This is a genomic window from Ochrobactrum sp. 19YEA23 (assembly GCF_029909865.1).
GTDB lineage: Bacteria > Pseudomonadota > Alphaproteobacteria > Rhizobiales > Rhizobiaceae > Brucella > Brucella gambitense.
Genome location: NZ_JASAMQ010000002.1, coordinates 286,516 through 401,858, shown reverse-complemented (window position 1 = coordinate 401,858; position 115,343 = coordinate 286,516). Strand labels below are relative to the sequence as shown.

Below are 115,343 nucleotides of genomic sequence, written 5' to 3'. Positions count from 1 at the left end.
CGCCGCGCCATCCGTTCACGGTCCACGATGATTGGCGTGGTGACCGACTTGCCCATTGCCGGTCATGCGGCAATATCTGGTGAAGCTGGAAATACCGGTGTCCGAAATGTGGTCTTCGGCAACGTCGCCCCGGTCAACGTCCGTCCAGCCAGACAGCATGAAACCATCCGGAGCACAGCCCGCCGGCAGACAAACGATACTTGAGCGATCGGGCTGGCTTTGCCGCTGTCAGCCAAGCCGATGTGTCGGGCGGCATCGAATGCACGGGGTCATGAATCATATCTTGAAACAGAAACGGCAAGAGCGTATATACATTTCTGTGTATACAAAAGGAGGAGCGGCCATGCCCCATCTCGCCCGTGTTTTTCAGGCAGGCAATTCACAAGCCGTTCGCCTGCCGAAAGAGTTCCGCTTCAATGTCGAGCGCGTGGAGATCACGCAGGAAGGCGATGCGCTCATCCTTCGCCCACATGTCGAGACCAAGGAGGCATGGGCATCGCTGAGGGCTGCACTCACCCGCGGGGTCAGCGACGATTTCATGGCGGATGGCCGCAAACAGCCCGATCAGCAGGACCGGCCGGAGCTTGATGCGGTGTTTTCGTGATTTCCCATCTTCTCGACACCAATGCTGTAATCACCTTGATCGGTCGGCGATCAGATACTCTGGTCAGTCGTGTTCTCGGCAGCGTTCCGGGGACGATCGGCCTTTCTTCAATTGTCGTTCATGAGCTTTATTTTGGCGCTCACAAAAGTGCAAAGATCGAGCATAATCTCGAGACGTTGCGCTTACTGCTCGCCGATTTTCCAGTCCTCGATTTCGACCAGAGGGATGCGTACGTCGCTGGAGATATCCGGGCGGCCCTTGCCGTCAAGGGGACGCCAATCGGTCCCTATGACGCACTTATCGCCGGTCAGGCAAAGGCGCGGGATCTCGTGGTCGTTACCAACAATACCGGCGAGTTTGAGCGCGTCGAGGGCCTGCGCGTGGAAGACTGGACGCGTTAAACAAATCGTTCCCGGACTGCGGCCTCTTCCCCCGCACTCGTGCAGGATGTGGCGATCATTTGCATCTATTGTCGCCATCCTGCATGAGTGAGATGATCTTCCGACTTGCCAGATTTGCAAGAAAACGGCGCTCATACGCCCTCTCCTGAAACCTTCTCTCCGGCCCTACGGCAACCGCCCACGCGCAAACGACCCTTCTCCCCTCTTGCGACTTCGCAATAATCGCTTCCAGAAAGACCATTAAAGGTCTATATTCTGGTCAAAAGGAGTTAACAGCTATGAAACTATCGGAACAGGTCAAACCCATCAGTTACCTCAAGGCACATGCACCGGAGGTCATTCGCCAGCTCGCCGACGACCGGCAGCCGGTGGTAATCACATTGCATGGCGAGGCGAAAGCCGTGCTTCAGGACGTTACGCAATACGAAGAAACGCAGGAAACGCTGGCGCTTTTGAAGGTGCTGGCGCTGACGAACAAGCAGGTGGAGGACGGGAAGGTCCGCCCTGCGAAAGAAACCTTCGCACGCCTTCGTGCACGCCTGTCGAAGCCTAGCGCCTGATGCCGTATCAAGTTCTGTTTACCGAGGATGCAGAACGGGATCTTGAAGATCTCTACCGCTTCCTCGCCAGCCGGGATGGCATCGAGACTGCCGAACGGATTCTCGGCGAAATCGAGCATGCCTGTCTGGGGCTCGAGGATTTGCCAGCCAAGGGAAATGTTCCGAAGGAACTCACCGGTCTCGGCATCACCGACTATCGGGAGCTGCATCACAAGCCCTGGCGGATGATCTATCGCATCATCGGAGAGAATGTGATCGTCTATTGCGTCGCGGATGGTCGGCGTGACATGCAGTCCTTTCTCGAACGGCGGCTGCTGCGCTGAGTGCGTAGAGCCGCCGATGCGCTTGTTTCACCAGTCATACCGGGCAGATCGCCGACCTGCTCTGCTTCCCAACCGAGCAGAAGAGGGCTGAAGCCTTTCTGGCGCGTTCATAGATGTTCATGACGGACATGCTTGTGTCCAATGTCCAAAAACTGAAAGAGCCCGGCGTAATGACCGGGCCCGGGATTCTATGTTGTGATGATCCGGACGCAGCTATTCAGCGGCTTCCAGATGTTCACCATCGTCAGAGAGATTGACAGAAGCCTCCTCCTCGCCTTTGGTCAAGTAAGCCGGCAAATCGGCATCAGCAGTTTTGGAGGTATTGTCATCGACACCATCTTCCGTCACCTCAGCACCGATCTCGGCGACCACAGTGGTTTCGGCAACCGGAAGCCGCAAAACTTCAGGGAGCCATCCGCTGCCTTCCAGCAATCGGGCAGCCTCGCGCGCCATGTCGGGCTTTTTCAGGTGATCAATGAGTTGGGACGACTGCTCACCCTTCGCCTCGCGAACCGCCTGCAGGATATGCGCCTTGGTCACGCGCCCGAGATAGTTGTCGACGGTCGGTGTCCAGCCCGCCTCCACCATGTCAAATCCGAGCGAGATCGCGCGCTGCCGGGCATGGACATTTTCCGTGACCCGCCTGTTCCACGCCTGGACCGTGGTGTTGACCGACAACGAGACGCAATGGGAAAACAACGCCATGCGGCTCGGTTCATCGAGCTTGATCAGATAATCCCAGACCTCGTCAGCATTCGCAGGGAGATCATAACCCCACGATTCCTGCCGCTGTTCAATCTCCTTCACCCATACCGTATCGCCCAGTCCCTGGGTCTGGCCGAAGGTGGTATGCTGTAGCGTGACCTCCAGACACGAGTCTGCCCCGTATCTATAGAAGATCTTGAGGACCGCAACATGGAGAGCCGCGATGAAAGCCACCACCGGGTTGTTCGCCAGCTCATTGCGAAGGGCGACAGTGCGGGCGGCTGTAAGATCTTCGACAACACGATCGGAAAGCGCGCGCAGCTTACCATCATCGTCCTCCGGCTCCTCGACGCTCGCAGTCCTGCCGATAATCGAAACTCCACCATTCGCCGATGCTGCAACGGTATCATTTCCGCCATGACCATCACCATCATCCGCATCATCGGCATCCACCTCGGCGGTGGGCTCATCTTCCGGTCGAACGAAACCGCGTTCGATCTTCAGTTCCCCATTGACGGCAAGTGAGATGAAAACGCCGCCGCGGGAGACCTCTTCCGGATCGAAGACATAGGGCCGGTCGTTCAACACATCGAGTTCGTTGCCGATTTCCTAAAGCCGGGCCTCGGTTTCCTCACAGACCTCTTCCGCCTCGGCATATTCGGCGTCGAGCTTGTCGTATTCCGCCTTCAGGGCGTCGTGGCGAGCCAGCTCTTGCTCAGAGTATTGCGCCTGTTTGCCGTAGAACCGGCGAAGAGCGGAGGTATGGCCGTAGGAGAAGTCCAACGCCGTTTCGACCCATTTCCAACCTTCCTCAGCCTTGAGCACTTCCGAGTAGGCTACCAGCTTTTCGATCACGAGCTGTCCGAGCAGCGCCGGATCCTGCAGCCATCCACCATTGTCCGGTTCGAACAGGTCACGCATGACCACGCCCCCAGCAGCCTCGTAGACATCTGTGCCAACATAGATGGCGCGGCGATCGGTGGCCCTGATCGCGGTTTCGGTCAGCATGCGACGAATATAATTGGCACCCTGACCATAGGTCCGCGAAACCGTGTCCCAAACCTGTTCCTGGCGAGCGTGATCATTGGTGATCGAGAATGCCATGACCTGCCCGAGCTTCAACTCGTCATTCGCGTAAAGTTCCAGAAGTCGTGGCGAGACCGATGCGAGGCGCAAGCGCTGCTTCACCGTCGCCACCGTCATGTGAAGGCGAGCGGCGATCTCCTCCTCATCGAGCCCCTGTTCGCGCAGCGTCATGATCGCCCGGAACTCGTCCAGCGGATGAAGGTCGACGCGCCTGATGTTTTCGGCAAGCGAATCCTCGACTTCAGCGGTCTCGCCCTTGCTGACGATGCATGGAACTGCGGCCGCTTTCGACAGCTTTTTCTGACTGACCAGTAGTGCGAGCGCGCGATAGCGACGACCGCCGGCGGGGATGCGGTAAATTCCGGTCTCGTTACCATCGGCATCGATCTCGGCGCGGACATTGAGGCTGGTCAGCAGCCCGCGATGGGCGATGTCTTCGGCAAGCTCCTCGATCGAGACGCCCGCCTTGGTCTTGCGGACGTTCTGCTGGCTCAAAACGAGCTTGTCGAACGGGATGTCGCGTCCGGCATTGAGCGTGATTTCTGGATGGCCTGTGCCATATCTTTTCTCCGTGACGGACTGGCCGGAGCCTTTCTCCGACAACCACAATCCACCACGAACTCCCCTTTCCCTCTTTGCTGGCCGCCACCCTCACGCCTCCTGCCGGCATCCTGTTTGCCGACGCTATTCGCGATACTCTGCAGCGTTGAGCAAGACGGTAAGTGATCACACATGACGTCGTGATCTAGAATTTCGCGTCAGACATAGCTACATCGCGGAAGTAAATCTCGCTCACCTGGAACCGCCCGTCGACCCGTTTGCACTGCACGATGATGTCGATCGCGATTGTCAGCATTTCACGAATGTCTTGTCGCTCAAGATCGCTTCCGCCCTCCGATTCCTTCACCAGCAATGTGAGTTGCTCAAAGGCCAGACGCGCTGAATCCGCGTGGACCGTGGTGATCGAACCGGGATGTCCGGAATTCACATTACGGATGTAGTAAAAGGCTGTGCCGTCGCGCAATTCCTGCAGCAAAATCCGGTCGGGGCGCATACGAAGACAGGATTCCAGGAGATCCTTTGCGCCGATCCTCGCCATTCCCTGACCACCCTTTGAATAGAAAAGCCGAACATGATTTGGCTGCGGGATTACCAGTTCGGGTGTATCTTCGATAGAAATGATACGCTCACTGTCAGGAATGTGCCTGATCAGCGCTTTGGAGAGCGTTGTTTTTCCCGATCCCGTTGCACCAGAGATAATGATGTTCTTTCGCGCCAAGATGGCTTGCCTCAGAAACTCCTTATGTAAGCCAGCCCGATAGAAATTGGACAATAATTGGTCCGATTGCCCGTGGTTTTCTTCGACATGCCGAACCTCGGCAAAAAGCCCTGCCTGGTCAAGATCATCAAGGCTGAGCGACACCGAGGATGGTTTGCGGATGGTGAGGCTCACCGTTCCCTTTATCGTCGCCGGCGGTATCACGATCTGTATGCGTTCATCGTCGGGCAAGGTTGCCGACAAGATTGGATTGGTTTCATTGATCGACTGATCGGAAAAACTTGCGACCGCCCGCGCAAGGCGCATCAGCCGGTCATAGGTGAGTTCCGGTATGCTATGTGTCTGCCATCCGACCGAACCTTCTGTCATGACCTTGCCCGGCCTGTTGACGATAATTTCATAGAGTGACCGATCACGCAGAAACGGTGACAGCGGCAACAACAGCTCGCGCACGACGCCGGAATCTACGGCTTCGATCATCGTCTTACCTATTTCGTCACAATCGTGGAGTCCGGCGTAAAGTCACCGAGAACGGCACGGTCGTAAATCCGGTTGCGGGGCTCGGTTACGCGCAGCCCGTACACGCTGGAAAAATCGAGATCCCGTGCTACAAAGATTGAGACAAGCCCTCCCTGGTGTTTTATCAGGGTTGGTGGGATGTTAATCGACTGTTCGACGGCAATCGCCGCAGCCTGTTGACCGGCACTGGTGGTGTTCTGCGCATCGACGTCGCCGTCCCGCAACCGGCTCGTTGCATAGGATGTGACGTCGCCCACGATCGACAAAAGGATAGCGCTGCCGAACCGTTCCCACCAATGCGTGTCAACATAGCCATCCATTCCAGCGCGTCCTAGAGCATCGGTTGCGGGTGACGCTAATGTAATGATCACACCTTTCGGCGTCTTCGCACGGTTCCAGAGAACAAACAGGCGCTTTTGTCCGCGACGAAGTCCCCCGCGATATTCACCGACGACCTGTGTGCCCTTTTCCATCAGCACAACCCGACCGTTGTCGGACAGAACATCGCGGTTGATGACGCAGCTCGTAAAACCCGGCTGGTCGGAAGAAAGTGCCGTTTCCAGCACGCATGGAATGGCCGTTCCCATCGCAACGATAAAATCCCGATTGCCAAGCGTTCCGGCGCGCGAGCCCTGCAACCGCGTTGGTGTCAGCATGCGATTGAAGCGCTGATCTTCGTTCTCGCGCTCGCCGCCAAAGCTGCCCGGCGTGTTCCCGAGCGGGACATAATTTGCATCGGGATCGGCGCCGGCATCACCCTGTTGTCGCTTGGCGGACTGCGTTTTCTCGGCTCCATAGGCCATCACGGGCGCGCGCCGCGCGGCATCGAGCAGTTTGTCGTCGTCAGCAGGTTTCTCTTCTGTCAGAACCGGTGTCGGAAGCTGGAGTTTACCCGGAGCCACCACCGGCTGGACCGGTTCTTTGGCCGGCTCGAAATCCGACGTCTGCCGGATGACAACCCGCTCCGGTTGTGCAGTCTCGGAGGGCTTGTTGTTCCCGCGCATCGACCAGAGCGCAAAGGAGACAAATGCGACAATGGCAAGTGCGACCGCGCCGCGCTTCAGGATTGGATTGTTGTCGATGCGCCGACCGGTCGATGTTTCTGCACGTTCGCCGGGAATCTGCGTGGTTTCTTCGTCCGCCATGATACCTCCTATTGCGCCGTAACTGGCTGCGTTTTCACCACGCGTTCGACGGACGGCGATGTCGTGTTTGTCTCAGGATTGATGCCAACACGATCGTAAGCTTCGTTGAAGATGCACAGCACATCCCCGCCCCTACGCAGAATGAACTTGCGACTGATCGCGTGAACAAGAACGAGATTGCCGTCGACGGATTTTGGAACCAGGCTTTCTGTCCCGTCGGAATTCTCCATGTAGATAGCCGGCATTTCCTGATTGCCGACAAAGGCAAAGGTTGTGACCTTGCCGTTGTCATAGATAGCCTGCGGTTCAAGCGACTGTGCGCCTTGGGCGGTATAATGCCAATTCCGCGGCCCATACGCCTCGTGAAGGGACAAAACCCGATCAGCTTCGCCTGCCTGGGCGGCCCGGGCACGTAGAGCCGCGTCTTCCTTGCGCCGCGCAGCTTCGTCTGCCGGATACCGATATTTCAGATAGAAATAAGTGTTCTGCCCGGCCTCTACGCTGCCGTCACGAATAGTCAGCTCCATCTGATAGCTGCGTGTCGAGCCGTCCCGCCTCGTCGTCACGACCGAGATGTTGGTAACGGGCTGATTTTCACGCGGCTTGAGAAAGAGAATATTGCCAGCCGGCGCCACCTCCCAGGCCACGCTGTTACCAAGCGCCACATGGGCAATTTCCTCGTCCACCGCGAACTCGACCTGCACGGATGAGCGTAGCGTACCGACGACCCGCGTGATGTTGTAAGGCTGATAGTCGATAAATCGGACACGGCTATCCTGAGACGCACCCCGCGGTATTTCCAAAGACACGGCTGGCGAGGAAAAGCCAGCAATCAGGAGAAAAACAGGCAGAAATTTATTTCTCAATTGATGGCCTCCGGATCGGCACGATATTCGCTGACGGCGAAACCCAAGGGATTGACCAATCGGTCGGTGGAGGACATCGGTGCATTGGCGTAAGCGAAGGTAAGCGTCGCGACCCAATGCGTAGTGCGCACTTCATCGCCGCGCGTAACGGTGCGCATGTACCGGACCGATGCCACGTATTTGTTGATCAGCGAGATCGAAGCAATATTGATCCGCGCGGTGGCGCCCCGACCATAGATATTCTGCGGCGAATCCGGATTGCTTCCACGATAGCTTGCCGCGAAGCGCGTTTGTTCAGACTGGGTCGACAAAAGCGCAACCGTCCGGAAATTCTCCTCTCCTTCACTCCAGACATAGCCTTCACGGGCGCGAACATATCTTGCAGCAAAATATTTCGTGACGGCCTCATCATAGGTGCCGGCTGTCGACGTTAGGGCTGAAACGACGTCAACGATCCCCGTCGAATTGTCGACCCGTACGACAAATGGTTCCACCGTCTTCAACGGCGTGAGGCCAGCAATGGCGACAACGGAGACAACAGCAATGATACTGGCCGAGATCGCGACAAACCAGGCAATGCGATTTGAGCGTTCAACCTGGATCAGCCGATCCTGATCGAAGCGGCGCGCCTTTTCAAAATAATCCTTGAGGCTATCAGAATTTACCATCTCAACTGCCCTCGCAGGGGCGCTTGGACCCCTCGATATCAAAGTGTGCAAAGGCAGCCGACATGACCGGAACAGGTTCCTCTGCGAAAGGAACCGCGCTACTTGACGGGTTCGCGATGCTCTCGTTTGCCGATTTCTGCAATTTCGCATCGCCTTCCCATTGCCACATAGAGCGGTTCAATGGACGTCGGCCATGACCATCGCATTTGGGCAGCGGATGAGAGAGTGACGCGCAGCCGGAAAGACTTGCGGTCAGTAAAAGTGGCAAAAGAATGCGGATCATCTGCGATTACCTGTCCAGTTTCATACGTGTAGAACGGTCACTTCACTCGGTTGAGCCGACGACGAACCGACCGGATTGTGTGCGAGGTCGCCCAAGCGAGTGTGCCTTCATGCGCATCGCGCGCAGCACCATAGCCGTAGGTCAGTGATGCGCCGCCGGCGGCAAGTGCCGAGGCAATGCCGGGTAGCTGGTAAAAGACATAGAGAGCAGCGATGCAGATGGCGCAAAGAGCGATCGGTCGCATCAGCACATCGCTGTAACCCTCAATCGCCGTGAAGGTCGTATCAATGCAGGTGATCAGCAGGGAGCCAATGGCGACGACCAGCACCTGCAAGATGACAAAGTTCGCGAGCTGGCCGATCCAGGATTCGGTAAACCGCCGTGTCGATTGGAACATGGCAAGCGCGATGAAAATCGGCCCGATTGCAAGAATGATGGCAAGCGCGAGGCGCGCATAGAGCGAGACGATGTAACCGATTGCTGCAACGAGGAAGCTCGCTCCAATCACCATCATGCCACCAACGCCGGTCACGATATCAACCGGCCAGGAAGCACGAGACCAGATCTCGTAGGCGCATTTCTGGCCCTTATCGAGCAAGCTGTCGAAGGTGGAGGCACTCGGTGTCGCTCCGGTGTTCAGTGCCTGAGCAATCTCCTTCGGCAGCGTTTCGAAGAAGATGTTGGTGACATAGGTCTGATAGTCGCTGGCGTTTCTGACCAGCATGACAATGATAGCAAGCTTGATTGCCCGGAAGGCAAATTCGAGGATCGGCTCTTGCACCGAGCCACGTAGCACGAGATAGCCGTAAAGGACGATGTAAAGGGTCAAAGCTGCCGCCAAAGGGCCGCTGACCCAGCTGGCAATATTGGACGTTCCAGTGGAAACGAAGTTTTCGAGCGGAGTCTTGAACTGCCCGTCAACGAAGCCGAACACCTCATACATGGTCTAGCCCCCAAGCGACTTGCGCATACGTTCGAGCCGAAGCTTGCCATCAGCGGCCTCTGCATTGCGACAGTTCGCCGTGTCGGAAATTTCGCCTGGATTGTTACGGCATTTGGCTATCATTTTCGCGAGCAAGGCTTCGTCAGCGACCAGTTCATCAACCGTGTAGATCTTTTCCTGAGGAGCGCAGGCCGCAAGCAGTAGCGTCGTTATAACGAAACCGAACCACCTCATTTGAGTGCAGCCCCCATCGTATCCATGCGCTGGCGCCAATCTTCGGCCTTGCGTTGTTCATCGACCTGGACTTCAGCCTGCTGAACCATCTTCAGACCCTGCATGCGAAGGACATCGTTTTGAAGAAACGCGCTTTCGGCTTGAAGGCGCGCCTGCAGATCGGCGATTTCTTTGGCGTCGGCTGCGCCCGATATCTGCTGACGCAGTTCATCAATCCCGTCGATACGCTTGGTAGCCGCGTCATAAATCTGCTGCCCGAGACTTAATTGCCCAGCATTCTTGTTCTGGGTGCGCGAAAGTTCCTGCGCGTAGAAATCATTGGCATTCGTGCGATAGGTGGAATTGTTCTCCAGGAATTTGGAAGCGGCATTGCCGAAGTTGCCGGTGCCCGATCCTTTGAACAGACTTTCGATGGCATTAAAGTCCTGCGGAAGCGCCTTACGGATTGAAGAATCGTTCAGCAAACTGGCGACATCGGCCATGTTGGTGATCTTGTTCAACGAACCATAGAGCTGCTGTGCCTGTTCGATCTGCTGGTTCAGCGCATCAAGCTGCGACTTGAGCTGGACGATGCTCTCGATCTGCTTGGCGATCGCCGATTGATCAATAACGGGAATACCTTGGGCATCGGCAAAACTTACCGACGCGAGCAGCGCAGCCGCCGTGAGCAATAATGCCTTTTTGCCATTGGGGATCATGATGTCCTCCTTCTTTGCTGGAACACGGGCAACCAGTCCTTTCCGTCGCCAAGCTCGGCGCGGATGGCGTCTGCCAGTTCCACATTCGCGGTGCGGCCCGACAGGATCGCGAGTTCGTCATCGAAACCGTTGAGGTTGAGTTCAGCAACCACGCTGTTGTGGCCCTGCTTGACGATGAAACGGCGATCTTCAACAGAGAGTTCTCGCGAAATCAGTTCAAACTCACCTTCGGTCAGCTTGAAGCCAGCGACATAATCAGCATGGTCGCCACGCGGATTGGGCAGAAAAATCTGCGTCGGGCATTGCTCAATGATTGTATGGGCGATCGGCGAGACGATGGCATCGCGCGGGCTCTGGGTCGCAAAGAGCATCAGACCGTTCTGCTTGCGGATGGTCTTCAGCTTGTTCTGGGCAAGATCGCGAAAACCCTCATCTTGCAGCGCCTTCCAGAACTCATCAATGACGATGATGATCCGACGACCATCAATCAACTGCTCAATGCGATAGAACAGGTAGGCCATCAGCGGCGTGCGGATTTCCTCGTTATCGAGGAAATCGGTCATGTCGTAGCCGATGAACTTCGCACCAATCCCTATATCGTCAAACTCATTGTCGAAGACCCAGCCAAGCGGCCCACCCCTCTCCCACCGCTTGAGCCGTGAGGCGATGCCTTCTGGATCGGTATTGTTCAAGAATGTGCGCAACGCGCCGATGGACCTGCGCTCGGCCGGAAGGTCTGCGAGGCCGTCGACAGCGGACGCGATGTCGCGCAATTCGGTGACAGTCAGCTCTCGCATCCCTGCTCCGACCAGCTTGCCGATCCAATTTGCAAGAAATATCCTGTTCTCTGCGGTTAATTCGAGCGCTTTCAGCGGCGCGCAACCGGTTGAGACGCCATTTTGGAGCGGCAAATAGGTTCCACCCGCGGCACGAACGAAGAGATCGGCACCCCTGTCCTTGTCGAAGAACACCATATGCGGGTCATGTTTTTCGAGCTGCGAGAGCATAAAATTGAGAAGCACCGTCTTGCCAGTGCCTGATGGTCCGCAAACGAAGGTGTTGCCGAGATCGCTGTGATGGAAGTTAAAATAAAATGGCGAGCCGGAAGCTGTCTTTAGCATCGCAACCGCTGCCCCCCATTCATTTCCGTCCTTCTGGCCGGTCGGATAAGAATGAAAGGGGGACAATGCTGCAAAGTTGCGCGATGTTATCGCGCCCGAGCGCGCGCGATAACGCAGGTTACCCGGCAACTGCGCCCACCAGGCTGCCTCAAGGCCAATATCCTCGCGGGCAACAACCGCCCCGCCACTGGTAAGATGCGCACGCGCATTGGCCATATAGTCAGTGAGTTCCTTCACGCTCGCAGCGAAGACCGAAAGGCCGAGATGATGTTCCCCCAGCACGAAGCGGTTGGATTCAAGGTCATCCATGGCATCGCTGAGTTCCTCAATCTGCGACGCCGCCTTGTCAGCTGCACTCACCATCTGGTTTTGCTTTCGACCCAAGATCGTGCGGGCATCTGCCTTGGACGTAAAGGCGAAGGACTGGGTAAGAATAAGTTCAAATGGCGCGGTCAAAATGCTGTCGAGCATGCCTGCGCGTGTCGTTGCTGGATATTCCTTGAAACCGAACATGCCCGCATAGCGGGTTTCTGCTTCGTGACGGATTTCGACTGTCTCCCGGCCAAAAATCACCCGGTCCGAATAGATTGCCGAAGAGATCTGACCTTCCGTCAAAGGCACCGGTTCTCGCCGCCCACCGACAAGCTGGTGAAGAAACTCGCTCGGTTCGGAAAACAGGATACCGTCTTGTTCATAGAGAGACAGAATACGGGCCCCAAAGCGCTTTAGCCCTGCCGTAACATCTACGACCTTGTCTTTCAGGTGTTTCAGTGCCTCTTCATCCATCTCAACGCCGGACCGTTTCGCCTTGCGCAGACGCGAGAGAACACTGGCTGCTTTTTCGACTGGACCGCGGTTTGGATAGCTGACAAGGGTGAGATAAAGATCATTGCGAAACAGGTCCTCGCTGACCATCCGTTCGCGGTATCTGGTATTGAGACTATCGGAAAATGGATTGGCAAAATGCCCTTCGGGATAGTCGTTGTCCCGGCGACGAATGACATGCGTCCAAAGCGCCAGTCGCTCATCGGCAATATTGCGATAGAGCGTGTTCAGACTACGATGCAGACCATTGAGATCGAGAACATCAGCGGTCTCGAAAGAAACGCCCTCCAGCACGAGCACGCTCATCAATGCCCGGGAATCAAGCGCAATGGTCGTATCGTCAACATGCCGGACATAGGGAATGAAGGTCTCAGGTCCAAGTTCACGAGACCGCAGCGTTGCAAGACTAGGCAAGGCTCAGATCCCTTTCGTCATAACGCCGCACAAGTTTCAACGGCGAAAGCGTCGCGCCTCCCCAATAGGCTGCGTTGCGGGAACGACCACGGGTTTCGACCCACGCAAGCAGAATGCGAAACATATTATGGTCATGCTTGACGAGGGTCCGGAACACGAAATGAAAGGCGATGCCAACCAGGGCGTAAGCGATCGATCCGGCAGCGATATAGAGGATGGTTGTCAGCATGACATTGATGCCCATCGCTTCCATGGTCACGCCAGCAATCATTGCCGGGCGCGTGCAAGCCAGAAACAGCGTGTCTTCTTCGAGGACGGGTGTGCTTGTCATGAGCGTCAGCTGCCAACAATAGTGCCGACGAGCTCCGAAGCGCCCGCAATCACCCCGATGCCGATGATCCAATAGCCCGCGCGCCTCAAATCCATATATCCAAACATCCACGCAATCGCGATAATGATGACAGCGATCGTCGCGAGCAGCCTGAAGATGTTGCCGGTCAGGAGATCGACGATATTTTGCAGTATGGTCTCGATGCCAGCTGACTGTGCAAAAGCCGGCTCTGCTAATGCCGTAACGATGGCGATGCCCATGAGCATGGAAGCGACAAGGGGACGTGTTTTGGACTTCGAAATCATTCACTTTGCTCCGATCGATCATTCTGGAAAACGAGAACAGAAGAGAGCCGCCTGGAACGAAACACGTCCCACGTTACTGGCTCTTCGTTTTGGGTGACTTTTGTGCCGATTTTGGCGGCCGCTTGTTCCTTGACCTGATCCTTCCTGGCATCCTCCCGGTTTGGCTCGACGAGGACGAGCGACTTTAGTCTTGATGAAAGGCGCTTTGCTTCGTCGCGCACCTGTTGGTCATACTGGACTATTTCGCCTGGAGATGGATCGTTTCGCCCATAATAGGACTGAAGCATAACCGTCTCGGCACCTTCCGGGTTACGGCCGAAACGTTGGGCGAGACGATAGTAGCCATCAAGAAACGTGGCTGTTGCCTTGAGATTCAGACGGGGGTCGAAGGCATCGGAAACTGAAAGATTGAGTTTTTGAAGCTGGTCAACGCCGACCCCACCCAATCCAATCCGGATATCCTGATGGTCTGCGATAAGTGACGTCGCCAACTCGATTGCCTCGGCTTTGCTCGCTGGCTGTGCGGCAAGCGGCTTGCCGCTATTGAGGCGAATATTGAAGGGCTGAAACCTGCTCTCGAGACTGACGACAGCGGCCAAAGTTTCCATTTGAACCATCGGCGCGCAGTTTTGTGCGATGTCGACGAATGTAGCACCCATCGCTCAATACCAGACGCGTTGTTTGTCGACGCCATCGATAGACACGTCGATATAATGTGGTTGTTTCCGAATGTTCGGACGCGTGAGGGAATAGCCCATGCACTGAAGTCGACCGTCCAGGTGCTGCAATTGAGCCGACAGGACCGAGCTGGATTGACTTCCGCGATTGTCACGATCCAAAGCGCACAGGGAACGCTTCACGTTCTGCGGAGTGGTGGAAACGCAGGTCGCCTCTTGGCCCAAAGGGCCGTAGCTGCGCGACAGCCGATAGCCTTCATCACAATAATATGGTTCGTAACCTGGACGTGAACTCTGAAATCCCGCACCGCTACAGGTTGGAAAGGCATGACCCTTTGCAAGCTCACGCCACAATTTTTGGATCGGAGGATTGCATACAGCAAATTCAGTTGGCCCTCCCGGATTGGAAAGGCAGAGGATGACCTTGCATCCCCATTCATCAGCGCGCGCATTGCCGGAAGAATTCAGGTAAGGTAATGGAAGAGACGAAAGAGTTAGCAGGCATTTAAGCAGAAGGTTTTTCATGGACTTGCCCCTCCGAAACGATGACACCACGCTATGGAAGCAGCGTCATACGGTAACGCAATGCATTTTGACTACCGTATATACCACAGTTAAATGACATGACAAGAGCGCTTAAATCTCAATTGCACAGTCTTGCCTTCTCCGGACTGATCCTCCACGAGATTCTTGACAATCCGATGGAAGGCGAGACCCCACAGGCACGCGTGAAAGAGATCGGCATGATGACGATCCTTTACACGATGATGCAGACGCACCAGAAGCTAAACCTGACAAATATAATGGAAATCACTGAGCTGACGCGCAGTGGCGTGAAGGAGACAGTCGATCTTCTCGTGAAACGTGGCATGTTGACCGAAACCATGGTTACAAACTCCATGGGCCGCGGAACAGCACGACAATTCGAGATCTCCAAAAGCCTTCTGGACAAGCTGCAAAGCTTTGAAAGCTGACAGAAACAAAAATTAAACTGATTTATTTACGCCTAGGCGAAATCATGTAGTGCGCAGACAGCCAAGTCTGCACATCCCCCGTCTCGGGAAAGAGCACTCGGGATTTAAATAATCTGAGTGATAAATACGAGCGTGCCAAAACCACAGGCAAGTGCGAGCACGATAAACGGGACAGCCGGTATCCGATCGAGCCAGTTTGGATGATCGAATGCGCGTGCAGTACGTATCACTTCCTCGCCTTCGGTCAGAAGCGACTTCAACGCACCGGACCTGTGAAAATCGGGATTGCCCTCCATGGCCCCTCTCCTCATCCTGTGAATTATTTTTTACCATCGAGACAAAAAACAGTCATCCCTAACTTTCGTCCATTTCTACGTCGTTTGACGGATAATAAACCGGGAACACAGGGATAGTTCACCGAAATGAACCAGTCCGAGCTGATTGATTCAAAACTGTCGTTAGACGGGAGGGACGGTTTCAGCGATCTTTCTGGCATGATCGCCCAGCAGTTCCATATCTATGTCAAAAGATCGGATCCGAATAAAAACATGGCCCGTTACGGTGTTGTCACAGTGACTGTTTGTTCGGCCCCGCTACGATAAGATGCAGGCATATGAACAACTCGCCCATCTGCTACAAACGCCACCGTTTTCCGCCCAGGATCATCGCCCATGTGGTGTGGCTCTACTTTCGCTTTCCGCTGAGCCTGCGCTTGGTCGAGGAAATGCTGCTGGAGCGCGATATTGTCGTTTCGTATGAGACCATCCATCGATGGGGACTGAAATTCGGCCCGGACTATGCCCGTCGGCTCCAAAGGAAACGTCCAGGCTCAAACGATATCCGGCATCTGGATGAAGTCGTCGTCAGCATCGCTGGTAAGAAATATTGGCTTTGACGAGCCATTGATCAGGACGGATACGTCCCTGATGAGATAGTCCCGAACCGCCGCAGCGCCAAGGTCACCAAGCGATTGCTGATACGCCTATTGAAGAAACGGGGCGTCGCGCCAAAGCGCATGATTACAGACAAGCTGCGATCCTATGGAGCAGCCCGGCGGCAAGTGATGTCGGCAATCGAGCATCAGTCGCACAAGGGGCTCAACAATCGAGCTGAGAATTCGCATCTGCCGCTGCGAAAGCGGGAAAGGACGATGCAAGGTTTCCGATCGCAAGGAAGCCTCCAACACCTCATTTCGATCTTCTCGGCTCTTCGCAATGTGTTTGTCCCGCCCCGCTCTAAACGCTCTGCTCTCGCCATCCAAATTCACCGCCTGCAAGCGAGGGCGGAATGGAAAGTTGTAGTTGGGAAATTCGCGTGAATTCTAGCCCCACCGCTATCAGCGCAATCATCTTCTGATAACGGACAACGCCCTTGAAGTTCCTCATCGGACAAGCCGCACCGCTTGGCTTGCGTGAGAAAAGTTGGAGCCTAGATTACGCTCTGCATGCGAATATCTATGCGGCATTGCCGTATATTAGCAATCTCAACCAACCTTTTTCGCCTGATGCTCTTTAGAGCGTAACAACGCCATGAGCACCGGACCTACCGAAAACTCGCTACTTTTCACTCTCGATGTCAGATTGCTTTCCGGATAAACGACCCAGAGCCTTGCCGGCGCACCACGATACCGGCAAAAACCAACATACCGATTGCCTCTCTCAAGGTCGCGCGCGACACGTTGAGGTCTTTTGCCAAGTCGGCTTCGTTTGGCAGTCGTTGACCCTTGCGCCAGTGTCCTTCAAGGATCGCCAGCCGCACGTTCTATGCGGCTTGTATCGCAAGCGGCTGGCGTTCTAACGGACACAACCATTCGGCTGGTGCTGTCGATAGGATTTCATCTTTTGCCATATCAATCTATCTGCACAGCAGCTTTGGACGTGGAAGCGCGGATTGCGTAGCGCCGCGCAAGAATGGCCCCTACCAAAATCTGGATCTGGTTATAGAGCATGATCGGCAAAACCATCATACCAAACCCAGGCAAGCCGGCGAACAAAACCTGAGCTAGTGGAAGCCCTGATGCGAGGCTTTTCTTTGATCCGCAGAACACGGCTGCGATCTCATCTTCACGAGAAAATCCAAGCCAGCGCGAGCCCATCATTGTCAATCCAATCACAGCCGCCAGCAGCACGACGCAAAGGACAATTGCCATGATAAGCCCCGAAGGCGGCAAAACCTGCCACAACCCGGCAGTCACCGATTGAGAAAATGCCGAATATATGATCAGCACAATCACCGACTGATCATAGTTCTCCAACCAATGCTTGCGCGTCGAAAGGAACGACCCGAGCCAGCGATGGCAGGCTTGTCCGAGCCCGAAGGGCAGCAGCAGTTCAACCACCACGTCGCGCAAAGCCTGTCCTAAATCGACTGATCCAGATGAGCGCATGAAAATCGTCATCAGAAGCGGTGTCAGCAACAATCCAAAGACATTGGACCCAGCCGAATTGCAGACCGCAGCCGGCACATTGCCCTTTGCCATGGCGGTGTAGGCAATCGAGCTGGAGATAGCGGAAGGCAAAACGCCCAGATAGACGAAGCCGAGGACCAGATCTTGCGGCAGAATGCTTTCTGGAATAAGCCGCAAAGGCTGCACGATCAAAGGGAACACCAAAAAGGTCGTCGCAAAAATAAATCCATGCAATTGCCATTGCTTCAAGCCCGAAACAATCGCGCTATGAGATAGAGCTGCTCCGTGCCCGAAGAACAGTAGGGCAACGCCAATGGTTCCCAGCATACCGACCACATCGGCGGCATTTCCAGTGGCGGGGAAGACGGTTGCCAAAACAACCGCAGCAATCATGAGTAACAAAAAAGGATCAACGCGCATCTATTTGTCCATCAAATGTGCGTCGGCTTGACCGACCATTGCTTGGGGAATAGGGCTGTCCTTAATTGGTCTACAAATTGGTATGGAGCTTCGCCAGATGAGAGAACGCATGTCGACCGCTGAGGCGATGCAACGCATGCGCAAGCTTCTTGAAGACCAGGAGTTCAGTCCGCAGGACAAAATCCCCCCTGAACGCATTTTGTCGACGACACTCGGTTGTAGCCGGGAGACAACGCGAAAGATACTTAGGCTGCTTGAGATCGAAGGTTTGGTGTGGCGTCATCAGGGTAAGGGCACTTTCATGGGCCCTCCCGCCTCGAATATCGAACGGCCAATCGACCGTATCATCGAAACCGCATCCGCTCAGGACCTCATGGACGCGAGGTTGGTTTATGAACCAGCTCTTGCTGCGGCTGCGGCCCAGTATGCCACACAAGATGACCTCTCGACCTTGCGCGAGCTTGCTCTCGCGACAGGTACCGCTCGTGACTGGCGGGAGTATGAACGTTTGGATAATGCCTTTCACAAGGCCGTCGCGCGATCGAGCGGCAATACTCTTCTCGCCGCAATCTTCAGCTCTCTCGCCTCGGTCCGGGGACGCTCAACCTGGCAGCGGAGACACGATGCGATCTTTCGCGAAGCACGCAAACGCGAATATGCAACCGAACAGAGTAAGATGCATCTTGCAATAGTTGATGCAATTGAAGCAGGGCAAAGCGAGCGCGCCCACCAAGCCATGCATGCTCATCTGCAAGCAATTCGCGTGCTGGCCCTGTCGTCCGGATGATCAGTCGGAGGAGAGATAGGGCCTGCTAGGCGTGGGGTTTCACTCCCCGAAAATAAAACACCCGCCGCGGGAGGAGCGACGGGTGTTTATTGGAAGACCAGACCTTGGGAGGAAGATGCTGGTCTCTGATCGCCGAGGATTGGGAGGAAGGTCCTCAGCGATAATCAAGAATTATCAGCGACCTGAAGCCTGACGAGCTACGGACGGGATTTCCGAAGCCATGATGCCCAGATCGTTCAGTTCACGAGCATTCAGGCGGCTCAGTTCGTTTACAGTGTTACGATAACGGCGCCAGTTGCTGTACGAGCGGATCAGGTTCATTTCTCTCTCCTCAAAAATTCTCTCTTTGTTGCAAACAGCATATAGGTCCGCGTGATCTCAGACAGAAGCGCCAGTTTCGCATAGCTGACATGCCAATAAGATGGGGTAACGGTGTAAGTCCCATTATGATCATAGCAAGGCCGAGCGAGAGCTCTCGGATTGTATTCAACCCAATTTCTTGCCTAGGGAAGCGTCCGCAACGAATATTTAACCATAATCCGGCGAATACTTATCGGGTCCAATCAGGCTTACGGTATGTCGCACTTCGCACTTTTATCCAAATTCACATTGAGTATTGTTCTAGTTTCCGGCGTGCTAGTCAGTTCGGGCAACGCAGCGACGCTATTTTTTGAACATGGGATAGTGCGACAATCTTTCGAACAGCACCAACGCCATTCCATGCCGTCTTACTCAATTGACCGTTCGATCAATGGACTGCTTTTGCAGGTAAAAGATATCCGACCGCCCGCATTAGTGGGGTCAACTGCACCGATCGAAGCGGAACTCGACCAGATGACCACTGGCAGCATCAATCGCACACAACCAACTCGTCAGGAAACTTCATCGACTTATGTTCCAACTGCCGACGACATGGCACCCGCGATAGAAATGCCAAGAGGCGTTGGTTCCAAAGAACAGATTGCAGCCTATCAGATCATGTTGAACAGGGCTGGCGCGTCGCCCGGCGCAATCGATGGGCGTTCCGGCAGCAATGTCGACAAGGCCGCTGCGGCTTTTGGCGAAATCACGGGTAGATTTATCAATCCAGCCGATCCCGCAGCGGTTCAGACCGAACTAGAGAATACCGGCGGACCAGCTTTCAAGGATTACCTCATCACAAATGAAGATGTTGGCAGGCAGTTTGTTGCAGAAATCCCCGCTGACTACGCTTTGAAAGCCCAATTGCCAGCAATGGCTTATACCTCAGTCACGGAAATGCTTGCCGAGCGGTTTCAAATCGATGAGGGTTTCCTCAAAGAGATCAATCCAGGGGTGAATTTCAATCAACCAGGCTCGATCATCAAAGTTCCCAATCTCGGCAAAGCCAAACGCACGCCGATTGCCCATATCATAGCAGATAAAGGTCGCAAACAGGTTCGGGGCTATGGTTCAGATGGAAAGCTGAAGGTAGCCTACCCGTCAACGATCGGCTCTTCGGACACTCCTTCTCCTTCGGGCACGGTTCAGGTCAAACGAATAGCGATCAATCCCAATTATACATACAATCCCAGGATCAACTTCAAACAGGGAGCCAATGAAGGCGTTCTGACCATTCCGCCTGGGCCAAACGGTCCCGTCGGTACGGTATGGATTGCGCTTTCCAAACCCACTTACGGTATTCATGGCACGCCTGATCCTTCACGTATCGGCAAAACATCGAGCCATGGTTGTGTGCGTCTTACGAACTGGGATGCGGAAGAACTCGCGAAAATCGTCAAGCCCGGCGTCATGGTCGTGTTCACAGAATAACCGTAGATCGCCACTGCATTGAGGGGTGGAGATTACCGGTCATGCTTAGTGTTCATCTTACAAAATCCAGTAGAGATTGAGTGCTATTGTTTTCGACCAGCACGAACAGCTAGCATAGCGTAAATCTCTGCCATAGACGCCGCTATGAAAGCGACCGGAAACAAGTATTACATATTAGAGCTCCGATATGATTCAATCAGAACGTCGCTAATTATTTGTTTTCAAATACATTTTGACACCTTTTCACACTATCGGGTTGCGCGCTAAATCGCGTCCGTCGCTCAACAATATTTTATAAGAGCACATCGATGCAGCCTCGCGATATATTCGATATCGCTCGCATCCGTCAGTTTGCGGGTCAACACTTGGGCGGAGAAGTCTGATATTTCTGCCTGGACGAAAGCCCTGACTCCGACCTGGTGACACGCATGCAACCAAAATGCCGCGGTCGTATTTTCGAATTAGCCGTCCCGATGTCAGATGAGGACGGTCGTCCAATATCGGAGTGCTGGTGAGCGGCTAAAGACATCATGAATGTTCTAGCCATGAGACATGGCTTCCATACAATAAAGCTCGGCTTCGACCTGTCGGTGAAGAGCGCCCTATCCGCTTAAGCCGTAGTTGCTGTCCACACTGAGGAGATGAAATCTATTCAGGTTTTGGTCAAAATTATCCATAGCGCGCAGTTAGCTTTGTGACAGATCCGGCAACTCTTTGCCGGTGAATGCGTTGCTAGTGGATCAATACGGACGCACATTATGGGCAGGTGCTTCTGATGCAATCGGAAAGATATGGGGATGCAGGACGGGGCGACACAGGCAACAGACACAAAACGGCCCTGGCTGTTTGTCTCTTTTCGCGGCTGGAAGCCTAGCGATCTTGGCGGCGACGCCTTCGCCGGTCTGACATTGGCGGCCATCGCCATTCCCGAACAGATGGCCACCGCGCGTCTCGGCGACCTTTCCCCGCAGACAGGTTTCCTCGCCTTCCTCGCCGGCACCGCGGCTTTCGTGTTGTTCGGCGCGAGCCGACACCTGTCGGTGGGTGCGGATTCCACCATCACCCCGATCTTCGCCGCCGGGCTAGCGCTCCTGGCTGCGTCGGGTTCGCCGCATTACGCTGCGCTCGCAGCACTGCTGGCGCTCATGGTCGGCGCCACGATGGTTACTGCCGGGCTGTTGCGGCTCGGCTGGATCGCCGACCTGCTCTCCGTTCCAGTCACGGCCGGCTTCCTGGCCGGCATAGCCATCCACATCGTCGTTTCGCAATTGCCGGAATTGTTTGGGCTTCCCCCCGGAAGCGGCGACGTCTTCCATCGTCTCGCTGCTGTCTATGACACGCTTGGCGGAATAAATCCCTACAGCGCGATCATCGGCATCTCAGTATTTGTCATCATTGTGCTTTGTGAGCGCATCAGCGCGCGTATTCCCGGAGCACTTGTAGCGCTGGCGCTAAGCACGCTGGCAGTGATCACCTTTGGCCTGCCAGCGCACGGTGTGGCGGTGCTTGGCACGATTCCGACAGCTACGCCCGGCCTTCATATGCCTCAGGTGACGTTCCAGGACATGCGCACGCTGGTGCCGCTGACGCTGTTGCTCGCTGTTGTCATCATGGTGCAGACGGCAGCCACCACGCGCTCCTTCGCCGGAGCCAAGGCTCCGGGGGCGGGTGACGTCAACCGCGATTTCGTCGGCGTCGGCGCAGGAAGCCTGTTTTGCGGCCTCGTCGGAGCTTTTCCGGTCAATTCCAGCCCGCCGCGCACCGCCATCGCCGTCGAGACGGGTGGGCGCTCTCAGGTGGCCGCCCTGCTTGCCGCGGCCATTGTTCTGCTGTTGATGCTGTTCGGCGCAAACTTGCTCAAGAACGTGCCGCAGGCGGCGCTGGCCGGCGTCCTGTTCTTCATCGCCCTGCGCGTTATACGCTGGCAGACCTTTACAGCGACGCTGAGCCAGGCGCCAACTGAATTCCTGCTGATCATCGCCACCGCACTCGCCATCGTGGCGTTGCCAATCGAGATCGGTGTGACCATTGGCATCGGCCTGTCGCTGCTGCATGGTGTATGGACCATCACACAGGTCCGGGCGATCGAATTCGAGCACGTTGCGGGAACCTCCATTTGGTGGCCTCCCGACGGAAAACCGCGGGGCGAGCAGGTCAACGGCGTGCTGGTAGCGGCCTTCCAGGCGCCACTGTCCTTCCTCAATGCCGCCCGTTTCGGCCAGGACTTCCGCAGTTTGGTGGCAAAGCGCATGGGCGGCCTGCAGCATGTCGTGTTTGAAGCCAGTAGCGTCACCGACATTGACTATACGGCGGCACAGGCCTTACGCGAGGTAATCGCCTATTGCCACAGTGCCGGGGCTACTTTCTCTATCGCCCGGCTGGAATCGGTCAGGGCGCAAGAAGCGTTGCAGCGCTTCGGCATCACCGCCATGCTGGGTCCGGCCGGGGTCTATCGCAGTGTCGATGAAACCGTGCGCGCACTGACGGGGGAGCGAGACACGTCACCATCAGCTGCCAGCAAGGAATGAGCCATGTCCACGAACATACTCCCTCTGTTGCATACCGTTTCCGTGAGTGCGTTGCGTCCCACCCAGATGACCGTGGGGATGCGCGAAGTGGCGTTGAAACGCAAGGAGATCCAATCGATGACGACCGGTAAGGCGGGCATCTTCCTGGCCGGCCATTCCCTTCCTGCCGTCATTGGGCCCAAGGGCCGCTACCACATCGTGGACCACCACCATCTGGCCCTCGCCCTGCACCAGGAGGCCATCGAGCAGGTCTTGGTCACGGTCATCTGCGATCTGTCCACACTCCACAAGGACGCCTTCCTGACCGTTCTGGACAATCGCGCCTGGATGCACCCGTTCGACGCCTCCGGCAAGCGGCGGCCCTATGGCGATCTTCCAAAGACTGTGGAAGGTCTCGTTGACGATCCCTTCCGTAGTCTTGCCGGTGAGGTGAGGCGTCTTGGGGGCTACGCCAAGGATACCGCGCCCTTCGCCGAGTTCCTGTGGGCGGACTTCTTTCGACGCCACATCGATCCACACGACTTGAAGGACGACTTCAACAAGGCGGCGAGGGAGGCCCTGCGATTGGCCAGACGCAAGGCCGCCGGCTACTTGCCCGGCTGGTGCGGGCCGGAAAAATGATCTGACAACCAATTATACCCACAATCCCTGGACCAACTTCAGACAGGGAGCCAATGAAGGCGTTCTGACCATTCCGCCTGGGCCAAACGGTCCCGTTGGTACGGTATGGATTGTGCTTTCCAAACCCACTTACGGTATTCATGGCACCCCCGACCCTTCACGCATCGGCAAAACATCGAGCCATGGTTGTGTGCACCTTACAAACGGGGATACGGAAGAACTGCCGAAAGTCGTCAAACCCGGTGTCATGGTAGGATGCAAGGAATGAATGATCTGAAGCCTGACGCGTCACGGACGGGATCTTCGAAGCCATAATTATCCAGATTGTTCCGTTCAGGTGTATTTAGGCAGCTCATTACGGTTAAAGTGTTACGGCGCTTCACAACGCTCTTTTCTCAGCTTGCATCGGATAAGTCGGATTAACAGAGGGTTGTTTTGCTTCGAAGAACCGTTTGAAACCCAAAAACCGCTTTTCCAACAGATGCCATGACAACAACGCGGGAACAACCGACAGTGCAATTCCAACAACGATAAAGGCAATCGCGGCGATTGTTTCCGGAATTTCAAGTTGCGCATAGAAATCGGTTGAGGATGAATATTGTTCCAAAACAAAGGGGTGGAGCACATACAGGCCGTAGCTATATTTCCCGAAAAAGCGCAAAGTAGACGTCTGGAACAGCGAGTTCAGAACACGGCTGCCGTATTCAGGCAGACACATGATCAACAACCCGCCCCAACCCAACGCTAAAATTGAGAATCCAACCGTGTGCATCCATCGATCGGCGAACCAGACACCGCCATGCAGAAAGAAGACAATTGTCGTGAATATTGCCGCAAGAAGTAGCACCCAGGGCGCCAACGTGACCAGCCTTGATCTCGTTGTTTGATTGCGAACCCCAACTGCGATCAAAGCGCCGACAACGAGCGTATCGATACGGAATGGAGTGAGCGTGTAAGCCGCACCTTGCGGTATTCCAAAAATTGCAATTGCAAACCGTCCGGAAAGTGCGATGAGAAACAAAGCAACACAGGCCTGGACGAATAATCGACGGTTCAGAAAATAAACGACAAACGGCCAGAAAATATAAAACTGCTCTTCAACCGCAAGAGACCAAAAGTGAACGAGGGTGAGCCAGCTCGTATTAAAGTAGCGCGCGCCTCCGGCTGCGACGAAGCCCCAATTGGTTAGATATGTCCAGAAGAATGGCTGGTATGCCTTAACGAAGTTTAGTTCTGGCGTATAGAACATGCCGAACATCGGCAAAATGACGAACACAAACAATAAGACGAAATAATAAATGGGAAAAATTCTTAATGTTCTTCTCGCAAAGAAATTGGTGAAATACTTGTCGCGGCCTTTTGCGTCGAGCAGAATTCCGGTTATTAGAAAGCCCGAGAGTACAAAAAACAAGTCGACGCCGATCCAGCCAATTCCTCCTGCCATATAGAAGAGAGACTTTTCAGCTTCGGCAAAGGGATAGAACAACGTCAGATGAAATATGATCACGAGAAGAATAGCCAGGCCACGCAAACCGTCCAAAGCCGCAACGCGGCCTATCTCTTGTGTTTCTTGCGACATCTGGCCCTCCCGGTCTTGGAAGAAATTTGCTGCCGCTCCTAACCAAATGTAAATTAGAGCAAAAGGCGTAGCGCATCATGCTTTGAGCCATCGGGTCGGTCATGACCTCCCGATTGGACAGTTGTGCGATCACTCCGTTAACCTTGTTATGCCTTGTGTCAGCAGGTCCGCGCTGAACCAATTGCCCTGTCGCCCTCAATAGCCGCTTCGATGCCGAATGGTCCCGTTCCAGGCACGAGGATCACCGATGCCTATGCTCGCCTTGTGGCTCGCGACGCTTATTTCTGGGCATGGCCACTCGTGAACATGGCCAATCGCCGCGCCTCATACAGCGAAATTCCGGAAAGAATGTATGTCGGAGCGGCTCCGATGGCTCCGCCAAATGAGCTAACCATGCTAACAGATTACTTCCCGCCGGATGTACGTCTGGTCGCCTGTCCCAATCAGGATGTCGTTTATGGCGGTGGGCTGATCGCTCTGGACAAATCGCCTGTTGTTATCCAGGTGCCAGATTTTGGTGACCGATTTTGGGTTTATCAGGTGGTTAATTCCAGAACGGATGGCTTTGCTCCGCTTGGCAAGATGTATGGCACAACGCCTGGCTTTTACCTCCTTGTCGGGCCTGGCTGGCATGGCGAAGTGCCCAAGGGAATTACGAAAGTGTTTCGCGCTTCGACCAATACCGGCAATGTCATTCCGCGTGTGTTTCTGGACGACACGCAGGACGACCGAAGTGAAATACGGGCTGTTCTGAAGGGGATCATGATGTATCCGCTCAATCAGTTCGACGGCACCATGAAGTCGACCGATTGGAAAACGCTGACAAAAGGTAAGGGCGCAGAGGGTGCCGACGCCGAAACCCCATGGGTGGTTCCGAGCAAATTCTTTTGATGCTCTTCCAGCATCAATTCCTCCTTGGTTGCAGAGTAGGACTGCAGCTTGTCGGTGACCATGACCCATAGGGAGATGCCCTAGCCTTTGAGTAGCTCGCAGCATAATTATGTCCAGAAATAGGGTCGCCCTTAATCCGCTGAAATATTTGCGACAAAGCCCGTTCTGAATTACCATCCTCGTCACCGGCCCAGCGAAAAACTGCAAACTGTCGCAATGTCTAGTTTCAAGGGCAGTAGTGCTAAGACTGGCGTGCCCCAATCAAAGCGACGTCAGCAAAACCGCTGGTTCCAGCCTGGCTGGCCCCTGATAGGGATTGGCATGAATGGCAAGGATCCACAAACAGAGTGTTGCGCTGAGTGCATATATGAGAAGAGCGACGCGTCCGGCGCGAATTCTGTCGGAATGCGTGGAAGCAATCGTGATGATTGTCATGATCGTCAGCGAAATAACAAGATACCATTTATAGGAATCAACAGATGTAGCACCAACAGACAGCCGCATGCTTCTGGCGTCTTGCAGAATATCAAGATCATTCAAAAGATGAGAAATGATAGGTGCTGGAATGTTTTCCCTGCCCATTCTCAGTATTACATCACGAATTCCTTGCAGAGCCTTTTCAACAGAAACAGCCGGGGACAGATTGATGTTCTTAACCCACTCATCGTCTACGACCGCTGTTCTGTAATGCATCAAAGCCTCCCGAAGGGGAACAGCATTCACCTCTGGTGAATCTGCAATACCGACCAGTCGGACAATGGCCGAGCGCTCATCGCTCGTGGCCTGGTTTGCCTTTGACGTAATCGCCCAGATATCCGCCGCCACAAATCCAAGCGCTAGCGCCCATGCGGTCGCCACGGTGGCTATAAAAGCCCCTATCGGAATGGAGAGCGGGTCACGTTTTGCATAATTCGCAAAGACATAAAGCATTCCGTGCCCGAGCAGAAAGAACGCTCCTCCCAATACGGCAAATGCCAGGAGGGACATGTAGACGGAAAGAGAAAAGATCGTAACCATTCAACAGCCCCGATTTCTATTTAATTTCCGAAGTTATTGTTACGGCATAGACTTTTTATCGACAATGGTGATTACAGATTTGTCGAACGCGGGACATTTGACCAATACCGCCTGTACGCGGTATTTTTCACGCGCCGAGTTTCCCACCGCACTGTTTTAATCAGGAGAGGACCAATGCTGAAAAATCTGTCGATCGCAGCGAGCAGCGTTTTACTGTTTGGCGGCTTGATGAATGTTGCGCTTGCCGCTTCGGTTGGTGCGGGCAACCCCTACCCCGTTAGCAACTATGTTTGCGAAGACGGCACGAAGCTTGCGGTGCGCCTTATGGGAGAGCATGCGTCTGTTGTCGTCAACGGAAAACCAGCGATTGATCTTGCCGCCATGGGCGACAAAGGAACCACATTCTCGAATGGCCGACAGACATTGACCATAATACAGGGGCAACTGTCATGGGGCGTGGGTCGGGCCAAAGCGTCAGCCTGCTCGGGTGGATGAGCGTCGCCGGTTGCCGCAAAGGGAATTTCGATTATTGAAGCGGTGAGTGCATCGGTTGTCTGTTATCGACTGAAATAAGTATATGAGATTTGAATGAAATTTCTTCACACTGCGGACTTGCATCTGGGGCGGCAATTCAACGGAATATCGCTGGAAGAGGATCACGGCGCGGCTCTCAATCAAATCGTCGAAGCGATCCATCGTCATCAACCGAAGGCCCTCATAATTGCGGGCGATATTTTTGATCGGGCTGCGCCTCCAGCAACAGCGGTGCGTCAGTTCAATACGTTCATGCGGCGTGTCGCAACGGAAACGGATGCCGCTGTTTTGCTGATCGCCGGAAACCATGATTCCGGCGACAGAATTGAATCCATGTCGGTCATGAATGATATAAGACGCGGCATGGTCCGCGGGATGATCTCCGCCGACGAACGGCCATTTATGCTTCATGACGATCATGGCGTTGTTGCTTTTTCCGGCCTGCCATTTTCCTATGAATATGCAGCGCGCGAATGCTTTGCCGACGAAACACTGGCCACGCCCGAAGACGTGTTGAAGGCTCAGGTGGCCGCCGCACGCAGACATGTTCCAGATGGCGCGCGCTGGGTCATACTGGCCCATGCTTTCGTGGCTGGCGCAGAACCAAGCGATGCCGAACGACCACTTGCCCGTGTAGGGGGGATTGAAACCGTAAGCGCAAATGTCTTTTCTGGCGCGTCCTACGTAGCGCTTGGACATTTACACCGTCCACAAATGGTCGGAAGCGACCACATTCGCTATTCCGGCGCGCCGCTCGCCTTCGGCTTCGACGAAGCAGATCATGTGAAATCGATGAGCCTCGTGGAGCTCAATGCGGATGGTGTAGTGGCCATTGATGAAATCCCATTTCAGCCCACCAGAGAAGTACGGGTTTTGAAGGGTCGTCATGCGGAACTGCTTGCCCATGAACCCTCGGGAGATTTCATCAAGGCCGTCCTGACAGACGAGACACCGATTATCGAAGCCATGAAGCGACTACGCGACGTATTTCCAAATGCATGCCAGCTGACGTATCAGCGCGATGAGCGCGTGAGCGCGCCACAATCGCTTTCGATTTCGGAGTTTCAGGCGATCAAGCCAATGGATCTGGTTGCAGCCTTTGTCGAACAGGTTCGTGTTGATCCGATCACGGATCCGGAGCGCAGTGTCGTTGAAACGGCCTTGAGCGATCTTCATCAGTCGGAGGGTGCGGCATGAAGCCCGTTCGCCTGACAATGCAGGCTTTCGGGCCTTATAATGAGCAGGAAATCGTCGATTTCCGTGAAGCCGTGAATGCGGGCCTGTTCGGTATTTATGGCCAGACCGGTTCCGGCAAATCGACAATTTTCAGCGCCATGACCTTTGCTCTCTTTGGAGAAGCCGCGAAGGCGGAGCAAGAAACGCCGAGCCTGCGATCCGATAATGCTGATGCTAGCCTTCCAACGGAAGTCGAATTTGTGTTCGATATTGCGGATCGCCGTTATGTCGTGCGCCGCAGACCGGAACAGTCCCGGCCAAAACAGCGCGGAAATGGCGAGACCAGAGACCCCCACGAGGCCTGGCTGTTCGATGCGACAGGCATGGCGCTCGACGACATTACGCCGGACCGTCCAGGAAAGGTGATCGAAGAAAAGAAAGTCGGTCCGGTTGGAAAAGCCGTCGAGGAACTGCTTGGCTATGGCGCCGATCAGTTTCGCCAGATTGTGCTTTTACCGCAGGGCCGATTTGAAGCCTTCCTTGCTGCTAATACCAAGGCGCGTCTTGGCATTCTGCGCGACCTGTTCAACGTTTCCCTCTATCGGCGACTTGCAGCGCGGATGAAAGCCGATGCTGAGGCGGTCGAACGACAGTTTCGAACGGAGCGGGAAGTGTTCACGCGTCGGCTAAGTGCCGAAGGTTTTGAAAATCTCGATGCCCTGAAGTCGGGTATTGAAGTGAGCAACACATCCTGCATCACTCTGGCGGCTGTTGAAGCCAGTCACCGAGAGGCGCAGAAGAAGGCGCAAACGGCTCTTGAGACCGCCAAAGCGCTGGATCAACTGTTTGAGACGGCTATCAAGACCTCAAGAGAGGTGGTTGGTCTGCAGCAACAGACCTCCGAGATTGAAGCAATCGCCAAGAAGCTGCAATCCGCCGAACGTGCCCGCCTGTTGCTCGACGTTGAGCGACATGCATTGGAAACAACAGCGGAACTGGCCTCAGCAGAAGCGGCCCTCGGTGTGTCGGCTCATAAACTGGACACTGCGACCGAAGACGAACTACGTGCCCGAACCGCACATGAAGCCGAGGAAGCCAAGGCACACGAGATTGAACAATTGCGACGTGATATCGACGCGATGCGGCGTCAGCAGCAAGTTCTTGAGCGATCCATTGCCATATCGCAGACCGTTGCAGAGGCGACCGATGAGCGCCGGAAGTACCATACCGCCCTGCAAAAGAGCCTTGAGACAATTGCCGCCCTCCTTGATCGCAAGAAGAAACAGCAAGACAGTTTGAAAGCGGCGCGACTGACTGCCGGCAAGCGACAGGAGTTGCTCGCGAAACGAACTCAGCTTGAGCATGCGATTAAACATGCTGAGGTCATTGAGAAGGTGCTGGTCGACATCGCCTCATCAAAGGCGCTGGTCGACACGTTGTCTGCGCGTCACCTTGAAGAACAGAGAGCGGCAAACGAAGCGAAAACTGCTTTTATTGAAGCTGAGCGGCAGCTTTCCAGTGCCCAGGCGCTGCATCTGGCAAGCAAACTCATTCCCGGAGAGCCGTGCCCGGTTTGCGGCGCGAATGATCATCCGATGCCAGCGACTGGCAATCCACATCACCCTGGTCTCAATGACGCATTTCGCCAGACGAAAGAAAACTGGGAAAAGCGGCAGTCCGTGGAACGCGATACGCATGCAGGTCTCGTATCCGCGCAGGGTATTCTCGCGGAACGCCAGAAGCGTCTGCAAGAATTGAGCCCATCCGAGCGCCCCTTGATGGAGCTGCGCGCAGAACTTGAGCAGATTGCAGACGCGGGCAAAGCACTCGGTCCCCATCTGGACATCGCTCTTGACGAAAGCCAACTCGAAGAAACAGAAAGACGATTGGCGGCGGAAGATCAAATCCGCGATCAACATCGCACGGCACTTCAATTGGCAGAAACAGAACTCGCCACAGCGCAAACGCGCCTTGAAGAAATGCATTCCGATATCCCGGAAGCACATCGCGATGCCGCACGTCTTGCCGAGGATATAGAAAATCGTGGCGAGGCTCTGATGATACGGGAAGCCGCGCGACGGGAGGCATTGGATGCAGCAACAACAACAAGAGAAGCAGTACTAAGCCTGAAGAAAGAACAGGAAGGCGCTCAGGGGCGGGTCGAAGAACAACAAAGCCGACATACGCGTGCCAGAGGCGAGTTCACCTTGCGTTTGGAATCGGCGGCTCTGACCCATGACGAGTATCTCGCGCTCAAGCCCACTTTCGCCACTATCGAAAAGGACCGGGAGACTGTCGAAAACTACCACCGCGCATTGTTTGTCGCAGAAGAAACGGCACGGAAAGCCAAAGAAGTGGTCGCAACTCTCGAGCGCCCTGCCGTGCCTCCGTTCGAACTAGCTTTGCTGGATGCTGATATGGCGCTTCAAAACGCGCAGACACAGCTCGCAAAAGCGAAAGCGCGCGTTGATCAGTTGAACAAGTTGCTTGCTGAACTCGCTGAGACGATCAACCGACTTGAAAAGGCAGAAGCAGAAAGCGGGCCGTTGCGCGAACTGGCAGCACTTTTCGATTCCAAGAACGCCCACAATATTGACCTTGAGACTTTTGCGATCGGCGCCATGTTCGATCAGGTCCTTTTTGCTGCTAATCAGCGTCTAAACCCGATGTCTGGCGGACGGTATAAGCTGGAACGCGCCCTTGAAGGGTCCGGGCGCGGCAGGCGGGGTCTCGGCATTCATGTGCATGACACCTATACGGGGAAACCACGCCCCACCACGACGCTCTCCGGTGGCGAGAGTTTCATTGCGGCTCTCGCGCTGGCGCTCGGTCTTGCAGATGTCGTTGAAAGCGCAAATGGCAAGGTCCGTCTCGATACCATCTTCATTGATGAGGGCTTTGGCAGCCTCGATACCGAAAATGGCACCGGTACACTCGACCAGGTCCTGCAAGCGCTCAATACTCTTGTCAGTCAGAACCGCGCAGTTGGGCTGATTTCGCACGTTCCGCTGGTACAGGAAGCCATCCCGAATGGCTTTTATATCCGAAGGGATCTCTCCGGGAGCCGTGTCGAAAAACGCGGAATGGTTTAGCCGGAAACGTCCGCTCACGCGGTCGGCAAGCCCAGGCGAACAGCGTAGGCCGTCAACTCGGCAGAGCTGTGGAGATTGAGCTTCCGCATCAGGTTTTCGCGATGCTTGCGCGCGGTCAGAGGGCTGATCCCCAATCGTGTGGCAACATCGCGCGCTGTCAGTCCTTGTGCGACCAGCGCCAGAATTTGACGTTCCCGACGTGTCAAAGGAATTGGCGACAAGATATCAGGCGTCTGGGAACCGCTGTTTCCTGACGACCCCGTGACCGCAAAACGGACGGCCTGCGCCAGATAGGTCCCACCATTTCTGACGGCTTCGATGGCGGTACCGATTTCTTCTGGATCGCCATCTTTGGTCAGATAGGCGCTCACGCCCGCTTCCATGGCGGCGCGAATGGTTCTGGGTTCAATATTAGCAGTCAGAACCAGAATTTTCAGCCGGGGTGCAGCAGTCCTTATGTCCGAGATGAACTGGATTCCCGCAACGCCAGGCATGCCGAGGTCGAGAAAAAGCAGGTCAGCCTTCGAGTTACGTACATGGTCCATCACGGCCGTTCCGTCCCCCGCTTCTGCAATAACGGACACGTTGTCCATCAATGAGATCAGAAGCTTCAACCCCTGACGCACGATCGCGTGGTCATCGGCTAGAATGGCAGTAAAGGGACGAGTCATCCGGCTGTCGATTACCTTACATTGGCGAGTGCTGGTGCAAATCGGTCTAATCACAATTTATTGGCATCAAGTTACTGATCGATCAAGAATTTAAGTATATCAAAGCACAACAGGCGACAATGCCCAACACCGGGCAACACATCGGGGGATGTCTGATGCAGGAAGACAGGATACGTCAGGCTCTCACCGAACTTCTCTACCGTAATTCCTATGGCGTCATCATCTCGAACATCGTCATTTCACTTGGCGCGATCTACGTTTTGAAGAACGCCGTACCGATGAGCTGGATTACCGGCTGGCTCATTGCGCTTTACGCGTTAACTGCCATACGTGTCTTCGCGTCCCGGCAGTTCCTTAGCCGCCAAAGGGACCCGCAGTCCATTCAGCGTTGGGCTTGGCTTGCAGCGAGCTTTTCATGGATATCCGGCCTTTTATGGGGCGGACTTGGCTGGGCAGGATTTCTGCCAGAAGCGCCAATCGTCCTGTCCTTCACCGTCATCGTATTGACGGGACTTGTCTGCGGCACAGTGCCCTCACTCTCGGCATTTCCACCAGCGCTGGTCGGTTCAATCATCGCGACGGTTATTCCAATCGCCGTGCGTTGCATCACCACCGACAGCGAAATTTCCGGCGCATTTCTGTTTCTACTGACGGCGCTGGTCGCCATAAATCTATATTATTGCCGGATCACCTATCGCATGCTGCACGAGACCATTCGATTACGACTGGAAAACGAAAATCTCGTCGTGGATTTGCAGGAAGAAACCGACCGCGCGCAACGCGCCGACCGGGCCAAGACACGTTTTCTGGCAGCTGCAAGCCATGATCTTCGCCAGCCAATCCATGCTTTGAGCCTGCTCATATCCACACTTGGCATTTTGGGGCAGCGCGGCAATGTCGCTTCCAGCGACGCACGCGATCTGGCCGGAAAGGCAAAATCCGTCGTCAATGACCTCAGCGGTCTATTGAACGAGTTGCTCGATATTTCAAAACTGGATGCTGGCATTGTGATGGTCGTGAATGAACGAGTGGCTTTGTCCGCGCTGTTTCACGACCTGCACGCCGAATTTGCGCTCGAAGCAGAACAACGCGGTCTTCAATGGCACGTCGTTGAAAGCGACCTTTATGTCGACAGCGACCCAATGATGCTCAAGCGTATTTTGAACAATCTTTTGTCCAATGCATTTCGCTACACGAAAGAGGGTCGAATCCTTCTTGGTTGCCGCAGACGTGGCGATACGGTTGAAATTCAGGTCCTCGATACCGGCCCGGGTATTCCAGCCGATCAACAGTCGAAAATTTTCGAGGAATTCGTTCAATTGCAAAATCCTGCGCGTGACCGGTCGCAAGGGCTGGGTCTAGGGCTTGCTATTGTTCGGCGTGCAGCTGCACTTCTGGGACATCCTTTGAAACTGGTGTCTGTGCCGGGATCAGGCTCCATGTTCTCGATAACCGTACCCAAAGCCAGAGACAATAGAACTCCAGAGCCGCAGGCCCATGGGCTTCTCGAAGAGGAAACTTCACTGGGCATCATGGTCATAGATGACGAGAAAGATGTTCTCGACGCCATGGCACGGTTACTCACTCTCGAGGGCCACCGGCTTTACCTTGGGCGATCACCGGAAGAGGCACAGGCATCATACACAGCAGCCTTTAAGATTGGCGATGCTCCGGTCGACCTGATTATTGCCGACTATCGGTTGGGGGAAGGCGTCACCGGTCTCGATGCCATTCAGACGCTGAACATCGCTATCGGTCGCCCTGTACCGGCCATTATCTTAACCGGCGACACTTCACCGGCACGATTACGCGAGGTCAACGCCAGCGGAGCAATACTTCTACACAAACCAATCGAAGTCGATGAATTGCGCGACGCCATTACCGCCGCGCGTGCTGCCATCAAAACCTGACCCTGAACACGGCATTCACGCCCTGCTGATAGGCATGGGAACCAATCTGCCCCGTATAGTTGATGCCAAGTGTCGAGCGGGGGGAAAGATTGAAATTCAGACCTGCTTCGATAATGGCTGCGTCCTTCGCGATGGGCGCGCCATAAACGGTGAAGGCCGAAGAACCGATGAAGCTGTTTGTGGAGCCTGTATCGATATCGCCATAGGCATGACGCCAACCAATAGACCCGTGCGCATTTGCAGATACGTTGCCCAGCATGAACCGTCGTGAAGCCCGCAAGCCGATGGTGGTGAAAGCCGTGTCCATTGTATCGCTGTCAACAGACAACCGCGCTGCTGTTCGCCCCGCTTCATTAAAGCCGTCTGTGTGTAGATGGACATAAGCGAGGTTTGCAAACGCCTCCACCGGCGCATCTTCCGTGCCCCACTGATAGGCGAGCTCACCAAAGGCCTGGAACGTACCGGCATGAAAATCGTTATTCAGACTATCGGAAAAGCCCTGAAAATAAGCCGATCGGTCCAGCTCAATTTCATGCCATGTATAGGCAAGTCCTGTGCGGAAGGCGACAGCATTGCCATTGTTCAGCTTCCAAGACGTTCCCGCATAAGCTCCCAGTGTATAGTTGTCGCTCTGTCCAGACGATGAACGACCATCGACATTAAAGCTCGTCCTGCTGTAGCCGGCTAATAACCCAAGGCGCCAATTGTCGAAGACGGTGCCATCCACACCCGCAACGAAGCCGCCCGTATTGTACTTAAGTCGCGCCGCGTTGCCGTTACCATCGATTGAAGCCCAGTTACCATAGCCCTGAATCCAGACATCATACCCTTGCGCGGGAGGCGCTGGAGTGATTGTGGCGAAAGCGCCGGGGGCGGCAGCACTGGAGCTTTTCTTTGGCCCATAGGAAAGGACGGTCATCGATGACGGTAGCTCAAAGCCCTCAGTCGTTCGCAAACGACTATTCATAGCGTCACGAATAGCCGAACTGCCTTCAATGAGCGCCGCTTTGGTAGAAGCATAGGCTTCGCCGGACAAAAGATTGAATGCGGATCGCGCCTCATCCGGGCTCAGCATCAACAATTTGTTGTACAGTTCGAGCGATTGTCCGGACTGCTGGAGCGTATCCAGCGCCTTTGCCGTCGCTGTTTCGTTCTTCGTTTGCGATACAGTTTCGAAGATCGCAGGCGGCGTGCCTGTTGTTGGATCCGTGCCGACGCCACCTTTGACAGCGATGGTGAGTTTCACATTGTTGAGGTCATAAGCCTCGGTTGCGGTAATAAAGGCGGATTTAGACACGGTATCCTGAAATGTGCCATTTATGCCGCCGTCCGATGTAAGGATTGTATAGGTCTGTCCGCTTCGATAACTCGTCGCAGGATCAAGCGCCGTTACGCTGACAGTTCCGCCCGAAATCGTGGTTGCGCCGGAAACATGTGTGAGATCACTCAAACCAGCGCCTGCAATTTCGACAGCATAGGTGGAGCCGCTTTCAAGCTTCAGATCGCCATTGATCGTCAATGTGCCGATTGAATTTCCAGCCGACAGTGTTCCTCCGGTCAAAACTGCGACGGTCGATCCACTACCAGAACCAATGGTGCCATGCCCACCGATCAGGCCACCATTTCCAATGGAAAAGGATCCGCCGAGAGAAGCATAACTATGGCCAACGTCCGATCCCACGATCAGGCCACCTACGAGAACATCGGTCGCCCCGGCAAATGACGGGCTTTGACCGTCATAGAGAAGCGTTGCAGTTCCGCCCTTGATGAACGTTCCACCGCCCGTCAATACGCCATCAAACTGCGCGCTGGTCGATTGATCGAATGTCAAAGACGCTGCTGTCGCAATGGCGACGTCGCCTGAAAAGCGTTCAGCGCTTGAAGTCAGATTGCCTTGCTGCACGAGCCAGTTAAGAGCTGACGTTCCATTCAAAATGAGGTCGCCTGCCCCGTCCTTGATCATCGTGCCTGCGGTTCCACCAGCGCCTGCAATGTTGCCAGCAAAGCTACCATCTGCCGTCTGGTCGAAAACGACGACACCCGTATTTGCAATGTTGCCAGCAATCGTTTGAGAATTGCCGATGAGACGGCCAGCCCCGACAATGGTGTTCCCATAGCTGTTGGCAGTGTTTGTGAGTTGAAGAACACCAGGACCCATCTTTATGAGATCGTCAGGTCCCGAGATGACGCCGCTCACGACGAGATCGGTATTATCTGCAACATCAACTATGCCTGCCTGCGCGAGTGCGATAGACCGTGCAGTCTGGAAACTCGCGGTCGTCGCCAGTGTCCCGCCATTGAATATCAGACCGCCCGATGGATCCCCGAGATTAGCATCACTCGACACTTGCAACACACCGCCGGTTATCGTCGTGCCGCCTGTGAAACTGTTCGCCCCGCTGAGTGTCAAAACACCCCTACTGAGTTCCAAAGCCAGTTTGCCGCTGTCACCATCCTGAATCACACCCGAGAATATCGACGGGCCGACAGATGACCCGTCAATGGTCAGCACACTGTTCGTCGTCCCGCCATTTTCAATGAGACCCGCGCCCGAACCAACACTGTTGATCGCTCCGGCGACGGTACTGAACCCATTAAGCTTGAGGGTCCCACCAATACCGCCCGCCTGATTATCGAAATTGACGATCGCATTTTCCGTTAGTGCATTATCCGTCAGGACATTCAGCATACTGTTGCCATGGAAAGTCTGAGCACCACCGCTGAGACCGCTGGCAGCGGAAACATTGAAAGTGCTGCTATCATGGAAATCCTGTGTGCCGCCATTAACCGCATTTGCGGTTGAAGCATTCAAGACACTGAGATTATAGAAATATTGCATCCCACCGCCAATCGCTCCACTGGAGTCGGCGTTCAATATGCTGTCGCCGTTGAAATATTGAGAACCCCCGCTAACAGCGTTGACTGCTGTCAACGTCATGACGCTGTTGTCGTAAAAGCTCTGCGATCCACCGCTGATGGCATTGGACGACGTTGCATTCAAACGGCTGCTACCATTGAAATATTGCGACCCGCCTACGACAGAGTTCACTTCTGAGGCGTTCAACGCGCTGGTATCGTAGAAAATCTGGGTACCACCACTTAACCCGTTAACAGTGTTAACATTCAAGGTGCTCGTATTGTAGAAGTACTGCTGGCCACCACTGAGAGCGCCCGCCGCGGTTAAGTTGAGAGCGCTACCGTCGTTGAAATACTGCTCGCCTGCATTCACCGCATTTTCAGCTGATGCATTGAGCGCGCTGGTCTCATAGAAACTCTGCACCCCTCCCCCGACTACATAGGTGCCGGAAGCATTCAGGCCGCTGCTGCCATTGAAATATTGCGACCCGCCACTGATCGCATTCATCGCCGTTCCGTTCAGAGAACTGGAACCATAGAAGACTTGCATGCCACCGCTGATCGCGTCAGTTGCTGTCGCATTGAGCGCACTCGCATCCTGAAATGACCAGCTGGGTCGCGACGTATCGGAGAAATAGTCGGCAGAGTTCGCGTCGATGACCGTGGTACCAGTGCAGGGTGACGATGTGCACACTGCCTGTGCATAGGCTGGAGCAGCCATAAAAAGACCGGTCCCGAATGACAATACCATTGCAGGCACGCTAAATAATGGCCCGCCAGAAACCGGCGTGTCTCTTTGTTTCCCACTTGAGGGAACCAGCTCTCCATTCGATCTGACGTGATACGCAATCACCACACGCTCCCCCAAGATAAAACCGGTGAAAGCGTTCCAGAATCCAGGGACACCTTGCTTTCAACCCGACTTGAATTCTCGAGCCCCAAGCTTTGTCTTCACAAACAGGCACAAAGCCGAGGCTCGGGAAAAATCTGCTCTGAATATCAATTTTGTAATTTAGGCATCGTGGGAGAGAAACATGGTCAATGTGCAATGTTGGCTAACCTAATCGAAGCTTGTCGACTTTAATGGTACGCCTTTCTTGGTATCGAAATACGTCAGTCATATAGAACAAAGGTCAACGCGATATTGGGCGGAGGCTCTGGAAGACAGAAGACCAGAGGACAGACTGGTGCAACAAGGTCCTTTTGCGCGCGAGGTTGTAGATTTTTAACCGCAAATCACATATGGTCATTTTTAGTTGATAGCGCTGCGATGCGTTGTCCAAACTGCGGAATTGACCAGCTTTACTTCTCTGAGAAAATCAAAAGATGGAGAATCGCTCGAGCGAAACCGAAGCTGGTGTTCACTTTCGTATGGCGGAAATTAATTCTGTTTTTCAATAATTTAGGATGATTGGATTTCGGATCGAAAGTGGGCCAGAATGGTAAGCGGGGCAAATTCGGTGGCAGTGTCGAACGCGTAGGCAATTTCGGCAGGCCCGATGCGCGCTGCTGCACTGATCTTGCGAGCGGTCAGCGTTCCTGGTTCGAAAGGGGAGGGGAGTGTTCAGGCCCGCGCCGTGATCAATGTCGCGAGCGGCGGGATCGGCTCCGGACTGCCGATCGCCAGCCGGTCGCCCAGATAGTGCCAGAACGATAGACCCAGCTTCTGGCACGTCTTCATCAGGCCAAGCAGCGTATCGCGGGCAATGCGGCCGTCACGGCTCATTGTGCCGCCAGAGATCTTCCGCTTGATGACGAAGCTGCGCAGATCGTTTTCCGAAGCGTTGGTGTTGAGCGGGATTTCCGGGCGGTCCAGCACCCGCAACAGCTCGGCCTTGCGGCGCGACAACCGCAACAGGAGCTTGTCGAGATCGTCATAGCCGGTGCGGATCGCAAAACTGCGGTCGAATCTCGCTTCGAGACCGGCAGCGAGCCGCGCATCCGGCTTTTGCCGATAGGCCTTCAGCGCTTTATAGAAACGCCAGATCAGGTCCCGGATGGTCTCGACCTGTTTTACCTGTCCAGGCGTCGCCGGCATCAATTTCTGCAGCAATCGTTCGGAATGAACCCAACATAGCGCATGAGTGCCGACGCGGAACTGGCCGGCATCGTCGGAAACGATGATCGCGTTGCCGATCAGGCCATGATGGCGGATCGCACCCCAGATGCCCGCTTCGGCGAGCGGGCGGATCTTCTCCGTGTCGAAGATGTCGATACCCTTGTTAGCCAAATAGTGAAGGAACGGGACCTCATTGCAGAAGTGCTGCGGTGTTCGAGTTCGCAGCCCGGCCACGATGGCGGGGTCGGTGCCATATCGCTGATCCAGATAATCGAAGGCCGCGTCGTTCAGCACGTAGTCCTGATAATTGCCGCGCAGCAGGCTCAGAAAGTTGAGGCGTGACTTCGATGGCGTGGTGCGGAAAACGGTGAAGTTCGGGCCGCCGATCTGTGTGGCGTAACACGGATTATGGAAATGACGTGCTCCGGTGTCGTCGACGGTGACGTAGTCGGACGACACCAAGCCGGCATGCAGCACTGCTGAATCCTCGGCAGCCAGGCCATCTATTCCTCTGGTCAGAAGCCGCACGACCTGACGCTTCGATACGTCGACACCGATATCATTGAGCAACGTTGTTAGCCGCTGCGTCGTGACCTGCCCCTGCGCATGCAGCATCATGCAAAGCCGCCTGAGGTTGGCGCCATACCCGCCGACCACCCCGGCGGGAAGCGGTGCCAGAATTCTCCTTCCTTCCGGTGTGATCCAGCACTCGCGACGGTATCGCACGATCTCGGCCATCAGCACGAGCTCGCGGACGATGCAACTCCGGTATCCTTTGAAGCGAGATCCAGCCGGCGGATTGATCCGCAATATCTTTTCCCGGCTGATCCGCTTCACATCGAGCTTTAGTCCGCGGGGTTTCTTCGGCCGCGGTCTGTCTGTGGACACGGCGTCCGTTGCCTTGTCCATGCCGGACGGGCGAAACGGTGGTCGAGGCGGCAGATCTTTGAGGCGGGCGATCTCATCACGCAGCATCTGGTTATCGACCTTCAGCCGAGCATTCTCGAGCCGCAGGATCTCGTTCTCCTCGCGAAGGACCGCGTTCTTCTCACGCAGATCCTTGACCTCAGCGGACAGAACTTCGACCCGATCGACAGGGCCTGTCACCAAACCGCGCAGCGCCTTCAGCGAAAGCGTGTCGGCATGCTCGGCAGAGGGGCGCCGTTTGATCATGACGGAATCGAAGCATGATTTGCCCCAGCTGGGGAATCCCCGAGGCCAGAACCTTCTCCCGAATACTGCCTTTATGCACACTTCAATGCCGGGCAGCTAGACGAACCGCCACCGAATTTGCCCCACTTACCCAGAATTGGTCTTTGTTCCCGGTAAGGCCCGCGCGTTTCGCAACGATGTGATTGAGAACAACACACACCGCGCTCGATTGAAACTTTCGCTCCAAATGGGCCCGTGGTGAGTAAAAGTTTGGCTCAACTGCTTTCTTCTCCATTAATCTCAATAGAACCATTCCACCGGCCTTCAAATCCACCTATCAAAACCGTGTACAAATGAACCTTTTATGGCGTAGTCTTTTTTCGTACAGATTGACGTAGAGCCGGATTTGATGATGCCAGAATTTGAAAACCCACTTAATCCCCCTCCCCTGTCCGGGACACTTATCGGCTATGCGCGCGCGTCGACGGAAGATCCATTCAACGCCAACCAACTATCCCGGCTGCAAAACGCTGGCTGCGTCAGAATTTATCAAGAGCACCTGAGTGAGAAGTTGCAATCGCGGCCAACATTCGAAAAGCTTCTAGGCAACCTCGTGGCCGGAGACACCCTTGTCGTCGTGAAGCTGGATCGGGTGGCCCGCTCTGTCGGCCATCTGGCTGAACTGATCAGAAGCCTGACATCGCGCCGCATTCATTTTGTTTCACTTGGTGACCCCATCGACACCTCGGCAACCACATCTCCTTCCGCATTACTCGTTCTCGATGCAGTCGCTGAACTCGAGCACGCACTCAAAGTGGAGCACACGAAAGAAGGTATGAAACTTGCGAAAGCCCGCGGCAAACTTGTCGGCAATCCGGGACTGCGTGCACGCAATCCAGAAGCCATTGGCAACATCGCAGCAGCGCGCAATCGAGCCTATCTGGATCAGCTTCTTACAACCGCGCCCACATGGTTGCCCATCGTCATCAGACTTCGCCCTCAGCATAGCTGGGAGAACATCGTTCTAACCCTTAATCTTAAAGGGCAGAACTGGACCGTCGAAAAATTGAGACGCGCCGTTCACCGGCTCGTACGTGAGAAACATGCCGACCCTAAACTGCTCGTCCAGACAAAACGGCGAATTCCTGATGACTATTTTATCAAGCGCGTTGCAGCCATCGCCATAGCCGACCCATCTCTCTCATTACGCGCCATAGCGGCGAAACTTGATGAGATGGGTGACCCTCCGCCTCGCGGCGGCCGCAAATGGCAGGCTTCATCGGTTAGAGACCTGTTGGAAAATGCCCGACGTTTTGGCTTTATACGGAATTGACAGCTGTCAACAGCACGCATCCAAGACCGCGATTAGCGAGCAGGGAGGTCGCTGGCGCCATCATTCGCAGCGCTCCTGTTCCGACAGAACTCTTCATGAATGAGTTGATAGTTGCGTATATAATAATTGATAAATGTCAAGAACCGCCAGGCGCCGGGGGCATGCTTGCTGCAGCTTGTCGCTTTGTCCTATTCTCCCCTGTATAAAACACGCCACACATAGGCTCACCAACTACCAAGGTAAATCTAGACCGCCTGTGCCGCACGGATAAAAGCCTGCATGGAAGAAAGCGCCATTCACTTAAGAATCGGATACAATCTGCCCTAGTTTTAACGGGAGCTTTTTCATGAGTGTTGCCTTCGCAAAGGAAGAGAGCGCGGAAGCGGCATCGGAGACGGTTCTTCCAGATCGCGAAATCTCACCGCACCCCAATCTGGTAACAGAGAGAGGCCTCCAACTCCTGAAACAGGAACTTGAGAAGGCACGGATAGCATTTGAAAAGGCAAATGCCATTGAGGACATTTCCGAGCGCCGGCGACAGTCCGCGCATCCGCTGCGCGACCTCCGATACTATGCAGCGCGCCAACATTCGGCACGATTGATACCGACACCTCAATCTCCATCCAGCGTTGGTTTCGGTTGCGTTATTTCTTTCAGTAGAGACAATCGCCCGGCTCAATCTTACCGCATTGTTGGTGAGGACGAAGCGAACCCGAAAGACGGCACAATCTCATTCGTTTCACCTCTGGCACGATTGCTTACCGGCAGATCCGTAGGCGACATTGTGTTTATGGGAGATCAAGAGATCGAGATTCTCGAAATATGCTGATGATACAAATTCCTGTCATCAGCACATTCGACGTCAGTTCGCGTCCGGCGTACCGTTTATGGGCGCGTTGACATTCCAAATCTTCGTAATGCGCGACGGTCAGCGCAGTTCCACAATGTTGACAGGTGTCAATGAGTAGAAGCTTATCACCGATGCGCCCAGCAGCTACTCATTCGTGACACCCATAGTTCTTGTTGGGCACGTTCTTCGCTTTGCTTGGCGTTAACTATTCATTAACTAAAAACAAATTGCAGCAGAGACAGAATCGGGGCATCTTCGTCTGCGCATATTTGTTATGTTTTACTGAATATGCGCTGATAAGGACGAACCAATGCATCAAAACTCGACAGCCTCTCCACAACCTCATAGCAGCCTTCAGTCTTTGATTGAAGCCGACGCTGAAGAGCTGTCGAAGCGACTTCAGGCGCATCAAATGCGCATTTTTCCGCCAACAGCGCAGAAGTCGATCCGTTCTTTTACGCCAGCGGAAGCGGCATCCTTTATCGGTGTAGCGGAAGGATATCTCCGACAGATCGTCTCGGAAGGTCACGGACCTACGCCACAGAGCAACGGTCGTCGGATGTATTCAATTCAGGACATTCATGCCATTCGGCAATTGCTTGACGATAATTCGCCGAAGACGCATGGCAAATATATCCGCCATCGCCGTAATGGCGAGAAGTTACAGATCATTTCGGTCATGAACTTCAAAGGTGGCTCTGCAAAGACCACCACGTCGGCCCACCTCGCCCAGTATCTGGCGCTGCGTGGCTATCGTGTTCTGGCAATCGATCTCGACCCACAAGCCTCTCTGTCCGCCATGTTCGGTCATCAGCCCGAACTCGACGTACGCGTCAACGATACGCTTTATGGCGCCATTCGCTACGATACCGAACGGCGCGAGATTACGGATATTGTCAGATCGACCTACACCCCCGGCCTTCACGTCATCCCGGGTAATCTTGAGCTTATGGAGTTCGAACACGAAACGCCCAAGGTTCTCGCTGAGCAGAAGAACGAAGCCATGTTCTTCTCACGCATCGGCAGTTGTCTGGCTGTCGTCGAAGACCTTTACGACGTGGTTGTGATCGACTGCCCGCCACAGATGGGCTTTTTGACCCTCTCTGCCTTGTGCGCAGCAACATCTGTCCTGATCACTGTCCATCCCCAGATGCTCGATGTCATGTCAATGAACCAGTTCCTGCACATGACATCTGATCTCCTTGCGGTGGTCGAGCGGGCCGGTGGCAACACGCAATATGACTGGATGCGTTATCTAATCACCCGCTATGAGCCCAATGACGCACCGCAAAACCAGATGGCTGGTTTCATGCGCTCGATCTTTGGCAACCGTGTTCTAGAAACACCAATGCTCAAATCGACGGCTATTTCGGATGCCGGTCTGACAAAACAGACACTTTATGAGGTGGATCGTTCGGCATTCTCGCGCGGTACTTATGATCGTGCTTTGGAGTCGTTGACATCTGTCAACGCCGAGATTGAAGACCTCATTCGCCAGACATGGGGGCGTAGCTAATCATGGCAAGAAAAAACATCTTTGATTTCTCCAGCCCGTCCGAACCGTCACAGAACGCTGACGACCATTCAGTGAACCCGCCTGTAGAACAGGCGAGGCCGCTTGCAGGTATTGACCGTGACCGTGCAAATCGTCCTGCGGCGCTGGGTGCTATTTCCCAATCGCTGGAAAAGATCAATGAACGCTCTGCTCGTGCCGATGAAATCGAACGTCAACTCTCTTCGGGTCAAACGATCATCGCACTTGATCCGGACCTCATCGACAGTTCATTCGTCTCAGACCGGCTGGGATTCGATGACGAAGACCAGACAAAGCTCGTTGAGCAAATCCGTGAGAGCGGGCAGCTGGTACCAATTCTGGTGCGCCCTCACCCGGAGAACCCTGATCGATTTCAGATTGCCTATGGTCATCGGCGTGTTGCCGCCATTAAAACGCTCGGCATCAAGGTAAGGGCTGTCGTCAAGCAGCTCACCAATGAAGAGCTGGTCATTCACCAGGGACAGGAAAACAACACACGATCGAACCTATCCTTCATCGAAAAGGCCTTCTTTGCTCACACTTTGGAAGGACAGGGTTATTCTCGTGAAACGCTTTATCAATCCACGGGTATTGATAAGGCCATCCTGTCCAAAATGATCACCATCATCAAATCGATCCCCGAAGAGGTCATTCGCAAGATCGGTCGTGCACCATCGATTGGACGCACCCGTTGGGAAGACTTTGTCAGCCTTTTGACAACGGTCAATGAAACTATTGCCGCTCACGCCATCAGCGAACCTGGCTTTGCCAGCTTGTCATCGGATGACCGTTTTCAGTTTGTGTTCGATAAGCTCAAATCGTCCGCGTCAAAGGATAAGCGTCTGGCTGCTGCTATTCTGTCGCCTGTGCTAGGCGATGGCATTCAACCTGTTGCGATCAAACGCGCGGGCAAGAGTGTGCAATTCACTTTCAATGACAAGGCCGCTCCGCAATTCGCCGACTTCATTCAGTCGCGTCTTGACGACCTCTACGCAGAGTACAAGGCCAGCGAAACATCAAAGTAGCTTTTGAAGAACCAATCTTCAAAGCCAACCGAAACGGTTACATAAACCAGGAGAACAAACCGCAAAAGAAAAAGGCCCCCAAAACGTTGCCGCATGGAAGCCTTCCTCAGATTTAAGCACTCAGAGAATCGCATTTCCATGAATCCGTGTCAAGAGTCATAAACGTCATTTTGGCGGGTGGATTTCTTTTGCCTGAAAAAGGGTGAGAGGAAATGCAAATTCTGGAGTCAATAACGTCCACCTTTCGTGGACGAAGGATGACGCTTGAGCAATTGAAGCCGTCATCAACTAAAATGGATCGAAGGACGGTCAATCGTTGGACGATCTACAAACAGCTCTGCATTGCCAAGACAGTGTTCGGGATCAACGATCGCTGCCTGGCCGTGATGAGTTCACTATTGTCGTTTCTCCCGGGGAATGAGATCGGCATCGAGGATGGTCTTGTCGTTTTTCCGTCCAACCGCCAGCTCTCGCTGCGCGCCCATGGAATGCCGGAATCGACTGTGCGCCGCCATATTGCAGCTCTCATCGAAAGCGGGCTAATCGCACGCCGCGATAGCCCGAATGGCAAACGTTATGCCTACAAGGATGAGGCGGGGCGGGTAGAGGAAGCTTTTGGCTTTTCTTTCGCACCCCTTCTCGAACGTGCTGATGAAATCGCCCAAGCGGCCAGACAAGTTCAAGCCGAGACAGCGCTTCTCAAACGCACACGCGAACAGATTACATTGCAGCGCAGGGATCTCGCACAGATAATCGATGTGGCGCTCACAGATCACCATTCCGACTTCTGGTTGGCATCTCATACGCGCTTTCGCGCCATTGTCGATGCCATCCCACGTCGTGCAGCTCTCCCAGAGATGACAGCTATTCTCAACGATCTGACTGCGTTACGGTCGGAGATTGATAACTCATTGATTCATAAAGATAATGCTCCTCCGATGAGCGCCAATCACGCCCAAAATGAGCGGCATCACATTGAATCCCTTCCTGAATCCCATTTTGAATCTCAAAATGTCAAAATGAATGATTTGAAGGAGCCTTCTCCACAATCCTCTTTGCCTACGCTCCACGCCCGTCGCTACCAGCCCACGCAATCAATCTCCCTCGATACCGTTCTGCGCGCATGCCCGGATATCATCGAATATGGATCGAAAGGAATTACGTCATGGCAGGATTTGATTGACGCCACAAAGATCGTTTCTACTTTCCTAGGCATTACCCAGTCAGCCTATCGGGATGCGTGTCAGGTCTTGGGTATTGAAGGGACCTCTGCCACAATCGCGGGTATCCTCCAGCGCGTAACTGAAATTAGCTCTGCCGGCGGATATCTCCGCTCTCTGACACAAAAGGCGAGGGCAGGGAAGTTTTCGGTCGCTCAAATGCTCTTGCTTCAACTGAAAACGAATGGGCCGAAATGCAGTTTCAGAGACTAGGATCTATGCTGGACCAGCATTCGATCTCAAGCTCGTTGCCACAGGTCGTCTGAGATGATTAACGGCATCAAAAGCTTTTTGTCATATCGAAGAGCGATGATTTCGATCCGGGTTCAAAAATGTCTTGTGGCTACCCTTCTATCCCTTTTGATACTGACGCAATTCAGTATCACATCGGCTAGTGCGGAGGAGGCTGCCGACATTTTCAGTTCCTGCTGGGCAACAGGCAGCCTCTCGGAGAATGTGGTCGAGATAGCTCGAAACGAAGAACGATGGTCTTGTGGTGATCGAAGGTTCTCCATTGAAGCAGAGCGCGTACTGCTCCGTTTTGACCTCACCACCGATGCGGTCGTTCCCCGGTATCTGCTTTCCCGGCGAAGCGCCCTTAAGGCCGTGCATCTGCTTGCCATTGATCGGAACGAAGCGATTCGGCAGAATTCTATCACCGCTGCCGCATTGCCCAGTTCAATAGCTGGTGGTTATTTCAAAGCTGCACTGCCCGAAGTGACGCGCGAAACGCGGCAAGTTATCGCCGCGATTGACATGCCAAGCCACCGTATGACTCTGGAGAGAGCATATCTTGCACCAGCTGACGCGGTTGGTGACATGCGATTTCTTATGGTCTTGGCGGGGCTTGCCGGTATGCTCGTCATGCCCCTGATCTTCAATGCAGCATTCTATCGCGCTTTACGTGAGCCTTTTGTTCTCTGGCATTCGGCCCTCACATTCTCGCTGCTGCTGACGATCGTGGTTTCATCGGGTTTGTCGGTCGTGCTTTTTGATCCTCCGGCCATGACGTTGAGCTGGATGACGACATTGATATTCGGCATGACAGTCGCGTCTGGCGCGATGTTCACACATAGCTTTGTCGAGCCAGGGTTGATGCATCCCTTTTTGCGGCGCGTGCTTCCCTATTGCGCGATATGGGCGATGTCACTCAGCGCGTTTCATGCAGCATTCCCCTTTGTCGCACGGCCTATTCAATCGAGCGTATATACGGCAGCGTTTGCTCCCATTCTGGCAATCTTCATATTGTCTATGATTGATGCATTGCGTCGTGGAAGCCGCGCCGCGAGGTTTCAGGCGGTCGGTTACACACCCATAGTTCTGGTTGGACTGACCCGTTTGGTGACGGGTGTCATTTCCGGATTGCACAGCACGGACGCGATGCTTCTGTTTTACATCGGTTGCATGTGTGAAGTCCTTTTCACGACGCTTGGCGTGGCAGACCGCTTTGTGACCATGAAACAAGAGCGAGATCGGGCGCGTAACGAAGCTGAACTTCTCGAACGACTGTCCGAAACGGACCCTTTGACCGGACTTCTCAATCGTCGAGCCATTGAACGGCAGTTCGAGCAACTCCGAACTGAAGGATTCACCACACTGGCAGTTATTGACCTTGATCATTTCAAGGCGATCAATGATCGAAACGGTCATGGCGTTGGAGATGAAGTACTCCGGGCGACAGCCAGTGCGCTCCAGAAAAGCCCGACTGTTCGCGCTTATCGCCTTGGCGGAGAGGAATTCGTGCTTCTCCTTCGCGGAGCAGACGCCAATAACCAAGCCGAGTTAAGACGCCAGGCGATCCCCGCAATTGTCGCTCATACCATTTCGGGTCTCGGGCAGCCGGTAACCGCTAGCATGGGTGTAACTGATCTTGCTGACGATGAGAGTTTCGCGTCTGTTTATGAACGTGCGGACAAGCTTCTCTACGAAGCCAAAAGTGCAGGGCGAAACCGAACCAGAACTAGAGTTAAGGTGCCGCCAATGTCAGAGGATATCGGTGGTAACCGAGTGCTGATCGCTTAGAACAGTTTTTAGCGACTACCTTTCAAACATCGAGTTGTATGTCGGTGTAATCTAGAGTTGCAAAATCAAGTAATGCAAATTAACGCTTTGTTAGGGAGTATATGGGGGCACGATCAAATGCAGTCGTTTTTTGTAACACCAATAAATTACGAGACGGTTTTGAGTCAGGCATTGATGTGTGACGATGAGCTGGACCGAAATATCGAGATCAAGCAGTTCTGCGGTGGAGTGTTATCGCCTTGTTTCGTCAAGTTTGATGCGGAAGGCCTCGGCGTCGCCAGCAGCATACAGTTGGTGGGGCCTATCGATGAAGCATTTGTTCAACCGCGCGTCATGCTCGTCAACGACGATGATCTCTGTTACTACTCTCCATCGATGAATCGCGCGCCGACAGGGCGGGGCTAGAGGAATGCGCTAGACGGTTTTCGAAGATTTCCGAACGAAGCGCACTCCTTATTGACTCTGTTGGCCGTTTTGCCCGCAGAACATTGTCAATGGTTCTGCTCTTTGATCGGGCCAGCAAGCGATTAGCGCGCGAATGGGCAGAAGCAGATTTTGATCTTCGCCCGCTGCATCTGGATGGTGTTTTTGAAGATGAGGGAGAGTCCAGCGTTCAAAATGAAACTGCAGCGTAAAAAGCAATCCCTTTGAACGCCGTACCTGTTTCAAATCAAACAACAGCTTTATCCAAATTAACTGCTGCCATGACGAGTAAGCCTTCATCAAGTGATAGGCTGACCCCTTACGGACGAAAAGGGATCTTTCTGTTGATTGCCACTGAGAACTGATGGAGTGGATGCCCCCTCCCGACGGCATCGCAATGTGCCATAGTGATGTTTGCAGCAACGTCACTCAGAGGAGAGAGCATCCATGAAGGAAGTTAGCATTGTTGGCCTTGATCTTGCAAAACGTGTATTTCAAGTCCATGCAGCCAGTGCCGATGGCGGTTTTGTTCTCCGCAAAAAATTATCTCGCGTCCATGTACTGGCATTCTTTCAGAGTCTTCCGAGTTGCACCGTTGCGATGGAAGCATGTGCGACCGCCCATTATTGGGCTCGTGAGATTGGCAAGCTTGGCCATGAAGTTCGGCTGTTGCCGCCTGCTCATGTGAAGCCGTTCGTAAAACGACAGAAGAATGATGCAGCGGACGCTGAAGCAATTGTAGAGGCAGCCATCCGACCCTCGATGCGTTTCGTTGCACCAAAGACAGAGAAGCAGCAGGCTGCTTGCATGGTTTTTCGGACGCGCGATTTGTTCGTCCGTCAGCGCACGCAGCTCATCAATGCTCTTCGTGCCCACTTGGCTGAGCATGGTGTTATTGCGTCCCAGGGAATTGCGAACCTCGCTGCTTTGATAGGGATCGTTGACGATGATAATAATGGTCTCAAGCGCGTGGTCGTAGAGACTGCCCGACTTTATCTTGAGCAGATTGATCTGCTTAGCTCCCGCATTAGCAATCTTGAGAAAGCAATCAAGTCAGAAGCTCGACAATCCGATAACACTGCGCGCTTGATGTCTATGCCTGGAATGGGCCCTATCACTGCCATGGCCATTGAAGCCTTTGCTCCTACTATGACAGCGTTTCGAAAAGGACGAGATTTTGCGGCATGGCTCGGTCTGGTGCCAAGACAGCACTCGAGTGGCGGCAAACAGGTACTGGGCAGAACATCAAAAATGGGACAGCGTGACATTCGGCGGCTTTTAATTATCGGTGCAATGACAGTAATCAGATGGGCGAGCCGTAAAGCACCGCCAGTGAACTCGTGGCTTGGGAAAATGTTATCATGCAAGCCACGTATGCTCGTCGCCATTGCACTTGCAAATAAAATGGCGCGCAGCGTCTGGGCGATGATGACGAAGAATGAGGAATTTAAAGTTTCCGCTCTCGTCACTGCATAAGTAAAGATATCAGTGCAGTTAGAGTGGAACGTCGGCGTGTGAGGAGATCAGCGAACGGTAAGGACAGAGATTGGAAAGACGGACTGGAAATGCAACTGGGTCAGTGAGCCTCGAGATCGTAGAACTGATTTTGCGCCAGCTCCGCTTAGCTCCATACCGGCCAGTAGTCGTAAAAGGACTACACAAAAGGCCTGATACATGACCGCATCCAATCACACGTTGAAACCGCTCGAAGAAAAGCCTTGCGTGAACGGGGGCATCCATACATGACCCGGCGGGGGTCAGTTCTCAGTGGCAATCAACAAAAAGCTCATCCCCAGCGCAAAGAACCAGGAGCTTAAAGGATTATTGGAAACTGGACTAAAGCTCTTTCAGGGACACGAGCAACATGCCGAACATGTTGCCGCGATGCTAAAATGACACTTAATCAGCTGGATCGTCGCACGTTTCTTTTTACCGTTGCTGCTCTGTTGACGACGGGACATAGCGCTGAAAGTCACAACAGCGTCGTACACATCACAATCAAGAACCTTGCGTTTGTACCCGACACCGTCACAGTCCGGAGAGGCGAGAGCGTTGAATGGCAAACCAGGATCCGATGGCTCACACGGCTACGGTGAAAGATGGGTGGGAAGTCGTGATCCCACCCGGCGAACGAGCGAGCAGGACCGTCACGGATGGAACTGACATTGAATATTATTGTCGGTTCCATCCCAACATGAAGGGACACATCGAAATAATTGGATACGCCTGAATAGGCAAAATGGGCGAGGAAAGAGACCGAGTGTTATAGTCGCGATGCCGACTGGGCCTCTAGGCCTTGCTATAATAGCCAGAGGCGTGCTGCCCGAAGAGTTAGCGGAATGGATCCATCTCTTCGGGGATTATTCGCCGGGAATGGCTATTTTTGGTCATTGAGTGATAGCACAGTAAGAAGCCAAATCAAAAACTGACACTGAGTTTCGCATTGAATCCGTTCTGTTTGGCGCCGGATGCGAACTGGCCGTTATAGGAGAGGCCGAGGGTGGCATCGTCGGTCAGCTTGAAATCAAGCCCAGCTTCGATGAGAGCTGCATCTTCGGCGATTGGCAGGCCTGAGACTGTGAAGGCGTCAGAACCGATGAAGCTCGCAGTGGAAACCGGCGTGATGTCACCATAGGCGTGTCGCCAGCCAAGGTCGGTTCGTGCTGTTGCCGTGATGCTACCCAGAGCAAACTCTGTCGATGCGCGAAGGCCGAGCGTTGAGAAGCTGGTTTCCGTTGTGTCAGACTGAACCGCAAGGGCCGCCGCTGTCTGGCTCTTTTCATTAAATCCATCGGTCTTCAGACGAACATAGGCAAGACCCGCATAAGGCTCGAACAGGGCTTTGCCGTAGTGGATCTTATAGCCAAGTTCGCCAAAGAGCTGGAAACTTCCCGCATCATAATCGCCGCTCAGATTATCGGCAATGCCGGGGAAGGCGACAGAACGGTTCATGTCGACATCATGCCATGTATAGGCAAGACCGGACCGGAACGCCAAGGCATGGCCATTATTGATCGTCCACTGCCTCCCTGCATAGGCGCCGAGGGTATAATTATCACTGCTGCCTGACGAGGCGTGATCATCTACATCGAAGCTGGAATGGCTGTAGCCGGCCAGAAGTCCGAGACGCCATGTATCGAGGACCACACCATCAATACCGGTGACAAAGCCGCCAACAGAGGATTTTACCGATCCTGCATTGCTATTGCTATCCTGCCTCGTCCAAGCGCCATAGGCATAGCCCCAGGCGGCATAGGGATTTTGAGCAGGAACAATGCTGGCAGGAGCCACAGTATCGATGGCAGAGGCGGAAGCCGAAACAGGCCTTTGTGTTCCGGCATAGGAAAGCGCATTGATCCGCGTTGCCGGAGCGCCGCCAAACGCTTGTTGCAGACGACCAAGGGCTGCATTGCGAATAAACTGGCTGTCGTTGATCAAAACGCCTTTGGCTGAAGCGTACGCCTCGCCGGAAAGGCTGTCGAAAGCCCCACGCGCCTCATCGGCCGACAGCATCAACAGGGTATTGTACAAGGCCAGTGACGAACCTGTCTGCGCCAGCGTATCCAGACCGCCTGCGGTTGCCAGCTGATTGCGGGTCTGGGCCACAGTTGTGAAGAGGGCAGGGGAGGGCTTTCCGGGACCAGGTGTTTCAGGTTCTGTCGTGCCCGGGTTGGATGGCTCCGGTCCTGTTGGATCTTGCTTGACGGCGATCTCTAAAAGAACATCATTTGCCGAATAGTTGACACTCAGATCGAGAAAAGCAGATCTCGAGATTACGCTTCCAAACGTCCCGTTGATTCCGCCATCTGCGTGCATAATGGTATAGGTCTGGCCGCTTTGATAACTGGTTTCGGGATCAATGGCAGAAACAGAAAGCATGCCGCCCGAAATTGCGGCCATCCCTGTCACGCCAACGATATCAGAACGACGATTTGAGGGGCCACTTGCAGCAATTTCGACTTCAAGGGTGGAGCCGGGCGCGAGCGTCAGATCACCATCAACGGTCAGGATACCGATCGAGTTTCCGGGCGACAGGATACCTCCTGCCTGAATTGTCGTGTTCCCGACCGAGCCGTAACCGCCAAGGGTGGCGCCGGATAAAACGGTGAGATTGCCACCGAGCATGGCGCTGCTGTTATTGGCATCGCCGACGATCAGTTTGCCTCCTTCAACTATCGTTACGCCTCGGAAGGTGGAGTTGTCTCCATTCAGGAGAAGAGTATCGGCACTATCTTTAATGAACACGCTTCCCGGTGTACCGTCGAGTTGGCCGGAGAAACTTCCGCCATGAACGTTGAGAACCCCAGACCATGCGACTGTACCGCCGTTTCCTGGGGCGGCATCCTGAAGGTTGCGAATTGAGCCACCGTAAGTGGACATATCCAGCGTTGCCCCTGACGCTACGCGTGTTGCGCCCGCGTGGAGTGTAATATTTCCCAGCGAACTATTCCCGTTTACAAGGCGTCCATATGCAACTGTTATGGCCGCATCAGAGCTTGTAGGTGTGCCGATAACGTCCATGATGACGGTACCGGCTCCGTCGGAGGCTCCAACTACCACATCGCCTTGAAGGGAAAGATACTGGCCGCCGCCACCATTCAGCCAGAGCGTAGTGCCGGCTGCTGCACTGATTGTGCTCGTTGTGCCTGCAGTGATCAGATAGCTGTTGAGTGTGGAATCTCCTGCTGCAAAATGCAGCCGGCCCCCGTTGAGCGTAATCATGCCTGTACCCAGCGCATCGACTATGCCGCTATTGTCCGCGTGATTGGCGACCAAGGTACCAGCTGAAATCGTCGTTCCGCCGGTGTAAATATTTCTCCCCGACAATGTCAGTGTACCCAAACCCTGCTTTATCAAGGCTCCGGGTCCTGAAATTGTAGCTCCCGAAGCAAACCACAGCGTTGCGGAAGTGCCAATAGTATTCAATACGGTATCTGTTGCGAGTTCAACACTGACTGGTTGGAAGTTACCGAAATCGGCAAAGCCGCTTAGATTGTGTGCGGCTATATTGACAGCCGCGCGTCCGTTCACATCTGAAAATGTCAGTGTGCCGTTAGTGACGAAAAACCCGCCATTCACGTCTCCCTGGATGTTGATTTCTCCAACAGTAGCTTGTTGTCCGTTAAGATTGACATTGTAACTGGCACTTTCCTCTGCATTAAAGGTTGCAACTGCCCCAGGCATGTTGGGCACAGTGCCTCCCTGCCATCGAGAGGAGTCCAACCAGGACCCAAAACCTGTCACCCAGGTTTCTGCCTGGCTTGCAAGCGGCAAACTGACTGAAGCTGTGAGGGCAACGGACGAAAGCCACAATACATGCTTTCTTTGCCGAGAAAACTGTGCGCCCGAAGAACCGGCTTTAGAGTAATTCTGTCCCACTACTGCCCCCTGATGCGCAGTCAGCCGCTGCGTTGCAGCTTTATATCTCAGGAACAGCTATATTGCCAACAGACTACATGGCATAAGCAATATAATCTCACAGAGAAGCGTCTTCTATTAAATAGATGAGAGGCTGTTGAGCGATGAATGATGGTCAGTTTCTCATTACACGAGCCGCGATGCCCGTCCACTACGCCGTTTGGCGTCGTTGTAATAGTCGGACGCCTGCTGCACGGAGCGATGACGCGATTGCTCCATGGCTTCAGGCAGCGGAATGCCGCGATTGGCGGCTTCGGTGAGATAGCCGGAGCGCAGGCCGTGCGCGGAGAATTCACTTGCGTCGAGCCCGGCCATTTGCGCGCGCTGTTTGACGATCCGGTTGACGGCGCTCGGTTCGAGCGCCGGTGCGGAAACATTGCCCCATCGATCGACTTTTCGAAACACGCTGCCCTTGTCGATCCGGGCTGCTTCCAGCCAGCGGGTCAGGGCTTCGACGGGTCGGCTGGTCAGATAGACGATTTCATCGTGATCGGCACCACTGGTTTTGGTGCGACCAAGATGAATGCCGAGCGAGGGGAGGGGAGGGCCGTCCTCATCGGTGACCGGGGGTTGTTTGATGAGCTGTTCTACACGCAAGCCGGCGACTTCGCTGCGCCTGCGCCCACCCGAGGCAAAGGCTACCATCAGCATAGCCCGATCCCGCAAGGCGCTGAGATCCTCGCCGGAACAGGTTGCCAGCAGCTTGCCCAGAATATCGCCGGTAATCGCAGGGGCACTCTTGCGGCTGCGCGGCCGGTTCAGAGCATGCACCGCAAGCCGGATGGCCGATTTGACGGACGGCGATGAAAACGATCCTTCCAGCCCGCGCCAGCGGGTCAGCGTCGACCAGTTGGCCAGACGACGACGGACGGTTGCCGGCGCATGCGGTCCAGATACCCGCAGAAAGCCACCTCGGCGCAGGTCTGTTTCCACGTTGGCCGGCATGCCATGATCGGGTTCGATCTCGCGCTGTTGCGGCCGCCACAAATGATGCGCGACGAATTTCAGCAACAGGGCTTCCGGCGCCGGGAAGGGGAGGGGATTGCCGGTGGCAGCCATCGACCAGGCTTCGAGGTAGGCCAGATCCGAGGTTAGCGCGCGTAACGTGTTTTCGCCCATGCCTTCATTGACCAGATGGCGCAGCGTCTCGACATCCTCATCAGTCAAAATGCCTGCCAGCATGTCGCGCCGGTTCATCGGCAGAACGGCGGCAATCGTGTCGAGTGCTTCCGCACGCCGTTCGATGGAGGCATCCGCACCCATGGTTATGCCATCGATGATGCAGGGTGCAGTTTGAGATCGGTTTTTCCGAAATCCTGTCCCTTGAACAGAAGCGGCGCCTTGTTCACGGCGGCGACAGCGTAGGAAAAACAGTCTCCCATGTTCAGACCGGCGGGGTGGCGACCTTTCCCGTAGCGTTCAAGGGCCTTTTCAGCGGCTCGATAATATTTCTCATCGAAAGCGACAGATGTAATGTTAGGCGCGTCCATGAAGCGATTGACAATATCGACCGCATTGGAAAATCGTTTTGCAGCGAGGACCGCCCTTATTTCGAAAAGAGTGGGCCAACCGATGAAAATGGATTCCTTGCGCAAAACTGTCTTGAATGTTTCGGCTTCGGGTTCTTCAAGCACGATTGCGACTATAACCGAGGTATCGACAGCTATCACTTTGGCAGTCCATTCTCGTCGTAGAGATCGTCATGCGCAGAAGTCGTACCAGCCGGAACATCTTTTCGGCCTTCGGCGGCGAGTTCCCAAACGGCATCAAGGGGGTGGCGATTGCTTTTTTGCTGCAATTCCTGATCATAACGCTCAAGCGCCCGCTCAACGAGTTTGTTTATCGGTTGGCCGGTGCGTTTGGCCATAGCGTGGGCCAAATCGCGCGCTTTGCTGGAACGCACGGACAGTTGCGGTTCGGACATCGTGTTTTCCTCATTGGCTTGGCTGAGAATATAGCAATCAACGACCGAGATGGCAATATGTATACATCAGATGGCTAATATTCGATAACCATAAAAAATGCTCGCGATCTCAATCACAATCGGCGATGTTATTCCTATTCTGCCGGGAAAAGCCGTCAATTTGTTCTGACGAATAGTCAAGAATGTCTACGACGATCTTTCCCGTCTAGGCGTACGTCGTCTCATTCGGCTGGCTTGGATTGAGGAGCATTATTTTGCGAGCAGTGTCCGGTTCTGCTCGCTGGAGGTAGATATGTGGCGGTAGGACTATAATTTTCGGCATTTAATTTGTTAGCATTTAATCCTGGGCTCAGCCGTTGCATTTGTTCTGGTTTGTTGCAAAACAAACGTCAACCAGGCGATGGAGAAGAAATGTAATGGCCAACATCCCTTTAACGCGCAGCCAGTTTCTCCTTCCTTTTGTCGGCATTCTCAATGAAATGGGCGCGCCCACGGAATTACTCTTGGAGAAAGTGCGACTTCCACCCTCTTTTGAGGCAAAGGGCGACCTTTATATTCCAGTATTACCAGCAATCCAGTTTGTTCAAGCTGCCCAGAATTCTCAGGGGATTGCAGATTTTGGGTTTCTGGCCAGCCAGCGTCTACATTTTTCTCATCTCAGAGAGAAAACCAGAGCATTGATCGCTCACTCTCCGACACTGCTTGTTGCGTTGCGACACGCCTGCAACGAGGCTTCGAGAGAAGATACTATTCTGAACATGTGGATCGAACACGACAACGATCACGTACGGGTTTGCAGCAAGCTCGCAATAAAAAAACAGCTTCAGCATCTTGAGCATGCGCAATGGCTTCAGAACGTTTTTTCGATATACATTGTTCGGCAATTCACGGGTCCCAACTGGACACCGCCGATAATTGCGTTTGAAGCACACTATAGGCCGAATGAAGCCACGCGTTCACGATGGCCAAATGTGCGCTTTCTGTCTGGACAGCATGCGGCCTGGATTGGCGTACCAATCTCTGACCTTAGTCTCTCAAACCAATCAGCTGATCCATATCTCTCGCCGAATAATCATGATGATGGTCCATCCGGCTTTGACATAGTAGAAATACTGAAGCTGATGTTGCCGTCTTATTTAGACGGGGGCCTTCCGACGCTTGCTGCGGTAGCGGAGATGGCAGGCGTCAGTACGCGAACGTTTCAACGTAAACTAGCGAATGTCGATTTTGCATATTCCGATATACTGGACTGCGTGAGATTTGAGAGATCGAGCACATTGTTGCGGGATACCGATTCAAAGATTATCGATATCGCGTTTGCGTCTGGCTATTCTGATCCCGCACATTTCACTCGAGCGTTTCGCCGGATTGCCGGTGTCACGCCGTGCCAATTTCGCGAACAATCGCAGCTTCGATAAGAAGCTTCGTTCCCAATATCATTGTCGTTTTAAATATTGCATTTCGCCGGGGGAGCCGCCGCTCGGCTGAGGTTGGCACAAAATGGCAAGACGGATGATCCGCCCATGCTAGAAGTGAGCCTTGCCGCATCTTGTTGGAGGGACGTGGCTGTTAGCCCTAATTAATGAAGAGGTACAGCATGCTCCGTAAGATGGGGGTCTGTCTCACAATTGCTTCGGTTGCCTGGACCGGTGCGGCCATTGCCGAGACATCAGGTAGAAAAATACCAGTTACCGTCGACAATTTTGCGCGCGCTGAGACCGACCGTTACCTCGCAGCCAATGCAAAGGACATAGGCAGACTGGGCCAATTCAAGCATTCGCGTGAGCCCGTGACGATCGATAACCAGACCGTCATTCGTATGAACCGTGATACCCTTTATTCATTCGCTGTGTTTGACCTTGCTGCAGGGCCGGTAACGATTTCCCTGCCTGATACAGGTAGGCGCTATATGTCGATGATGGTTGTTGATCAGGATCACTATCTGCCAATTGTCGCCTATGGCACGAAGCCCGTTACGCTGAATGAGAAATCTGTTGGCACACGCTATGCCTTTGTCGCGGTGCGTACGTTAGTTGATCCTAATGATCCAAAGGATCTCGAAGAAGTTCACATGCTTCAAGATGCTATCAAGGTCATCCAGAAGGAGGCGGGGAGTCTCGATCTTCCGAACTGGGATGAAGAGAGTCTTACGGACATTCGTAGTGCATTGCTCGCGCTAACAAAGTATCAGACGTCGTATAACGGTTCATTTGGAGCCCGCGGCCAAGTCGATCCGATCCGGCATTTAATTGGTACAGCCTCTGGATGGGGGGGCATCCCGGAAAAGGATGCGATGTATCCAAGTTTTACGCCGGCGAAAAACGACGGAAAAACAGTCTACATCCTTGATGTGCCAAAGAACGTGCCGGTTAAGGCTTTCTGGTCGATCAGCGTTTACAATCCAAAAGGTTATTTTGAGAAGAATGACTATGACGCCTATTCGCTCAATAGCATTACTTCGAAGAAAAATGCCGACGGGTCGGTGACTGCACAGTTCGGTGGCTGCGATGGTAAAATTCCAAACTGTCTTCCGATAGTTGATGGTTGGAACTACACGGTAAGGCTTTATCGCCCAGACCCATCCGTTGTCAGCGGCGAGTGGAAATTTCCCGAAGCCAAGCCTCAGCCCAACTGATTTACATCAGCCTATGAGCAGTCTTAAGCTAAAAATCTAGGAGCATTAAGTGTTGTCAAAGATCGTTCAAACGGCCTTAATCACCGCTGTCGTATTCGCTGGCCAAGTTGTGAGTTCCGCCATGGCAGACAATGCTGTCGGGCCAAAGGTGACAGACCCACATTTTCATCTGACACCAGGTTATTTGCAAACGAATGAGCTTCCTAACAGTCTTGTTTTGCTAGGCTCGCCACCTCCGGCGGGAAGTGCGGCGCTGGCCCGTGACGAGGCGGCAAGAGAGGCGACAATCGAACAGCGTGGGAAAGCACGTTGGGACTTGGCGCGGACAGACGCTGATTTACAGTTTCCTCAGCCTGCCAAGAATTTCTCCTGTGCTATGGGCGTGGATATCAGTGAAGAAAAGACCCCGCATCTCTATAATTTGATGCAGCGAGTGCTCACCGATGCCGGGCTTTCAACCTATGGTGTCAAGAACCAGTATAACAGAACCCGTCCTTTCGTCGTGCACAATGAAGGCACATGTCAGCCAGACGAAGAAGATGTATTGCGTAACGATGGCTCATATCCATCGGGACATACGGCGGCGGGTTGGGCCTGGGCGCTTACCTTGGCAGAAGTGAATCCAGCGCGTGCCGATGAGCTGTTTAAGCGCGGATTGTCGTTTGGGCAAAGCCGCGTGATTTGTAACGCACATTGGCAAAGTGATGTCGATGCAGGACGCATTATGGGGGCCGCAACAGTTGCTAAACTACACGGCAACTCCGAATTCCTTGCCGATATCCATGCCGCACGCAAAGAGTTGGAAGCAGCGAAGCTGCCGACTGTGGATTGCGCAGTCGAAGACCGGGTACTTTCAGAGCAAAAGCAATGACAGACATGTCCCTAAACTGATAACCGAAGCGGGATTATAGGGAAAATGTGTCATCATAGATTATTCGTTCTCTCAATGACTGCTTTGATTGGCGGTCAATCTGCGGCAGTTGCCGCAGATCGTCCTTTAACACCGGTCTTGTCCGAGCCCGCGAAACTGGAACTTACGCAGGATAGATGGCATTTCAGCGCAAGTCCTTATTTCTGGGCTGCTGGTATCAGTGGAACTGTGGGCCAATTTGGCCTGCCGCCCGCGAAAATGAAGTCCGATTTCGGCAGTCTTCTTAAGGATCTCGACTTCTCTTTCATGGGTATCTTGGAAGGTCACTATGATCGCTATAGTCTGTTCAGCGATATCATTTATACAAAAATATCAACTGGCGGACAGACCCCGTATGGGGTGTTGAGCGAAAGAATTGATATTAAGTCCGAGACGTTCTCCGGCTTTTTTGGTGGTGGTTACAGTCTTTTTGAAGAGGGTAGAAATCGCCTTGATGTGATTGCAGGAGGGCGCGTCTGGTACGCCAGCACGGAAATTTCCTTTGAAGGTGGGTTGTTCGACGGGCACAGCGGGCGTGATAGCGCTGCTTGGGTTGATGCCGTTGCAGGGGTACGCGGCAAGTATTTTCTGACTGACAATGTGTATTTCAGCGGTTGGGGTGTTGTGGGTGCCGGGCAGGCAAAGATGGACTGGGACGTGGCTGGAACGATTGGCTACCAATTCAGGGACAATCTATCGGCCATTGGAGGCTATCGCGCGCTTGGCGTGGACTACAGTCACGATGGCTTCGTTTATGATGTGGTTCAGAAGGGGCCAATACTTGGGCTGGTGTTATATTTCTAATACGACACAGGCGTTCGAACGAGGTATTTTTATTGTTTGGATCATGTTGCTGATCGGTGGCGCACCTTCTTGTATTGGAAAGGCAGACATTCTGCGAAGCCCGCCCGCTGCACCATTTTGCGTTGTTGTAATAATCGGATGCTTGCTCCAAGGAAAGATGTCGAGATTGTTCCGTGGCTTCGGGGCAGGGGAATGCCGCGATTGTCCGCTTCTGTGAGATTACTGGCGCAGAGGATATGGGCCGAAAATCCAGACGGGCTCAATCCAGCAATCGCGGCGCGTTGCTTGATGCGTTTGGTTGGAGCGCATCTTGAACCTTTGGGATCAGGCCGCTTCTTTCAAAATAGCACGGATAGGTATTGGTGCCGTGCCCAGATATCCCGCAATCATCCGGGTGATGTGCTCGACAATATCGGCCTCGTCCGAGAGGGAGTGGCCGCAGTCATTGAGGACGATGGCATGGGTCAATGTCTCCACTGTCGTGACGCATATGAACGCAGCCGTATCGAGGTCCTTGAGCTGAACGTCTTCCTTACATTGCTCCAGATAATGCCGAACCAGATAGAGCGTATCTTTTCGGATGGCTTCCACCTCGGCAAGTTTTCCAATACGGGGAACTTCTTCTTTCAAGATCCGGTGGAGCTCAGGATCAAGCCGGTGCGCAGCAATCATCGCTCGAATAAGCTCCCGCATGGCACTATTCAGGTCGTCTGACGCGCACTCTTGCATGGCATTTTCCAGCAGAGCCAGAATTTCACGATTGTGCCTTGCGACGAGCGCAGCCACAAGCGATTCCTTATTGGGAAAGTATTGGTAGAGCGATCCAATGCTCACTCCCGCTACGGCAGCGACGCGATTTGTGCTGGCCCGCGCATATCCATCCCGCACCAAAACGCGAGCAGTGGCATCCAGTATCGCCTCGACGGTCATTTTCGACCTCTCTTGCGAGGCGGCTTTTCTGGGATTTGTAGCGTTGAGCTTGGCCATATTCTCAATTTCCGAATACGAGTAGACAATGTGAGTAAAGGCTCACATATTTCGTATAGATCGTCAACAATAAAGAATGCGAGCCTTTTCAAGGCGTTCAAACGCCGAGATAGCGCTTCATTGTTCGAATTCGGAAAATAAAAGTAAGAGTTATATAATGGTAATGAAGTCAATCAACATCGTGATACTTTTTTCGGTAATGGTAGTTGTGGCTGGTTGTGCCAGCTCGGGACAAAGATCTCAAATTTCTGCGGCAGACTGTGGCGTTACAAAGCACACTCAGACATTCAATGAAAAATGCGGCACGCCTCGACTGGGTTGGAAGGGCGCGAACGGAAGCGATTTCATTATTAGATAATGATCGCACGCCACATGTTGATTAGTCTCGCGGCACCCTTCGCTTGAAAAAATGGAGGAGGGCAGTGCGTAGCCTAACAGCCGAGCGGCTCCGTGGGCTTAATGAGGCCTTGGCACCGACGGGCTGTTGATCCATCTGTTCGAATATTTTTTGCCTGGATTGGCCATTCTTGATCACTGGATGATAGCCATAGGCGGACTCCAATTCAAAAGCTCACACTGAGTTTCGCATTGAATCCGTTCTGTTTGGCGCCGGATGCGAACTGGCCGTTATAGGAGAGGCCGAGGGTGGCATCGTCGGTCAGCTTGAAATCAAGCCCAGCTTCGATGAGAGCTGCATCTTCGGCGATTGGCAGGCCTGAGACTGTGAAGGCGTCAGAACCGATGAAGCTCGCAGTGGAAACCGGCGTGATGTCACCATAGGCGTGTCGCCAGCCAAGGTCGGTTCGTGCTGTTGCCGTGATGCTACCCAGAGCAAACTCTGTCGATGCGCGAAGGCCGAGCGTTGAGAAGCTGGTTTCCGTTGTGTCAGACTGAACCGCAAGGGCCGCCGCTGTCTGGCTCTTTTCATTAAATCCATCGGTCTTCAGACGAACATAGGCAAGACCCGCATAAGGCTCGAACAGGGCTTTGCCGTAGTGGATCTTATAGCCAAGTTCGCCAAAGAGCTGGAAACTTCCCGCATCATAATCGCCGCTCAGATTATCGGCAATGCCGGGGAAGGCGACAGAACGGTTCATGTCGACATCATGCCATGTATAGGCAAGACCGGACCGGAACGCCAAGGCATGGCCATTATTGAGCGTCCACTCCGTCCCTGCATAGGCGCCGAGGGTATAATTATCACTGCTGCCTGACGAGGCGTGATCATCTACATCGAAGCTGGAATGGCTGTAGCCGGCCAGAAGTCCGAGACGCCATGTATCGAGGACCACACCATCAATACCGGTGACAAAGCCGCCAACAGAGGATTTTACCGATCCTGCATTGCTATTGCTATCCTGCCTCGTCCAAGCGCCATAGGCATAGCCCCAGGCGGCATAGGGATTTTGAGCAGGAACAATGCTGGCAGGAGCCACAGTATCGATGGCAGAGGCGGAAGCCGAAACAGGCCTTTGTGTTCCGGCATAGGAAAGCGCATTGATCCGCGTTGCCGGAGCGCCGCCAAACGCTTGTTGCAGACGACCAAGGGCTGCATTGCGAATAAACTGGCTGTCGTTGATCAAAACGCCTTTGGCTGAAGCGTACGCCTCGCCGGAAAGGCTGTCGAAAGCCCCACGCGCCTCATCGGCCGACAGCATCAACAGGGTATTGTACAAGGCCAGTGACGAACCTGTCTGCGCCAGCGTATCCAGACCGCCTGCGGTTGCCAGCTGATTGCGGGTCTGGGCCACAGTTGTGAAGAGGGCAGGGGAGGGCTTTTCAGGATCAACCGGCTTGGGACAGCCGGTATTCAAGCAGATTTTCAGGTCTGCCGCTGTGTTACCATAGGCAAGGCTCATATCGAGAAAGGCTGAGTTCGACACAACGCCTGCGAATTCACCACTGATACCGCCATCCGCCGTCAGGATATGATAGAGTTGGCCGTTCTGATAACTGGTTTCTGGGTCAATCGTCGTGACCGAGACATTGCTGCCGGAAACCGTTGCTGTTCCGGTTACATCGACGCGATCGGAGGCGCCATTGCTGGCTATTTCGATTTCAAGCGCTGAGCCAGGCTTAAGCGTCAGATCGCCGTCGACTGTAAGCGTGCCAATGGAGTTGCCAGGAGCCAACTTGCTTCCCGGAGCGAGCGTGACTAGAGAACCTGGCCCGGAGCCTACGGACCCGTGTCCGCCGAGTAAGGCGCCATTCTCTATTAAGACGGAGCCGGCAAGTCGCGCATTATTCTTTGTGACTTCTGAGCCAACAATGAGCCCGCCTGAGAGAACAGACGTTGTTCCCATGAAGGCTGATGACCGGCCATCATAAGCGAGGACACCGCCGCCTGATTTTGTCAGATTGCCGACGCCTTGGATTGTGCCTGTGAGTGAAAGTACGGTGCCAATAGCGGTGTTTATATATCCAGTCGACGTCACGTCGACGTTGCGTACCATTACAAACGCTGCTGTCGTTTCGAGCGCACCGCCATTCAACACGAGATTGCTGGAAGAACCGCCCAAGTTTGTATCCGAAGAAACAGTCAGAACGCCAGCGTTTAAGGTTGTTGCGCCGCTATATGAATTGATGCCGGACAGCTCAACTATTTCTGAACCATCTTTTATTAGTCCGCCCTCTCCGGAGACCATTCCAGAAAGATAGAGATTGTAGCTGGCCGCGTTCAGTGTTAACGCCGAACCTGCTCCAAGTTTGAAATCATTGTCTAATCCAACGGGCCCATCGATTCCAGACATGGTCACTGTGCTGCCGCTGTCAAGCTCGATCCCACCTATCAGCTGTGAACGGCCGGCAAGTTCCAAGACATTTGCCGAACCACGGAAGAGCAGAGCGTTAGAACGCGTCTGATGGTCACCCGATAACCCGCCGCTGATGGCACCAAAGTTGACGATTCGAGTATCACCATTGGCGATGATCCCCACTCCGCCAGTCCCATCGTCGCCATCATTCCCATTTTGGGATGACAATTGAAAGCCGATACCGCCATCTCCACCGGCTCCGCCATTTCCTCCCAGGATCGTTCCAGCATTCGTCAGATTGTTTCGGGCATTCAAATAAATGCCGGTACCACCGTCGCCACCATTACCTCCGTTGCCCGCATAATTGAAACTACTATTGCCCTTTCCGCCGCGTCCGCCGTCTCCGCCCGAGCCTCCCTCTATAAGCCCAAAATTTAAGTGCGAAAGACCGGAGCCCTGTATCTGTAATCCGTCACCCCCGTCACCTCCCGAACCCGCGCCACCGGTGCCAGATGCTGGCAGACCTGCTCCACCAATACCTCCGTTGCCGCCCATTCCGCCTCGAATAATTCCATAGCTGTTCATCAGGCCGCCGATAATTGCACCATTGCCGCCGGCTCCTCCGCCCCCGCCGCCGCCGTGATGATCCTGTCCTGTCAGTTCGAGTGCATTTCCGCCGTTGCCGCCACTTCCACCCACAAGAAGGCCTGTCGGCGCGAGATGAAGGGCGGTGTCTTCAAGCCCATTTGCGCCGCCGCCACCGCCGCCACCGCCAGCACCGTTACCTCCCTTGCCGGCGGCGTCCTGACCATTCCCGCCGTTACTTCCCAGTGCGGTTCCTCCGGATCCACCTTGGCCGCCTGTGGCTGGCAGTTTACCTGCTTTGTCAACTCCATTGCCACCATTTCCGCCGTCGCTCCCAATACTGCCTCCACCGCCGCCACTGCCTTCGCCGTAGAAACCGGAGTTGAAGTCTGGCGTAAGACCGGGGCCGCCTGCTACCCCGGATTGTCCTCCCTTTCCCCCATGAAGCACGCTAAACGCCGCATCATTTTGAAAGAATTGGTCCGAGGCACCACCGTTACCACCGGAGTGTTCGGCACTGAATGCTGTGATCGGTGAAAACAGAGTGAGGAAGAGCGTGGCTATCGCAGGTTTCGCAAAATAGAGGGGCGTTCTAGCAGACAAAATCCTTGAATCGGGAAGTTTGACGCAAACAGGCGAGGAGTTCGTTGATAAGAACGTTGCTTGTGGCAGGCGCAATCGAGAACTCCCAACCATTGTCATTCCCCCGAGAGCTGGCCAGATTTTAACTGTTATCGTTGAGTCCTTACTGACTCACAACGGACCGAACAATACGGCAGATGCCGTATTTTTCGGGGGGGGGGGATACGAAGGGTTTTCTGGATCAGCTCAATAGCCTCGACGCCCGCCCACTACGCTGCTTGGCATTGTTATAATAGTCCGACGCCTGCTGCACGAAACGATGGCACGATTGTTCCATGGCTTTGGGTAGGGGATATCCGATATGCCGCTTCCAGCCAGCGGTTGACCAGGGCACGCACGTCTTGTTCCATCCTTCATTTGAACGTCGCGTTTTCGACAAAAATTGGGTACAATAAAATTTCTAGATTGAGCGGCTTTCTTGGTACGAGAGGTGGCCACAATTTGTTGTTCGGAAGTGCTTGTGACGTGGTACATCCAGAAATCCTGACGAACTCAGCAACCTTATCATTCTGCTTGGCGCAACTTGTATAACTTAGAACTAGAGTAGTCTTTACAAAGATAGAGCGTCGATCACGCCAGTAGAAAGTACTTGACATCGCTTGCCTCGTGGATGTGAATTGTCACTGCGAACGATGGGGGAAATACATGGCCACGGTTCGCAATTGGGGAAGAGACGTATGATCAAGCTATTGACTGCGCTAGTAACCCTTAGCTTTCTCGCTTCCGCGCAAGCGCAGGATTTTAATCCGCAAGAGCTGCGGAGCCGCACCATAGAGCGCCGAGCCGTGGAAGCCTTAGTTTGGGGCATGCCGGCCGTCAACTACGATTTGATGCTTCAAGAGGCACTAAAAAAGACGAGCGTCAGGCAAAATGAAATTGTTTACTGGTCACGGCCCGTCGACTGGAAGAACCAGACGCTGACGCCGAACCCAGATGCGCTCTACTTCATGATCTTTTTTAACACCAAGGAGGCAGGCCCGATTGTCATAGACGTTCCACCTGCCGACGGCGGGTCGTTTGCCGCCAATATCGACACCGTTTGGCAGATGCCGCTGGAAGATGCCGGGCCATACGGAGCAGATCAAGGAAAAGGCGGCAAATATCTGATCTTGCCGCCGGGCTACCGTGAGAAACCTCCCGATGGGTACATTGCGGTCCAGTCGCAAACCTTCGCAGGCTATGCGCTCTTCCGCTCAAATCTGGTAAGCCATGCGGACGCTGACGTTGCAAAGGCCGAAACATATGGAAAGCGGCTCAAGGTCTACCCGCTCTCGCAAGCCGCGACCCCTCAGGAGACTAAGTTCACGGATGCGAAGGAGGTGCTCTACGATTCGACCATCCCCTACGATTTGCGCTTCTTCCAGTCGCTGGATCGAATTGTACAGAGCGAGCCATGGCTAACGCGCGACAAGGCGATGATCGACCCTCTTAAATCTATCGGTATAGAGAAAGGCAAGGCTTTCACGCCTGATGCGGAAACGACCGAAATCCTGAACAGAGCAGCTGTTGAGGCGAGGGCTTTTCTTGATCGCAACTATGAAATTGGTTTCCCTCCGTTTTTCCCGACGACGCGCTGGGCCGTCCCGGCGTTTTCCGACCTGGTGAAGGCGGGGTCGTCCGGGTACGCCGAGGCGGATATCTACCCAGTCGATGCGCGCGCCTTGACCTACAGTATAGGATACATAGGAATAAAACGGCTTGGTACTGCTCAGACCTATCTCATTACGAGTAAAGACGAGGACGGTGCTCAGCTCGAGGGTGACAAGTCTTATCGCCTGCATGTGCCGCCTAACGTGCCGGTCGAACTTTACTGGTCCGTGACCGCCTATGATCGGGAAACTCATGCACTGATCAAGAACCTCGACCGAGCTAGTCGTGCGTCGAATGCCGCGGAGTTGCAGAAAAACACAGACGGGTCAGTGGACATCTGGTTCGGTCCGAAAGCGCCTGCGGGTAAGGAAGTAAACTGGGTGCCAACCGACCCACAGCGGGGGTTCGAACTGCTATTCCGCCTCTATGGACCGAAGAAAGAGCTCTTCGAGAAGCTCTGGGTGTTGCCTGACGTGGAGAAAGTCGCGGTGCAATAGCAAGAGGATTGTCATGACTACTGGCGCTCGCTTCGCGAAATGGGGACTCGGCCTCTTTCTGGTTGGTGTATTCCAGACTTTCGGCATCGTTGCGCACTACTGCGTGGGCGCGCGCTGGCCGACGGGCGAATTGTTCATTCAGAACATCACGCTCTGGTGGGCGTGTCCGTGGACACTCTCGGTGGCTGCCGTGCAGACAGGCGGGCTGGGCATGGTGGCGATGGGTCTAACGGCCATGGTGGCAGCGCGGGCAGGAGCATGCGCGGATGCGCACAACTCGGCTGCACTCTGGCTCTGCGTAGTCGGATTGTTGGGTGTCTTCGCTGTCGGTTATCCCGGCTACTTCGTCTTTGATGCGATCTGGCCAGGCTATTATTACTCGCCGATAACCATAGGAAAGAACGCCTGGCAGCTCGGGCAAGCGTTCTTCATTGCAGTCTATTTCGGTGGCGCGCTGCTGATGTTCGGCACGGTGCGGCTCGCTCTCAAAACGATCCCGGAAACCACTTAGCCGATAACGAGTCAGGTAGGATGTTATGACCAACAATGTCACGCTTAACCGGCGCAATATGCTACTCGGCGCCGCCACTCTTGCCGTGGCCGTAGCCACGGAAACGGGCGATGCTGCTGTGGGTACTGCACGAGCGAAGGAACTGAACCCACAGCCGCTGCCACCATCACCCGGTTGGGACGAGGCGCTGCCCCAGGGGCCAGACGTGCGCGTGAAGATCACCGAAGCCTACGCGGCGCACGTTGCCCGCGACGCCTTCTTCTGGGCCTGGCCGTTGGTCAACATGTACAACCGTCGGCTCGCCTTCTCCAAGATGAAGGAACACAGATACTCCGGTCCATTGCTTGAGTCGCCGCTCAACGAGCTCACCATGCTTATTGACTATGTCAATCCGGAAGAACGCAATGTCGCCTGTCCAAATCAGGATGTCGTTTACGGCCTCGGACTGTTGGCGTTGGACGTTTCGCCTGTCGTGATCCAGGTGCCGAACTTCGGTGATCGTTTCTGGGTGTACCAGATCGTCGATCTGCGCACTGACAGCTTCGCACAACTTGGCAAGATGCATGGCACCACGCCAGGTTTCTACCTGTTGGTTGGTCCGGACTGGGAAGGGGAGGTGCCCCAGGGCATCACCAGGGTGTTTCGTGCATCCAGCAAGACCGGTCTAGCTGCACCACGTATTGCCATGGACGATACACCGGAAGACAAGCGGGCGATTCAGGATGTTCTCACCGGAATCGTGATGTATCCGCTCGCCAACTATGACGGGCGAATGAAGCGCATGGAGTGGAGCAAGCTACCCAAAGTGCCTGGCGCTCCGCATGGTGACGAGGAAACGCGTTGGGTGTTTCCGGAGAAATTCTTCGACGAACTGCCTACGGTGCTCGCAGATGCGCTGCCGCTGCCTGGCGAAGAGGCACGTTACGCGCAGGTGCTCGCGGTACTCACGGCTGCCAGGGAAAGCCCGGAAATCAAGCAGGCGATGGTAGAGGCCGCCAAGGACGCGGAAGAGAAGCTGGTCAATCCGCTGTTTCAGTTCCGTAACTATGGCCAGCAATTGCCCCATCACTGGAGCACGATCTCCAACGAGTCCGCGTTTGGGGTCGACTATTTCACGCGGACCGCCGTCGCCAAGTCGAATATCCTGGTCAACTCGCCCGATGAGACGAAATATTTTTATCAGGACCTGGATGTCTCCGGTGACCGGCTGAACAGCTCCAACAACTATGTGGTGACGTTCTCCAAGGATGGCACGCCGCCCGTGAATGGCTTCTGGTCGCTTTCGATCTACAACGAGCATCACTTCTTCGTCGCCAACCCGATCAACCGTTTTTCGGTCGGGACAAAGAACAAAGACCTACAACTTTCTCCCGATGGCGAGCTCACGATCTATGTACAGGCAGATGAGCCCGCGAACGCTCTACAGCGCGCCAATTGGCTTCCAGCCCCGAAAGGGGACTTTTCGCTCTACGTCCGCGCCTACTGGCCAAAAACCTCGGTTATGGATGGTGCCTGGACGCCGCCAGCCGTGGTGAAAGCAGGCTAAGTATAGAAAACAGGGAAGGTCATTCTCCAACATTCTCGATCACGGAAGCTTCCGGTTCTTCCATTCGTGGGGACCGAACCAATGACAGGTTTTGGACGGCGTTATCCGCCGTCTATGTTGGAGGTCGCCGACGTAGCCAGCGAGCACATGTTGCTGCGAAAGTGGTGGAAGGGCGGACGTTTAAAAAAGAGACAGCTCGCTGCTAAAACTTTCCACTCACGTTGAAGAAAACGGCATCGCCTTTCATTCTGTTCTCAACTGCGACTTCATGAGCCCAACTGAGACTGAGGTCGATTTCATTCGTCTCGCTAAATTTTGCTTTGTATTTGACCAATGGACCTATCGCGAATGATCGGCCCTTAAATCCATCATCCCGCGCGTTAGCGAATGCGCTGTCATCTTTCTCGAACTGATAGAGAATGCCGGAAATCGCACCGATCTGCCAATTCTTCGCAACCGTTTTTGTGACCGCCAAGTCAAGATGCGCCGTGGCGCCGCTATAATTATCGGTATCTGGATTGCGTGTGTTGATGTCTATGCCGAACTTGGCTGATAGGTCGAGCCCATGATTGGGGAGCAGCTTGGTCACTGCCACCGAAGGCGTAAACGTCCAATAATTAAGCCCGATAAAAGCAAGATCTCCTGCGGAATATTTCCCTGTTGGCGCAGTGATAGTCAAGCCCGTCGATAGCCAGAAGTCACTGGCTTTGTTGTGCCAGCCGAATAGCAAAGGAGTAATCGCAATGTCACCTATTCCCGCAGTATCCTGGATAATGTCTGCGGGACCGACAAGCGCTTCGGCTCGTGTGTATCCAAAAGGAACTGCGGCTTCGAAAGCGTAGGTCCAGTTTCCAGGCAGCTCAATTTTGGGAACAAACACACCGGCCAGAATGGAAGCATAAATATCGCCTTTCAATCCCAATGCTACTGAGTTTTTGCCAAAAGGCACAGATCCTTCTGCTTTACCGTGATAATAAACGTTTGACCAAGCCCAGTACGCGCCCGGTGCCGGAGGCACAATGCCAGCTCCGGGAGTGGCGAATGCCCCTGGAATATACCGCCCCGCGGCTGCCTCTGCAGCTTGTCCTTTGTTAATAACGAAGGGGAGCATGACGAGAGTTAACGACAGCAGCCAGATGCCCCGCATTTGTATGCTCCTCCTACATCGCGTGGCGATTATATTGATTGCGCGATTATTCCCCAAGTTAAAATATCTTATACTTACCGGAGTAGGCAAGCGAAACTAATAGGGAAATGTTTCTTCAACTCCATCTCAATTAGCTAAGAGGTTGACGCGGTCCTGAACGCGGAAATATTGGCAGATCGATCCTAGTGATATTTTCCGGCAAACGGCCTTTGCATCGATCGGACGCCAGAGTAGCGGAAATTCTTAACTCTCAGTCGAGTTGATATCCGACCTATGGAGATTTAAGAAGCACTGAAGCAGTGGAGTGCTGCCGCCCGCGTGATAGTATGATCAGACTAAGATGAACGTCCGAATTCTCTAAAAGAACGCGAAAAATGATCTTTTTCTTTTCGGTCTTTGGAACGGCATTTTGTATCGGCTTCTATAGCAACCTTGCCGCCCGCCCGCTGCGCCTTTTGGCATTGTTGTAATAATCGGACGCCTGCTGCACGGAGCGATGACGCGATTGTTCCATGGCTTCGGGCAGCGGAATGCCACGATTGGCGGCTTCGGTGAGATAGCCGGAGCGCAGACCGTGCGCTGAAAACTCCCTCGGTTCAAGCCCTGCCATTTGCGCGCGCTGTTTGACGATCCGGTTGACGGCGCTCGGTTCGAGCGCACGTGCCGCAACATTGCCCCATCGATCGACTTTTCGAAACACGCTGCCCTTGTCGATCCTGGCTGCTTCCAGCCAGCGGGTGAGGGCTTCGACGGGTCGGCCGGTCAGATAGACGGTTTCATCATGATCGGCGTCACTGGTTTTGGTGCGACCAAGATGGATGCCGAGAGAGGGGAGAGGAGGAGCATCCTCATCGGTGACAGGGGGCTGTTTGACAAGCTGTTCTACACGCAAGCCAGCGACTTCGCTGCGCCTGCGCCCGCCCGAGGCAAAGGCTACCATCAGGATAGCTCGATCCCGCAAGGCGGTGAGTTCCTCGCCCGAACAGGTTGCCAGCAGCTTGGCCAGTATATCGCCGGTAATCGCATGGGCACTCTTGCGGCTGCGTGGTCGGTTCAGCGCACGCACTGCAAGCCGGATGGCCGATTTGACGGACGGCGATGAGAACGCACCCTCCAGACCGCGCCAGCGGGTCAGCGTCGACCAGTTGGCGAGACGCCGGCGCACCGTTGCCGGTGCATGCGGTCCCGACACGCGCAGAAAACCTTGTTGGCGCAATTCCTCTTCTACGTTGGCCGGCATGCCGTGATCAGGGTCGATCTCGCGTTGCTGCGGCCCCCATAAGTGATGGGCGACGAATTTCAGGAGCAAGGCTTCCGGTGCCGGGAAGGGGAGGGGGCTCCCTGTTGCGGCCATCGACCAGGCTTCGAGATAGGCCAGATCCGAGGTCAGCGCGCGCAGCGTGTTTTCACCCATGCCTTCATTGACCAAATGGCGCAGTGTCTCAACATCCTCATCGGTCAAAATGCCGGCCAGCATGTCGCGGCGGTCCATCGGCAAAACGGCGGCAATCGTATCGAGTGTTTCGGCGCGCCGTTCGATGGCGGAAACGGGCGATGTGGTCACGGGTCAAAACTCCCTGATTGGCCTGAAAGCGGGCTTTCTACGGCGCGGTTGGCCCTGACTTTCACCGATTTGCGGCTTCAAATCAATAAGCTTCGATAACCTATACTTATCGGAGGTTAAAAGGCCAACTCAAGCGCATCACCAGTGCCGGACATTAAATAATCACTGGTGTCCGTATAAGAATTTGTTTACCATGTTTTCAATGCGTTACGATCTCGATCATTTGCCTCTGAAGACCTTGCTGTCACCGTCGGCTCGTGCCAGTGCGGCTCTGGCGCGTCTTGATGAGCGTCTTGCTCCTTCGCCGGTCGGCACAGGGCTGATCGAACGGTTCCATTTTGCCGATGCCTGCGCCTCGCTGTGGCTCGACGGCGAACTGGTCGAAATGGAAGACCTCGTCCTGCATGAGGCGGCGCGCGATATCCGCTCACCCAGCCACCAACTCACCATTGCCCGCGATGTGTTGCAGACAAGGCGACGCATTGTGGCACAGCAGCCGGACTGGGCGCTGAGCCCGAACGGCTTGCGCAGTCTCCGGGTTGGTGGGCAGGCGTGGCCTGCACCATCTCCTGGGGATGGCATCCTCGCGGAGAGCGAAAACACTGCGGTGCACGATGCGGCGGTCGGTCGGCAAGATCAGGATGGGGAGGGGAGAAAAAGTCGGTTGGATGACGGGCTCGACCTGCCCGGCGTTGATCTCGACGCCATTGACGCGGTGCTGGCGCGATCCGAAGACGTTCTGGCAAAAGTAAAACAGCCGCAGAGGATGGCTAAGCCGGAGACTGACCCGCTGATCCGCGATCCCGACTGGGATGAAGAGGAGCGGCTCGAGGAATGGCGAACCGTGTTGCGAAAAGTCGGCGATTTGCCGCCGGTGCTCCAGGCCGTCCTGGCGCTCGATGCCTGGAACGAGCTCGCGGTGTTGCAGCGGGCGCCGTGGCTGGGCCGTTTGCTGGCGGCATCGCTCCTCCGGCGTGAAGGACTGACCACGAAGGCACATTTGCTGGCCTTCAATGTCGGCCTGAAAACCATCCGCGTCGAGCGGCGCCGTCATCGCAATTTCGAAACCCGGCTCATGGCCTCTCTCGAGGGCATGATTGCTGGCGTCGAGCTCGGGTTCAAGGAACATGACCGGCTGCTGCTGGCGCGGCAGATGATGGAACGTCGCCTGACCGGCCGCCGCGCCTCATCAAATCTGCCGGGACTCATCGAACTGGTGCTGGCGAGGCCACTGGTTTCGACCGGCATGATCGCGGCAGAACTCGACATCACGCCCCGTGCCGCCCTTCGCCTCGTCGAAGAGCTCAACCTGCGCGAAATGACGGGCAGGGGGCGGTTTCGGGCGTGGGGCGTGCTTTGAGCTTTCAGAACAGCATCGAGATAAATCATAATCACTGCGTGCCGAATGGACGATGTGATCCATCCATAGAAGAGGCCGTCAATGGCATCGAAGACGACGTTGAATGCAAAAAATCTTGAAGCGCTTGGCGTGGAACGTTTGGCCGAACTGTTGATCGAAATCAGCACCGGTAACGCCAATCACAAGCGTCGCCTTCGAATGGAACTCGTTGGCAATGCAAGCGGGGTGGAACTGGCAAGAGAAGTCCGTAAGCGCCTGGGTAGTATTGCGCGCGCAAAAAGCTGGATCGACTGGCAAAAGGTAAAATCGGTCAAAGCGGATCTGGAAGCGCAGCGGAAAACGATTGCTGAGAAAATCGCATTTTCTGATCCGGACGAAGCCTTTGAGCTGATCTGGCAGTTTCTGTTGCTTGCCGATCCGATATTCGAACGATCCCATGATGGCAGCGGTACACTGATTGAAAGTTTTCATGCAGCATGTGACGATGCCGGACGCATCGCGGCGCTGGCAAAGGTTTCGACGCAGCGTCTGGTCGACAAAATCGTCGCTGCTCTTCAGGATAATGGCTACGGTCAATATGACGGATTGATTGATGCAATGGCTCCCGTGCTCGGGGAGACGGGTCTCAGAAAACTTCAAAATGCGTTTGAACGCTGCGAAAAAGAACCAAAGTCCAGGATTGCCGAGGCAGACATGCAGTTTGTCGGCTGGAGCATGAATGGCCCTATTTACCGCGAAGAGCTTCATGCCAGAGGTCAGTCGATCACGGTAAAAGTTGCGCTTGAGCAAATAGCGGATGCGCTTGGCGATGTGGATCTTTATATTGCACAACAATCGGAGGCATCGAAGGCGTTTGCAACGGTCGCGACTGGAATAGCCAAGCGGCTGTTGTCAGAAGGACGGGCGAAAGAAGCGCTCAATGCGCTCGATAAAGCTGAATTCGACAATCGGCGTGAAATCTCGTCACAGTGGCAAGCAAAGCGGGCGGAAACCCTGGAAGCCCTCGGGCGCACAGATGAGGCGCAACAGTTTCGCTGGAATAGCTTTGAGCAGTCACTCAATGCTGAACTCTTGCGCGCATATTTACAGCGGCTTCCTGATTTTGATGACATGGAAGCCGAAGAGAAGGCATTCGATTATGTTCAGCACTTTCCGGATGCAAACCAGGCACTTTCTTTCTTCATTCGGTATCCATCGTTCCCCGAAGCATCAAAGCTCGTTCTGTGCCGCGCATCAGAAATGGACGGTGACCTGTATGAGCTCTTGTCGGCCGCCGCAGAGAAACTTGCGCAAAAGTTCCCCTTGTCGGCAAGCGTTCTTCTTCGGGCGATGATCGACTTCACGCTCGATGGTGGCCGGTCCAGCCGGTACAAACACGCGGCGCGCCATTTGCTGGAATGTGGGGCATTGGCTCGTCATATATCCGATTACAGCGCAATGGTTCCGCACGATGTCTACATCGCAGGCCTACGAAAGATTCACGGACGAAAACACGGCTTTTGGGCCCTCTTCGATGAACCTCGATGACAGTCAACACCTAACCTGGGAGCTTGGAAGCCTTCGGCAAGCAGGGCGCATCCGCTACAAGTACGGCAGACGTCGCTAGATGTGCTGTTGCGACGAAGCCAATGAGAGCCGATCGGAAGAGAGAAGCAGAAGTTGACCCAGGATTGCCGGACCGCAACGCGCCTTCATTCCGGCCGTTTGCCGATGGATTGCTCGCCAAAAGAATAACACGGTGCCTATCGTGCAAAATGGCGCTGTCAGCTTGTGAACAGATTATCGTCACGACATGTCGAGACTGGGAGGGGAGGGCAGCGTTCCCTGCGCGCGATAGCGGTCGCTCGCTTTGCGTGGTGAGTACAATTCAGGCAACGTCGCTTTATCGACGCCTCTCGCCTGCGCTTGACCTCGACGGACGATAAGGCGTGATTTCCGACGCAGTGACGCTAAACTCACAGTGTTTAAAAGCTGAGGGAGGAATACCGATGCCGAAATTTCTTGCTGTGTATACGATGAAGCCTGAAGACCTCGCATCCTTTCGACGCCTGTCAAAAGAAGAGCAGGACGTGGTGGATGCAAAGGGAATAGCACAATGGATGGCATGGGAAGAGCGCAATGCTGCGGTCATCCTTGATCGCGGCGGCATGGTGGGGAAGACAACGCGGGTGACAAAGCAGGGCATAACGGAAGCCAAAAATCCGTTTTGCGGTTATCTGGTGGTGGAAGCTGCAACAGCGGAGGCTGCGGCAAAGATGTTTCGAGACCATCCGCACATCACGGTGTTTCCAGGCGACGGCGTCGATATCATGCCTTTTATGACGTGATCTCCTGCGTCCATCCTCGACGGCCTGGCCGCATTGCACGCTGGAAATGGAACCAATCATGCGGGGCGTTGGGTCACGAGAGCGCTTCATGTTAGGCTGGCTCCTTCAAATGACATTTCCATTTGCGGAGAAGACGCATGTCACAGCACAAGATTTACATGTTCTTGCTGACCGCGGACCTTGGAGCTGCCGAAGCTTGGTATACGAAATTGTTCGGGCGCGGACCGGATACCCGACCCATGAGCACACTCGTTCAATGGGAACTGTTCAATCAGGCCGGAGTGGGGATTTCGACAGACGATGAAATAGCCGGACGAGGGGCAATCTTTCTTATTATCGACGACGTTGCCGCTGAACGGGAACGGTTGCGTCACGTGGGGATCATGCTGGGTGACGATATCCCAGGCGATTACTCGACGCTGGCACAAGTGCGTGATCCCGACGGCAATATGATCACCCTCGCAACACCGCCGTCACCCAACTATCCGCCCGCGTAAGCGAGCGTCAGCCACTGTAAGGTTGAAAGCGGTCGTTCCGCTTCGCGCGCAATTGCAGACATTACCGCACGATTCACACGCACTCCAAAGCGGTCATTCCGCTTTTTTTTGCTACTAACGACCATTATTAGGTGGAGAGGAGACAGGCAGGTCTTGTTAAGCCCACTTTGGCATCAGACGTTCATCCAATGCCAACGTCTCGATCTGTGCGCCCATTCTGCTGAAGCGCTGCGCGGATGGCCGCCACAAATGCGTCGTATACCTGTTTGTCGTCCCTCAACGCGTTACGAAGCCCAGCCTTGAGTTCTAGTTGAACGCCTTTTCTGGAACGGCCTCGATTGCAGATATTGAGCGGTTCGGTTCCAGCGTACGCTCCTGATGTCTCGATCTTGCTATCGAACCCCGCAGCTATCAGAGCGTCATGAATTGCTTTACCCAAAGCGCCATCGGCACCACCGACTTGTACCGACTTAGCGTTGCCGTCCAAGCCGTGGAATGTCACGACACGATCGCAACCGGCGATCAATGTGAGCGCACGCGCTTCTTTGAAGCGGTGCGAGGTTATGTGCAGGTCCCAATTGCCAACTTTCTTGACGCCCTCGAATGCATAGAAATTGTATTCGTCGCCGGCAATTGAGCGTGCTAGCGGAAGCGTCAGGAATTCGATGCCTCCGCCATGAGGCGCAAGGATCGCCGTAGCGCTTCCTTCTATGCGCCGCACCGAAATGCGATAGTCGACATCGGTCGCGTTCTGCATTAGATCATCCCAACTTGAATATTTATCGCGCTTCGCCATTTACCCTCCAAACACATCTTGAACCGCGAGGCTCGAAGCTTCTGTGACGTTGTCGTAAGCCTTATCGTCGCGACCCCGAAGCCTGCCATTCGTTAATTGGTTTCGCCGCAGTAGCGAGAACGGTTGCTGGAACCTTACTGATATTCGTCTTCGAAACGCCTTTATTTCAACCGGGTTTGGCTGCGCAGGCACTCGACCGCTGCTTCAAGAAGCTTCTCATCGGGTTGCAATGTGCCCCACTCCTTCCAAAATTCTCGCGTAGCGCTGTCAGGCTTCACCTGCGGCCGATCCAACTTAATCCGCGTGGGAAGTAGGACCGCATCGCCGAGCAAAAGTGCTTCGCCCGTGTCGAGAAGCGGAAGCATTGCCGTCAAACCGACGAGAGAATCCGGCATCAAGCGCTTGATGACGTTCTGATCGCTTTCATTTGTAAGCCGCAGGGCAAGGAAGTTGTTGCACTGAGAGAGGATTGTTCGGCTCACGTCGGATGGGCGTTGGCTTACCACAAGAAGAGAGAAGCCGTATTTTCGACCTTCCTTAGCAATGCGCTCAAACGACCACAGGGCCTGCCGTTGCACGGCGTCGGCATCGTCCTTCACAGGAAGATAGAGATGCGCCTCATCGCACAGCAGTGTAATTGCTGTGCGTGACTCCGCGTTCATCCAGAATTGGATGTCGTAGAGCAGGCGGGCAAGCGTGCCGGTCACGACCGGCAGCACGTCGGCGGGAACCTCCGAGAAGTCGATGATCTTAATGCCGTTACCGGAGTCGGCCCGCAGCAGTTTCACGACCTGCTTCGCGAGCCACCCATAGTCGAGCGCTTCAGCAGGTGGCGAGAACATAAACCCATATCGGCGATCATCGAGCTTCGCTTCCAGGCGGGAGATGAAGCGCGTCAGCTTATCTTCCCAATCTCCCTTTATGGCGGCACCGTTTTTACCGATTCCTTTAGCCGTATTGTCGGTCTCCAATCGGTCGACCAACTCCGACATGGCGTAGGGGATTGGAGAATCGACGGTGAAGGTCTCCTTGACAGTAGTCTTTTTCGCCATGTCCAGCGTTGCGCCTTTCAGTTCGCGGACATGGAGGGTGAAGCGTGAGGCCTGATTGGGCGCGTTTTGATCGCTGCGATCCAAGATCATGGACAGCATCTCATCGCGGTTCAGGAGCCAATACGGTAGAAAGAGAGTGTCGTCTTTCGGTGCAGCGAGGTCTCCAGGGCCGGCAACCCTGAGGCGCTGCGCGAATCCACCTTTAGTCTTATCAGCAAGGGGAGCGTACTCGCCATGCATATCAAATACGACGAGATTGGGGTATTTGAGCTTGGCTGCTCTCTCAAGAATGAGGGCGACTGCCCAGCTCTTACCAGAGCCGGTGCTGCCGAGAATTGCAGCGTGACGCTGGAAGAAGCGATCACCACTTGCGATCGCTTCAGCGCTTCGATCGGCGACAAATGTGCCTAGCTTCAAGCGCTCCTGCTCAGAAACGTCGGCGTCCAAGATCCCCATGAAGCGCTGTAAGTTGCCGCCCTCGATGACAAAGCAATCGCGGTCGATCTGGGGGAAACTGTCCGCACCGCGTTTGAAGGTGTCTACCTTGTCACCATCAATGGTTCGGTAGGTACCGATGACAAAGGCTTGCATATGATCCGCAGGCGAAACGGTCAGCGCGCCGAATTCGCCACCTTCTGGATCAGGGAGCACTTCGCGAAGAGAGCGAGTGACCCGGTCGGTCATCCCGATAAGAAATTCCGCCTGTGTCGCGCCCCTAATAGCAATGAGTTGCCCGATCCCAACGCGCGTCAGCATTTCGGAATTGGTGACGTCTATCGCTACGCGACTGGTGTCAACACCGGCCACGCGCCCGATCTGGTCATTCTCCGTAAACTCAAGTGCCGGACTAGTCATGCCGCTAGAACTCCCTTCACAAAACCATCGAGGTCCCAGTAGTCGATACCGGGATAGAAAACTTCCGCTCCATCGACGATGATGCGGGCACCGGCATTTCCACCGTTTTCGTGAAACTCCGCCGCAACTACGTTTTTGTTTTCGATCGCTATCTCTCGTGCCTTGGGGGAAAGCGCATAGGTCAAAATTACGGTCTTCACGCCCGATTTGATGCGTGGCGTGAGATGGGTTTCCAAATGATCATCATTGAACCCATAGCCTATAATGAGAAAACGGCGGGCCTTGTCGATGGCGTCGTTCCCTTTTTCTCGGTGCTTGTCGAATGGACTCTCGTAGCCGCTGCGGAACTTGTTCAGTCCCGGCGTGATGATTAAGCGCGGCAACGGCAGTGTGCCTGCATAGCGGACCGGATTACCCTCCCGATGGTACCAGTCAAGGCTGCCGTGAGGCTTGAAAACATTGGCCTTTGAGGCAAACTTGTATCGCACGTTCTTGCCGACGAGCTTCACGTGGCGGCAGAAGCTCCAGTAGCTATCCTCCGGATCGAGTCGAGCAGCGAAATGGCCGGAAAACATAGTATCGACGCCCAGTCCGGCTTCCTCGCAGGCTAGCTCGGCAAGACGATCATAGTTCGTCGTTACGATTGGAATGCCGGTACCTGGTTTCAACAAGTGCGGGATAAGCTTGGTGAGCCGAAGTGTCCGCGTATTGTTGAATACTTCCGCGATGATGTTTGCCTCGGAGGCAGCGATGAAGTCTCCTGTGCTCTGTACGATGGCAGCCTCAAGGGACGGAGTAGGCGCGTGTTTCAGCAGCGCCGCTTCCAGACCATTGGTTTCGATGAGTGGATGGATCTCTTCCCAGAGTTTCGTGTCATCCAAGGACAGGCTGGCTGGTATGTGTGTCACCAGATGATGCCCGAGCGCGCCCATGCCAGGAACGCCCTCGGCACAGGACAGCCCTGAGCCGACTATCAGAACCAGGCCATCGCCAAGGTGTTCCTGAAGCTGCTTCTTTAACGCACTTAGTTCCACGAATCCCCACTGACGTGACAGCGCCATCCCCGATTGCAAAGTACATTGCGTCATTGAAGGGAAGCAAGTGTGCCTTCCACAATATTTCAATGTGCTGAATTGTTCTACGGCGTGCATTATTCCGGAAATGGAATTGGCTGCCCAACTCCATTTGTTTGACGGCAGGCTGGATGATCTTCTTGCTTTGGCAAAAGAACCGTAAGGGGTCAGATTGGATGTTCTAACCGCAATTACGTCGAAAGTTGCTGGTCAGTAACGCGCCTTCAGTTCGGACGCAGAGATTTTACGGCTCAATTCCGAAAGCAGAAGTTACCCGCGAAAATGCCTGTAGACCAAATGAGCCAATCAGGCCGCATATCAGAGTAAAAAGGGGAGGAAATGCCCTCGAACCCAGCGGCGCAGATACTCTCGAAATCTCAAATCGCCAACCTCGCCGTCGAACCAGCGCAGCAGCAATTCGGTATCACCGCCTGTAAACCTTGTGATCTTCTCCAGAAGCAATCCCGTAGCAGACATCTCGGCGAGCCCTATAGGTGATCGGTCCCAGATCGATGACAAGAATGCGACGGTCACTTTAAGGTGCGATTTCATATCGGCATCTTTGCTCCCAAGATACTCGACTAAGTGAAAGAATTGCTCGCCAACGCGGGCGTCCGTAGCAGGAACCGCAACCTCCAATATCGCGGGGTCGACGGAGACAAAGCCGTGACGCCGGGCGGCGAGGCCAGCAACGATATCTGAATACCGTTTGACTCCAATGATCCCGCTCTTATAGGCGTACATAAAAACGGCCTGCAGCCACGCCACCGGCACCTTGCATGTGTGCCTCGCCAGCACACGAAAGCTCAAGTCGTCCGAAACAAGGAGCATCTGGTCCATCGCAGCAACGAGCGCGGGTGCCATTACCTCGATGCCAACCTTCGCAATCACCTCCTCGAATTCTAAGCTAGGATTGTCTCTCAGTAAGACGGGCACGACCTCAACGTCGCTCTTGAAAAGAGCCTCCCGCTTCCCGATCAGATCGCTCGCCGCTTTTGCGGTTTCAGGCGTGTTCTCTGTGTAGGAGAACTGACCCTTATAGTAGGATGTCGTACCGCTCTTGCGGTTTCCGTCGTAGACCAGCTCGTTCTTGAGTTCGGAGATGTCATCTGAAGTTGGCCTGGCCACCACAACTCTTCCGAAGACAGCTTTCAAGACATCGACCGCTTCAAGATCCGCAACCGTCCAGAATGTGAGGGTGTCAAGAACGGCGCCGCTAGACTTGTGTTCATCGACCCATCTTAGGGTTCGGTCACGCTCGAGAGCTGTACCTTGACAGGTCTTGATCTCCCCCCCCGTTGCACGTACCGTTTCCATGAACTGGATGACGTTCCCGTGCCCCGCCATCAACTGCATGGGAATTGATTTTTCACTGTAAGCGCGAAGCTGCCGATCTCGATCCTCGCCCTGCCTGCGGACAACGGCGAGCAGTTCGGAGATGTCGTCGCCATGGGTCGTCATCTTCCAAAAGCCGGGATGCTCAGGGAAGCGATCGTTGAAATGCTCGATTACATCGTGGAAAGCATGGAGGTAACAGCTTTTGATCTGTGTGATGCGCCAGGTTTGTTTTCCTGACGGATGGTCAACCGTGAATTCATGCCCAATAGCGCAAGAAAGTGTTTGCTTAGCATATTGATGCGATAGACCATAGATACGCGCGGAGGGCCTGTCAGGGCCGTCTTCGATCAGGAACGAATTCGTTTCCCCTTTGGGCCCGGTGATCTCAACCCAGGTACCTTCTTGAACCGTCGAGGGTGGATTGAGTACCTCAGCGTGTTCAGTCATGAAGATAAGCCCGGCGAAATGCAGATTGGTTGCTGGGTCTTCGCGACCATCCTGAAGAGCGGCATAGCCCAATCGAATGGCATCATCGATACGTCCCACCCGCTGAAGTATCTGCGCGACTTGAACTTTCTCCAGAGGTCTGCCTTTCAGCTTTTCGATATCGATCGGCTTCATTAAATCGATAATAGGCGTGTAGCTGCGCGCCTTCCGTCCCTGTGCTTGGGCAAGAAGCAGGATTGCGTCGCAGCTGTTCGGTTTCAGATCCAGAAGCGCATGTAGGACTTCTTGGGCTCTGTCTACGTTGCCGCTGCGGTAGTGATAAATCCCTTCAAGGCGCAGATAGCGCGCAGATTCGCGCAATGATTGTGAGAGCGAATCGAAGAACTTGGCTCCACTGGCTCGTGAGGGAACCGCGTGCGCATGGGCACTGGCCAGTATCGCGAGTTCCAGACTATGATGTCTGGCGTCAACATGACTGTCCAGGATTCCAATGACGATCCCGTAGAGGTCTTTCCTCATCGCGAAGTGCGCCACCATGGTGCGCGCAGCATATCCTGTCGTCTCGGAGATCGCGTTGACCGCGTTGCTGAATGCTTGGTCTTCCAAAGTCTGGAGGCCGAGGTCTTTGGCTAGACCCGCCGCGACAATGCTAGCCCTAATGTCGTTTTTTGTATCGACAACCAGCCATTCAGCGATCTGGCGCGCTTGATCGGGCCCAGCATTCTTTGCCTTTGCCGTCCTAATGAGCGCAGAAATGACACCCTGCTCGTGTTCGAGAAGGGTCGCCACCTCATCTGCGGTGACACCGCGCAGAAAATCCCAACCTGACCGTCGTGCGGCGATCTGGCAGGCGAGCAGCAGCGGAGTTCCCTCTCGTTTGAGATTGAGGAACGCGCGATCTTGCAGCTCGTTGTCGTTAATCTCGAAGCCGACCTGGGCTGCCAAGGTGATGAACGATTGATCGTCTGGCGCGAATGTCAGCGCTTCTGTGACGACCATTCCGGCGGCTTCGAAGTCACCCGCCGTACACAGAGATATGACGTAGTTCGCAATGTAAGCTCGATGGTCCTGTCGACCTGGGCAGTCGTGCCTCTTTATCTTCTCGTATTCCGCCCCAAGGACATCCGATGCAGCACGGACTGCTTCGATTTCCTCGTCTGAAAGCTTGATCCAATCCCGCAGTTTGCGAACCGACTGATCGACGGTCGCGTCGGCGGCGGCAAGCTGGATCTGCCGATTGTCAGGGAACTTGGCTAGGGCGGCATTCGCTGCATTCCACCATTCAGGAATCCGTTCGTGAAATCGTAGATGATCGACATAGTTCACGACAACTTCTTCAGACTCATGCAGGCCCTCAGGAACTTGATCCAAGACCGAACCATCCAACCCAGGGTCGCGCCAAGACTGAATGAGGTAGGCGGCGATGATGCCGGATGCCGGGTAGGACTTGGATGCTGAAGACGCCATTTCCCGTGCTTCTGAGAACCTATTCAGAAGCAGCAGTGCCAAGATCTTGTTCGACGTCGACTTTTCGTTATCTGGCCAGAGTTCGGAAGCCGCTAGAAGATCCTCTGCACCGTGCAACTCATCTCCGAGCTGAATCCGGCAATGTCCTATGTTGGCACGTACCCGAAAGCGAATGCGACCAGAGGTGTTGTCGTCCAGATCGCCCCATAAGCCCTCAAGGAGTTTCAGGGCACTCACGGGACGACCGTCTTCAATCATGATCCGGTAGCGATCGATCTCTCGGTCGAGAGGTTCCTCACCAGCTGTTCCAGAAGCAGTTGGATCGAAAGGGACAGGGCTCGGAAATCGATCTGACACCATGACTGTCAGCTGTTCGATCGATTCGAGAACCGTACGGTTGCCTTCTTCAACTGTAACTTTGATGGAGGCCGCAAAAGGACTGTACGTCGGATCGAACGCCAGAGTTGCTTTTTCGGAGCGCGAAATCCTCTCTCGGACCGTTCCCCACCCCCACACCCGGATGAGAATACGTCGATTATCTTTGGCAAGGTCGGCGGTTAGTTCTGTGGCAAGACGGTCGAGCTTACCGTCGTTCTTCCCTGTGTGTGTTATGAAGTACTCGGTGAGCGGGAAGCCACTATTGACAGCCTTCCCTACCTCTTCTCTCACCGTCGTCTCATCGAGCTCATTGTCGAGATCAATGCACTTGCATTGAACGCCGACCAAGCGATTTGGGTCACCGTCGCGGTACCCCATCAGGTCCAATCCGTACTGCGCTTGTCCACCGCGACCAAACCGATGAATTCCGTCGTCCTGGAGAATATCTCCCCAGAGCACGACCGAAGCGCTCTCAAAATCCTGCCAATTGGCGGGCGGTTTAATTTGAGTTTGAGATACAGTCATACGGGCCAGACGGTTCGAGGCGGAAATGATAAATGATCATGATTTGTTCGCGGTATCAATGTAACCTAAAGTTAAATCCCCAACTATCTGGTCAAGTATAGTTCTTTCCGGAAAGGGTTACCGAGTGTGGCGGTTGAGATTGGCAACAGAGCGGCAGCCTTCTGCGGGTTGTTGCTGAAACCCGCCTGTCTGCTCACGGCCCCATTCCGGACGCAATAGACTCTGACACTCATTGAAACTGGCACCTTTTAGGAGCCATATTGCGGCTGGGCAAACTAAGTGAATTTGGGATGGGACGGGTGTTACCAATCAAAGTAAAAATTATAATACCGGTTGTGGCTGCAACGCTTCTACTCGCCGGATGCAGTTCTCAACCGTCTTTGGACAGTGAGCGTATCGTCGCTAGGCTCCAATCGAATGTTGGAGCGGTCGAAGCCTTTTCGGACATGTTTCCAGAAGTCTACTGGGACGAGATCTGTCATATCGAAGCATACGACAATGCCGTGCAAGCTTTATGGCGGCACGGCAGAGGTGACTTTCGTGGTTACGACGTCTCACCTCGTTATCCTGTTCCAGAAGATGCCAACGGCATCTTGTTGATTGATCGCACCCGACGGTTCATCTATCTCATTATCATCCCCCTTAGTGACTATAAGCATAACATAAGGGTTATCAGGGGGCCGATCTGTCTGCCGAAAGCCGATGCGTTCTATCGAACAAAAGTTGTGCCTGCGCGCAATGGCAGCTACCGAGAATTGACATTTATAGATAACCGAGAAGAATGATGATCGGTTATCAGCGCGTGCGTTAAGGCCAAGGGCAATGCAATCATATTTGCGCTGTTATCCAACGGGTTCGATTTCGAGTACTCGCCAAGTTAATGGCATTGCAGATCTCAGCGGATGACTCATTTTCCAGTGATTGACAAAATTCTTGACTGGCAATCTGGAACGTCTGCTTGAAATGAAGCGAAATTCTACTGGTAAGGTCTTACACAAAAGCCACATTGATCCACGGCTTCCTTGATTTTTTCTGCAAGTTCAACGGAGTTTGGTGTGTCACTGTGGATGAGGATTGAATCCACACACATATCTATCTGCGTGCCATTAACTGTTGCAATTTTGCCTGTTGCCAACAGTTCACAAATACGCTGGGCGACAGCTACGTTGTCATGAATGACTGCACCATCCTCTCCACGCGCAACAGGAACACCAGCCTCTGAATATCCGCGATCAGCAAGAAAGGATTTTACGAGTCTGACATTCTGCGATTCAGCCTGACGGGCCGCAGCGGTGTTCGGGAGTCCGATGAAGACGAGAGCGGGATCAAAGGCTTTCATAGCGGAGATCAATGTTTCTGCCACGTCATTATCGGTGAAAGCGAGATTGCCGAGTGCGCCATGAAAATTTGCGTGCGTTAGTCTCGCACCGTGATGTTGGGCTATCGCGGATAAAGCACCCAATTGCGTGATCGTGGTTAGTTCCAGCTCTTTCAGCGACAGTTTCATCATACGACGCCCGAAGCCCTCACGGTCAGGAAAACCGATATGGGCACCGATGACGACTTTGTTCTTGAGTGCGTCGCCAATTGTTTTGTCCATTATGACGGGGTCGCCTGCATGAACACCACAGGCGACATTGGCGGAGGAAACAATTTTGAGTAATGCCTGATCGTCAGCCACTTCATAGGCTCCAAAGCCCTCACCGAGATCAGAGTTTAAGTCAATGGCTTTGTCAGACATATGATGTTCCTTTTATGCGCGAATGCTGGCAAGTATTGCATCGTAACCAACGATGGTTCCGTCGCTCGCGTTGAACTGTTCGAATATTCCGGCTTTAGGAGTTTTAACTTCGAAAATCAGGTCTCCTGTCTCAAGCCAACCCAGCCGCTCGTTCTCACCGACCAAAATGCCGGTCTGCAGTGCACGGCCGGTGATTTCCTTTCGAAATATTCCAGGAGTGAACGCACGAACTGCCGGAAGCTCTCCATCTGAAGGCGATTGTGGCGCGGCAATATCGAGCCATAGTTCCAGTTTGGAAGCTCCGGCTGAAATGCAGACGTGGCTGATACCTGCAGTGGCTGCATGGTCGCTGACCGCACGAATAAAATTACCAGTAAACAGTGTCATGCAGCTTTTTTCCTGACCATTTGCCATGCAAGCGTCGCCTGCGCTTCCAACTGGTTTAAACGTAGTTCGCTGGCACGGGCGGCGGCAATCGCAGTCTCATGATCAGTGCGCGCAAACCGGACGTGGCCCCCCAGCCGCGTCTGTGCAAGTTTGCGTAAATCTGCGCCGATAATAACTCCGAGTTTTGGGTATCCGCCGCATGTATTCGCGTCATTCATCTGAACAACTGGCTGGCCTGATGGTGGCAATTGAATAACACCTGGCAAAATACCGTGGGAGAAGAGTTCAGTTTTTTTAATCGCTTCGATAGTTGGCCCTGCGAGGCGGTAGCCGATGCGATTGCTGTCGGGCTGGATACGCCAGTCACTTTCTAGAAAGCTTTGCTGCATGGAACTATCGTGGTTGTCCCACTCTGCAGCTGGAAGCATTCTGATCACGTTGTCAGTCTCAAGTAGACCGAACTTTTGCGTGTTGAAACCAAATCCCCGGGCGATTGAAACGTCATGCGCACCAGATCTGAGGGGTAGTTGGTCGCCTGCCTTGAGGGCACGTCCTCCAATACCACCAAAGCCGCCTTTGCGATCGGTTGAAACTGAACCCAAAACCGGCTCAATAGCAAATCCACCGGCAATGGCGAGGTAAGCATACATGCCTTCTCCGGCTGGTGTGGTTTTTAACACCTGACCGGCATAAGCCTGCTGAACCCACCAACTCGGAACAGGAGAACCATCAAGTGTTGCATTGATATTAGTTCCGGTCAGCGCGAAAACCGTATCATGAGGAAAGTGAATTTCAGTGCCACCGAGCGCAATTTCTATTGCGGCTTCATTGCGGGTGTTGCCAGCCAAAATGTTGGCGGCCTGAAAAGCGAGTGGGTCCATGGCGCCACTGGCCGTGACACCGATCTGCCGATAGGACGATCGACCAAGATCTTGAATCGTCGATAGAATTCCAGGTTGCACAATCTCAATCATGACAGGATGTCCTCAATGATGAAGCGGACACGGTCTCCGGGCACAAGCAACGCAGGGGAGGAATGGTCTATATTGAAAAACTCCAGATCAGTTTCGCCGATAACATGCCACCCTGACGGCGACGTGCGTGCTTGTACGGCAGTCTGATCACCACCAATGATCACCGAGCCAGCTTTTACACTCAGGCGCGGCGTGTCTCGGCGGGGCGTTGAGAGCAGTGGATCCAATCCTCCGAGGTAGCCAAATCCCGGCTGGCTACCGAGTGCATAGACAATATAATCGCCGCCAACATGGAGGCGGACAAATTCTTCCGTACTGAGGCCTTTGCTTTGTGCAAGAGTCGGAAGGTCTTCGCCGTAAGTGCCACCATATCGTACTGGTATCTCTATGAGCTTTCCGGCGCGTGGACGGCCGTTAGCATTGCTCCATAAGCGGGTAATATGAGTTACTAGCGCATCGCGAGAGAGAATATTTGCATCATACCCAATCAGCAGGTTGTTCATGCCGGGGATTGTTTCTCCAACCCCTTCATATGTCTCCAACTCCTCACTCAGTGCCCAGAAACGTTCCTGCGTCTGCAACGATAAGGCGGTCGGAGGCAATTGGCACAAAACCGCCCGTTCTCCCATGTCAGAGATAAGAAGTGATGCGACGTCGGTCATGCTGCGGTGCCTCCCGCACCAATAATTCGTCTTTCGAGGAAGTGAATATTTGTTCCGCCGGCGCAGAAATCAGGATTTTGCAGAATGATCTGGTGCAGAGGGATGTTTGTTTGCACCCCTTTAAGCCGGGTCATTCTGAGCGCGTTTTGCATGCGCTCGATCGCTTCTTGGCGGTTCTCACCCCAGACGATTATTTTTCCGATCATAGAATCGTAATGGCGCGGTATTTCATAGCCCTCTTCGATATGGCTATCGATACGGACATGTTCGCTTGATGGCACAATCCATTCGCTGATTGTACCTGGTGAAGGTAAGAAGCTTTGCGGATCCTCAGCGTTGATGCGGCATTCCAGAGCGTGTCCTTTAAGGATTACATCCTGCTGTGAGAAACCCAGCTTCTCACCCCGGGCAATGCGTAATTGAGCCTGAACAATATCAACTCCGGTAATTGCTTCTGTTACCGTATGTTCAACCTGTAAACGCGTATTCATTTCAATGAAATAAAGCGCACCATCTTCGTAGAGGAATTCGAAAGTACCTGCACCACGGTAATTGATCTGACGGCAGGCTTCCAGACACTGTTCTGCAACCTGACTTATCAGGTCACGACTGATATGTGGGGCGGGCGCCTCTTCGACGATTTTCTGATGTCGTCTTTGCATTGAGCAATCGCGCTCACCTAGCCACACACCATTTCCATGACTATCAATAAGAACCTGAATCTCGACGTGGCGTGGATTGGTCAGAAATTTTTCGAGATAAACTTCCGGGTTACCAAACGCGTTTCGTGCTTCTTCACGCGTAATGGCGATGGCATCAGAAAGCTCTGCTTCATTATGAACAACACGCATCCCGCGACCGCCGCCGCCGCCCGATGCTTTGATGATAACAGGATAACCTATTTTTCGTGCCAGATTTTGCTGTTCGGAGATCGAGCTGCTGAGTGCCCCCTCTGAACCGGGAAGGCATGGCACGCCCGCCACAGCCATTGTCGTTCGTGCTCTGACTTTGTCCCCCATCAGATAAATTGCTGAAGCGGATGGACCGACGAAAGTTAAGCCGCAGTTTTCCACGGCTTCAACAAAGCCGAAGTTCTCCGAAAGAAAACCATATCCCGGATGAATGGCATCGGCACCGCAACTCAGTGCAGCAAAAACAATGGCTGATTTATTAAGATAGCTTTCACGCGGTGAAGCCGGGCCAATACAAATTGCCTCTTCTGCACGTTGTACATAAGGGGCACCTGCATCTCCTTCGGAATAGGCCTGAACATAAGGAATCTGCATTTCTGTGCAGGCACGTTGAATACGGACGGCAATTTCCCCGCGATTGGCAATAAGCACCTTGCTGATCATGCTTGTTACTCCACTGCGGTCGTTATACCGAAAAGCTTTTGCGCTGAATCGACAGAAGTTTCATTTTTGGCAAAAATTGCAGCAACAATCCCGTCTTGAGTGGCTGCAACAGGAACCATCGTTTTCATGGCCTCAATCAGGGCAACGGTATCGCCTTTTTTAACAGCGCTACCGACGATGGCATAGGGGGCTGCATCAGGGGATGGTGCTAGATAAAGAATACCAGGCAGAGGAGCATTGATTACGCTGGTATGCTGCGTCTCTGCTTGTGAGAAGGCCGGCGGGGATTTCGCAGTGGCGAGTGCTGCGTCTTTTGCGTCGCGCCTGAGACGGATTTCTCCATAGCTATCGATTAGCACCAGTTCTTTAACGGACGAACTGGACATAAGATCCAGCAAATCCTTAACGCGCTCCAGATTCATATGATTGTTTTTCCGATTCACCCATCTTGCCGGACAATGCGATTAGCCGGCGCCTCCATAACGCCCGACGTGACGACAAGGGATATGTCCCGGGACTTCTCATTGACAATGTGTCATCGAGTCCCCGGCATGCCGCCTCTATCGAGCTATAAAAAGATGATGTGCGGGCAAAGAGAATAAAAGCGATAAATATTTATAATTTATCATCGCTTTTTGGAATGAATTTTTTAGTTCTGATACTGACGTGAGAAGTCGCAAATTTCTGCTGCGAGTTTGGCAATGGTCGAAACAATTGCTGCCGGACGATCGCTTCGATACATCGCCGAATAGGGGACGGGGGGCAGCGATGGCGATGTCGGAATGATCTCCAATTTACCCTCATCCACCAGAGGCTGGAAGCAATCACGGGGAACATAGCTCAGTCCGAGGCCGGCGATCGAGAAACCGAGAAGAGCGGTCATGCTGTCGCTCGATAGCAGTTTAGGAAAAATGACGCCTTCATTGCGAAACCATTTTTTGAGGTAAAGTCCGGAACCCGATCGTCCACCCTGAGATAGTATGGGATATTTGGTCAATTCTGACAGGGGCACATTTTCAACAAAACTGACCAGTCCCGGTTTGGCCATCCATGCATTTTCCACCTTTGCCAAAGGAATCGCAATAACGTCCGGATCAGCAAATGTCTCAGGGATTACGATAAAATCCATTGAGCCGTCGCAGAGTTTTTCAAATAATGTACGGCTCATATCCACCTCCGGTTCAAGCAAAACGGATGGAAAAATTGCCCGGAGTTCTGTGACGAAACGCGGCAGCCATGTGATGGCCGTCAGCTCCGTTACACCGATACGAAGGCGGTACAGTGGTTGTTGTGCTGTATCGTGCAGTGCCTGTATGCGATCTGTTAGCTGCAGCATTGCCTCTGCGATGGCAAATAGATACTCGCCCTGCTCTGTCAACCGTGCCCCCCGTTGGGAGCGGTCGAAAACTGTTATGCCTGTCAGCGCCTCAAGCTCTTGTACGCGTTTAGAAATAGCTGATTGCGAGGTATTAAGCCGCAAAGCAGCTTTTTCAAACGTACCCAGATTGGTGATCCAGTAAAGCGCTTCCATTTGTTTTACAGTTACACCGGTGGTCATTTCCCACATTCCTAAAAGAGATGAAATTTTATTATTATTTATCGTTTTTCAGAATGAAAATAAAGCATCACTTTATGTTCAGTTTGTCGGGCAGCAACCTGATCCCGATTCCCAACCTGGAACAACTGATGTCAATTGAGCTTTCTAAACGCGTTCTTGATCTGAAACCATCTGCCAGTATTGCGGCCAAAGCTAAAGTGCGCGAGCTGGAAAGCCAGGGTTTCAAAATCATTGATTTCACTATCGGTGAGCCGGATTTTGCAACGCCACCACATATTATCGATGCTGCAATCGACGCACTCAAAGCGGGTGATACGCATTATACTGCAACGCAGGGCACGGATGCACTGCGCGCCGCCATTGCAGGGAAGCTGAAGCGTGATCATAATATAGCCTATGATGCCTCAGAAATTATTGTTGGTGTTGGTGCAAAGCAGCTGATTTTCGAAGCGTTTGCTGCGACTCTGAACAAGGGCGATGAAGTGATCGTTCCTGCACCATACTGGGTTTCTTACCCGGATATTGTTGCCGTTAATGATGGCACGCCGGTCATTGTTGTCTGCGAGGAAGAAAACGGTTTCAAGTTGTCGCCATCAGCGCTTGAGGCGGCCATTACGCCAAAAACCAAGTGGCTTATTCTGAATTCCCCGAGCAACCCGACTGGTGCAGTCTACAGCGCCGGAGAACTGCGCGCATTGCTGGCAGTTCTTGATCGTCATCCGCATGTGGCCATCATGACGGACGACATTTATGAGCACATCGTTTATGATGGGGTGACCCATTTCACCCCAGTGCAGGTTAATCCGGAATTCAGAGCACGCTGCCTGCTCATCAATGGCATGTCGAAAGCATATGCTATGACTGGCTGGCGCGTTGGCTATGCAGCGGGACCCAAGCCCCTGATCGCAGCCATAGGAAAATTGCTCGGCCAGAGCACAACCTGTGCAAGCTCCATTAGTCAGGCCGCTTCTGCCGCAGCGCTGAACGGCGCTAAGAGCACAGTTAAAGATATGTGCGCTATCTATAAGCTGCGCCGTGACCGGATGTGTGAATTGCTCGCTCAGATTCCGGGTATTCGCTGTGCGAAGCCGGAAGGTGCTTTTTATGTTTACCCATCGGTTGAGGGATTGCTGGGTAAGGCCACACCAGATGGCCGAGTGCTGAAAACCGATCTTGATGTGAGCATGTATTTTCTTGAAGCAGCCAATGTCGCTGTGATGGACGGCACGTCATATGGTCTTTCACCCTATCTGCGTCTGTCTTTTGCGACTGCCATCGAAACAATCGAGCAGGGCTGTGAGCGCATTGCGCAAGCTTGCGCGGCACTCCGCTGACCAAGGCCTACATCAGAAAAATATTATCTTAAACCGGTAGCAGCTTTTGCTGCCGGGCCATTTCCGGAGATTACATATGACAGGAAATCGTCGTTTGCAGAGTGCTGTGCAAGCCAGTTCTGAGTTGATTGCGGCCTTCGCAAAAATACCCGTTGCCAATATTAGTGATAATCTTGAGCGCCTTTCGGGTGCAGTTGGCATTCGGCCTTATCACAATGGTTCGGTAATGGCGGGGACAGCTCTTACAGTTCGCACCCGCGCGGGTGACAATCGAGCGATTCATGAAGCGCTGGAAATGATCCGTCCGGGCGATGTGATCGTGGTGGACGGCGGTGGCGATACAAGCCGCGCTCTGATTGGCGAAATTATGTCTTCGGTCGCTGCAATGCGCGGAGCGGCTGGCTTTGTGCTGGACGGTGCTATTCGCGACGCAGCAGAGCTTGCAAAGTCAGATTTTCCGGTATTTGCGAGGGCTGCTATTCATCTTGGGCCTTATAAGAATGGCCCGGGTGAAATCAATGTTCCCGTCAGCATTGGCGGTATGACAGTCAATCCGGGCGACATCGTTATCGGCGATGCTGATGGCATTGTGGCTTTCCCTCAGGAAATTGCTCAGGAGCTTTTGAAAGCGTCGCAGGAGCAGTCGGCTAAAGAAGAAGAAATTCTGAAGGGTATCGCTGCGGGACAATATACCGGCGTCTACGCAGAGCATTGAACGCACTAAAAATAACAATAAAAGAGGTGAACATGACAACTACACATTCTGCGGCAAGCCTAGCCGCACGTCTGGACAGGCTGCCTATTCTTGGCTTTCATAAAAAATTCCTGCTCCTAGTTGGGGCAGGGATGTTCTTCGATTCCTTCGATATTTATCTCGCAAACTCGGTGCTGGCGACACTCAAGCAAGCGGGTTGGTCGACACTGACACAGAATGCGACATTCCTTTCAGCAACCGCTGTAGGGATGCTGATCGGCTCTTTGTTGGCAGGTATTTTGGGCGACCGTTATGGACGCAAGTTTACCTACCAGTTCAATCTTGCCATTTTCGGCTTTGCAGCAATAGCCTGTGCCTTTGCGCCGAGCATGGAGTTTCTGATCGTCGCGCGCTTTATTAGTGCAATTGGTATGGGTGCAGAAAATATCATCGGCTACGGTATCATCAGTGAGTTTGTCCCACCTGCTTATCGCGGGCGCTGGGCTGCACTTCTGTCGTGCATCGCGCAGGCAGGACTGTTCTTTGCGACACTGACCGCATGGCTTGTCATCCCGACCATGGGCTGGCAGATGATGTTTATCATCGTTGGTATTGGTGCGATTACCGTTCTTATCGCTCGAAAGAACATTCCTGAATCTCCGCGCTGGCTGGCAAGCAAAGGACGATTTGAAGAAGCGGCGGCTGTCGTTGCTGAAATTGAAAAAGGGACAGACGTTTCCAAGCTGCCACCTCTGACGATTGATCGCACCACGACGCAGAATATCGCGGCTGACTACAAGACTTTCGATCCACGCTTCAGAACATCGCTTATCGTTGCTGGTATTGCGATGATCGTACAGAGCGTCTCGATCTATGGTTTTGTTGCTTGGGTACCAACTATTCTGACCCAGCAAGGTATCTCGTTGAATGCGTCTCTGCTTCAGTCAGCATTTATGACGCTTGGCGGACCTTGCGGTGCTCTCCTCGCTTTCATGTTGACTGACCGTATCGGTCGTCGTCCGGCAATCATTGGTGGTTCGCTCCTGGCTGCCGTCGTGGGGCCACTATTTGCAATGGTGACGTCACAGGTTGCGGCAACGGCTTTAGGCTTCGTGATGTTCACGATCATCTATTATCTCGTGTCCGTCGTTCAAGCTGGTTATCTGCCGGAACTGTTCCCGACACAGGTTCGTATGCGTGCTACCGCTGTTGCCGTAATGGCGGGACGTTTTGCAAGCATTGGTGTTCCTTATGCGATCCTGTTCCTGCTCAATGGCTGGGGTCTTATGGCTGTCGTTGCGATGGTCTCTGTCTTGCTGGTCATCCAGATCATTGCGATCGCTGTTGCCGGTGTTGAAACCCGACACAAGAGCCTTGAAGCAATTACGACAGAGACGATCACATCCCGATAAGCGCGCCGCTTGTCCTTCATCCCGGCATGGCTTTTCTAAACGCTGTGCCGGGTCTTTTTTCGGGGCTGCCTCGTAAACCGAGTGCAGCTGGCTAGGATGCAGCACCTCTACCTGTGTTGCGCTTGCTTTTGAAACGGTCCCCAACCATGCACAGTCAAAAAATCCAAAAAGCAATCGAACTTGCTGAGAATGCAACACGAAGCGGTCCTCCTCCCCGTCCGGGCAACCCTTATTTTGGTGTTGGTCCGATTACCGATGGCACGGAAGGTATTCTGCCCTCGCAGCAGATCAACTTCGAGTTTGGACGATGGCTGTCTGCCAATTACCGTAAATATGATGATCGGGGCAGGGACCTCGGTGGTTTTACTGTAGCTGAAATCGAACAATCCATGCATCGCGGCTATCCGGCAGATAAAATCATTCTGGATATGATGCGTGAAATTCACAGCTACTTCGGTTTTTCTGAAGAGAACCGCCTGGCTGTTGGCCTTGGCGGGGGGCATAGCGGTTTTACCAGCTGTATCATGCATCTCATGAACACGTCTCCAGACTGCAAGGTATATGTCGATACGCCTGCCCCGGAGAACGATGATGCAGTCGGTGCAGGCTTTTTCCGACAGTCATGGGCAGCACAGATTTTAGACATGCAGTGTCAGGCCAAAAACGGTGATGTCAGTCGAGTGCATTTTGCAACATCCGAAGGGGTGATACCTGAGGCGGAATGGCTGAAAAGCAAGCGCATTCGTCTGCTCATTGGCGTTGGCCATGAAACAACCGGTGCGACCAGTTACAGTTCGGCGGATATCCGCAATCTCTGTGACTGGATTGATGCAGATCCGGATAATCATCATGCAGTTCTGGACGCAACGTCCCTGTTAGGTGCAATGGCGTGGGAGCAGTCGCTCATCAAAGCTGTTATGGAAAAGTGTTGCCTGTTCACGCCACTGCAAAAGGCCATTGGTGGTATAGCAGGCTACTTCGTCGCATCGTTCACGCCATATGCACTAGCGCTTGTAGAGCGCAATCAGCAAAACCAATCCTGGTTTATTCCTCGACAACTGCGGCTGACTGCGCCACTTGATCCGAAGCGACCGCTGAGTGGCCAGTCGAGCGTGGAGATTGGGCCCTTTTATGATCCGTCTACCGATAGAATGTTAGGCGGGGTGATTAATACTTATAGCGCTTTGGCCTTCGCGCGCACGACCTTCGGTCTAATGCGTATTAAGAATAGAATTGGCGATATTGAAGCTTTGAACCGTGCATCGGTACGCAATCGCAATGTGATCGCGGACTGGACTAAGGCGCATTCATTATTGTCTTTGACAGTCAGCGACATCGAACGGCGCGGTGCCGCGGTCACATTGCTTAGCGTAAATGACGCGGATATTGATGAGCCTGAAACCCACGCGCGAATTCTTGCGAAAGCAAAAAGTTTGCTGGGCTACGAGGGCATAACCCATGCAGATGGTCGTCATGAGGCAGGGCTTTGTGCAGCGTTTTATATCAATGCTTTTCCCGGGACACCGGGAGATTTCCGTGCATGGGTAGGCGGAGTGCGCAGTGAAGAGGACATTCTACTTCTGCTGGAAAATCTGCAATATGCCTGGCAACGCGCGAAGATTGCCGTTTTGCAGTCTGACTACCATGACACCTTCATTGCGCCGGATATTGCACAGCGCATGCCTCTTAAATCTGAGGTGTCTATTTCTTCAGATCAGGCAGAGCAGTTGTTGGAACTACGCAAAAACGCAGAAGATCTGGCAGCCTTATCGGTTGCGATGCTGGGATGCCGGGCAGATGAGTATCCTCAGTTAGTCAAACATTTTGCAGCACACTGGCAACGGCTTTCCGGCTCAGCAGCCGCTGTGAATCCGGTTCTGGATTGAGCTTAAAACTGAGAACAACAATCAATTGCAGTTAATTTCGAGAAAGTATTTCTTCATTGAAAAAAGTACTTATTTGCGACCTGGTTGGATTGAAACTCGATCACAGTGGTTGCCCGGATCATTCTGAGGTGGCGGAGTTTATCCGCGCGCAGGGTGGCGTATTTCACTTAGGTGGCGTTCTGGAGAACGCAGCAAAAGCGCGTGCTGATGCAGTTAATTTTTATTATCTGCCGTATCTGTCTTCGGACGAAGAAATGACACTGGCAGGGAATGGAAGTTATGATTCAGTTATTGCAGCTGCGACTTTTATTCCATTACAGGCACAATTTGGTCTTGGCGGCGTACGGATCGGTGCCGGGACTGGGAATATGGGGTCGAGCTCATGGGGCGGTGGCACCGGTGTTGGTGGTAATGCGCCGCTGATGAACACGCCAGGCAGTAACAGTCGCGCCACAGCACAGATGGTGATGAAGGCAATTCTGAGTGTGATGCCCGACCTTCCACTTGATGATCTACATGACCAGGTTTTGACCGGGCGTTTTGATACGCGGTTTCATATTCAGGCTTATCCGACAGAAAAACTTGAGGGTAAACGACTCGCTGTCCTCGGATTTGGTAATATTGGCCGTGAGGTCGCAAGGCTCGCAAAAGCCTTTCAGATGAATGTAACCGTCTATGCGCGTTCCGCGCATAAAGAGCGAATTCTCGCTGCGGGCTTTGATTACAGCGATGATCCAGTTGCCGCATGTGTCAATGCAGATATTCTGAGTGTGCATGTAGGGCTTGGCGAGCGCGACGCGACTAGCGGCTCTTATCTGAACTGCGGCATTGTTGGCGCTCCACTGTTAAAGGTAATGCGGCCCGGAGCCATTGTGGTGAACTTTGATCGTGGAGAAGTTGTCGATGTTGCAGCCTTGTCGGATGCGATGCAGGGTGGACAGGTGCGTTACGCGTTCATTGATGCAGATATTTTCTGCGATGCGAAAACGGGACGTTTTAGGGGCCCACTTGCACCCTATATTGAGCCTGCCCGACAACTCGGAGGCAGAATGAAGCTTTATCCACATATTACCGCTGATACTGATCATCCATCACGCGTTGCAGGTGCAAAACAGGCGGTTTTGCAGATTATTGAAGCAATGTGTAACAAGCGTGTTCGCAATCTGGTTGGCGATCTCCCTGATGGCTACATACTTGCCGTTGATGAAGCAGCTAACACAACTGAATGAGCATTTGCATGATTGCCGACACAAAAGCATTCTTTGACGGCTTGTTTCGTGCAGCTGTAGCCGCGGCTGATCCGGCCTTGAGTATCGGTAGGTTTTTGCCAGCAAAACCAAAAGGCCGGACAATTGTGATTGGGGCTGGCAAAGCTTCATCACAGATGGCAGCTGCGCTTGAAAGTATATGGCAGGGACCACTCGAAGGCGTGGTTGTCACACGCTACGGTTATGCTGCAAAATGTGATCGGATAGAGATTATTGAGGCAGCTCACCCTGTTCCTGATGAGGCGGGGTTGCTCGCAACGCAACGCCTGCTCGGATCGGTATCCGATCTAACAGATGATGATCTGGTAATTGCCTTAATATCGGGAGGCGGCTCCGCGTTACTGCCCTCCCCTCCCGAGGGTATGTCACTCGCCGATGAGGTTGCAATCAACGATGCGCTCCTCGGATCTGGTGCACCAATTACGGCGATGAACACGGTTCGTAAGCAGCTTTCTGACATCAAAGGAGGGCGGCTTGCTCTGGCCGTCTGGCCTGCGAAACTTGTGACGTTGGTCGTCTCTGATATTCCGGGCGATGATCCGGCGCTTGTGGCATCAGGGCCGACTATTGCAGATCATACAACACGCGCAGACGCGCTTAGAATTATTGATGAATATAAAATAAGACTACCAAAGACCGCAGTCCGCCATTTAACCTTCTCTACAGTGACCACACCGTTGCCATGTGATAAGCGCCTGCGGAACAATCGGGCAGAGGTGATCGCTTCGGCGACGCTTTCGCTAGAGGCGGCTGCAGCACACGCGAAAAAGAAGGGAATTGAGGCGGTCATTCTCTCGGATTCCATCGAAGGGCAGGCAAAGGATGTAGCGGGTGTCCACGCCGCGATTGCGCGTGAAATTAAGCTGCGTGACCGACCGTTTCGTAAGCCAGTTTTGCTCTTATCCGGAGGAGAGACCACAGTCACACTCCGGGGAAACAGTGGCAGGGGAGGTCGAAACAGCGAATTTCTGCTGGCACTTGCCATTGCTTTGCAAGGTGTCGACGGCGTGTCCGCCTTCGCTGCAGATACCGATGGTATCGATGGTTCCGAGGGCAACGCTGGTGCGTTTATGATGTCGGATACACTTTTGAGAATGCGAGAGGCGGATATCGATCCTGGAATTTTGCTATCCAGAAATGACTCTTGGACTGCATTTAACTCAATTAACGACCTATATACGCCCGGTCCGACAGGAACCAATGTGAATGACTTACGGGCTATCCTGATTACGTAACGGATCGGCATTCGTAGAGGGCCAGAAACCGGTATAAAATTCAGTGTTGGGAATTCTTGACTGGCAATCTGGTTGGGGCGTGCATATCGCATTTGTCAATGTTGCTTGCCACGCCTGCGATAAGCACTTGCCGAGCGATTGCATTTCACTAATAGGTTTTAGGAATCTGAATTAATGGTAATGCCAACTGACTATATCAGAGACCTCTTCGAAGCTTGGTCCAATTTGAGACATTGATTATCAAATCAATTTGGTTTGAATGGAAGGAAGAAAACTCGTTCCAGCGAGAGGAAGTTTCATCGCCGGTTCGTCGGCGAAGTGTCGATATTTCGTTCCTGATTAATTCTATTTTGTTTGCGCGAAATCAAGCTTCTCATTTGCTTCGAAAGCGATTCATTCAGCCGCGACTCCTGTTTGGATTTGTTGACCTAATCTGGGTCAGTACCACCGTTTTCAATCCCGGTTGAGCTATTCAATCTTCCAAGTTTCGATAGCGAATGCGCAGCAGTTTCACGTTGTTCGTTAGGTGTAACAACTCGAAACGCAGGATCCATGACGAAAGAAGATCCTTTAAAGCCCCCTTCGCGTCATCCCTCATCTGGCAGCGGTTAGTCATCTCGATTGACAGATAATCCACTGTATGCAACAAATATTGCAAAATATAACAATAAGGAATTTTCGCTGTATGGCATGTTGGTGTCGTCGCGAAATGGGAGGAGAGCGTGAAGAAGACAGGTATATTGCAGCCCCAGCCCCCCCTTCTGGAAGCAAGGGGCGTTTCCAAGTATTTCGGGGCGATTACTGCGTTGCGAGACGTAAATTTTCACGTTGATCCAGGCGAAGTACTGGGTGTTGTCGGCGATAACGGGGCTGGCAAGTCTACCTTGATGAAGATCCTGTCTGGTCTTTATGCGCCCAGCGAAGGAGAGCTCATTTTCCAAGGCGTTCCGGTGCGCTTTTCGGGTCCGAAGGACGCCCGTCTGCAAGGTATCGAGATGGTCTATCAGGACTTCGCGCTGGCCGGAAATATGCCGATCTACGAGAATATCTATCTTGGCCGAGAACCGGGCCGTAAATTCGGGCCGTTACGGATTGTCGATCACGCCAAGGCCCGTCTCATGGCGCAGGTGCACCTGGAAAAACTGAAGATCAGCGTCAAATCTATCGATCAGAATACGGAGAATTTGAGTGGCGGCCAGCGTCAGGCTGTTGCGATTGCACGTGCTACCGCCTTTGATGCCAAGCTAGTTATCATGGATGAGCCGACGGCTGCACTGGCGATCAAGGAAGTTGGAAAGGTGCTCGATCTGATACGCTCACTCAAGGAACATGGCGTCGCGGTTATCATCATTTCGCATCGCATGGACGACATTTTCTACTGCTGCGATCGTGTGATCGCCCTCTTTCATGGGACCAACTTCGCCGAGGCCAAGCTTTCAGAGACGAACCGTAACGAAGTTATCGGTTGGATCATGGGCGCAAAGGACCATGCCGATGAATTGGCTCACGATCGGGTGAAATAAAGTGCTGCACAATCCAAAATTTTCAAAATTTCTCGAAACTTACGGCATTGTCGTGGTCGTCATCGTCATGATGACGGCTCTGGCTATCATCAAGCCCGGTGTCTTCCTGTCTGCGGAAAACCTCTCCAATATCCTCAAGCAGAACGCCTCGCTAGCCTTGCTCGCGCTCGGCATGCTGCTGGTGATCATAACCGGTGGTATTGATCTTTCCGTAGGTTCAACCATGGCACTGGCGATGGTCTGCATTGCCATGTCTGCCCAGGCGGGCGTGCCATGGCCGATCTGTTTGCTGGTCGGACCTGTAGTGGGACTGGCGGTCGGCTATATCAACGGCGCCGGACTGACGAAGCTAAGACTTCCGCATCCTTTCATCATGACCTTGGGCACGCTCAATATCGCACGCGGACTGACGTATCTGCTGACCGGCGGAGCACCTGTTTCCGGGCTTCAACCGGAAGTTCGCTATCTCGGTATCGCCTATTGGGACCTGGGACTGTTCGCGCCGCCAGCCGGGTTGCCGGTCAGTCTCGTCGTCGTGCTCGTCAGCGCCGTACTTGTCTGGTTGTTCCTCAACTACACTGCAACCGGACGTCATATCTACGCGATCGGCGGCAATCCGCAGGCTGCGCGTGTATCGGGCGTCAATGTCGATAGAATTCTGGTTCTGGTCTACATGATCTGCGGCTTCTTTGCAGGGCTTGCCGGCCTTTTGCTCGTTGGTCGAAGCGGCAGCGGCTTTCCCAATGCCGGTATCGGGATCGAGTTGGATGCTATCGCGGCGGTTATCATCGGCGGCGCTTCCTTCTTCGGCGGACGGGGAACCGTTCTAGGAGTGTTGGCCGGGGTGCTCATCATGGGCCTGCTCCGCAATGGTCTCAATATTAACAATGTCAGCGCCTTCTGGCAGATGATCCTGATTGGCTTTGTCATCATAATTGCTGTCTACATCGACGTTTTGCGCAAGCACGCCTCTGTGCGGCGCTGAACGCCCACGATCCCGGATGCTTTTGTCTCGGCACGCCCGGTGAAAAAACTCCAGCGAGACGTTAAAATTATGGGAGGAAACCGAAATGAAAAGAATTCTTCTTTCCGGCGTCGCTTTCGCCGCCATGATCGTAACGGCCCAGGCCGCCGACACATATGTGGTCACCATGAAAGGGCCAGCCGCTGGCAATCCATACTGGGCCGCTTTTGAGGAAGGGGCTAAAGCGAAGGGCAAGGAACTTGGTGTCGATGTGGTTGTGGTATCTCCGCCAAGCGAAACGGATGTTCAGGCGCAGATCGGCCAGGTCGAAGACCTGATTGCACAAAAGGTGGCGGGCATCGCCATCGCGCCGACCGATCCTGCCGCTCTCGCGCCAGTCGTAGACCAAGCGAAAGAAGCTGGCGTTAAGGTAGTTTTCGTTGATGGAGCCGGTACGAACAAGGATGTGCCGTTCATCGGGACCAACAATCTGGAGGGCGGCAAGCTCGGCGGCGAATTCATGTGCAAGCAACTGCAACCTGGTTCCGAGGTTGCCATCCTGCAGGGTGTCATGACCACGACGAACGGTGCCGATCGTTACAACGGAGCCAAAGAAGCGCTCGAAGGTTGCGGTATGAAGATCGTTGCCGCACAACCAGCTGACTGGGATCGTGCCAAGGCGCAGTCGGTAACCGAAACCATCCTGACCGGCAATCCGAACATCAAGGGGGTTTTCGGTTCAAACGATAATATGGCGCTCGGTGCCGTGGAGGCTTTGAAGGCTGCCGCTAAGCTGAAAGACGTTCTGGTCGTGGGCTACGACGCCAACCCGGACGCGGCGAAATCTATTCTTGCAGGTGAGCTTATCGCATCCGTCGCGCAGGCGCCGCAGAAAATGGCAGGCCTCGGCATCCAGGCGCTCGTGGACATGAAGGCCGGCAAGGATGTGCCGATGGTGACCGATCCTGGCACCGTTCTGGTCACCAAGGAAAATGCCGAGCAATACAAGTAACGGTGGCACGGTCCCGCCACCGAGCGGGACCACATTTCTCCAAATGAGAAGAATTTGTCCGATGGTTGTAAACGCATCCTTTTCAGGTTTTCCACCACCTTCACGCCTGCTCAGGCTCGGCTTCGTCGGCGGCGGCGAAGGTGCATTAATAGGCAACGTTCATGCCAACGGCGCGCGATTGTCCAATCGCTGGCACATAGTCGCGGGTGCTCTTTCCTCCGACCCGGAACGCGCACGCCGGTCCGGTCGCGCATGGATGCTCGATGATGATCGCATCTACAGCGGTTTTGGGCAGATGGCGCAGGGCGAAGCCGAACGCTCCGACGGCATCGACGCCGTGGTAATCGCTACTCCGAACCATTTACATCACGCTGTTGCGTCGGCATTTCTGGACGCCGGGATCGACGTCATTTCTGACAAGCCGTTGACGACCAACCTCGATGACGCGCTCGAGCTCGTACGTCGCCAGCAGACCACCGGGCTTGTTTTCGGCGTCACCTACGCCTATGCCGCCCATGCCATGGTGCGGCAGGCACGCGAGATGATCCGCCACGGCATGCTGGGGGATGTTCGCCAGATACATGTCGAATATTTTCAGGAATGGGCAGTCAACCTGACGGACCAGGATGGCGAGTGTCCCTGGCGTCTCGACCCAGCGAAGGTAGGTGCGGCGTTCACAGTAGGTGACATCGGTACGCATGCCATGCATCTCGCGTGCTTCGCCACCAGCAAGGAGCTCGAACAGGTGCGGGCGTTTTTCCATGTCGCCGGCGCTCCGAAATCGCTTGAGGACACCGCCTTCATGCACTTGCGTTTCGAAGGCGGGTTGCCCGGCACATTGATGGTGTCGCAGGCGGCAGCAGGAACGCAATGCGGCTTGCGGCTCAGGGTGTTCGGTAGCCTGGCTGGACTCGAGTGGAACCAGGAGAATCCAGAACACCTTCTGTTTACGCCGCTGGATTCCCCGACGCAGATCATCAGTCGAGGTTATAGCGCGGGCATGTATCCCGCCGCCGCACGCTTCGTGCGCATGCCGCGCGGTCATCCCGAGGCGTTGACCGACGCCTGGGCAAATCTCTATACGGAGTTTGCGGTCGCGATTGATGCGCGTCGCTCTGGCAGGACGCTTCCCGAAGAGCTGCTTGCCTATCCCGATGTTATCGACGGTGCAAAGGGAGTCAGGTTCGTTCAGGCTGCGGTCCAGTCCAATGCGACCGGCGAATGGGTGGATTGCAGATTATGACCGCCACAAATTCCGGTAAACCCGTCATCCTGATCGCGGATCCCGAGCCGCGCACACTCGACATGATCTTCGAGCCGGACGTTATGGCGAGGTTTGCGCAGTTGGGAACCGTTCGAGTGCATGCGGATGGGCGTCGCCTTTCGAAACTGGACCTCGACGCCGCCCTGGTGGAAGCGACGATTTGCATCGGGCAGATCGATCTGCCGGCGGAACGCCTGGCGCAGATGACCAGCCTGCGGGCCATATTCAACGTCGAAGGCAATTTCCTTCCCAATATCGACTATACTTGGTGTTTGGACCACGGCGTCCATGTGCTCAACACCAGCCCGGTCTATGCAACGTCGGTCGCGGAGACGGCGCTCGGCATGGCCCTGGATTTGTGTCGCGAGATCACGGCAACGCACCAAGCGTTTCGAACACGATCGGAAAAATGGGGGGTGGCGAGCAATGTCGACAGCTTCCTTTTAACTGACGCGCGGGTGGGTATTGTGGGCTTGGGCGATCTTGGCCGGCGCCTGCGCGAAATGCTGGTGCCCTTTCGCTGCCAAGTGCGGGTTTTCGATCCGTGGCTTGCCGAACGACGGATCATTGAATAGGACTGTATTCCATCCTCGCTCGATGATCTGTTCCGGCAATCGCAGGTCGTGTTTCTCTTTGCGAGTGCCACCAGCGAGAACCAGGGTTTTATCGGTGAGCGTGAGTTGTCGTTGATGCCGCGTGGTTCGGTGGTTCTGGTCATGAGCCGGGCCGGGATCATCGATTTCGACGCGCTGGAGTGTGCGGTCCGAAGCAGACATGTACGGGCGGGAATAGATGTTTATCCCGTCGAGCCACTACCGGGGGACGCACCTCTTCGACAACTCAACGGTGTGGTCCTGTCCAGTCATCGCAGTGGCGGTATGCGAGAGAGCTTTCTGGAGATCGGCAGGCTCGTCCTCGCCGATACGGAACTTATCCTGCGCGGGCTACCACCCCAAATCTGTCGACGCGCCGAGCGGGAAACGGTGACACGTATGCGCAGCCGTCCCGTGGCGAAATCCTAGAAGGATTTTATGGTCGAGCGAAACCGCTCGTGTCACATAAGCGCCCGCGTAGCTGGAGATGGCCCATTCGCGCCCATCGGCCAGCCCCAAGGAGACATTTCAGTCCTGATTTGCGATGGCTGGGGTTTATCAGCTGGATATCGCATCGAGAACAGATATTGCAGTAAATAATTTCTGCAATTTTTGTTGAAATGTTATTTTACCGTGGCTATGATGCTATCGGGAGCAGGAGGTTGCCCGTTGTCGGTAGAAATGGCGGATATTCAAACCGCCATGATGGGTAAGGCTTTCTCATTCGCTTTCGAATGATGACGACTGAACGTTCCGACCGCACGAACCAGGCGGCCGGACGATGGCGCCGCATTGCCTCCAGACAGGCGGTGGCGTCGAAAGATCAGGGAGGCGTCCCCGATAGACGCTGAGGAGGAGCGAACAGCATGATTAGGAAGATTACGTTTGCGGCCGCGTTTTGCGCGGTACTAGCAGGGCAGGCTCATGCCGAAAAGATCGGTGTTGCGATGTCGTTATTCGACGACAATTTTTTGACCGTCCTGCGCCACAACATTCAGCGCCACGCCGGCGAAGTCGGCGTCGAAGTGCAGATGGAGGATGCGCAGGGCGATATAGCGCGCCAGCAGTCCCAGATCGAAAACTTCGCGGCATCAGGTGTCGACGGCATTATTACGATGCTCATTGATGCGGATTCGGGCCGGGCAATGTCGAAGATTGCCGAAAGAGCAGGGGTACCTCTCGTATTCGTGAACATGCTGCCTGCAAATATGGATGAATTCCCTGAAAAACAGGCATGGGTTGGTTCCGATGAGGAGCAGGCGGGACGGCTCGAAACCACGGAAATATGCCGTTTACTCGGTGGAAAAGGCGATGCCGTCATTCTTATGGGCCAACTCGGCACTACTGGACAGCGAGGCCGCACGAAAGCAACAGAGGAAGTTCTCAAATCCGATGCATGCAAGGACATAAAGGTGCTCGATTCACAATCGGCGAACTGGATGCGAACGCCTGCTATCGATCTCATGACCAACTGGATAACGTCCGGTATGAAGCCCGCCGCCGTGATCTCGAACAACGACGAAATGGCGCTCGGTGCCATCCAGGCGATGAAGTCTGCTGGCGTTGACATGAAGGGCGTCATCGTCGGTGGTGTCGATGCTACGCAGGACGCTTTGGGCGCAATGGAAGCCGGTGATCTCGACGTTACAGTTTATCAATCGGCCAAAGGGCAGGGTGAAGGTGCGCTGGACACGGTCCTGAAAATCGCGCGCGGGCAGCAGTTCGAGCAAAAGGTGGTCGTTCCGTTCGAACTCGTGACGCCAGAGAATCTCGCGCAGTACAAATCCAAAAACTGAAAACGAGCGGCGCCGGAATGCCCGGCGCCAATCCCATGGGGCAAAACAAACGATTTGCTCGGCAGTGCATTGGGGATTGAGCAAATGATTTCCACGACGACGATGCAGGCAGTTGAACAATTCAAGGCGCAACAAGGCGACTATCTTCTTGAAGTTGAGGGAATACGCAAGGAGTTTCCGGGCGTCGTCGCCCTTGACAATGTGCAGTTCCGCTTGCGCCCGGGAACGGTTCACGCGCTGATGGGCGAGAACGGCGCGGGCAAATCGACCCTTATGAAGATCATTGCAGGCGTTTACACGCCGGACGAAGGTCAAATACGCCTTCGCGGTGAGTATATCAGCCTGAAAAGTCCCCGAGATGCTTTGGAACGTGGCATCGCTATGATCCATCAGGAGCTCGCTCTCATGAATTTCATGACCGTCGCCGAGAATATCTGGATCAGGCGCGAGCCAACGAATTCAATCGGGCTTATCGATCACGCCGAAATGACGGACCGAACCAGGACACTATTCAAACAGTTAAAAATCGACATCGATCCTCTGGCAGATGTTCACACGTTGACAATCGCCCAACGACAAATGGTCGAAATCGCCAAGGCCGTCAGCTACGAATCCGGCGTCCTGATCATGGATGAACCGACTTCCGCATTGACCGAAACCGAGGTGGAACATTTGTTCGACATCATCCGCGATCTGCGCTCCCGGGGGATCGGGATTGTTTACATCACCCATAAGATGAACGAGCTTTTTGAGATCGCGGACGAATTTTCGGTATTCCGTGACGGTTCCTATGTAGGCACTCACGCCAGTTCCGATGTAACGCGCGACGACATCATCCGTATGATGGTGGGGCGCGAAATAACCAACATGTTTCCCAAAGAGAAGGCCGAGATCGGCGACGTTATATTGTCGGTAAACGGTCTTACCCTTCGTGGTGTGTTTCACGATATCAGTTTCGATTTGCGGCGCGGTGAGATTCTCGGTGTCGCCGGGCTTGTCGGTTCTGGCCGTTCGAACGTAGCCGAAGCCCTGTTCGGCGTAACACCCGCGACCTCGGGTAGTATTCGCATCAACGGAAGAGAAACTGATATTCGGGCACCCTCGGATGCGATGCGGGAAGGCATGGCATTATTGACGGAGGACCGAAAGGAGACCGGCTGTTTCCTGCCTCTTTCTATTCTTGAGAATATGCAGATTGCCGCATTGCAGGAAAACTATGCCCACGCCGGGTTTGTCGATGAGCGGCGGCTGACACTTCAATGTGAGGAAATGCGCAAGACGCTGCGGGTGAAAACACCCAACCTCGACGAGCGGATCGAAAATCTTTCGGGCGGTAATCAACAGAAGGTTCTGATCGCACGCTGGCTGATGACCCAGCCTGAAATTCTCATCCTTGACGAACCCACGCGCGGCATCGATGTGGGCGCCAAGGCGGAAATCCACCGGCTGATATCGCAACTGGCGCAACGAGGTGTCGCTGTCATCATGATTTCGTCCGAACTGCCCGAAGTGCTGGGCATGTCGGACCGGATACTGGTCATGCACGAGGGCCATATGACCGGCATTCTTGATCGTGCCGACGCCGATCAGGTGAAGATAATGGAACTGGCAGCTCGGTGAAGAGGAAACAATGGATAGTATGAAAATCGAGCCGGTTGGGGAGCAAAAGCGCAAACTGCCGCAGGAAGTGAACATTTTAAGCGTTCTGATCGGCGTGGCGTTGGTCTTTGAGATTCTTGGCTGGATTTTTCAGGGGCAAAGCTTCCTGATGAATCCACAACGTTTGACAATTATGATATTGCAGGTCTCGGTCGTCGGTATCATCGCTGTTGGGGTGACACAGGTCATCATTACGGGCGGCATTGACCTCAGTTCGGGTTCCGTGGTCGCCATGACCGCCATGATTGCAATGAGTTTCGCTCAGGCAGGCAGCTATTCCCGCGCAATATATCCAGCCTTGACGGACCTGCCGGTCATCGTACCGCTTGCGATCGGCCTTGGCCTTGGTCTACTTGCGGGAATCATCAATGGTGTCCTGATCGCACGCACCGGGATTCCTCCATTTATCGCCACGCTTGGCATGATGGTCACCGCCAGGGGCATTGCGAAATGGTATACGAAGGGTCAGCCGATTTCGTTTCCGACGGATAGCTTTGCAGCCATCGGCAGCGGCGCGTGGCCCGTCGCCATATTTCTCGTGGTGGCGATTATCTTCCATATTGCGTTGCGCTACACCCGCTATGGCAAGTTCACTTATGCGATCGGAGCAAATGCGCAGGCCGCCCGTGTGTCCGGCATCAACGTTCAGACCCATATCATCAAGGTCTATGCTATAGCGGGGCTTCTTTCCGGATTGGCGGGTATCGTTACCGCTGCCCGGGCCGAGACAGCACAGGCAGGGATGGGTATGATGTACGAACTTGACGCCATCGCAGCCGCAGTTATCGGCGGAACTTCCCTTTCAGGCGGACGTGGGCGGATTTTTGGAACTGTGATCGGAACCGTCATCCTGGGACTGATGCTTTCGGGCTTCACATTTCTTCGCGTTGACGCCTATTATCAGGAAATCATCAAGGGCCTTATAATCGTCACTGCGGTCATTGTGGATGTCTATCGGCAAAAGGCCCGTAGCGCGAAGAATTGATGCCAACCATTCGTATTCAATGAACAGCCCTGCGGTCCTGATACCGCAGGGCTTTCGTGTTCCCCGACGTCATTTTGATACATTCCCGGGACCATAACGGCCTGGATACCCTGTTGCGGGGCTCTCGGCATAGATACCGAGCGTCAAAATTGTCGGACTAGTCGCAAAGTCCAGCCCAGGAATAGAAACATTTATTGACATATTATTTATTCTGCAATTAGTATTGCATTCTTGTTGGGAGGGACTGCAATGCATGAAGTGAGGCTACCTACAAAGCCACGGATATGCGGCCTCTGGCGCGCTAGTCATAGCGTGTCGTTTTCTGCCACGCGTTTGTGCTGACAATGGCTCTCCTCTCATTCGAGAAGGTTGCCAAGACGTTTGCTGGCATCCCGGTGCTTCAGAGCATCGACCTTGATGTGGACAAAGGGCAGGTGGTGGCACTCGTCGGCGAGAACGGCGCGGGAAAATCCACGCTGATGCGCATCGCGGCAGGTCTGATGGCGCCTAGCACGGGAAGGATAACGTTCGACGGTGCGCCGGCACCCACCACATTGGTTGCGGCCGAACAGGCCGGCATCGTCATGGTTCATCAGGAGTTCTGCCTGGCTCCCCATCTCAGCGTGGCGGAAAATGTCTTTCTCGGGCGTGAGATCGTCCGTGGTCCTTTCATCGACCGCCGTGCGAGCGAGGCGGAGGCCGCGCGGATGCTCGCGGAACTCGGTTCATCGGCTTCGCCGAAGGCGCGTCTTCGCGACCTTCCCGTTTCCGACTGGCAGATGATCGAACTGGCCAAGGCTTTCGCCCGCCGTCCGAAAATCATTCTTATGGATGAACCGACAGCTGTTCTTTCGGCAATGGAAGCTGCAAGGCTTTTCGAGCGTATTCGTGCTTTCACGGAAGGAGGCGGAGCGGTGATCTTCACGTCACATCGTCTCGACGAGGTCGAGGAGATCGCCGACCGTGTCGCTGTGCTGCGCGACGGACGGATCGTGCGCGTGGAAAACGTCACCCAGATTTCGCAGAAAGACATGGCCGAAGCCATGGTTGGCCGCCCGCTTTCGGAAATATATCCGGCACGACGCTCGGCCCGTGATGGAGACGTGCTGATGGAGGTCTGCAACCTTACTTCTCCAGGTGCGGTGAGCAATGTATCACTCGCGATAAGGCGCGGCGAAATTCTCGGACTATCCGGTCTCGTCGGGTCGGGCAGGACCGAGCTTTTCGAGGCGCTGTTCGGCCTGCGACCTGCCTCTTGCCAACATTTCCGGTTACGTGGCCGGGATCGGGCCCTGCCGAATGCACGTGACGCCTGGCGGTTGGGGCTCGCCTATCTGACCGAAGACCGAAAGGGCAAAGGCCTGCTGCTCACCCGGTCCATTGCGCAGAATGTGGCACTTGTGAAGGGCGCACTTGCCGGGCCGGGCTGGATCGATGCGGCAGCCGAACGGCGCGGCTTTCAGGAAGCGGTGCGCGCTTACGATATCCGCGGTACCCGTCTCGACGGGATGGTCGGCGCCTTGAGTGGTGGCAACCAGCAAAAGGTCCTGATCGCGAAGACGCTGGCGATCGAGCCCGAGATTGTGGTTTTCGATGAACCTACGCGCGGCGTCGATATAGGGGCCAAACAGCAGATCTATGAAGTCATTGCTCGTCTCGCGGAGGCAGGAAAAGGCGTCGTCGTCATTTCCTCCGAGATGCAGGAGATAGTGGGGCTCGCGGATCGGGTTCTCGTCATGCGTCAAGGCCGTATCACCGGCGAACTGCGAAACGGCGAAATTAGTGAGCAGGCGATCATTCGCTTCGCGATGGGGTTGCAGGAGGAAATGCAGCATGTCTGATCGAACCGCTGAAACGACCGGTGCAGTTGCGGAGAACCGCGCGTTTCTGTCGAGGATACTCACTTCTACGGGACCGTTGCTGGCACTTGTACTGTTGATGCTGATCGGCCTTCTGATGAGCGATAATTTCCTGACCTACGAAAACCTGACCAATGTCTTTACCCGCAGCGCGATCATCGGCATTATCGCCATCGGAGCGACCTTTGTGATAACTGCAGGAGGCCTCGATCTTTCGGTAGGTTCGCTTTCGGCGCTGATCGCTGGGCTCACCATCATGGCGATGAACGCCCTGGCGGACTGGTCCGACACTGGATGGCTTCTGGTTGTTGCCGGGATCGTGGTTTCCCTGCTTCTCGGTGCTTCGGCGGGCTTCCTTAATGGAGCCATGGTCGTCAAGGGTCGTGTCGAGGCTTTCATTGTCACGCTTGGTACAATGGGCATCTTTCGCGCGCTCGTGACCTGGCTTTCCGATGGCGGCGCGATCTCACTGAATTTTTCGCTGCGCGACGCCGTGCGGCCGATTTACTACAATGCCGTACTGGGAATCCCTATCCCCGTGATCGTGCTAATCGTGATCGCGATCGCTGCCGAACTCGTTTTGTGGAAAACGCGCTTCGGTCGCCACACCGCGGCCATCGGCTCCAATCGCAATGTCGCGCGGTTTTCAGCCATTCCGGTCGATGGGGTGCGCATCGCTACTTATGTGATCCAGGGAATTTGCGTCGCCATTGCCACGGTTATCTACGTGCCGCGTCTCGGGTCGGCCACACCTTCGACGGGCCTGATGTGGGAGCTTGAGGCCATCGCTTCGGTCATCATCGGCGGTACGGCGCTAGCGGGCGGTTATGGGCGCATCTGGGGCACCATCGTCGGTGTGCTGATCCTGGGTTTTATTGCAAATATCCTCAATCTGACGGGCGTTGTTAGTCCATATCTCAACGGAGCCTTTCAGGGCGTCATCATCATCATCGCCGTGCTTTTGCAGCGGGACAGAGCGACTGATTGAGTTGGGATACCGGCAGTGCCGCATCAATGAACTATCGATCACAGGAGAAGACGAAACATGCGAGGAAGAATAAGGACATATTTTGCCGCAGTCAGTATCGCGATCGCCGGCTGGGCCATGCCCGTACATGCTGCAGAAACGCTGATCGGTGTGTCGATCCCGGCCGCCACGCATGGCTGGACCGGCGGATTAAACTATCATACAAAACGCACGATTGATGCGATGAAGAAGGCGTTTCCAAATGTCGACTTCGTGCTGACGACATCATCGAGCGCCACGCAGCAGGTCAACGATATAGAGGACATGATGGCGCGCGGGATCAAGGCGCTCGTCGTTCTGCCCATGGAATCCGATCCTCTCACCGAGCCCGTCAAGACCATTAAGCAGAAAGGCGTTTTCGTTACCGTCGTCGATCGCGGGCTTTCGGAACCGGGCATAGAGAACCTCTACGTGGGTGGCGACAATCCCGAATATGGCAAGGTAGCCGCCGAATACTTCAAGGGAAAATTCCCTGACGGCGCAAAAATCGTGGTTTTGCGCGGTATTCCGACGGCCATCGACAATATTCGCATCGAAGCATTCAACGACGTTCTGAAAGGAACGAAGATCGAGGTTCTTGATATGCAGTATGGGAACTGGAATCCGGACAAGAGTTTCGAAGTGATGCAGGACATGCTGCAGCGCTTCTCCCAGATCGACGGCGTTTGGGCAGGCGATGACGATGCGGCCCTGGGCGCAATGGAAGCGATCAAGCAATCTGGCAGGAAGAATGTCGCAGTGCTTGGCGGCTCTGGCATGAACAAGGTCGTGAAGATGGTGATGGATGGCTCCGACCATGTGGACGCAGACATTTTCTATCCGCCGACGCTGATCATCCCGGCAATTGAATTGACGACCATGAAGTACGCTACGCAGGCACCAATTACCGGTCGCTATGTGCTTGGCAGCCCGCTCATCACGAAGGAGAATGCTGCGGAGTTCTACTTCCCGGATTCCCCGTACTGATGACGGTCAACCTCACAGTTTTACGTCCGGTGCCACGTGCACCGGACGTTTTCGTTTCCGCATTCATTTTCGTGCGTCGGCACCTGTTACGGTAGGAATTCGAGGGGCCGAATGATCATGTTGTACCCGCGCTGCCACCGCAACGACCAGAGCTTGCGCCAGACACATGGGTGCAGCGAGCGAGCGAGAAAATGTGTAGTCATGTTCGGGAACAGCAAAGAGCACCCGGGCGGATTTTGCCAGCGGCGAAAGCGTGCTGTCTGTGATCGCAACGATCTCTATTCCCTTGGCACCCGCTTCCTCGACGATGTTCACGACTTCATTGGCGTAAGAGCGGAACGACACTGCCACCAGCACATCGTTGTTGCGCATCGTCCTAGCCATATGCGTGGCGAGCCCACCGGAGGAACTGAGCAGAACGCAGCGCTTGCCAAGCATTGTCAGGACATAGCGCAAAAGCTCAACGACAGGCTCGGAGCGTAGCTGTCCGAGTAGATAGATTGTATCCGCCTTAAACAGGGCGTCGGCGGCATAGGTCAGATCTTCCTGTGAAATATCCTCCAGCAATTCCTGCAGGGAGGCGATATCGCGCACAACCAGTTCACGGAGCAGGCTTACTTCCGAATGGTCGCTGCTCTGTCGCAACTCAGTTTCCAGTGCCCTGACGCGGGCTTCGAATCCCGGTGCTGCTGTGGCCAACCTTTGCTGGAATAGAACCTGCAGTTCCTTGAAGCCCTTGTAACCGAGTGACTGGGCAAAACGCACAAAGCTGGACGCATGAATCCCGCATCGTTCCGCGATGGCGTTGACCGACTGGACAGCGACGTCGTTCGGATTTTGCGTCAGGAATACGGAGATGCGCTGATAGGTCTTGCTCATCTGATCATGCTGCTCGTGAATGAGCTTGATCAGTTCTTCATAATTGCTCGGAATGTTCGCTGAACCCATACAATTCTCCGTTGCGTCATTGTGCAATAAATATTGCAGCAAGCCAAGTGTGGCATAACCGCAAGGAACAAAAAGGCGCCCGGCTCGACTATCCGGGCGCCAGGAAGGCGATCGTTGCGCCTTGGGAAGCAATCAGCGTGGTAACTTCATCCATCGACCCGCCTTCGAAGAGTGCTGGATTGTCTCCACTAGCGTCTGGATGCGCAGGCCAGCGGTGAAGCCGAATGGCTCGGGAGTTTCGCCCGCAATGGCGCGTAAAAAGCCTTCGATCTCGATGGCCTTGAGATCATTGAAGCCGAGCTGGTGGCCGGGCGCGACGCAGAAACGGCCGTAAGGCGCATGATCCGGCGCCGCCTCGATCCGTCGAAAACCCCGGCGGCCGGCGACATCTTGTGTCGAATAGAAATGTAGTTCGTTGAAGCGTTCCTGGGTGAAGGCGAGCGCGCCTTTTTCGCCATAAATCTCGAAATCGTGCTGCATTTTGCGGCCGGTAGCGATCCAGTTGCCCTCAATCGAGCCCTGCGCGCCGCTGGCGAAGCGCAGGAACGCGCGGCCCACGTCGTCCACCTCGACTTTGCGCACCCCGCCTTTCCCGTCGGGGCGTTCCGCGATCATGGTGATGCAGTCGCCCATGACGTCACTGATCGGGCCGATCAGAAATTCGGCTGTCGCCAGCGCATGGCTGCCGATATCCGCAAGCGCGCCACCGCCGGCGGGATGGTGCCTGAAGGTGAAGGTACCCGTTGCGTTTGCCATATAATCCTCGGCGTGCAGGCCGCGATAGCCGCGAATTTCCCCCAGTTCGCCGGCGGCAATCATATCACGCGCTAGACGCATCATGGGATTGCAGAGATAGTTGAACCCGACTTGGGTCTTAATTCCTTTGGCTGTCGCAGCCTCGGCCATTTCCCGCGCATCCGCTGCCAGTGGCGCGAGCGGTTTTTCGCAATAGACGTGCTTGCCCGCAGCGATGGCGGTCAGCGCCATTTCCTTGTGCAGTGCATTGGGCGCGGTGATGTCGATCAGATCGATTTCGGGGTTGGCGACCAGGTCACGCCAGTCGGCGGTCGAGTGATCGAAGCCGAAATCCGTTGCCGCGCGTTCGGCTGCCTCAGGGGTGATATCGGCGACTGTATGCAATTCGATCTGATAGGGAAGGTCAAAAACCTTCTGGGCGGACGCGAAGCCGAACACATGGGCCTTGCCCATAAAGCCGGTGCCGATCAGGCCAACGCGCAGTTTCGGCTTGTCACGCATGGGCGAACTCCTGATTGACGATCAGATGCGGCTCGATGGTTCCCGCCAGAAAATTGACCGCATTTTCGATGGATGCGATCGCCATTCGCTCCCCGCACTCGGCGGTGAGGCCGGCGATATGGGGAGAGAGAAGGACTGCGTCATGGAAGAACAGTGGCGATCCGTCAACGGGCGGTTCCTCTTCGAACACGTCGACGCCCGCAGCCCCGACTTGTCCGGATGCGAGCGCGTCCGCGAGCGCCTTTTCGCACACCACACCTCCGCGCGCTGTATTGGCGAGGATGACGCCGGGTTTCATTTTCGCGAATTCCGCGGCGCCGATAGCCGGCGTGTCACTTCTGGGGATGTGGACCGAAATGCAGTCTGCCCAGCCCAGTCCCTCATCGAGCGAAACCGGCGTTACCGCGCCTTCCGGCCAACCAGCCTTTTCAAGCAGGGGATCGCAGGCACGAACTTGCATTCCGAAGCCAGAAGCCATGCGGGCCAGATGCCGCCCG

At 54.2% G+C, this 115,343-nt stretch carries 96 protein-coding genes and 6 pseudogenes (1 of these 102 running past the window's edge); 54 read left to right on the top strand and 48 right to left on the bottom strand.

From position 1 onward, the window contains the following. Nucleotides 1-15 precede the first annotated feature (15 nt). Complete coding sequence (locus tag QBD01_RS08445) at nt 16-159, bottom strand: hypothetical protein (protein WP_280992422.1); 144 nt, start codon at nt 157-159, stop codon at nt 16-18. Between the two features lie 184 nt (nt 160-343). On the opposite strand from QBD01_RS08445, the gene QBD01_RS08440 reads away from it, so the two are divergent. From QBD01_RS08440 to QBD01_RS08425, 4 genes are all read left to right on the top strand, one after another. Beyond that, nucleotides 344-604: a type II toxin-antitoxin system VapB family antitoxin gene (locus QBD01_RS08440; protein ID WP_182522109.1), complete on the top strand. Its 261-nt coding sequence runs from the start codon at nt 344-346 to the stop codon at nt 602-604. After that, on the top strand, nt 601-1,005 hold the full coding sequence (locus tag QBD01_RS08435; RefSeq protein ID WP_280992421.1) for a type II toxin-antitoxin system VapC family toxin: 405 nt from the start codon (nt 601-603) through the stop codon (nt 1,003-1,005). Before QBD01_RS08440 ends, QBD01_RS08435 begins: the two co-directional genes overlap by 4 nt. A gap of 278 nt (nt 1,006-1,283) precedes the next feature. Then, nucleotides 1,284-1,565 (top strand): type II toxin-antitoxin system Phd/YefM family antitoxin, encoded by a 282-nt coding sequence (locus tag QBD01_RS08430; RefSeq protein ID WP_199056886.1) that lies wholly within the window; start codon nt 1,284-1,286, stop codon nt 1,563-1,565. Further along, nucleotides 1,565-1,888 carry a type II toxin-antitoxin system RelE/ParE family toxin gene (locus QBD01_RS08425; protein ID WP_280992420.1) on the top strand — a complete coding sequence of 108 codons (324 nt, stop codon included), beginning with the start codon at nt 1,565-1,567 and terminating at the stop codon, nt 1,886-1,888. Before QBD01_RS08430 ends, QBD01_RS08425 begins: the two co-directional genes overlap by 1 nt. Nucleotides 1,889-2,101: 213 nt before the next feature. On the opposite strand, the pseudogene QBD01_RS08420 reads toward QBD01_RS08425, so the two are convergent. From QBD01_RS08420 to QBD01_RS08355, 14 genes and pseudogenes are all read right to left on the bottom strand, one after another. Further along, nucleotides 2,102-4,239, bottom strand: a pseudogene (locus tag QBD01_RS08420) (ParB/RepB/Spo0J family partition protein). 185 nt (nt 4,240-4,424) lie between these two features. Further along, a complete protein-coding gene (gene virB11 / locus QBD01_RS08415; RefSeq protein WP_280992419.1) occupies nt 4,425-5,438 on the bottom strand; it encodes a P-type DNA transfer ATPase VirB11 in 1,014 nt (337 codons plus the stop codon). An 8-nt stretch (nt 5,439-5,446) separates the two neighbouring features. Continuing rightward, nucleotides 5,447-6,622 carry a type IV secretion system protein VirB10 gene (gene virB10, locus QBD01_RS08410; RefSeq protein WP_280992418.1) on the bottom strand — a complete coding sequence of 392 codons (1,176 nt, stop codon included), beginning with the start codon at nt 6,620-6,622 and terminating at the stop codon, nt 5,447-5,449. An 8-nt stretch (nt 6,623-6,630) separates the two neighbouring features. Continuing rightward, nucleotides 6,631-7,488, bottom strand: a complete 858-nt coding sequence (virB9, locus tag QBD01_RS08405; RefSeq protein WP_280992417.1) for a P-type conjugative transfer protein VirB9 — start codon at nt 7,486-7,488, stop codon at nt 6,631-6,633. Beyond that, nucleotides 7,485-8,156 carry a virB8 family protein gene (locus QBD01_RS08400; protein ID WP_280992416.1) on the bottom strand — a complete coding sequence of 224 codons (672 nt, stop codon included), beginning with the start codon at nt 8,154-8,156 and terminating at the stop codon, nt 7,485-7,487. Before QBD01_RS08400 ends, virB9 begins: the two co-directional genes overlap by 4 nt. A 1-nt stretch (nt 8,157) precedes the next feature. Next, nucleotides 8,158-8,439, bottom strand: a complete 282-nt coding sequence (locus QBD01_RS08395) for a hypothetical protein (protein WP_280992415.1) — start codon at nt 8,437-8,439, stop codon at nt 8,158-8,160. 37 nt (nt 8,440-8,476) lie between these two features. Next, nucleotides 8,477-9,382 (bottom strand): type IV secretion system protein, encoded by a 906-nt coding sequence (locus QBD01_RS08390; RefSeq protein WP_280992414.1) that lies wholly within the window; start codon nt 9,380-9,382, stop codon nt 8,477-8,479. 3 nt (nt 9,383-9,385) lie between these two features. Next, nucleotides 9,386-9,616, bottom strand: coding sequence for an EexN family lipoprotein (locus QBD01_RS08385; protein WP_199056879.1), 231 nt, complete (start codon nt 9,614-9,616; stop codon nt 9,386-9,388). Next, on the bottom strand, nt 9,613-10,314 hold the full coding sequence (gene virB5 / locus QBD01_RS08380) for a P-type DNA transfer protein VirB5 (protein ID WP_280992413.1): 702 nt from the start codon (nt 10,312-10,314) through the stop codon (nt 9,613-9,615). Before virB5 ends, QBD01_RS08385 begins: the two co-directional genes overlap by 4 nt. After that, on the bottom strand, nt 10,311-12,674 hold the full coding sequence (locus QBD01_RS08375) for a VirB4 family type IV secretion system protein (protein ID WP_280992412.1): 2,364 nt from the start codon (nt 12,672-12,674) through the stop codon (nt 10,311-10,313). Before QBD01_RS08375 ends, virB5 begins: the two co-directional genes overlap by 4 nt. After that, the gene (locus QBD01_RS08370) at nt 12,667-13,005 is read right to left on the bottom strand and encodes a type IV secretion system protein VirB3 (RefSeq protein ID WP_121539023.1); all 339 of its coding nucleotides are present in this window, start codon (nt 13,003-13,005) and stop codon (nt 12,667-12,669) included. Before QBD01_RS08370 ends, QBD01_RS08375 begins: the two co-directional genes overlap by 8 nt. Nucleotides 13,006-13,010: 5 nt before the next feature. Then, on the bottom strand, nt 13,011-13,310 hold the full coding sequence (locus tag QBD01_RS08365) for a TrbC/VirB2 family protein (protein WP_121539024.1): 300 nt from the start codon (nt 13,308-13,310) through the stop codon (nt 13,011-13,013). Further along, on the bottom strand, nt 13,307-13,969 hold the full coding sequence (locus QBD01_RS08360; RefSeq protein ID WP_280992411.1) for a type IV secretion system protein VirB1: 663 nt from the start codon (nt 13,967-13,969) through the stop codon (nt 13,307-13,309). Before QBD01_RS08360 ends, QBD01_RS08365 begins: the two co-directional genes overlap by 4 nt. Nucleotides 13,970-13,972: 3 nt before the next feature. Further along, nucleotides 13,973-14,512: a hypothetical protein gene (locus QBD01_RS08355; RefSeq protein WP_280992410.1), complete on the bottom strand. Its 540-nt coding sequence runs from the start codon at nt 14,510-14,512 to the stop codon at nt 13,973-13,975. 98 nt (nt 14,513-14,610) lie between these two features. Between QBD01_RS08355 and QBD01_RS08350 the strand changes: the two genes are divergently transcribed. Continuing rightward, nucleotides 14,611-14,961: a MarR family transcriptional regulator gene (locus QBD01_RS08350; protein ID WP_280992409.1), complete on the top strand. Its 351-nt coding sequence runs from the start codon at nt 14,611-14,613 to the stop codon at nt 14,959-14,961. A 104-nt stretch (nt 14,962-15,065) separates the two neighbouring features. Here the strand turns inward: QBD01_RS08350 and QBD01_RS08345 are convergent, their stop codons facing one another. Next, nucleotides 15,066-15,257 carry a hypothetical protein gene (locus QBD01_RS08345; RefSeq protein WP_182522088.1) on the bottom strand — a complete coding sequence of 64 codons (192 nt, stop codon included), beginning with the start codon at nt 15,255-15,257 and terminating at the stop codon, nt 15,066-15,068. Nucleotides 15,258-15,574: 317 nt separating this feature from the next. Between QBD01_RS08345 and QBD01_RS08340 the strand changes: the two are divergent. Next, nucleotides 15,575-16,279 (top strand): annotated as a pseudogene (locus tag QBD01_RS08340) (IS6 family transposase). 257 nt (nt 16,280-16,536) lie between these two features. Here the strand turns inward: QBD01_RS08340 and QBD01_RS25430 are convergent. Further along, entirely contained in the window at nt 16,537-16,719 is a 183-nt protein-coding gene (locus QBD01_RS25430) for a GntR family transcriptional regulator (RefSeq protein ID WP_392391341.1), read from the bottom strand. Between the two features lie 91 nt (nt 16,720-16,810). Further along, entirely contained in the window at nt 16,811-17,788 is a 978-nt protein-coding gene (locus tag QBD01_RS08335; RefSeq protein ID WP_280992408.1) for a bile acid:sodium symporter family protein, read from the bottom strand. Nucleotides 17,789-17,897: 109 nt separating this feature from the next. On the opposite strand from QBD01_RS08335, the gene QBD01_RS08330 reads away from it, so the two are divergent. Further along, nucleotides 17,898-18,575 carry an FCD domain-containing protein gene (locus QBD01_RS08330; RefSeq protein ID WP_280992407.1) on the top strand — a complete coding sequence of 226 codons (678 nt, stop codon included), beginning with the start codon at nt 17,898-17,900 and terminating at the stop codon, nt 18,573-18,575. A gap of 174 nt (nt 18,576-18,749) precedes the next feature. Here QBD01_RS08330 and QBD01_RS08325 read toward each other — a convergent pair whose 3' ends face one another. Then, nucleotides 18,750-18,896, bottom strand: a complete 147-nt coding sequence (locus tag QBD01_RS08325) for a DUF1127 domain-containing protein (protein WP_140905768.1) — start codon at nt 18,894-18,896, stop codon at nt 18,750-18,752. A 255-nt stretch (nt 18,897-19,151) separates the two neighbouring features. On the opposite strand from QBD01_RS08325, the gene QBD01_RS08320 reads away from it, so the two are divergent. The 4 genes and pseudogenes from QBD01_RS08320 to QBD01_RS08305 all read left to right on the top strand — a co-directional run. Next, nucleotides 19,152-20,366 (top strand): L,D-transpeptidase, encoded by a 1,215-nt coding sequence (locus QBD01_RS08320; RefSeq protein ID WP_392391340.1) that lies wholly within the window; start codon nt 19,152-19,154, stop codon nt 20,364-20,366. Nucleotides 20,367-21,157: 791 nt separating this feature from the next. Beyond that, nucleotides 21,158-22,894 (top strand): SulP family inorganic anion transporter, encoded by a 1,737-nt coding sequence (locus QBD01_RS08315; RefSeq protein WP_280992406.1) that lies wholly within the window; start codon nt 21,158-21,160, stop codon nt 22,892-22,894. Between the two features lie 3 nt (nt 22,895-22,897). Then, complete coding sequence (locus QBD01_RS08310; RefSeq protein WP_280992405.1) at nt 22,898-23,515, top strand: ParB-like protein; 618 nt, start codon at nt 22,898-22,900, stop codon at nt 23,513-23,515. Nucleotide 23,516: 1 nt separating this feature from the next. Next, nucleotides 23,517-23,783, top strand: a pseudogene (locus QBD01_RS08305) (L,D-transpeptidase); the annotation flags it as partial. A 111-nt stretch (nt 23,784-23,894) separates the two neighbouring features. On the opposite strand, the gene QBD01_RS08300 reads toward QBD01_RS08305, so the two are convergent. Further along, nucleotides 23,895-25,094 carry an acyltransferase gene (locus tag QBD01_RS08300; RefSeq protein ID WP_280992404.1) on the bottom strand — a complete coding sequence of 400 codons (1,200 nt, stop codon included), beginning with the start codon at nt 25,092-25,094 and terminating at the stop codon, nt 23,895-23,897. Between the two features lie 210 nt (nt 25,095-25,304). Here QBD01_RS08300 and QBD01_RS08295 point away from each other — a divergent pair, with 210 nt between their 5' ends. Further along, a complete protein-coding gene (locus tag QBD01_RS08295) occupies nt 25,305-25,985 on the top strand; it encodes a DUF1254 domain-containing protein (protein WP_280992403.1) in 681 nt (226 codons plus the stop codon). A gap of 261 nt (nt 25,986-26,246) precedes the next feature. Here QBD01_RS08295 and QBD01_RS08290 read toward each other — a convergent pair whose 3' ends face one another. Continuing rightward, nucleotides 26,247-27,002 carry a hypothetical protein gene (locus QBD01_RS08290; protein ID WP_280992402.1) on the bottom strand — a complete coding sequence of 252 codons (756 nt, stop codon included), beginning with the start codon at nt 27,000-27,002 and terminating at the stop codon, nt 26,247-26,249. Between the two features lie 174 nt (nt 27,003-27,176). On the opposite strand from QBD01_RS08290, the gene QBD01_RS08285 reads away from it, so the two are divergent. The 3 genes from QBD01_RS08285 to QBD01_RS08275 all read left to right on the top strand — a co-directional run bounded on the left by QBD01_RS08285 (nt 27,177) and on the right by QBD01_RS08275 (nt 31,804). Then, nucleotides 27,177-27,497, top strand: a complete 321-nt coding sequence (locus QBD01_RS08285; protein WP_280992401.1) for a hypothetical protein — start codon at nt 27,177-27,179, stop codon at nt 27,495-27,497. 93 nt (nt 27,498-27,590) lie between these two features. Beyond that, nucleotides 27,591-28,733 (top strand): exonuclease SbcCD subunit D, encoded by a 1,143-nt coding sequence (locus QBD01_RS08280; RefSeq protein ID WP_280992400.1) that lies wholly within the window; start codon nt 27,591-27,593, stop codon nt 28,731-28,733. Next, a complete protein-coding gene (locus QBD01_RS08275; protein ID WP_280992399.1) occupies nt 28,730-31,804 on the top strand; it encodes an SMC family ATPase in 3,075 nt (1,024 codons plus the stop codon). Before QBD01_RS08280 ends, QBD01_RS08275 begins: the two co-directional genes overlap by 4 nt. A 14-nt stretch (nt 31,805-31,818) precedes the next feature. Here QBD01_RS08275 and QBD01_RS08270 read toward each other — a convergent pair whose 3' ends face one another. Then, on the bottom strand, nt 31,819-32,475 hold the full coding sequence (locus QBD01_RS08270) for a response regulator transcription factor (RefSeq protein ID WP_280992398.1): 657 nt from the start codon (nt 32,473-32,475) through the stop codon (nt 31,819-31,821). A 155-nt stretch (nt 32,476-32,630) separates the two neighbouring features. Here QBD01_RS08270 and QBD01_RS08265 point away from each other — a divergent pair, with 155 nt between their 5' ends. Beyond that, nucleotides 32,631-34,385, top strand: a complete 1,755-nt coding sequence (locus QBD01_RS08265) for a hybrid sensor histidine kinase/response regulator (RefSeq protein ID WP_280992397.1) — start codon at nt 32,631-32,633, stop codon at nt 34,383-34,385. Here QBD01_RS08265 and QBD01_RS08260 read toward each other — a convergent pair. Together QBD01_RS08260 and QBD01_RS08255 are read right to left on the bottom strand one after the other, a co-directional pair. Continuing rightward, nucleotides 34,375-37,962, bottom strand: a complete 3,588-nt coding sequence (locus QBD01_RS08260; RefSeq protein ID WP_280992396.1) for an autotransporter domain-containing protein — start codon at nt 37,960-37,962, stop codon at nt 34,375-34,377. The genes QBD01_RS08265 and QBD01_RS08260 overlap by 11 nt on opposite strands. Nucleotides 37,963-38,805: 843 nt before the next feature. Continuing rightward, nucleotides 38,806-40,473, bottom strand: coding sequence for a transposase (locus QBD01_RS08255; protein ID WP_280992395.1), 1,668 nt, complete (start codon nt 40,471-40,473; stop codon nt 38,806-38,808). 388 nt (nt 40,474-40,861) lie between these two features. Here QBD01_RS08255 and QBD01_RS08250 point away from each other — a divergent pair, with 388 nt between their 5' ends. The 9 genes from QBD01_RS08250 (at nt 40,862) to QBD01_RS08210 (ending at nt 50,335) form a co-directional block, all read left to right on the top strand. After that, a complete protein-coding gene (locus tag QBD01_RS08250; protein ID WP_392391339.1) occupies nt 40,862-41,785 on the top strand; it encodes a recombinase family protein in 924 nt (307 codons plus the stop codon). A 346-nt stretch (nt 41,786-42,131) separates the two neighbouring features. Next, entirely contained in the window at nt 42,132-42,614 is a 483-nt protein-coding gene (gene greA, locus QBD01_RS08245; RefSeq protein ID WP_280992394.1) for a transcription elongation factor GreA, read from the top strand. Between the two features lie 331 nt (nt 42,615-42,945). Next, on the top strand, nt 42,946-44,151 hold the full coding sequence (repA, locus tag QBD01_RS08240; RefSeq protein WP_280992393.1) for a plasmid partitioning protein RepA: 1,206 nt from the start codon (nt 42,946-42,948) through the stop codon (nt 44,149-44,151). Nucleotides 44,152-44,153: 2 nt separating this feature from the next. Next, complete coding sequence (repB, locus tag QBD01_RS08235) at nt 44,154-45,194, top strand: plasmid partitioning protein RepB (protein WP_280992392.1); 1,041 nt, start codon at nt 44,154-44,156, stop codon at nt 45,192-45,194. Between the two features lie 212 nt (nt 45,195-45,406). Then, nucleotides 45,407-46,627, top strand: coding sequence for a plasmid replication protein RepC (gene repC, locus QBD01_RS08230; protein WP_280992391.1), 1,221 nt, complete (start codon nt 45,407-45,409; stop codon nt 46,625-46,627). Nucleotides 46,628-46,681: 54 nt separating this feature from the next. Continuing rightward, nucleotides 46,682-48,436, top strand: a complete 1,755-nt coding sequence (locus QBD01_RS08225; protein WP_280992390.1) for a diguanylate cyclase — start codon at nt 46,682-46,684, stop codon at nt 48,434-48,436. A gap of 117 nt (nt 48,437-48,553) precedes the next feature. After that, nucleotides 48,554-48,841, top strand: coding sequence for a hypothetical protein (locus QBD01_RS08220; RefSeq protein WP_280992389.1), 288 nt, complete (start codon nt 48,554-48,556; stop codon nt 48,839-48,841). Between the two features lie 89 nt (nt 48,842-48,930). Then, a complete protein-coding gene (locus QBD01_RS08215) occupies nt 48,931-49,071 on the top strand; it encodes a hypothetical protein (protein WP_280992388.1) in 141 nt (46 codons plus the stop codon). 235 nt (nt 49,072-49,306) lie between these two features. Next, entirely contained in the window at nt 49,307-50,335 is a 1,029-nt protein-coding gene (locus QBD01_RS08210) for an IS110 family transposase (protein ID WP_280992387.1), read from the top strand. A 942-nt stretch (nt 50,336-51,277) separates the two neighbouring features. Here QBD01_RS08210 and QBD01_RS08205 read toward each other — a convergent pair. The 4 genes from QBD01_RS08205 to QBD01_RS08190 form a co-directional block, all read right to left on the bottom strand. Beyond that, nucleotides 51,278-54,238, bottom strand: coding sequence for an autotransporter domain-containing protein (locus QBD01_RS08205; protein WP_280992386.1), 2,961 nt, complete (start codon nt 54,236-54,238; stop codon nt 51,278-51,280). Nucleotides 54,239-54,403: 165 nt separating this feature from the next. Further along, nucleotides 54,404-55,540: a site-specific integrase gene (locus QBD01_RS08200; RefSeq protein ID WP_280992385.1), complete on the bottom strand. Its 1,137-nt coding sequence runs from the start codon at nt 55,538-55,540 to the stop codon at nt 54,404-54,406. Nucleotides 55,541-55,542: 2 nt separating this feature from the next. Continuing rightward, entirely contained in the window at nt 55,543-55,947 is a 405-nt protein-coding gene (locus QBD01_RS08195; RefSeq protein WP_280992384.1) for a type II toxin-antitoxin system VapC family toxin, read from the bottom strand. Then, nucleotides 55,944-56,201 carry a type II toxin-antitoxin system VapB family antitoxin gene (locus tag QBD01_RS08190; protein ID WP_280992383.1) on the bottom strand — a complete coding sequence of 86 codons (258 nt, stop codon included), beginning with the start codon at nt 56,199-56,201 and terminating at the stop codon, nt 55,944-55,946. The genes QBD01_RS08195 and QBD01_RS08190 overlap by 4 nt, the downstream gene beginning before the upstream one ends. 416 nt (nt 56,202-56,617) lie before the next feature. Between QBD01_RS08190 and QBD01_RS08185 the strand changes: the two genes are divergently transcribed. The 4 genes from QBD01_RS08185 to QBD01_RS08170 all read left to right on the top strand — a co-directional run bounded on the left by QBD01_RS08185 (nt 56,618) and on the right by QBD01_RS08170 (nt 60,550). Next, complete coding sequence (locus QBD01_RS08185; RefSeq protein ID WP_280992382.1) at nt 56,618-57,619, top strand: AraC family transcriptional regulator; 1,002 nt, start codon at nt 56,618-56,620, stop codon at nt 57,617-57,619. A 179-nt stretch (nt 57,620-57,798) separates the two neighbouring features. Then, on the top strand, nt 57,799-58,836 hold the full coding sequence (locus tag QBD01_RS08180; protein ID WP_280992381.1) for a DUF1254 domain-containing protein: 1,038 nt from the start codon (nt 57,799-57,801) through the stop codon (nt 58,834-58,836). A gap of 52 nt (nt 58,837-58,888) precedes the next feature. Further along, a complete protein-coding gene (locus tag QBD01_RS08175) occupies nt 58,889-59,707 on the top strand; it encodes a phosphatase PAP2 family protein (RefSeq protein WP_280992380.1) in 819 nt (272 codons plus the stop codon). A 75-nt stretch (nt 59,708-59,782) separates the two neighbouring features. After that, a complete protein-coding gene (locus tag QBD01_RS08170) occupies nt 59,783-60,550 on the top strand; it encodes a hypothetical protein (protein WP_280992379.1) in 768 nt (255 codons plus the stop codon). Nucleotides 60,551-60,641: 91 nt separating this feature from the next. Here the strand turns inward: QBD01_RS08170 and QBD01_RS08165 are convergent. The 4 genes and pseudogenes from QBD01_RS08165 to QBD01_RS08150 form a co-directional block, all read right to left on the bottom strand. Then, nucleotides 60,642-60,840 (bottom strand): annotated as a pseudogene (locus tag QBD01_RS08165) (integrase); the annotation flags it as partial. A 34-nt stretch (nt 60,841-60,874) separates the two neighbouring features. After that, nucleotides 60,875-61,537, bottom strand: a complete 663-nt coding sequence (locus tag QBD01_RS08160) for a TetR/AcrR family transcriptional regulator (RefSeq protein WP_280992378.1) — start codon at nt 61,535-61,537, stop codon at nt 60,875-60,877. Between the two features lie 563 nt (nt 61,538-62,100). Continuing rightward, nucleotides 62,101-65,553: an autotransporter domain-containing protein gene (locus tag QBD01_RS08155; RefSeq protein ID WP_280992377.1), complete on the bottom strand. Its 3,453-nt coding sequence runs from the start codon at nt 65,551-65,553 to the stop codon at nt 62,101-62,103. A 145-nt stretch (nt 65,554-65,698) separates the two neighbouring features. Next, nucleotides 65,699-65,815, bottom strand: a pseudogene (locus tag QBD01_RS08150) (integrase); the annotation flags it as partial. A gap of 379 nt (nt 65,816-66,194) precedes the next feature. Between QBD01_RS08150 and QBD01_RS08145 the strand changes: the two are divergent. From QBD01_RS08145 to QBD01_RS08135, 3 genes are read left to right on the top strand one after another with little or no spacing between them, the layout of a single operon-like run. Further along, complete coding sequence (locus tag QBD01_RS08145) at nt 66,195-67,604, top strand: DUF1254 domain-containing protein (RefSeq protein WP_280992376.1); 1,410 nt, start codon at nt 66,195-66,197, stop codon at nt 67,602-67,604. Nucleotides 67,605-67,617: 13 nt separating this feature from the next. After that, nucleotides 67,618-68,115, top strand: a complete 498-nt coding sequence (locus tag QBD01_RS08140; protein WP_280992375.1) for a hypothetical protein — start codon at nt 67,618-67,620, stop codon at nt 68,113-68,115. A gap of 25 nt (nt 68,116-68,140) precedes the next feature. Further along, the gene (locus tag QBD01_RS08135) at nt 68,141-69,661 is read left to right on the top strand and encodes a DUF1254 domain-containing protein (RefSeq protein WP_280992374.1); all 1,521 of its coding nucleotides are present in this window, start codon (nt 68,141-68,143) and stop codon (nt 69,659-69,661) included. 202 nt (nt 69,662-69,863) lie between these two features. Here QBD01_RS08135 and QBD01_RS08130 read toward each other — a convergent pair whose 3' ends face one another. Together QBD01_RS08130 and QBD01_RS08125 are read right to left on the bottom strand one after the other, a co-directional pair. Next, complete coding sequence (locus QBD01_RS08130; protein ID WP_280992373.1) at nt 69,864-70,808, bottom strand: transporter; 945 nt, start codon at nt 70,806-70,808, stop codon at nt 69,864-69,866. Between the two features lie 421 nt (nt 70,809-71,229). Continuing rightward, nucleotides 71,230-72,300 carry a site-specific integrase gene (locus QBD01_RS08125; RefSeq protein ID WP_392391350.1) on the bottom strand — a complete coding sequence of 357 codons (1,071 nt, stop codon included), beginning with the start codon at nt 72,298-72,300 and terminating at the stop codon, nt 71,230-71,232. Between the two features lie 265 nt (nt 72,301-72,565). On the opposite strand from QBD01_RS08125, the gene QBD01_RS08120 reads away from it, so the two are divergent. The 4 genes from QBD01_RS08120 to QBD01_RS08105 all read left to right on the top strand — a co-directional run bounded on the left by QBD01_RS08120 (nt 72,566) and on the right by QBD01_RS08105 (nt 76,556). Continuing rightward, nucleotides 72,566-73,732: an RHE_PE00001 family protein gene (locus QBD01_RS08120; RefSeq protein WP_280992371.1), complete on the top strand. Its 1,167-nt coding sequence runs from the start codon at nt 72,566-72,568 to the stop codon at nt 73,730-73,732. 81 nt (nt 73,733-73,813) lie between these two features. After that, complete coding sequence (locus tag QBD01_RS08115; protein WP_280992370.1) at nt 73,814-75,259, top strand: DUF6880 family protein; 1,446 nt, start codon at nt 73,814-73,816, stop codon at nt 75,257-75,259. Nucleotides 75,260-75,720: 461 nt separating this feature from the next. Beyond that, the gene (locus tag QBD01_RS08110) at nt 75,721-76,059 is read left to right on the top strand and encodes a hypothetical protein (protein WP_280992369.1); all 339 of its coding nucleotides are present in this window, start codon (nt 75,721-75,723) and stop codon (nt 76,057-76,059) included. A 239-nt stretch (nt 76,060-76,298) separates the two neighbouring features. After that, complete coding sequence (locus QBD01_RS08105; protein ID WP_235964135.1) at nt 76,299-76,556, top strand: VOC family protein; 258 nt, start codon at nt 76,299-76,301, stop codon at nt 76,554-76,556. Nucleotides 76,557-76,737: 181 nt separating this feature from the next. On the opposite strand, the gene QBD01_RS08100 is transcribed toward QBD01_RS08105, so the two are convergent. The 4 genes from QBD01_RS08100 to QBD01_RS08085 all read right to left on the bottom strand — a co-directional run bounded on the left by QBD01_RS08100 (nt 76,738) and on the right by QBD01_RS08085 (nt 84,487). Beyond that, the gene (locus QBD01_RS08100; RefSeq protein ID WP_280992368.1) at nt 76,738-77,352 is read right to left on the bottom strand and encodes a poly-gamma-glutamate hydrolase family protein; all 615 of its coding nucleotides are present in this window, start codon (nt 77,350-77,352) and stop codon (nt 76,738-76,740) included. A 161-nt stretch (nt 77,353-77,513) separates the two neighbouring features. After that, the gene (locus QBD01_RS08095) at nt 77,514-79,259 is read right to left on the bottom strand and encodes an ATP-binding protein (RefSeq protein WP_280992367.1); all 1,746 of its coding nucleotides are present in this window, start codon (nt 79,257-79,259) and stop codon (nt 77,514-77,516) included. Next, on the bottom strand, nt 79,256-80,320 hold the full coding sequence (locus tag QBD01_RS08090) for an SIR2 family protein (RefSeq protein WP_280992366.1): 1,065 nt from the start codon (nt 80,318-80,320) through the stop codon (nt 79,256-79,258). The genes QBD01_RS08095 and QBD01_RS08090 overlap by 4 nt, the downstream gene beginning before the upstream one ends. A gap of 330 nt (nt 80,321-80,650) precedes the next feature. Further along, nucleotides 80,651-84,487, bottom strand: coding sequence for a hypothetical protein (locus tag QBD01_RS08085; RefSeq protein WP_280992365.1), 3,837 nt, complete (start codon nt 84,485-84,487; stop codon nt 80,651-80,653). A gap of 260 nt (nt 84,488-84,747) precedes the next feature. On the opposite strand from QBD01_RS08085, the gene QBD01_RS08080 reads away from it, so the two are divergent. After that, the gene (locus QBD01_RS08080) at nt 84,748-85,272 is read left to right on the top strand and encodes a hypothetical protein (protein ID WP_280992364.1); all 525 of its coding nucleotides are present in this window, start codon (nt 84,748-84,750) and stop codon (nt 85,270-85,272) included. 191 nt (nt 85,273-85,463) lie between these two features. On the opposite strand, the gene QBD01_RS08075 is transcribed toward QBD01_RS08080, so the two are convergent. The 7 genes from QBD01_RS08075 to QBD01_RS08045 all read right to left on the bottom strand — a co-directional run bounded on the left by QBD01_RS08075 (nt 85,464) and on the right by QBD01_RS08045 (nt 91,164). Further along, entirely contained in the window at nt 85,464-86,228 is a 765-nt protein-coding gene (locus QBD01_RS08075; RefSeq protein WP_280992363.1) for a 5-oxoprolinase subunit PxpA, read from the bottom strand. 12 nt (nt 86,229-86,240) lie between these two features. Beyond that, a complete protein-coding gene (locus tag QBD01_RS08070; RefSeq protein ID WP_280992362.1) occupies nt 86,241-86,642 on the bottom strand; it encodes a hypothetical protein in 402 nt (133 codons plus the stop codon). Next, nucleotides 86,612-87,589: a biotin-dependent carboxyltransferase family protein gene (locus tag QBD01_RS08065; RefSeq protein ID WP_280992361.1), complete on the bottom strand. Its 978-nt coding sequence runs from the start codon at nt 87,587-87,589 to the stop codon at nt 86,612-86,614. The genes QBD01_RS08070 and QBD01_RS08065 overlap by 31 nt, the downstream gene beginning before the upstream one ends. Then, nucleotides 87,586-88,251 carry a 5-oxoprolinase subunit PxpB gene (pxpB, locus tag QBD01_RS08060; RefSeq protein ID WP_280992360.1) on the bottom strand — a complete coding sequence of 222 codons (666 nt, stop codon included), beginning with the start codon at nt 88,249-88,251 and terminating at the stop codon, nt 87,586-87,588. Before pxpB ends, QBD01_RS08065 begins: the two co-directional genes overlap by 4 nt. Further along, on the bottom strand, nt 88,248-89,606 hold the full coding sequence (gene accC, locus QBD01_RS08055; RefSeq protein WP_280992359.1) for an acetyl-CoA carboxylase biotin carboxylase subunit: 1,359 nt from the start codon (nt 89,604-89,606) through the stop codon (nt 88,248-88,250). Before accC ends, pxpB begins: the two co-directional genes overlap by 4 nt. 5 nt (nt 89,607-89,611) lie before the next feature. Further along, nucleotides 89,612-90,028 (bottom strand): biotin/lipoyl-containing protein, encoded by a 417-nt coding sequence (locus tag QBD01_RS08050; RefSeq protein ID WP_280992358.1) that lies wholly within the window; start codon nt 90,026-90,028, stop codon nt 89,612-89,614. A gap of 227 nt (nt 90,029-90,255) precedes the next feature. Beyond that, nucleotides 90,256-91,164, bottom strand: coding sequence for a LysR family transcriptional regulator (locus QBD01_RS08045; protein WP_280992357.1), 909 nt, complete (start codon nt 91,162-91,164; stop codon nt 90,256-90,258). Nucleotides 91,165-91,184: 20 nt separating this feature from the next. Between QBD01_RS08045 and QBD01_RS08040 the strand changes: the two genes are divergently transcribed. The 17 genes and pseudogenes from QBD01_RS08040 to QBD01_RS07960 all read left to right on the top strand — a co-directional run bounded on the left by QBD01_RS08040 (nt 91,185) and on the right by QBD01_RS07960 (nt 112,641). Continuing rightward, on the top strand, nt 91,185-92,498 hold the full coding sequence (locus tag QBD01_RS08040; RefSeq protein WP_392391337.1) for an aminotransferase class I/II-fold pyridoxal phosphate-dependent enzyme: 1,314 nt from the start codon (nt 91,185-91,187) through the stop codon (nt 92,496-92,498). A gap of 76 nt (nt 92,499-92,574) precedes the next feature. Next, nucleotides 92,575-93,213, top strand: a complete 639-nt coding sequence (locus QBD01_RS08035) for an RraA family protein (protein WP_280992356.1) — start codon at nt 92,575-92,577, stop codon at nt 93,211-93,213. Then, nucleotides 93,210-94,604 (top strand): MFS transporter, encoded by a 1,395-nt coding sequence (locus QBD01_RS08030; protein ID WP_280992355.1) that lies wholly within the window; start codon nt 93,210-93,212, stop codon nt 94,602-94,604. The genes QBD01_RS08035 and QBD01_RS08030 overlap by 4 nt, the downstream gene beginning before the upstream one ends. A gap of 146 nt (nt 94,605-94,750) precedes the next feature. Next, nucleotides 94,751-96,490, top strand: a complete 1,740-nt coding sequence (locus QBD01_RS08025) for a hypothetical protein (protein WP_392391336.1) — start codon at nt 94,751-94,753, stop codon at nt 96,488-96,490. 56 nt (nt 96,491-96,546) lie between these two features. Continuing rightward, on the top strand, nt 96,547-97,719 hold the full coding sequence (locus QBD01_RS08020; protein WP_280992354.1) for an NAD(P)-dependent oxidoreductase: 1,173 nt from the start codon (nt 96,547-96,549) through the stop codon (nt 97,717-97,719). Nucleotides 97,720-97,727: 8 nt separating this feature from the next. Further along, nucleotides 97,728-98,993 (top strand): glycerate kinase, encoded by a 1,266-nt coding sequence (locus QBD01_RS08015; RefSeq protein WP_280992353.1) that lies wholly within the window; start codon nt 97,728-97,730, stop codon nt 98,991-98,993. A gap of 722 nt (nt 98,994-99,715) precedes the next feature. After that, nucleotides 99,716-100,516 carry an ATP-binding cassette domain-containing protein gene (locus tag QBD01_RS08010; protein WP_280992352.1) on the top strand — a complete coding sequence of 267 codons (801 nt, stop codon included), beginning with the start codon at nt 99,716-99,718 and terminating at the stop codon, nt 100,514-100,516. Nucleotide 100,517: 1 nt separating this feature from the next. Beyond that, nucleotides 100,518-101,501, top strand: coding sequence for an ABC transporter permease (locus QBD01_RS08005; RefSeq protein WP_280992351.1), 984 nt, complete (start codon nt 100,518-100,520; stop codon nt 101,499-101,501). Between the two features lie 85 nt (nt 101,502-101,586). Beyond that, on the top strand, nt 101,587-102,492 hold the full coding sequence (locus QBD01_RS08000) for a sugar ABC transporter substrate-binding protein (protein ID WP_171319092.1): 906 nt from the start codon (nt 101,587-101,589) through the stop codon (nt 102,490-102,492). 61 nt (nt 102,493-102,553) lie between these two features. Beyond that, on the top strand, nt 102,554-103,735 hold the full coding sequence (locus QBD01_RS07995) for a Gfo/Idh/MocA family oxidoreductase (protein WP_280992350.1): 1,182 nt from the start codon (nt 102,554-102,556) through the stop codon (nt 103,733-103,735). After that, a pseudogene (locus tag QBD01_RS07990) lies at nt 103,714-104,778 on the top strand (hydroxyacid dehydrogenase). Before QBD01_RS07995 ends, QBD01_RS07990 begins: the two are co-directional and overlap by 22 nt. Nucleotides 104,779-105,218: 440 nt before the next feature. Then, nucleotides 105,219-106,145 carry a substrate-binding domain-containing protein gene (locus tag QBD01_RS07985; RefSeq protein WP_392391349.1) on the top strand — a complete coding sequence of 309 codons (927 nt, stop codon included), beginning with the start codon at nt 105,219-105,221 and terminating at the stop codon, nt 106,143-106,145. Between the two features lie 84 nt (nt 106,146-106,229). Further along, nucleotides 106,230-107,765, top strand: coding sequence for a sugar ABC transporter ATP-binding protein (locus tag QBD01_RS07980; protein WP_171319095.1), 1,536 nt, complete (start codon nt 106,230-106,232; stop codon nt 107,763-107,765). Between the two features lie 19 nt (nt 107,766-107,784). Continuing rightward, entirely contained in the window at nt 107,785-108,789 is a 1,005-nt protein-coding gene (locus tag QBD01_RS07975; protein ID WP_376786641.1) for an ABC transporter permease, read from the top strand. Between the two features lie 344 nt (nt 108,790-109,133). After that, entirely contained in the window at nt 109,134-110,630 is a 1,497-nt protein-coding gene (locus QBD01_RS07970) for a sugar ABC transporter ATP-binding protein (protein WP_280992348.1), read from the top strand. Continuing rightward, nucleotides 110,623-111,636, top strand: coding sequence for an ABC transporter permease (locus tag QBD01_RS07965; RefSeq protein ID WP_280992347.1), 1,014 nt, complete (start codon nt 110,623-110,625; stop codon nt 111,634-111,636). The genes QBD01_RS07970 and QBD01_RS07965 overlap by 8 nt, the downstream gene beginning before the upstream one ends. A gap of 57 nt (nt 111,637-111,693) precedes the next feature. Further along, the gene (locus QBD01_RS07960) at nt 111,694-112,641 is read left to right on the top strand and encodes a substrate-binding domain-containing protein (protein ID WP_171319099.1); all 948 of its coding nucleotides are present in this window, start codon (nt 111,694-111,696) and stop codon (nt 112,639-112,641) included. A gap of 63 nt (nt 112,642-112,704) precedes the next feature. On the opposite strand, the gene QBD01_RS07955 is transcribed toward QBD01_RS07960, so the two are convergent. From QBD01_RS07955 to QBD01_RS07945, 3 genes are all read right to left on the bottom strand, one after another. Further along, nucleotides 112,705-113,589 (bottom strand): MurR/RpiR family transcriptional regulator, encoded by an 885-nt coding sequence (locus QBD01_RS07955; protein ID WP_171319100.1) that lies wholly within the window; start codon nt 113,587-113,589, stop codon nt 112,705-112,707. A gap of 132 nt (nt 113,590-113,721) precedes the next feature. Further along, a complete protein-coding gene (locus tag QBD01_RS07950; RefSeq protein ID WP_171319101.1) occupies nt 113,722-114,846 on the bottom strand; it encodes a Gfo/Idh/MocA family protein in 1,125 nt (374 codons plus the stop codon). Next, nucleotides 114,839-115,343: the 3' portion of a hydroxyacid dehydrogenase gene (locus tag QBD01_RS07945; protein ID WP_171319102.1), read on the bottom strand. It continues 464 nt past the right edge of the window; 505 of the gene's 969 nt are visible here — the last part of the coding sequence; its start codon lies beyond the right edge, outside the window — the gene reads right to left on this strand; it ends in the stop codon at nt 114,839-114,841. Before QBD01_RS07945 ends, QBD01_RS07950 begins: the two co-directional genes overlap by 8 nt.

Excerpts from the sequence above, each read along its gene's own strand:
- QBD01_RS08445 (WP_280992422.1), bottom strand. The coding sequence starts at position 159 with ATGCTGTCTGGCTGGACGGACGTTGACCGGGGCGACGTTGCCGAAGAC.
- QBD01_RS08440 (WP_182522109.1), top strand. The coding sequence starts at position 344 with ATGCCCCATCTCGCCCGTGTTTTTCAGGCAGGCAATTCACAAGCCGTT.
- QBD01_RS08430 (WP_199056886.1), top strand. The coding sequence starts at position 1,284 with ATGAAACTATCGGAACAGGTCAAACCCATCAGTTACCTCAAGGCACAT.
- QBD01_RS08425 (WP_280992420.1), top strand. The coding sequence starts at position 1,565 with ATGCCGTATCAAGTTCTGTTTACCGAGGATGCAGAACGGGATCTTGAA.
- virB11 (WP_280992419.1), bottom strand. The coding sequence starts at position 5,438 with ATGATCGAAGCCGTAGATTCCGGCGTCGTGCGCGAGCTGTTGTTGCCG.
- virB10 (WP_280992418.1), bottom strand. The coding sequence starts at position 6,622 with ATGGCGGACGAAGAAACCACGCAGATTCCCGGCGAACGTGCAGAAACA.
- QBD01_RS08400 (WP_280992416.1), bottom strand. The coding sequence starts at position 8,156 with ATGGTAAATTCTGATAGCCTCAAGGATTATTTTGAAAAGGCGCGCCGC.
- QBD01_RS08395 (WP_280992415.1), bottom strand. The coding sequence starts at position 8,439 with ATGATCCGCATTCTTTTGCCACTTTTACTGACCGCAAGTCTTTCCGGC.
- QBD01_RS08390 (WP_280992414.1), bottom strand. The coding sequence starts at position 9,382 with ATGTATGAGGTGTTCGGCTTCGTTGACGGGCAGTTCAAGACTCCGCTC.
- QBD01_RS08385 (WP_199056879.1), bottom strand. The coding sequence starts at position 9,616 with ATGAGGTGGTTCGGTTTCGTTATAACGACGCTACTGCTTGCGGCCTGC.
- virB5 (WP_280992413.1), bottom strand. The coding sequence starts at position 10,314 with ATGATCCCCAATGGCAAAAAGGCATTATTGCTCACGGCGGCTGCGCTG.
- QBD01_RS08370 (WP_121539023.1), bottom strand. The coding sequence starts at position 13,005 with ATGACAAGCACACCCGTCCTCGAAGAAGACACGCTGTTTCTGGCTTGC.
- QBD01_RS08365 (WP_121539024.1), bottom strand. The coding sequence starts at position 13,310 with ATGATTTCGAAGTCCAAAACACGTCCCCTTGTCGCTTCCATGCTCATG.
- QBD01_RS08360 (WP_280992411.1), bottom strand. The coding sequence starts at position 13,969 with ATGGGTGCTACATTCGTCGACATCGCACAAAACTGCGCGCCGATGGTT.
- QBD01_RS08355 (WP_280992410.1), bottom strand. The coding sequence starts at position 14,512 with ATGAAAAACCTTCTGCTTAAATGCCTGCTAACTCTTTCGTCTCTTCCA.
- QBD01_RS08350 (WP_280992409.1), top strand. The coding sequence starts at position 14,611 with ATGACAAGAGCGCTTAAATCTCAATTGCACAGTCTTGCCTTCTCCGGA.
- QBD01_RS08345 (WP_182522088.1), bottom strand. The coding sequence starts at position 15,257 with ATGGAGGGCAATCCCGATTTTCACAGGTCCGGTGCGTTGAAGTCGCTT.
- QBD01_RS08335 (WP_280992408.1), bottom strand. The coding sequence starts at position 17,788 with ATGCGCGTTGATCCTTTTTTGTTACTCATGATTGCTGCGGTTGTTTTG.
- QBD01_RS08330 (WP_280992407.1), top strand. The coding sequence starts at position 17,898 with ATGTCGACCGCTGAGGCGATGCAACGCATGCGCAAGCTTCTTGAAGAC.
- QBD01_RS08325 (WP_140905768.1), bottom strand. The coding sequence starts at position 18,896 with ATGAACCTGATCCGCTCGTACAGCAACTGGCGCCGTTATCGTAACACT.
- QBD01_RS08320 (WP_392391340.1), top strand. The coding sequence starts at position 19,152 with ATGTCGCACTTCGCACTTTTATCCAAATTCACATTGAGTATTGTTCTA.
- QBD01_RS08315 (WP_280992406.1), top strand. The coding sequence starts at position 21,158 with ATGGGGATGCAGGACGGGGCGACACAGGCAACAGACACAAAACGGCCC.
- QBD01_RS08310 (WP_280992405.1), top strand. The coding sequence starts at position 22,898 with ATGTCCACGAACATACTCCCTCTGTTGCATACCGTTTCCGTGAGTGCG.
- QBD01_RS08300 (WP_280992404.1), bottom strand. The coding sequence starts at position 25,094 with ATGTCGCAAGAAACACAAGAGATAGGCCGCGTTGCGGCTTTGGACGGT.
- QBD01_RS08295 (WP_280992403.1), top strand. The coding sequence starts at position 25,305 with ATGCCGAATGGTCCCGTTCCAGGCACGAGGATCACCGATGCCTATGCT.
- QBD01_RS08290 (WP_280992402.1), bottom strand. The coding sequence starts at position 27,002 with ATGGTTACGATCTTTTCTCTTTCCGTCTACATGTCCCTCCTGGCATTT.
- QBD01_RS08285 (WP_280992401.1), top strand. The coding sequence starts at position 27,177 with ATGCTGAAAAATCTGTCGATCGCAGCGAGCAGCGTTTTACTGTTTGGC.
- QBD01_RS08280 (WP_280992400.1), top strand. The coding sequence starts at position 27,591 with ATGAAATTTCTTCACACTGCGGACTTGCATCTGGGGCGGCAATTCAAC.
- QBD01_RS08275 (WP_280992399.1), top strand. The coding sequence starts at position 28,730 with ATGAAGCCCGTTCGCCTGACAATGCAGGCTTTCGGGCCTTATAATGAG.
- QBD01_RS08270 (WP_280992398.1), bottom strand. The coding sequence starts at position 32,475 with ATGACTCGTCCCTTTACTGCCATTCTAGCCGATGACCACGCGATCGTG.
- QBD01_RS08265 (WP_280992397.1), top strand. The coding sequence starts at position 32,631 with ATGCAGGAAGACAGGATACGTCAGGCTCTCACCGAACTTCTCTACCGT.
- QBD01_RS08260 (WP_280992396.1), bottom strand. The coding sequence starts at position 37,962 with ATGGCTGCTCCAGCCTATGCACAGGCAGTGTGCACATCGTCACCCTGC.
- QBD01_RS08255 (WP_280992395.1), bottom strand. The coding sequence starts at position 40,473 with ATGATCAAACGGCGCCCCTCTGCCGAGCATGCCGACACGCTTTCGCTG.
- QBD01_RS08250 (WP_392391339.1), top strand. The coding sequence starts at position 40,862 with ATGATGCCAGAATTTGAAAACCCACTTAATCCCCCTCCCCTGTCCGGG.
- greA (WP_280992394.1), top strand. The coding sequence starts at position 42,132 with ATGAGTGTTGCCTTCGCAAAGGAAGAGAGCGCGGAAGCGGCATCGGAG.
- repA (WP_280992393.1), top strand. The coding sequence starts at position 42,946 with ATGCATCAAAACTCGACAGCCTCTCCACAACCTCATAGCAGCCTTCAG.
- repB (WP_280992392.1), top strand. The coding sequence starts at position 44,154 with ATGGCAAGAAAAAACATCTTTGATTTCTCCAGCCCGTCCGAACCGTCA.
- repC (WP_280992391.1), top strand. The coding sequence starts at position 45,407 with ATGCAAATTCTGGAGTCAATAACGTCCACCTTTCGTGGACGAAGGATG.
- QBD01_RS08225 (WP_280992390.1), top strand. The coding sequence starts at position 46,682 with ATGATTAACGGCATCAAAAGCTTTTTGTCATATCGAAGAGCGATGATT.
- QBD01_RS08220 (WP_280992389.1), top strand. The coding sequence starts at position 48,554 with ATGCAGTCGTTTTTTGTAACACCAATAAATTACGAGACGGTTTTGAGT.
- QBD01_RS08215 (WP_280992388.1), top strand. The coding sequence starts at position 48,931 with ATGGTTCTGCTCTTTGATCGGGCCAGCAAGCGATTAGCGCGCGAATGG.
- QBD01_RS08210 (WP_280992387.1), top strand. The coding sequence starts at position 49,307 with ATGAAGGAAGTTAGCATTGTTGGCCTTGATCTTGCAAAACGTGTATTT.
- QBD01_RS08200 (WP_280992385.1), bottom strand. The coding sequence starts at position 55,540 with ATGGGTGCGGATGCCTCCATCGAACGGCGTGCGGAAGCACTCGACACG.
- QBD01_RS08190 (WP_280992383.1), bottom strand. The coding sequence starts at position 56,201 with ATGTCCGAACCGCAACTGTCCGTGCGTTCCAGCAAAGCGCGCGATTTG.
- QBD01_RS08185 (WP_280992382.1), top strand. The coding sequence starts at position 56,618 with ATGGCCAACATCCCTTTAACGCGCAGCCAGTTTCTCCTTCCTTTTGTC.
- QBD01_RS08180 (WP_280992381.1), top strand. The coding sequence starts at position 57,799 with ATGCTCCGTAAGATGGGGGTCTGTCTCACAATTGCTTCGGTTGCCTGG.
- QBD01_RS08170 (WP_280992379.1), top strand. The coding sequence starts at position 59,783 with ATGACTGCTTTGATTGGCGGTCAATCTGCGGCAGTTGCCGCAGATCGT.
- QBD01_RS08160 (WP_280992378.1), bottom strand. The coding sequence starts at position 61,537 with ATGGCCAAGCTCAACGCTACAAATCCCAGAAAAGCCGCCTCGCAAGAG.
- QBD01_RS08145 (WP_280992376.1), top strand. The coding sequence starts at position 66,195 with ATGATCAAGCTATTGACTGCGCTAGTAACCCTTAGCTTTCTCGCTTCC.
- QBD01_RS08140 (WP_280992375.1), top strand. The coding sequence starts at position 67,618 with ATGACTACTGGCGCTCGCTTCGCGAAATGGGGACTCGGCCTCTTTCTG.
- QBD01_RS08135 (WP_280992374.1), top strand. The coding sequence starts at position 68,141 with ATGACCAACAATGTCACGCTTAACCGGCGCAATATGCTACTCGGCGCC.
- QBD01_RS08130 (WP_280992373.1), bottom strand. The coding sequence starts at position 70,808 with ATGCGGGGCATCTGGCTGCTGTCGTTAACTCTCGTCATGCTCCCCTTC.
- QBD01_RS08125 (WP_392391350.1), bottom strand. The coding sequence starts at position 72,300 with ATGGACCGCCGCGACATGCTGGCCGGCATTTTGACCGATGAGGATGTT.
- QBD01_RS08120 (WP_280992371.1), top strand. The coding sequence starts at position 72,566 with ATGTTTTCAATGCGTTACGATCTCGATCATTTGCCTCTGAAGACCTTG.
- QBD01_RS08115 (WP_280992370.1), top strand. The coding sequence starts at position 73,814 with ATGGCATCGAAGACGACGTTGAATGCAAAAAATCTTGAAGCGCTTGGC.
- QBD01_RS08110 (WP_280992369.1), top strand. The coding sequence starts at position 75,721 with ATGCCGAAATTTCTTGCTGTGTATACGATGAAGCCTGAAGACCTCGCA.
- QBD01_RS08105 (WP_235964135.1), top strand. The coding sequence starts at position 76,299 with ATGAGCACACTCGTTCAATGGGAACTGTTCAATCAGGCCGGAGTGGGG.
- QBD01_RS08100 (WP_280992368.1), bottom strand. The coding sequence starts at position 77,352 with ATGGCGAAGCGCGATAAATATTCAAGTTGGGATGATCTAATGCAGAAC.
- QBD01_RS08095 (WP_280992367.1), bottom strand. The coding sequence starts at position 79,259 with ATGACTAGTCCGGCACTTGAGTTTACGGAGAATGACCAGATCGGGCGC.
- QBD01_RS08090 (WP_280992366.1), bottom strand. The coding sequence starts at position 80,320 with ATGGCGCTGTCACGTCAGTGGGGATTCGTGGAACTAAGTGCGTTAAAG.
- QBD01_RS08085 (WP_280992365.1), bottom strand. The coding sequence starts at position 84,487 with ATGACTGTATCTCAAACTCAAATTAAACCGCCCGCCAATTGGCAGGAT.
- QBD01_RS08075 (WP_280992363.1), bottom strand. The coding sequence starts at position 86,228 with ATGTCTGACAAAGCCATTGACTTAAACTCTGATCTCGGTGAGGGCTTT.
- QBD01_RS08070 (WP_280992362.1), bottom strand. The coding sequence starts at position 86,642 with ATGGCAAATGGTCAGGAAAAAAGCTGCATGACACTGTTTACTGGTAAT.
- QBD01_RS08065 (WP_280992361.1), bottom strand. The coding sequence starts at position 87,589 with ATGATTGAGATTGTGCAACCTGGAATTCTATCGACGATTCAAGATCTT.
- pxpB (WP_280992360.1), bottom strand. The coding sequence starts at position 88,251 with ATGACCGACGTCGCATCACTTCTTATCTCTGACATGGGAGAACGGGCG.
- accC (WP_280992359.1), bottom strand. The coding sequence starts at position 89,606 with ATGATCAGCAAGGTGCTTATTGCCAATCGCGGGGAAATTGCCGTCCGT.
- QBD01_RS08050 (WP_280992358.1), bottom strand. The coding sequence starts at position 90,028 with ATGAATCTGGAGCGCGTTAAGGATTTGCTGGATCTTATGTCCAGTTCG.
- QBD01_RS08045 (WP_280992357.1), bottom strand. The coding sequence starts at position 91,164 with ATGACCACCGGTGTAACTGTAAAACAAATGGAAGCGCTTTACTGGATC.
- QBD01_RS08040 (WP_392391337.1), top strand. The coding sequence starts at position 91,185 with ATGAAATTTTATTATTATTTATCGTTTTTCAGAATGAAAATAAAGCAT.
- QBD01_RS08035 (WP_280992356.1), top strand. The coding sequence starts at position 92,575 with ATGACAGGAAATCGTCGTTTGCAGAGTGCTGTGCAAGCCAGTTCTGAG.
- QBD01_RS08025 (WP_392391336.1), top strand. The coding sequence starts at position 94,751 with ATGCACAGTCAAAAAATCCAAAAAGCAATCGAACTTGCTGAGAATGCA.
- QBD01_RS08015 (WP_280992353.1), top strand. The coding sequence starts at position 97,728 with ATGATTGCCGACACAAAAGCATTCTTTGACGGCTTGTTTCGTGCAGCT.
- QBD01_RS08000 (WP_171319092.1), top strand. The coding sequence starts at position 101,587 with ATGAAAAGAATTCTTCTTTCCGGCGTCGCTTTCGCCGCCATGATCGTA.
- QBD01_RS07995 (WP_280992350.1), top strand. The coding sequence starts at position 102,554 with ATGGTTGTAAACGCATCCTTTTCAGGTTTTCCACCACCTTCACGCCTG.
- QBD01_RS07980 (WP_171319095.1), top strand. The coding sequence starts at position 106,230 with ATGATTTCCACGACGACGATGCAGGCAGTTGAACAATTCAAGGCGCAA.
- QBD01_RS07975 (WP_376786641.1), top strand. The coding sequence starts at position 107,785 with ATGAAAATCGAGCCGGTTGGGGAGCAAAAGCGCAAACTGCCGCAGGAA.
- QBD01_RS07970 (WP_280992348.1), top strand. The coding sequence starts at position 109,134 with ATGGCTCTCCTCTCATTCGAGAAGGTTGCCAAGACGTTTGCTGGCATC.
- QBD01_RS07965 (WP_280992347.1), top strand. The coding sequence starts at position 110,623 with ATGTCTGATCGAACCGCTGAAACGACCGGTGCAGTTGCGGAGAACCGC.
- QBD01_RS07960 (WP_171319099.1), top strand. The coding sequence starts at position 111,694 with ATGCGAGGAAGAATAAGGACATATTTTGCCGCAGTCAGTATCGCGATC.
- QBD01_RS07955 (WP_171319100.1), bottom strand. The coding sequence starts at position 113,589 with ATGGGTTCAGCGAACATTCCGAGCAATTATGAAGAACTGATCAAGCTC.
- QBD01_RS07950 (WP_171319101.1), bottom strand. The coding sequence starts at position 114,846 with ATGCGTGACAAGCCGAAACTGCGCGTTGGCCTGATCGGCACCGGCTTT.